This is a genomic window from Brevibacterium sp. CCUG 69071, assembly GCF_021023135.1.
Lineage (GTDB): Bacteria > Actinomycetota > Actinomycetes > Actinomycetales > Brevibacteriaceae > Brevibacterium.
Map to the genome: position 1 here is coordinate 459,421 of NZ_PGFV01000002.1, position 115,343 is coordinate 574,763.

General features: G+C 64.9%; 96 protein-coding genes, 1 other RNA gene and 1 pseudogene (2 of these 98 only partly in view). 49 read left to right on the top strand and 49 right to left on the bottom strand.

Annotated elements, in window-relative coordinates; genetic code table 11:
- The 7 genes from CV023_RS07320 to CV023_RS07350 form a co-directional block, all read left to right on the top strand.
- Nucleotides 1-217, top strand: the 3' portion of a protein-coding gene (locus CV023_RS07320) for a heme ABC transporter ATP-binding protein (RefSeq protein WP_230744816.1). It extends 629 nt beyond the left edge of the window; the window shows 217 of its 846 coding nt (coding positions 630-846); its start codon lies beyond the left edge, outside the window; the stop codon is at nucleotides 215-217.
- A gap of 3 nt (nucleotides 218-220) precedes the next feature.
- Nucleotides 221-1,732 (top strand): hypothetical protein, encoded by a 1,512-nt coding sequence (locus tag CV023_RS07325; protein WP_230744817.1) that lies wholly within the window; start codon nucleotides 221-223, stop codon nucleotides 1,730-1,732.
- 47 nt (nucleotides 1,733-1,779) lie between these two features.
- Nucleotides 1,780-4,089: an HtaA domain-containing protein gene (locus CV023_RS07330; protein ID WP_230744818.1), complete on the top strand. Its 2,310-nt coding sequence runs from the start codon at nucleotides 1,780-1,782 to the stop codon at nucleotides 4,087-4,089.
- 97 nt (nucleotides 4,090-4,186) lie between these two features.
- A complete protein-coding gene (locus CV023_RS07335) occupies nucleotides 4,187-5,137 on the top strand; it encodes an aldo/keto reductase (RefSeq protein WP_230744819.1) in 951 nt (316 codons plus the stop codon).
- Nucleotides 5,134-5,715, top strand: coding sequence for a hypothetical protein (locus tag CV023_RS07340; RefSeq protein ID WP_230744820.1), 582 nt, complete (start codon nucleotides 5,134-5,136; stop codon nucleotides 5,713-5,715). The genes CV023_RS07335 and CV023_RS07340 overlap by 4 nt, the downstream gene beginning before the upstream one ends.
- Nucleotides 5,712-6,791: a tRNA (adenosine(37)-N6)-threonylcarbamoyltransferase complex transferase subunit TsaD gene (gene tsaD, locus CV023_RS07345; protein ID WP_230744821.1), complete on the top strand. Its 1,080-nt coding sequence runs from the start codon at nucleotides 5,712-5,714 to the stop codon at nucleotides 6,789-6,791. The genes CV023_RS07340 and tsaD overlap by 4 nt, the downstream gene beginning before the upstream one ends.
- Nucleotides 6,778-7,332: an NUDIX domain-containing protein gene (locus tag CV023_RS07350; protein ID WP_230744822.1), complete on the top strand. Its 555-nt coding sequence runs from the start codon at nucleotides 6,778-6,780 to the stop codon at nucleotides 7,330-7,332. Before tsaD ends, CV023_RS07350 begins: the two co-directional genes overlap by 14 nt.
- 94 nt (nucleotides 7,333-7,426) lie before the next feature.
- On the opposite strand, the gene CV023_RS07355 is transcribed toward CV023_RS07350, so the two are convergent.
- From CV023_RS07355 to CV023_RS07370, 4 genes are read right to left on the bottom strand one after another with little or no spacing between them, the layout of a single operon-like run.
- Nucleotides 7,427-8,554, bottom strand: coding sequence for a glutamate--cysteine ligase (locus tag CV023_RS07355; protein WP_230744823.1), 1,128 nt, complete (start codon nucleotides 8,552-8,554; stop codon nucleotides 7,427-7,429).
- Nucleotides 8,555-8,598: 44 nt separating this feature from the next.
- Nucleotides 8,599-9,696 carry an ABC transporter ATP-binding protein gene (locus CV023_RS07360; protein WP_230744824.1) on the bottom strand — a complete coding sequence of 366 codons (1,098 nt, stop codon included), beginning with the start codon at nucleotides 9,694-9,696 and terminating at the stop codon, nucleotides 8,599-8,601.
- An 8-nt stretch (nucleotides 9,697-9,704) separates the two neighbouring features.
- Nucleotides 9,705-11,330: a xylulokinase gene (locus tag CV023_RS07365; protein WP_230744825.1), complete on the bottom strand. Its 1,626-nt coding sequence runs from the start codon at nucleotides 11,328-11,330 to the stop codon at nucleotides 9,705-9,707.
- Nucleotides 11,327-12,385, bottom strand: a complete 1,059-nt coding sequence (locus tag CV023_RS07370; RefSeq protein WP_230744826.1) for a sugar-binding transcriptional regulator — start codon at nucleotides 12,383-12,385, stop codon at nucleotides 11,327-11,329. Before CV023_RS07370 ends, CV023_RS07365 begins: the two co-directional genes overlap by 4 nt.
- 120 nt (nucleotides 12,386-12,505) lie before the next feature.
- Here CV023_RS07370 and CV023_RS07375 point away from each other — a divergent pair, with 120 nt between their 5' ends.
- The 5 genes from CV023_RS07375 (at nucleotide 12,506) to CV023_RS07395 (ending at nucleotide 19,110) form a co-directional block, all read left to right on the top strand.
- Nucleotides 12,506-13,864 carry an ABC transporter substrate-binding protein gene (locus CV023_RS07375; protein WP_230744827.1) on the top strand — a complete coding sequence of 453 codons (1,359 nt, stop codon included), beginning with the start codon at nucleotides 12,506-12,508 and terminating at the stop codon, nucleotides 13,862-13,864.
- Between the two features lie 104 nt (nucleotides 13,865-13,968).
- The gene (locus CV023_RS07380) at nucleotides 13,969-14,919 is read left to right on the top strand and encodes a carbohydrate ABC transporter permease (RefSeq protein ID WP_230744828.1); all 951 of its coding nucleotides are present in this window, start codon (nucleotides 13,969-13,971) and stop codon (nucleotides 14,917-14,919) included.
- Nucleotides 14,916-15,851 (top strand): carbohydrate ABC transporter permease, encoded by a 936-nt coding sequence (locus tag CV023_RS07385; protein ID WP_230744829.1) that lies wholly within the window; start codon nucleotides 14,916-14,918, stop codon nucleotides 15,849-15,851. The genes CV023_RS07380 and CV023_RS07385 overlap by 4 nt, the downstream gene beginning before the upstream one ends.
- Nucleotides 15,848-17,380 (top strand): mannitol dehydrogenase family protein, encoded by a 1,533-nt coding sequence (locus CV023_RS07390; RefSeq protein WP_230744830.1) that lies wholly within the window; start codon nucleotides 15,848-15,850, stop codon nucleotides 17,378-17,380. Before CV023_RS07385 ends, CV023_RS07390 begins: the two co-directional genes overlap by 4 nt.
- Before the next feature lie 68 nt (nucleotides 17,381-17,448).
- Entirely contained in the window at nucleotides 17,449-19,110 is a 1,662-nt protein-coding gene (locus CV023_RS07395; RefSeq protein ID WP_230744831.1) for a glycoside hydrolase family 3 N-terminal domain-containing protein, read from the top strand.
- Between the two features lie 166 nt (nucleotides 19,111-19,276).
- Here the strand turns inward: CV023_RS07395 and CV023_RS07400 are convergent, their stop codons facing one another.
- The 3 genes and pseudogenes from CV023_RS07400 to CV023_RS19115 all read right to left on the bottom strand — a co-directional run.
- Nucleotides 19,277-20,110 (bottom strand): sulfurtransferase, encoded by an 834-nt coding sequence (locus CV023_RS07400; protein ID WP_230744832.1) that lies wholly within the window; start codon nucleotides 20,108-20,110, stop codon nucleotides 19,277-19,279.
- 89 nt (nucleotides 20,111-20,199) lie between these two features.
- Complete coding sequence (locus CV023_RS19110; RefSeq protein ID WP_413336772.1) at nucleotides 20,200-20,424, bottom strand: THUMP-like domain-containing protein; 225 nt, start codon at nucleotides 20,422-20,424, stop codon at nucleotides 20,200-20,202.
- Nucleotides 20,425-20,928: 504 nt separating this feature from the next.
- A pseudogene (locus tag CV023_RS19115) lies at nucleotides 20,929-21,582 on the bottom strand (class I SAM-dependent methyltransferase); the annotation flags it as partial.
- Between CV023_RS19115 and rsmA the strand changes: the two are divergent.
- Genes rsmA through CV023_RS07420 form a run of 3 tightly spaced genes read left to right on the top strand, consistent with a single transcriptional unit; the run spans nucleotide 21,494 to nucleotide 24,116 of the window.
- Nucleotides 21,494-22,450, top strand: coding sequence for a 16S rRNA (adenine(1518)-N(6)/adenine(1519)-N(6))-dimethyltransferase RsmA (gene rsmA / locus CV023_RS07410; protein WP_230744834.1), 957 nt, complete (start codon nucleotides 21,494-21,496; stop codon nucleotides 22,448-22,450). The pseudogene CV023_RS19115 and the gene rsmA sit on opposite strands and share 89 nt — an antisense overlap.
- On the top strand, nucleotides 22,447-23,397 hold the full coding sequence (locus CV023_RS07415; RefSeq protein WP_230744835.1) for a 4-(cytidine 5'-diphospho)-2-C-methyl-D-erythritol kinase: 951 nt from the start codon (nucleotides 22,447-22,449) through the stop codon (nucleotides 23,395-23,397). Before rsmA ends, CV023_RS07415 begins: the two co-directional genes overlap by 4 nt.
- The gene (locus tag CV023_RS07420) at nucleotides 23,394-24,116 is read left to right on the top strand and encodes a FadR/GntR family transcriptional regulator (protein WP_230744836.1); all 723 of its coding nucleotides are present in this window, start codon (nucleotides 23,394-23,396) and stop codon (nucleotides 24,114-24,116) included. Before CV023_RS07415 ends, CV023_RS07420 begins: the two co-directional genes overlap by 4 nt.
- Before the next feature lie 25 nt (nucleotides 24,117-24,141).
- Here CV023_RS07420 and CV023_RS07425 read toward each other — a convergent pair whose 3' ends face one another.
- Both CV023_RS07425 and CV023_RS07430 read right to left on the bottom strand, forming a co-directional pair.
- Entirely contained in the window at nucleotides 24,142-25,545 is a 1,404-nt protein-coding gene (locus CV023_RS07425; RefSeq protein WP_230744837.1) for a GntP family permease, read from the bottom strand.
- An 18-nt stretch (nucleotides 25,546-25,563) separates the two neighbouring features.
- Nucleotides 25,564-26,079: a gluconokinase gene (locus CV023_RS07430; protein WP_230744838.1), complete on the bottom strand. Its 516-nt coding sequence runs from the start codon at nucleotides 26,077-26,079 to the stop codon at nucleotides 25,564-25,566.
- A gap of 125 nt (nucleotides 26,080-26,204) precedes the next feature.
- On the opposite strand from CV023_RS07430, the gene gndA reads away from it, so the two are divergent.
- Nucleotides 26,205-27,761, top strand: coding sequence for an NADP-dependent phosphogluconate dehydrogenase (gene gndA, locus CV023_RS07435; protein ID WP_230744839.1), 1,557 nt, complete (start codon nucleotides 26,205-26,207; stop codon nucleotides 27,759-27,761).
- Between the two features lie 89 nt (nucleotides 27,762-27,850).
- On the top strand, nucleotides 27,851-28,993 hold the full coding sequence (locus tag CV023_RS07440; protein ID WP_230744840.1) for an alanine--glyoxylate aminotransferase family protein: 1,143 nt from the start codon (nucleotides 27,851-27,853) through the stop codon (nucleotides 28,991-28,993).
- Nucleotides 28,994-29,107: 114 nt separating this feature from the next.
- On the opposite strand, the gene CV023_RS07445 is transcribed toward CV023_RS07440, so the two are convergent.
- From CV023_RS07445 to CV023_RS07460, 4 genes are all read right to left on the bottom strand, one after another.
- Nucleotides 29,108-30,157: a homocysteine S-methyltransferase family protein gene (locus CV023_RS07445; RefSeq protein ID WP_230744841.1), complete on the bottom strand. Its 1,050-nt coding sequence runs from the start codon at nucleotides 30,155-30,157 to the stop codon at nucleotides 29,108-29,110.
- Between the two features lie 111 nt (nucleotides 30,158-30,268).
- Entirely contained in the window at nucleotides 30,269-31,324 is a 1,056-nt protein-coding gene (locus CV023_RS07450) for an acyltransferase family protein (protein ID WP_230744842.1), read from the bottom strand.
- 166 nt (nucleotides 31,325-31,490) lie between these two features.
- Nucleotides 31,491-31,835 carry a TraR/DksA family transcriptional regulator gene (locus CV023_RS07455; RefSeq protein WP_230744843.1) on the bottom strand — a complete coding sequence of 115 codons (345 nt, stop codon included), beginning with the start codon at nucleotides 31,833-31,835 and terminating at the stop codon, nucleotides 31,491-31,493.
- On the bottom strand, nucleotides 31,835-33,724 hold the full coding sequence (locus CV023_RS07460; RefSeq protein ID WP_230744844.1) for an ABC-F family ATP-binding cassette domain-containing protein: 1,890 nt from the start codon (nucleotides 33,722-33,724) through the stop codon (nucleotides 31,835-31,837). Before CV023_RS07460 ends, CV023_RS07455 begins: the two co-directional genes overlap by 1 nt.
- A 331-nt stretch (nucleotides 33,725-34,055) precedes the next feature.
- Between CV023_RS07460 and CV023_RS07465 the strand changes: the two genes are divergently transcribed.
- The 7 genes from CV023_RS07465 (at nucleotide 34,056) to deoC (ending at nucleotide 42,090) form a co-directional block, all read left to right on the top strand.
- Nucleotides 34,056-35,123 (top strand): BMP family lipoprotein, encoded by a 1,068-nt coding sequence (locus tag CV023_RS07465; protein WP_230744845.1) that lies wholly within the window; start codon nucleotides 34,056-34,058, stop codon nucleotides 35,121-35,123.
- Nucleotides 35,124-35,197: 74 nt separating this feature from the next.
- On the top strand, nucleotides 35,198-36,832 hold the full coding sequence (locus CV023_RS07470) for an ABC transporter ATP-binding protein (protein WP_230744846.1): 1,635 nt from the start codon (nucleotides 35,198-35,200) through the stop codon (nucleotides 36,830-36,832).
- Nucleotides 36,829-38,061, top strand: a complete 1,233-nt coding sequence (locus CV023_RS07475) for an ABC transporter permease (RefSeq protein WP_230744847.1) — start codon at nucleotides 36,829-36,831, stop codon at nucleotides 38,059-38,061. Before CV023_RS07470 ends, CV023_RS07475 begins: the two co-directional genes overlap by 4 nt.
- Before the next feature lies 1 nt (nucleotide 38,062).
- Nucleotides 38,063-39,346, top strand: a complete 1,284-nt coding sequence (locus tag CV023_RS07480; RefSeq protein WP_230744848.1) for an ABC transporter permease — start codon at nucleotides 38,063-38,065, stop codon at nucleotides 39,344-39,346.
- A 25-nt stretch (nucleotides 39,347-39,371) separates the two neighbouring features.
- Nucleotides 39,372-39,866, top strand: coding sequence for a cytidine deaminase (locus CV023_RS07485; RefSeq protein ID WP_284934610.1), 495 nt, complete (start codon nucleotides 39,372-39,374; stop codon nucleotides 39,864-39,866).
- A 170-nt stretch (nucleotides 39,867-40,036) separates the two neighbouring features.
- Nucleotides 40,037-41,326, top strand: a complete 1,290-nt coding sequence (locus tag CV023_RS07490; protein WP_230744849.1) for a thymidine phosphorylase — start codon at nucleotides 40,037-40,039, stop codon at nucleotides 41,324-41,326.
- 110 nt (nucleotides 41,327-41,436) lie between these two features.
- A complete protein-coding gene (gene deoC, locus CV023_RS07495) occupies nucleotides 41,437-42,090 on the top strand; it encodes a deoxyribose-phosphate aldolase (RefSeq protein ID WP_230744850.1) in 654 nt (217 codons plus the stop codon).
- A gap of 87 nt (nucleotides 42,091-42,177) precedes the next feature.
- Here the strand turns inward: deoC and CV023_RS07500 are convergent, their stop codons facing one another.
- Entirely contained in the window at nucleotides 42,178-43,989 is a 1,812-nt protein-coding gene (locus CV023_RS07500; protein WP_230744851.1) for a phospho-sugar mutase, read from the bottom strand.
- Nucleotides 43,990-44,000: 11 nt separating this feature from the next.
- Nucleotides 44,001-44,810, bottom strand: a complete 810-nt coding sequence (locus CV023_RS07505; RefSeq protein WP_230744852.1) for a purine-nucleoside phosphorylase — start codon at nucleotides 44,808-44,810, stop codon at nucleotides 44,001-44,003.
- 45 nt (nucleotides 44,811-44,855) lie between these two features.
- Between CV023_RS07505 and CV023_RS07510 the strand changes: the two genes are divergently transcribed.
- Nucleotides 44,856-45,905, top strand: coding sequence for a GNAT family N-acetyltransferase (locus tag CV023_RS07510; RefSeq protein WP_230744853.1), 1,050 nt, complete (start codon nucleotides 44,856-44,858; stop codon nucleotides 45,903-45,905).
- Between the two features lie 26 nt (nucleotides 45,906-45,931).
- Here the strand turns inward: CV023_RS07510 and CV023_RS07515 are convergent, their stop codons facing one another.
- From CV023_RS07515 to CV023_RS07550, 8 genes are all read right to left on the bottom strand, one after another.
- On the bottom strand, nucleotides 45,932-49,579 hold the full coding sequence (locus CV023_RS07515) for an FtsK/SpoIIIE domain-containing protein (RefSeq protein WP_230744854.1): 3,648 nt from the start codon (nucleotides 49,577-49,579) through the stop codon (nucleotides 45,932-45,934).
- 244 nt (nucleotides 49,580-49,823) lie between these two features.
- Entirely contained in the window at nucleotides 49,824-50,297 is a 474-nt protein-coding gene (locus CV023_RS07520; protein WP_230744855.1) for a pilus assembly protein TadG-related protein, read from the bottom strand.
- A gap of 25 nt (nucleotides 50,298-50,322) precedes the next feature.
- Nucleotides 50,323-50,835, bottom strand: a complete 513-nt coding sequence (locus tag CV023_RS07525) for a hypothetical protein (protein WP_230744856.1) — start codon at nucleotides 50,833-50,835, stop codon at nucleotides 50,323-50,325.
- Nucleotides 50,828-51,250, bottom strand: a complete 423-nt coding sequence (locus CV023_RS07530; RefSeq protein WP_230744857.1) for a TadE/TadG family type IV pilus assembly protein — start codon at nucleotides 51,248-51,250, stop codon at nucleotides 50,828-50,830. The genes CV023_RS07525 and CV023_RS07530 overlap by 8 nt, the downstream gene beginning before the upstream one ends.
- The gene (locus CV023_RS07535) at nucleotides 51,247-51,486 is read right to left on the bottom strand and encodes a hypothetical protein (protein WP_230744858.1); all 240 of its coding nucleotides are present in this window, start codon (nucleotides 51,484-51,486) and stop codon (nucleotides 51,247-51,249) included. Before CV023_RS07535 ends, CV023_RS07530 begins: the two co-directional genes overlap by 4 nt.
- A 91-nt stretch (nucleotides 51,487-51,577) precedes the next feature.
- Entirely contained in the window at nucleotides 51,578-52,516 is a 939-nt protein-coding gene (locus CV023_RS07540; RefSeq protein WP_230744859.1) for a type II secretion system F family protein, read from the bottom strand.
- Nucleotides 52,513-53,487 carry a type II secretion system F family protein gene (locus CV023_RS07545; protein ID WP_230744860.1) on the bottom strand — a complete coding sequence of 325 codons (975 nt, stop codon included), beginning with the start codon at nucleotides 53,485-53,487 and terminating at the stop codon, nucleotides 52,513-52,515. The genes CV023_RS07540 and CV023_RS07545 overlap by 4 nt, the downstream gene beginning before the upstream one ends.
- Before the next feature lie 13 nt (nucleotides 53,488-53,500).
- Nucleotides 53,501-54,724, bottom strand: a complete 1,224-nt coding sequence (locus CV023_RS07550; protein WP_230745176.1) for a CpaF family protein — start codon at nucleotides 54,722-54,724, stop codon at nucleotides 53,501-53,503.
- 244 nt (nucleotides 54,725-54,968) lie between these two features.
- Between CV023_RS07550 and prfB the strand changes: the two genes are divergently transcribed.
- The 7 genes from prfB (at nucleotide 54,969) to CV023_RS07585 (ending at nucleotide 62,249) form a co-directional block, all read left to right on the top strand.
- Nucleotides 54,969-56,093, top strand: a complete 1,125-nt coding sequence (prfB, locus tag CV023_RS07555; RefSeq protein WP_230744861.1) for a peptide chain release factor 2 — start codon at nucleotides 54,969-54,971, stop codon at nucleotides 56,091-56,093.
- Nucleotides 56,094-56,236: 143 nt separating this feature from the next.
- Nucleotides 56,237-56,926 (top strand): cell division ATP-binding protein FtsE, encoded by a 690-nt coding sequence (ftsE, locus tag CV023_RS07560; RefSeq protein WP_230744862.1) that lies wholly within the window; start codon nucleotides 56,237-56,239, stop codon nucleotides 56,924-56,926.
- Complete coding sequence (ftsX, locus tag CV023_RS07565; RefSeq protein ID WP_230744863.1) at nucleotides 56,923-57,837, top strand: permease-like cell division protein FtsX; 915 nt, start codon at nucleotides 56,923-56,925, stop codon at nucleotides 57,835-57,837. Before ftsE ends, ftsX begins: the two co-directional genes overlap by 4 nt.
- 1 nt (nucleotide 57,838) lies before the next feature.
- A complete protein-coding gene (locus CV023_RS07570) occupies nucleotides 57,839-59,068 on the top strand; it encodes a M23 family metallopeptidase (protein WP_230744864.1) in 1,230 nt (409 codons plus the stop codon).
- 248 nt (nucleotides 59,069-59,316) lie between these two features.
- Nucleotides 59,317-59,787, top strand: coding sequence for an SsrA-binding protein SmpB (smpB, locus tag CV023_RS07575; protein ID WP_230744865.1), 471 nt, complete (start codon nucleotides 59,317-59,319; stop codon nucleotides 59,785-59,787).
- 160 nt (nucleotides 59,788-59,947) lie between these two features.
- Nucleotides 59,948-60,325: a transfer-messenger RNA gene (ssrA, locus tag CV023_RS07580) on the top strand.
- Between the two features lie 592 nt (nucleotides 60,326-60,917).
- Complete coding sequence (locus tag CV023_RS07585) at nucleotides 60,918-62,249, top strand: IS110 family transposase (RefSeq protein ID WP_230744866.1); 1,332 nt, start codon at nucleotides 60,918-60,920, stop codon at nucleotides 62,247-62,249.
- A 325-nt stretch (nucleotides 62,250-62,574) separates the two neighbouring features.
- Here the strand turns inward: CV023_RS07585 and CV023_RS07590 are convergent, their stop codons facing one another.
- Nucleotides 62,575-62,751 (bottom strand): DUF3263 domain-containing protein, encoded by a 177-nt coding sequence (locus CV023_RS07590; protein WP_269067196.1) that lies wholly within the window; start codon nucleotides 62,749-62,751, stop codon nucleotides 62,575-62,577.
- A gap of 171 nt (nucleotides 62,752-62,922) precedes the next feature.
- On the opposite strand from CV023_RS07590, the gene CV023_RS07595 reads away from it, so the two are divergent.
- The gene (locus CV023_RS07595; RefSeq protein WP_230744867.1) at nucleotides 62,923-63,603 is read left to right on the top strand and encodes a hypothetical protein; all 681 of its coding nucleotides are present in this window, start codon (nucleotides 62,923-62,925) and stop codon (nucleotides 63,601-63,603) included.
- Nucleotides 63,604-63,655: 52 nt separating this feature from the next.
- Complete coding sequence (locus tag CV023_RS07600; protein WP_230744868.1) at nucleotides 63,656-63,913, top strand: hypothetical protein; 258 nt, start codon at nucleotides 63,656-63,658, stop codon at nucleotides 63,911-63,913.
- 638 nt (nucleotides 63,914-64,551) lie between these two features.
- On the opposite strand, the gene CV023_RS07605 is transcribed toward CV023_RS07600, so the two are convergent.
- The 4 genes from CV023_RS07605 to speB all read right to left on the bottom strand — a co-directional run bounded on the left by CV023_RS07605 (nucleotide 64,552) and on the right by speB (nucleotide 70,676).
- The gene (locus CV023_RS07605) at nucleotides 64,552-66,228 is read right to left on the bottom strand and encodes a thiamine pyrophosphate-binding protein (protein WP_230744869.1); all 1,677 of its coding nucleotides are present in this window, start codon (nucleotides 66,226-66,228) and stop codon (nucleotides 64,552-64,554) included.
- Nucleotides 66,229-66,406: 178 nt separating this feature from the next.
- The gene (locus tag CV023_RS07610; protein WP_230744870.1) at nucleotides 66,407-67,927 is read right to left on the bottom strand and encodes a sodium:solute symporter; all 1,521 of its coding nucleotides are present in this window, start codon (nucleotides 67,925-67,927) and stop codon (nucleotides 66,407-66,409) included.
- A gap of 27 nt (nucleotides 67,928-67,954) precedes the next feature.
- Nucleotides 67,955-69,664 (bottom strand): thiamine pyrophosphate-binding protein, encoded by a 1,710-nt coding sequence (locus CV023_RS07615; RefSeq protein ID WP_230744871.1) that lies wholly within the window; start codon nucleotides 69,662-69,664, stop codon nucleotides 67,955-67,957.
- A 1-nt stretch (nucleotide 69,665) separates the two neighbouring features.
- Nucleotides 69,666-70,676 (bottom strand): agmatinase, encoded by a 1,011-nt coding sequence (gene speB, locus CV023_RS07620; protein WP_230744872.1) that lies wholly within the window; start codon nucleotides 70,674-70,676, stop codon nucleotides 69,666-69,668.
- 175 nt (nucleotides 70,677-70,851) lie between these two features.
- Between speB and CV023_RS07625 the strand changes: the two genes are divergently transcribed.
- Entirely contained in the window at nucleotides 70,852-72,324 is a 1,473-nt protein-coding gene (locus tag CV023_RS07625) for a PucR family transcriptional regulator (RefSeq protein WP_230744873.1), read from the top strand.
- A 48-nt stretch (nucleotides 72,325-72,372) separates the two neighbouring features.
- On the opposite strand, the gene CV023_RS07630 is transcribed toward CV023_RS07625, so the two are convergent.
- The 7 genes from CV023_RS07630 to CV023_RS07660 all read right to left on the bottom strand — a co-directional run bounded on the left by CV023_RS07630 (nucleotide 72,373) and on the right by CV023_RS07660 (nucleotide 78,813).
- On the bottom strand, nucleotides 72,373-73,482 hold the full coding sequence (locus tag CV023_RS07630; protein ID WP_230744874.1) for a histidinol-phosphate transaminase: 1,110 nt from the start codon (nucleotides 73,480-73,482) through the stop codon (nucleotides 72,373-72,375).
- Between the two features lie 86 nt (nucleotides 73,483-73,568).
- Nucleotides 73,569-74,375, bottom strand: a complete 807-nt coding sequence (locus CV023_RS07635; RefSeq protein WP_230744875.1) for a hypothetical protein — start codon at nucleotides 74,373-74,375, stop codon at nucleotides 73,569-73,571.
- Nucleotides 74,372-75,520 (bottom strand): vWA domain-containing protein, encoded by a 1,149-nt coding sequence (locus CV023_RS07640; RefSeq protein WP_230744876.1) that lies wholly within the window; start codon nucleotides 75,518-75,520, stop codon nucleotides 74,372-74,374. Before CV023_RS07640 ends, CV023_RS07635 begins: the two co-directional genes overlap by 4 nt.
- Nucleotides 75,517-76,491, bottom strand: a complete 975-nt coding sequence (locus CV023_RS07645) for a vWA domain-containing protein (RefSeq protein WP_230744877.1) — start codon at nucleotides 76,489-76,491, stop codon at nucleotides 75,517-75,519. The genes CV023_RS07640 and CV023_RS07645 overlap by 4 nt, the downstream gene beginning before the upstream one ends.
- Nucleotides 76,482-76,934, bottom strand: a complete 453-nt coding sequence (locus tag CV023_RS07650) for a hypothetical protein (protein WP_230744878.1) — start codon at nucleotides 76,932-76,934, stop codon at nucleotides 76,482-76,484. Before CV023_RS07650 ends, CV023_RS07645 begins: the two co-directional genes overlap by 10 nt.
- Nucleotides 76,921-77,805: a DUF58 domain-containing protein gene (locus tag CV023_RS07655; RefSeq protein ID WP_230744879.1), complete on the bottom strand. Its 885-nt coding sequence runs from the start codon at nucleotides 77,803-77,805 to the stop codon at nucleotides 76,921-76,923. Before CV023_RS07655 ends, CV023_RS07650 begins: the two co-directional genes overlap by 14 nt.
- A gap of 12 nt (nucleotides 77,806-77,817) precedes the next feature.
- A complete protein-coding gene (locus tag CV023_RS07660; RefSeq protein ID WP_230744880.1) occupies nucleotides 77,818-78,813 on the bottom strand; it encodes an AAA family ATPase in 996 nt (331 codons plus the stop codon).
- 520 nt (nucleotides 78,814-79,333) lie between these two features.
- Here CV023_RS07660 and nrdH point away from each other — a divergent pair.
- The 6 genes from nrdH to CV023_RS07690 all read left to right on the top strand — a co-directional run bounded on the left by nrdH (nucleotide 79,334) and on the right by CV023_RS07690 (nucleotide 85,162).
- Nucleotides 79,334-79,582 carry a glutaredoxin-like protein NrdH gene (nrdH, locus tag CV023_RS07665; RefSeq protein ID WP_230744881.1) on the top strand — a complete coding sequence of 83 codons (249 nt, stop codon included), beginning with the start codon at nucleotides 79,334-79,336 and terminating at the stop codon, nucleotides 79,580-79,582.
- A gap of 1 nt (nucleotide 79,583) precedes the next feature.
- On the top strand, nucleotides 79,584-79,997 hold the full coding sequence (gene nrdI, locus CV023_RS07670) for a class Ib ribonucleoside-diphosphate reductase assembly flavoprotein NrdI (protein ID WP_230744882.1): 414 nt from the start codon (nucleotides 79,584-79,586) through the stop codon (nucleotides 79,995-79,997).
- 5 nt (nucleotides 79,998-80,002) lie between these two features.
- A complete protein-coding gene (gene nrdE, locus CV023_RS07675; protein WP_230745178.1) occupies nucleotides 80,003-82,129 on the top strand; it encodes a class 1b ribonucleoside-diphosphate reductase subunit alpha in 2,127 nt (708 codons plus the stop codon).
- A gap of 136 nt (nucleotides 82,130-82,265) precedes the next feature.
- On the top strand, nucleotides 82,266-83,237 hold the full coding sequence (nrdF, locus tag CV023_RS07680; RefSeq protein WP_230744883.1) for a class 1b ribonucleoside-diphosphate reductase subunit beta: 972 nt from the start codon (nucleotides 82,266-82,268) through the stop codon (nucleotides 83,235-83,237).
- A 364-nt stretch (nucleotides 83,238-83,601) separates the two neighbouring features.
- Nucleotides 83,602-84,876: a tyrosine-type recombinase/integrase gene (locus CV023_RS07685; protein ID WP_230744884.1), complete on the top strand. Its 1,275-nt coding sequence runs from the start codon at nucleotides 83,602-83,604 to the stop codon at nucleotides 84,874-84,876.
- A 76-nt stretch (nucleotides 84,877-84,952) separates the two neighbouring features.
- A complete protein-coding gene (locus CV023_RS07690) occupies nucleotides 84,953-85,162 on the top strand; it encodes a helix-turn-helix domain-containing protein (protein ID WP_230744885.1) in 210 nt (69 codons plus the stop codon).
- A 55-nt stretch (nucleotides 85,163-85,217) separates the two neighbouring features.
- On the opposite strand, the gene CV023_RS07695 is transcribed toward CV023_RS07690, so the two are convergent.
- Both CV023_RS07695 and CV023_RS07700 read right to left on the bottom strand, forming a co-directional pair.
- Nucleotides 85,218-86,747 (bottom strand): recombinase family protein, encoded by a 1,530-nt coding sequence (locus CV023_RS07695; protein WP_230744886.1) that lies wholly within the window; start codon nucleotides 86,745-86,747, stop codon nucleotides 85,218-85,220.
- 219 nt (nucleotides 86,748-86,966) lie between these two features.
- A complete protein-coding gene (locus CV023_RS07700; RefSeq protein WP_230744887.1) occupies nucleotides 86,967-88,076 on the bottom strand; it encodes a hypothetical protein in 1,110 nt (369 codons plus the stop codon).
- Nucleotides 88,077-88,098: 22 nt separating this feature from the next.
- Here CV023_RS07700 and CV023_RS07705 point away from each other — a divergent pair, with 22 nt between their 5' ends.
- Nucleotides 88,099-88,893: a hypothetical protein gene (locus tag CV023_RS07705; protein ID WP_230744888.1), complete on the top strand. Its 795-nt coding sequence runs from the start codon at nucleotides 88,099-88,101 to the stop codon at nucleotides 88,891-88,893.
- 14 nt (nucleotides 88,894-88,907) lie between these two features.
- Here CV023_RS07705 and CV023_RS07710 read toward each other — a convergent pair whose 3' ends face one another.
- Together CV023_RS07710 and CV023_RS07715 are read right to left on the bottom strand one after the other, a co-directional pair.
- Nucleotides 88,908-91,718, bottom strand: a complete 2,811-nt coding sequence (locus CV023_RS07710) for a DUF4365 domain-containing protein (protein WP_284934612.1) — start codon at nucleotides 91,716-91,718, stop codon at nucleotides 88,908-88,910.
- Entirely contained in the window at nucleotides 91,719-92,888 is a 1,170-nt protein-coding gene (locus tag CV023_RS07715) for a hypothetical protein (protein WP_230744890.1), read from the bottom strand.
- A gap of 222 nt (nucleotides 92,889-93,110) precedes the next feature.
- Here CV023_RS07715 and CV023_RS18985 point away from each other — a divergent pair, with 222 nt between their 5' ends.
- Entirely contained in the window at nucleotides 93,111-93,284 is a 174-nt protein-coding gene (locus CV023_RS18985) for a hypothetical protein (protein WP_330166653.1), read from the top strand.
- Nucleotides 93,285-93,295: 11 nt separating this feature from the next.
- Nucleotides 93,296-93,679 (top strand): hypothetical protein, encoded by a 384-nt coding sequence (locus tag CV023_RS18990; RefSeq protein ID WP_330166654.1) that lies wholly within the window; start codon nucleotides 93,296-93,298, stop codon nucleotides 93,677-93,679.
- A 353-nt stretch (nucleotides 93,680-94,032) separates the two neighbouring features.
- On the opposite strand, the gene CV023_RS07725 is transcribed toward CV023_RS18990, so the two are convergent.
- Nucleotides 94,033-95,739: an ATP-dependent nuclease gene (locus CV023_RS07725; RefSeq protein WP_230744891.1), complete on the bottom strand. Its 1,707-nt coding sequence runs from the start codon at nucleotides 95,737-95,739 to the stop codon at nucleotides 94,033-94,035.
- A gap of 239 nt (nucleotides 95,740-95,978) precedes the next feature.
- On the bottom strand, nucleotides 95,979-96,287 hold the full coding sequence (locus CV023_RS07730; RefSeq protein ID WP_230744892.1) for a helix-turn-helix domain-containing protein: 309 nt from the start codon (nucleotides 96,285-96,287) through the stop codon (nucleotides 95,979-95,981).
- A 719-nt stretch (nucleotides 96,288-97,006) separates the two neighbouring features.
- Between CV023_RS07730 and CV023_RS07735 the strand changes: the two genes are divergently transcribed.
- A complete protein-coding gene (locus CV023_RS07735) occupies nucleotides 97,007-97,420 on the top strand; it encodes a hypothetical protein (RefSeq protein ID WP_230744893.1) in 414 nt (137 codons plus the stop codon).
- Nucleotides 97,421-97,507: 87 nt separating this feature from the next.
- On the opposite strand, the gene CV023_RS07740 is transcribed toward CV023_RS07735, so the two are convergent.
- Nucleotides 97,508-98,173: a transposase gene (locus CV023_RS07740; protein ID WP_269067265.1), complete on the bottom strand. Its 666-nt coding sequence runs from the start codon at nucleotides 98,171-98,173 to the stop codon at nucleotides 97,508-97,510.
- A 574-nt stretch (nucleotides 98,174-98,747) separates the two neighbouring features.
- On the opposite strand from CV023_RS07740, the gene CV023_RS07745 reads away from it, so the two are divergent.
- The 3 genes from CV023_RS07745 to CV023_RS07755 all read left to right on the top strand — a co-directional run bounded on the left by CV023_RS07745 (nucleotide 98,748) and on the right by CV023_RS07755 (nucleotide 104,944).
- On the top strand, nucleotides 98,748-100,457 hold the full coding sequence (locus tag CV023_RS07745; protein WP_230744894.1) for an LA2681 family HEPN domain-containing protein: 1,710 nt from the start codon (nucleotides 98,748-98,750) through the stop codon (nucleotides 100,455-100,457).
- Entirely contained in the window at nucleotides 100,454-101,389 is a 936-nt protein-coding gene (locus CV023_RS07750; RefSeq protein ID WP_230744895.1) for a hypothetical protein, read from the top strand. Before CV023_RS07745 ends, CV023_RS07750 begins: the two co-directional genes overlap by 4 nt.
- A 471-nt stretch (nucleotides 101,390-101,860) precedes the next feature.
- A complete protein-coding gene (locus CV023_RS07755) occupies nucleotides 101,861-104,944 on the top strand; it encodes a DEAD/DEAH box helicase (RefSeq protein WP_230744896.1) in 3,084 nt (1,027 codons plus the stop codon).
- Nucleotides 104,945-105,569: 625 nt separating this feature from the next.
- Here CV023_RS07755 and CV023_RS07760 read toward each other — a convergent pair.
- Nucleotides 105,570-106,379: a hypothetical protein gene (locus CV023_RS07760; RefSeq protein WP_230744897.1), complete on the bottom strand. Its 810-nt coding sequence runs from the start codon at nucleotides 106,377-106,379 to the stop codon at nucleotides 105,570-105,572.
- 642 nt (nucleotides 106,380-107,021) lie between these two features.
- Between CV023_RS07760 and CV023_RS07765 the strand changes: the two genes are divergently transcribed.
- Complete coding sequence (locus tag CV023_RS07765) at nucleotides 107,022-109,376, top strand: FdhF/YdeP family oxidoreductase (RefSeq protein WP_230744898.1); 2,355 nt, start codon at nucleotides 107,022-107,024, stop codon at nucleotides 109,374-109,376.
- 166 nt (nucleotides 109,377-109,542) lie between these two features.
- Here CV023_RS07765 and CV023_RS07770 read toward each other — a convergent pair whose 3' ends face one another.
- The 6 genes from CV023_RS07770 to CV023_RS07795 all read right to left on the bottom strand — a co-directional run.
- Nucleotides 109,543-109,830 (bottom strand): hypothetical protein, encoded by a 288-nt coding sequence (locus tag CV023_RS07770; protein ID WP_230744899.1) that lies wholly within the window; start codon nucleotides 109,828-109,830, stop codon nucleotides 109,543-109,545.
- 536 nt (nucleotides 109,831-110,366) lie between these two features.
- Nucleotides 110,367-110,534 (bottom strand): hypothetical protein, encoded by a 168-nt coding sequence (locus CV023_RS07775; protein ID WP_230744900.1) that lies wholly within the window; start codon nucleotides 110,532-110,534, stop codon nucleotides 110,367-110,369.
- Between the two features lie 361 nt (nucleotides 110,535-110,895).
- Nucleotides 110,896-112,194: a D-alanyl-D-alanine carboxypeptidase family protein gene (locus CV023_RS07780; protein WP_230744901.1), complete on the bottom strand. Its 1,299-nt coding sequence runs from the start codon at nucleotides 112,192-112,194 to the stop codon at nucleotides 110,896-110,898.
- Between the two features lie 169 nt (nucleotides 112,195-112,363).
- Complete coding sequence (locus CV023_RS07785) at nucleotides 112,364-113,155, bottom strand: succinate dehydrogenase iron-sulfur subunit (RefSeq protein ID WP_230744902.1); 792 nt, start codon at nucleotides 113,153-113,155, stop codon at nucleotides 112,364-112,366.
- Nucleotides 113,155-114,915, bottom strand: coding sequence for a succinate dehydrogenase flavoprotein subunit (sdhA, locus tag CV023_RS07790; RefSeq protein WP_230744903.1), 1,761 nt, complete (start codon nucleotides 114,913-114,915; stop codon nucleotides 113,155-113,157). Before sdhA ends, CV023_RS07785 begins: the two co-directional genes overlap by 1 nt.
- A gap of 10 nt (nucleotides 114,916-114,925) precedes the next feature.
- Nucleotides 114,926-115,343, bottom strand: the 3' portion of a protein-coding gene (locus CV023_RS07795) for a succinate dehydrogenase hydrophobic membrane anchor subunit (protein WP_230744904.1). It continues 32 nt past the right edge of the window; 418 of the gene's 450 nt are visible here — the last part of the coding sequence; the start codon falls outside the window, past its right edge; its stop codon occupies nucleotides 114,926-114,928.

Here is a 115,343-nt window from a genome sequence, read left to right on the forward strand (position 1 = left end):
GGTCATCATCGTCCACAACCTCGACCTCGCCGGAGCCTACGCCGACCGGATCGCCATGGTCTCCCAAGGATCGATCATCGCCCAGGGCCCACCCACCGAGGTGCTCACCGCCGACCTCATCAGCGAGGTCTACGACTACCCCGTGACAATCGTTGCCGACCCGAACACCGGAGCACCGCTGGTCGTGCCCGTGCGAGCCGGTCGAAAGGACAGCTGACCCATGCTCAACACAGTGCTCAGACGCAGCACCGCAATCACACGCAGCAGCGCACCCAAACGCAGTACCGCACCCAGCCCGACGACCACCTCGGCGCCGGTGAAGCGGATCCTCGCGCTCATCACGATCACCGGACTGCTCGCCGCGGTCCTCGGGCTGACCACGACGATGCTCAACCCGGCCCCCGCCGAGGCGGCCCCCAAGGTGTCCGTGTCCGGCACCGCCAAGGCCGACGGGGAGTCATCCCTCGACCTCTCGGGCTCGGGATTCCAGTCCGTCGAGGGCGGATTCGGCGGGATCTACGTCCTCTTCGGCTGGGTCGACGACACCTCCGGCGGTTGGCGTCCGAGCAAGGGCGGGGCGACCGGCACGAACTACCGCTACGTCTACGACGACGAGACCAAGCCGGCGGGATATCAGCTCTTCGTCACCTTCCCTGGATCGTCGACGGCATATGCGGCCAACGGCGGCGAGATCGCGTCGAACGGCACCTGGAGCGGAACGATCAAAGTCCCCGGTGAGAAGTTCACGACCTACGACCGTGCCCAGAACGAGACCGAGGTCGACTGCGCCGAGGTGCAGTGCGGGATCATCACGATCGGCGCCCACGGCGTGGTCAACGCCAACAACGAATCCTTCACCCCCGTCGACTTCTCGAACTCAGGTGCCGCCTCGGGCGGAGACGCCGAGAAGGAGGAGAAGTCCGCGGGGGATGACGAGAAGAAGGACGAGGCTGCGACCGAGAACGACACCGACACCGAGGCGGCGCCTGCGGCCTCGAGCGGCGGATCGGGCGGTGCGCAGACCGAGAACACCGGTGCCGCTCCGGCCGTTGCGCCGGTGGCCAGCGAACCGCCGATCAGGGATTCGTGGCTGATCTTCTTCGCCGTCCTCGCCGGAGTCCTCGTGCTCGGGTCGATCATCGCAATCGGGCTGGGCTTCGGCATCGGCGGTTATCTCGCGGCGAAGAGTCTGCTGCTCGGCGTCAGTCCGGCCGCGATGGAGAAGGAACGTGACCGGCGGGAGAAGAAGCGGATCAGAACCAAGCACAAGCTGCAGAAGCGCCGGATCAAGATGCAGCGCCGGAAGCAGTTGCAGCTGGCCAAGCTCGAACGCAGCTCCGAGAAGGCCGTGGCACAGACCAGCCACCAGGGCGCGGATGCCGGCAACGGCAAACTGTCGCCCCAGGTCATCGCCTTCTTCGAGGACGAGAACAGGGCGCCGGGGCAGGGTTCGAGCTCCGCCCAGCGCAATGCGGATGCCGACCAGCGCAACGCGGATGCCGGTCGACGCGACGAGGACTATCCGCCGGCACCGAGCTTCTTCACCGGCGGGTCGGCCGCGGACAACGGCGGATCGGCCCAAGGCGGCGGGTCAGGCGGCGACCCGGATCCCGAGGAGCGGAAGGACACTCGCGTGCTCACCCACGTACCCGCGGACAGTGCCGAGCGCTCTGATGCCGCTGCGCCCTCGGATGAACCACTGACGACGAGCTTCCCGACGACGAAACCATGACACGGCCACGGACCGTCCCGCGGGACGAGAACGGATCACGATCGACGATGAACACTGCACTCTCCTCCCTTGCGCGGAGGTCGCTCGTGCGCTCGGCCGCCGGGGTGGCGGCGCTCGGGCTGCTCGGCTTCGGCCTCACTGCCCCCGTGCAGGCGATGACCGCGCCGTATTCGACGCCGCAGAACACCACGACGACCGACCCCGCCGACGATCCGGGTGAAGATGCCGACGGTCCCCGCGACATCGACGATGCCGTCTTCGAATGGTCGGTCAACGACGAGTCGACCGGCGGATCCTACTTCGGCGGGTGCAACTTCCTTGCCGCCGGCGAGGCCGGTGACTCGGGAATGGCCCGGATCTGGACGAAGGACGACGCGGGAAAGCAGTTCAAGACAGACGAGTCGGGAAACTTCACCGAGGGAAATGTCTCGATCGTTAAGGAGAATGACCAGTACTCGACTTTCGCCACTCGCTGCGCCACAGCGGACGGCAATTCGGTGAACAACAAGACCAACGCCGAGGCGGCGAACAACCACACCGGTGACCACGTTCGGATCGACAACGGTGCAGGAAAGGTCGATCCAGAGACGAATTCCGTAACGATCCAGTGGGAGGGTTCGTGGACCTTCGCCTACTACGGCGGAATGACCTACTGGACCATCACCAATCCGAAGCTAGAGGTCAAGGACGGCAAGGGCGTCATCACCGGCACCTATTCCGGCTACGGCACGGACATGGACGATATGAGCAAATGGGAGGCGCTCAAACCCGTCGCCGGCAACATTGTCGAGATCCAGAAGGGATCGGTCGACGTCACCGAGAAGGGCTTCACATTCCTCCCCGACTATCTCGGTGTCGCAACCGACACAGCTGGCCGCAATCCTCAGGACAAGAAGACCGCAGAGAACGAATCCTGGTGGGGCGCCATGCCTCAGGACTGGATCGACTTCAACGTCAGGACCGGTCAGGACTCCTATTGGTACACCACGGCCGGTGCGAAGACCTCGATCCAGCCCCGGAAGACGGCCAATGAGCTCACTGTCACGTACGACGAACCAGTCGACAAGCCCGACGACGGCGACCACCCGGAGCCGCCCGGACCCGCCCCGAAGGAACCCGATGATCCGGGAGATGACGACGGCAAGGACGACGACAAGAAGAATGCCGGCGGCGATGGAACTGCGACTCTGTACTGGTCGCTCAACCAGGAAGCCAACGGCGGTGCCTTCTACGGGGGCTGCAACTTCCTATCGGCCGGCAAGTCGAAGGACTCGGGCAGCGCACGCGTCTGGCCTTCCGGGGGCGGCGGATTCTACAAGTCGAATTCCGGCAACGTGACGATCCAGAAGCCGACAGGATCCACATTCAGGGAAGCCTCCTGGGACTCCAGGTGCCTCGACGCGACGGGCGAAACAGTCTCGACCTCCCGCAAGGGTTCGTGGACGCAGTCCCGGGTGGCCATCAAGGACGGCGAAGTCAGTGAGACCGACTCCGGGGTCACCGTGCAGTGGAAGGGCAGCTTCACCGTCGCCTTCTACGGCGGCATGACCTACTGGTCGGCCACCGACCCCAAGCTCGAGGTCGACTCGAATGGCAAGAGCACTCTCGTCGCCGATCTCAGCGGCTACGGAGCCGACATGTTCGACTCCTCGAAGTGGATCACGCTCGAACCCGAATCGATCACGATGGCGAACTTCAAGAACATCGACATCGACGCCCTCCTCGATGACGGGCACATCACGGCCACGCCCGACTACCTCGGCTTGAAGTACGACAACAAGGGCAAGGAAGGATCGTCGGGCAGTTCGGTCGGCGGTGCCGATGAGAACGCCTCGGCGCAGGCGGAGAAGAACGGTGAGAACGCCGACATCTGGGGTGCGTTCCCGCAGAGCTTCGTCGACTTCCAGCACAAGACCGGCCAGTACTCGTACTGGTTCACCTCGGGTGGGGTGCGTGACCCCTACAAGCCGGCCGAACCGATGACCATCTCGCTCGGAGACTACGAACCGGGAGCCGGAGACTACGAGGCGGCGGCCGGCAGCGGAACGCCTGGGCAAGGTGCCGGCGGTTCCGGTGGAGGCCAGTCCGGAGCCGGCCAGGGAAGTGGAACCGGAGCCGGCGGCTCCAGCGGCGGGTCCGGGAGATCTGCTGACAAGGCCGATGCGAAGAAGGATTCGGAAGTCGATGACGAGACTGTCTTCGCCCAGGAAGCCGAAGAAGCACGCGCGGCATCCGAGGTTCCCGTGCGCGCCTGGATCGCCATGGGCACCGGTCTCGCAGTGGCCGTCGTCGCCGGGTTCGGAATCCGTTCGGGAATCCGCCGCAGCATCGGACTCGACCCCACCGACTTGAGCTGAGCGGACTCTCAGCAACGGCGGAGATGGGCTCGGATCACGGTTGTTCGCACCGTGATCCGAGCCCATCGACGTGCAGACCAAAGGGTAGGCTGGAGACATGACACGAGTGCAATTGGCAGACACCGATCTTATGGTCCATCCTCTTCAGCTGGGTGGCAATCCCTTCGGCTGGGGAGCGGATCGGGAACAGAGCTTCGCAGTCCTCGACGCCTATGCCGAAGCGGGCGGAAACTTCATCGACACCGCCGATGCCTATTCCGTCTGGGTCGAAGGCAACTCGGGCGGAGAATCGGAGACCATCATCGGCGAATGGATGAAGGCCCGCGGCAACCGCGACGAGATGGTCATCGCCACCAAGGTCGGCATGCATCCGAAGCACAAGGGACTCGACCCGGCCAATATCCGCGACTGCATCGACTCCTCGCTGCGCCGTCTGGGCACCGACCGCATCGACCTCTACTACGCGCACCTCGATGATGAGGACGTCGACCAGGTCGCCGTCGCGGAGACCTTCGACGCCCTCGTGCGATCCGGCAAGGTCAGCTACCTCGGAGCATCGAACTTCAGCCTCGAACGCCTGCAGTCGGCTAGGCGGGTCAGCGCGAAGTATTCGCTCGCCTGCTATCGGGTCGTCCAGGACCGCTACAACCTCGTCTCCCGTGGAGCCGTCGATGAGCAGAAGCAGGCGTATCTGCGCAGCGAAGGCATCGCCGAACTGCCCTTCCACTCCCTGGCCTCCGGCTTCCTCACCGGCAAGCACACCGGAGGCGACGCCACGGGCAGCGTGCGCGGCGAACGGGTGGCCGATTTCCTCGAGAACCAGGAGGCGCTGCGCACCCTGGAGATCCTCGACGATGTGGCCGCTGCCCACAATGCGAGCCTGACTGCAACCGCCATCGCCTGGCAGCTCAGCCACGATTTCATCCCCTCGACGATCGCCTCTGCGAGGGTGCCCGAACAGCTCACCGAACTGCTGGTCGGAACCGAACTGGAACTCAGCCACGACGAGATCTCGGCGCTCGGCAGCGCCTGGGCGGAGGAATCATGACCACCACAAGCCCGCGCCTGGTCACCTGGGAGAACGGCACCGACCTCGTCATCGAGCTGCCGCTCGACGTCGAACCCGCAGCGGTCTGGGCGAAGCTGACCGACAGGGAAGAGGCCGGCACCTGGTTCGCCCCCTTCCGTGTCGAGAGCCCCGACGGCGAACCGGACGAGGACTCCGAAACGGAGAGCGACACGGATCCCACCGAAGACACGGATTCCGCGGGTGACGCGAACCCACGCATCACCTTCGACCTGGGGGAGGCGCAGCTGGAAGGCGTCATCCTCAGCAGCGAGGTCGAGGACCACGTGCTCGTCGAACTCGACGATTTCGGCGTGCTCGGCTTCCAGCTTCTGCCCCTCGAACTCACCGACGGTGCCGCGACCCTCCTCGTCTTCACCCAGTCGGCTCCCGATGTCGAGAGCGCCCGGCTCAAGGCCGCCGACTTCGGTCCGATGTGGGACACCCATCTGCGCCTCTTCGCCCGCAGCTTCGGCCTCGAGGTGACCGAGGCGAGCGAACCCGAGCTGCTCGAACGATACGCCGACCTCGAACTCGAGGACGGCAGGGACGCCGAATGAGCGAACCGCTCGTTCTCGGCATCGAATCTTCATGTGACGAGACCGGAGTCGGGATCGTCCGTGGGCGGACGCTGCTGACGAACACGGTCTCCTCCTCGATGGACGAACACGTCCGCTTCGGCGGGGTCGTCCCCGAGGTCGCCTCCAGGGCCCATGTGCAGGCGATCGGCCCCGCAATCGCCTCGGCGTGTGATGAAGCCGGCATCGAACTCGGCGACCTTGACGCGATCGCGGTCACCGCGGGCCCCGGACTCAGCGGCGCCCTGATGGTCGGAGTCGGTGCGGCCAAGGGACTCGGCGCGGCGCTGAACCTGCCGCTCTACGGAGTCAACCACCTCGCCGCGCACGTGGCCGTCGACCTCGTCGCCGAGGACATCGACGGACTGACCACGCCGACGATCGCACTCCTGGTCTCCGGCGGGCACACGGAGATCCTGCGCATCGGCGATGTCGTCGACGACATCGAACTCCTCGGCGCCACCATCGATGACGCCGCCGGCGAGGCCTTCGACAAGACCGCCCGACTGCTCGGGCTGAACTATCCGGGCGGACCGAACATCTCGAAGGCCGCCCTCGGACTGCTCGACGGCACCGGGACCCCCGGGGATCGCTCCCTGGTGCGGTTCCCCCGCGGGCTCGCGAAGAAGCAGGACCTCAGGGACCCCGACCGCCGGTACAACTTCTCCTTCTCCGGGCTCAAGACCGCGGCTCTGCGGGAAGTCACGAAGGCCGAGACGCTGGGTGCGGACCTGCGGGTGGCCGACATCGCCGCCGGATTCGAAGACGCCGTCGTCGACGTGCTCGTGACCAAGACGCTGCTGGCCGCGGCAGACACCGGCATCGACCACATCGTGCTCGGCGGGGGAGTCGCGGCGAACACACACCTGCGTGAGGTGCTCGCGGACAGATGCGCCGAGGCGGGCGTGCGTCTGCGCGTGCCGCCGCTCAAGCTATGCACCGACAATGGCGCGATGGTCGCCGCGCTCGGCGCCGAACTCGTCTCCCGCGGCATCGGACCCAGCGACCTCTCCTTCGCTGCCGTCTCCTCTCTGGATGTGGACCATGTCCTCGTCTGAGAGCCCGGACCGCGAGGCCGCGGAGCAGAACGCACAGGCGGCGAACTCGACGCGACTGCCTGCGGGGCGACCGCCTCGGCGATCGGGTGACGGATGGACGTGGGGCTCCGACGGGCGGAAGCACTGGGGACTCAACGGCGCCGCCGGCCTCATGCTCCTCGACCCCGAGCAGGGAATCCTCATGCAGCACCGCGCCCTGTGGTCGGTCGAAGGCGGCACCTGGGGCTTCCCCGGCGGCGCCCGCGACCTCGGCGAATCCGCGATCGATGCGGCGATCCGCGAGTCCTGGGAGGAAGCCGGGGTCCCGGATCCGGACGGGGAGGGGATCGAGATCCTCGAGACCCATGTCCTCGACCTCGGCGACTGGTCCTACACCACGGTCATCGCCCGCACCCTGCGGCACTTCGACCCGGTCATCAACGATCCGGAGAGCATCCAGCTCTCCTGGGTGCCGATCGAGAGCCTCGACGACTACGAGCTGCACTCGGGGGTCGCCTCGGCGCTGCCGCGGCTGCTGGAGATGCTGCGCCCGCACCTGTGAGGTGAGTCGGTCCGCCGACGAACGGGCTGCGTGTCCAAACACGCGTGTGCACCGCCGTGACTGGACGTGCAGCCTGTGTCTCGACGAACGGGCTCTAGGTGTACGAGGTCCGCAGCTCCCTGATCAGGGAACGGGTCACCTCGGTGAGGGAACCGGTCGAGGCGAACACCTTCTGCAGGCGCTGATAGGCCACCCCGCGCTCGACGATCGTCGTGATCGAGCCCAACTCCTCGAGGCAGCCGAGGCGTTCGGCCACTGGGGTCAGCCGTTCGACCTCGTCGGCGAGGCATTCGGTGACGAGGCGCTCATCGGCCGCGGCGTTCTCGATGATGATCGCGTCCATGCCGTAGCGGGCGGCGCGCCATTTGTTCTCGTCGTGGAACCAGTCGGGCATCCGCGGCAGGGTCTCCCCGGCGTCGAGGCGCTCCGAGAGATCGTCGACGAGGCACTGGATGAGCGCCGTGATCGCCACGATCTCCTCGAGGGTCGGCAGTCCGTCGCAGACCCTGACCTCGACGGTGCCCCAGTGCGGTGCGGGGCGGATGTCCCAGCGGATCTCGTTGATGTGGTCGATGATGCCGGTGGTGAGCATGTCGTCGACGTACTTCTCGTAGTCGGCCCACTCCTCGAACTGGAACGGCAGTCCGGCGGTCGGCAGCTGCTGGAACATCATCGCCCGGTTCGAGGCGTAGCCGGTGTCCGTGCCGCCCCAGAACGGGGAGGACGCGGAGAGCGCCTGCAGGTGGGGGACGTAGGCGAGGAGGGCGCCGATGATCGGCAGCACTTTGTCGCGTGAGTCGATGCCGACATGGACGTGGACACCGAAGATGAGCATGTTCCGACCCCACCACTGGGTGCGATCGACGAGCTCGAGGTAACGGTCTTTGGCCCTGACCTCCTGCGACTGCCACTGCGCGAAGGGGTGGGTGCCGGCGGACATGAGCTCGACCCCGCGGGCCTCGGTGAGGGTGCGCAGGGCGCCCATGGAAACGGCCAAGTCCTCGGCGATTCCGGCGACCTGGGTGTGGACTCCGGTGACGAGTTCGATGGTGTTCGTCAGCATCTCGCCGACGATCTGCTTCTCGAACGCCGGCGCGTGTTCGGCGACATCGGCCAGCAGCGTCTCAGCGGCAGGGGTCAGATCAAGGCTCTCACCATCCAGGAGAGCCAGTTCCCACTCGACGCCGAGGGTGGAGCGGGGTGAACGTGCGAAATCGACCATGGGTCGATCTTAATGGTGCGCAGTCCATTTGCCCGACTGCGACGTCACGCTGCCGCGTCGACCGCGTCGCTGAGCCGAGCCCCGGACTGCGAGTCGAAGAGGTGGATGCGGGAGATCTCCGGCACCACCCGCACCGTGTCGTTCCGTGAGACCTGCGTGCGGCCGCCGACCCGGGAGACGATGGCCGAATCGATGCCCGGTTCGCTCGCCGTCCCGTGCACATAGGCATCGGCGCCGAGCTCCTCGACGAGATCCACCCGCACCTCGAGCCCGCCGGAGTCCTCGATGCGGAAGTCCTCGGGGCGCACCCCGAGGGTGACGCTCTCACCGGTCAGCTCGGATCGTTGAGTGTCCGTGAGGCGGATCGAAGTCTCGCCGAGGCGGATCGCCCCGTCAGTCACGGGCAGTTCGATGAGGTTCATCGCCGGGGAACCCATGAACCCGGCGACGAAGAGATTGGCCGGGTGATCGTAGAGCGCCCGCGGGGTGTCGACCTGCTGCAGTCGACCGTCGGCGAGCACGGCGACCCGGTCGCCCATGGTCATCGCCTCGACCTGATCGTGGGTGACGTAGACGGTGGTGACGCCGAGGCGGCGGGTCAGGGAGGCGATCTGCGCACGGGTCTGGACCCGCAGCTTGGCATCGAGGTTCGACAGCGGCTCGTCCATGAGGAACACCTGCGGGGACCGTACGATCGCCCGCCCCATGGCCACGCGCTGCCGCTGACCGCCGGAGAGGGCTTTCGGCTTCCGGTCGAGGTAGGGTTCGAGGTCGAGCAGACGCGCGGCCTCCCGCACCCGCTCCTCCCGGTCGGACTTGGACACGCCGGCGATCTTCAGCGCAAACGCCATGTTCTCCCCGACGGTCATGTGCGGGTAGAGAGCGTAGTTCTGGAACACCATCGCGATGTCCCTCTCCCGCGGAGACAGACCCGTGACGTCGTCCTCACCGATCCTGATGTGCCCGCCGTCGACGGGCTCGAGGCCCGCGAGCATCCGCAGGGTGGTGGACTTCCCACACCCGGAGGGGCCGACGAGGACGAGGAATTCGCCATCGGCGATATCCAGGCTGATCTCGTCGACGGAGGGAGTGAGCGCCTCTGGGTACTGGCGCATTGCCTTATCGAAGCTGACTGTTGCCATGGTGAATCTCAACCTTTCACGGGTGGCTGTGCACCCGAGGATCCGCGGTGATCATTCTCGGTGGGACTGCTCGGTGTGGTGGGACTGTTCGGTCTGGTCGGAGTACTCGGCATGTTCGGGTTGCTCGGTGAGGTTGGTGTGCCGACCCGGGAACCGGCGCGGGCGTATGAGTGGTACTGATCCCTGACCCCGGACGGGCGCGGGTGGAGGGTTGCGACGAGTTCGACCGGCCACCTCGGCGGGGTTCCCGTCAGCGTCCATGCGGCCTGCCGGGCGGCACCGATGGCCACGTATTCGGCTTGTTCGGGGACGTCGATGGGGACGGTGAAGACGTCCCTGGCGACCTCGCGGACGGCCGGGTTGCGGGCGGCTCCGCCGATGAGCAGCAGGCGTTCGGCGTCCACTCCCTGGGCCAGCACGGCGTCGAGTCCGTCGGCGAGTCCGCAGAGCATGCCTTCGACGAAGGCGCGGGCGACATTGCCTGCCCGGGAGTTCGCCAGGGTCATCCCCTCCAGCCGGGCCGTGGCGTCGGGGAGATTCGGGGTGCGCTCGCCCTCGAAGTAGGGCACGAGGGTCAGCCCGCCCGCCCCCGAGGTCGAGGACAGGGCCAGGGCCGCGACCTCTTCGTGGCTGGCGCGCAGCATCTCGGTGGCCGAGTCGAGGACCCGGGCGGCGTTGAGGGTGGCGACCAGCGGCAGGCGTCCGCCGTCGGCGGAGGCGAATCCGGCGACCGTCCCGGTGGGATCGCTGATCTCGAGTCCGGTGGGGCTGAACACGGTGCCCGAGGTGCCGATCGAGACGACGACATCGCCGGCGGTCGCGCCGAGTCCGAGTGCCGCGGCCGCATTGTCCCCGGCCCCGGGTCCGAGCAGGATGCCCTCAGGGGTGGTGCCGGCGCTCTCGTGCGGTCCGAGCACGCGGGGAAGAATGATCGGGGCCTCGCCCGCCGAGGTGGGGGTGGGGTCGGTGCCAGGTGTCGCCGAGGTGGGGACGGCCTCGCGGGCGGGTCGTCCGAGGATCGCGTGGAAGAGCGGGAGGTCGTAGCGGCCGGTCACCGCGGAGAAATAGGCGGTGCCGCTGGCATCGGAGGCGTCGGTGACGAGTGCGTCGAGGTCAGGATCCAGCCGGCCACGGTCGCCGGGGCCATAGCCGAGCAGTCGCCAGGTCAGCCAGTCATGGGGCAGCGCGACCGCGGCCACCCGGGCGGCGTTCTCGGGTTCGTGATCACGCAGCCAGCGCAGCTTCGCCCCGGTGAAGGAGGCGACGGGCACGATCCCGACGCGGTCGACGAAGGCGTCGACGCCGAGCTCGGCGATGAGCTCGCGGGCGGCGGCTCCGCTGCGCAGATCGTTCCACAGCAGCGCATCCCGGATCACCCGGCCTTGGGCATCGAGGGCGATGAGGCCGTGCTGCTGGCCGCTGATACTCAGCGCCGCGACATCGTCGAGCCCGCCGGCTGCCTCGATCGCCGCCTGCAGCGCCGCCCACCACTCCTCGGGATCGACCTCTGTACCCGGCGGATGCGCGGCGGTGCCGCTGCGCAGGATCTTCCCCGTCTCGGGGTCGGCGATGACGAGCTTGCAGCTCTGCGTCGAGGAGTCGACTCCGGCGACCAGGGTGCGAGGGGCACTCATCGCTGTTCCTCGGCGTGGTCGCGGGATCCGTCGACGCGTCGTTCCGCCAGTCGGGCCGTGTCTTCTTCGGACTCTGCCCCCACCTCGGCGAGCACGGCCCTTGCCAGCTCCTCGTCGACGATGGCGACGTCGAGGATACCGGCGGCGCAGGCGGCCCGGACGGCGTCGGCGCGCTCGATGCCCCGGGCGACCCCGACGGTCTTCGCGGCCGCGCGCAGCTGGTCGAGGGTGATGGCGATGACCCGATCGTCGATCGTGTCGACATCGGTGCCGGCGGAGTCGAAGAGACGTCCGGACACCTCGGCGGCGGCACCATCGGCCACACCCGCACGACGCTGCGCAGGACTGCACTTCTCCCACACCGAGGACTGCTCCGCGGCCCACGGCGCCACCGAGACCACGGCGAGGTCGAGGTCGTCGGCGGCGGCGAGGGCACTCGAGATCTCGGGCAGGGCACGCAGATCCGCGGCGGTGTCCGCCTCGGTGACGAGCAGGGGAGCGGGCAGGCGGACCATGGTCACGGCCGGGTCCTGGCCGAGCCTGGCGAAGATTCCACCTCCCGGGCGGGCCGTGCCGAGCTGCAGCGCCCCGGCGACCTGGACGATCGTGCACCGGGGGAGAGCGGGAGCGAATTCCGCGGCGGCATCGAGGGTCCGCGACCACGCGAGGCCGATGCGCATGCCGGTCCGCGCCTGCCGATCGACATAGGCCAGGGCCGCCCGCCCCATCCGCTGGGACGGGTCCTCACCTTCGGCGATGTCGACGATCACCGCGGAGTCGAGCCCGAGGGCGGCGGCGAACTGCTCGGCCAGACCGTCATCGGCGGCGGACTCGGTCTCGATCGAGATGGTCACGACCCCGCTGTCCACGGCCTCTTGGAGAAGTCGGGCGACCTGGAACCGGCTGAGCCCATGGGTTTTGCCGATGTCGACCTTCGACCTGCCCAGGACGTAGTGGTCTCGGGCCAGCTGAGCCAGGAACCGGCGGTGTCTGGCGGTGGGGACTGTGTCCATGGCCCTCCCTTCGGGATCGACGGCGACCTCGTTATCGCTCATCTGTGATCTGTTGCACATCTGATTAAACCATGACACAGTATTGCACATGTGAGCGCATATGCTCATATGTTACTCGGAAGCGAATTCGCGATCCCGCAATGAAGAGGGAAGGCAAACACGATGAAGCACTCAATCACCGGGCGAGGCGCCGCGGCGGTGGCCATCGGCGTGGTCGGAGCACTCACACTCGCCGGCTGCGGCGGCGCGGGAGGCAGCTCGAGCGGCGGGAGCAATGAGGAGGTCAACGTCCTCATGGTCAACAACCCGCAGATGCAGGACCTGCAGAAGCTCACCGCCGACCACTTCACCGAAGACACCGGCATCAAGGTCAACTACACGGTCTTGCCGGAGAACGAAGTCCGCGCGAAGATCGGACAGGAGTTCTCCGCCCAGGCCGGCAACTACGATGTCGCCTCGATGTCGAACTACGAGATCCCCACCTATGCGAAGAACGGCTGGCTGACCCCGCTCGACGAGGGCGTTGCCGATGCCGAGGGCTTCGAGCAGGACGACATCCTCGCCCCGATGGCCGAATCGCTGACCTTCGAGGACCAGATCTACGGCGAACCCTTCTACGGGGAGGGCTCGTTCCTCATGTACCGCAAGGACATCTTCGAGAAGGCCGGCGTGACCATGCCGGACAAGCCGACCTGGGACGAGGTCGCCGATCTCGCGGCGAAGGTCGACGGCGTCGAGAAGGGCACGAAGGGCATCTGCCTGCGCGGACTGCCGGGCTGGGGCGAGATGTTCGCCCCGCTGACGACCGTGGTCAACACCTTCGGCGGCACCTGGTTCGACGAGGACTGGAATGCGCAGGTCGATTCGCCCGAGTTCAAGGAGGCGACGAACTTCTACGTCGACCTCATCAAGGAGCACGGCGAGTCCGGCGCCCCGCAGGCCGGCTACACCGAATGCCTGACCAACCTGCAGCAGGGCAAGGTCTCGATGTGGTACGACTCGACGGCCGCCACCGGCACGCTCGAAGCCGATGACTCCCCGGTCAAGGACAAGATCGGCTATGTCGCCGCCCCCGTCAAGGACACCGACTCGAGCTCCTGGCTCTACACCTGGGCCTGGGGCATCCAGGATGCCGGGAAGAACCAGGACGCGGCCAAGCAGTTCGTGGCCTGGGCGTCCTCGAAGGACTATGAGGAGACCGTCGCCGAGGAGCTCGGCTGGCAGCATGTGCCCGCCGGCAAGCGCACCTCGACCTACGAGAACCCCGAGTACCAGAAGGCCGCCGAGCCGTTCTATCAGCAGACCGAGGACGCCATCAATTCGGCCGATCCGAAGAGTCCGGGCGTGCAGCCGCGGCCGACGCTCGGCGTGCAGTTCGTGACGATTCCCGAATTCGCGGATCTGGCGACGGGGATCTCCGAGGATGTCAGCTCGGCCATCGCCGGTCGCACCACGTCCGATGCGGCCCTGGAGAAGGGCCAGAAGGAAGCGGAGAAGGTCGCGGACAAGTACCAGAAGTGATCCCGCCGGTCCGGGCGGAGGCGCGAGTCGCCTCCGCCCGGGTCCCGGACCCCTCGCGTCCGGACGTCCGTCCCCGCTCTCACCCCAGCCTCGGAGGTTGTGAAATGTCAGCTCCAGCCGCGCAGTCAGCGCCGGCCGCAGATCGCCCGCCTCGGGTGACGCCCGCCGCCAAACCCAGTGCCCGGGAGCGGTGGTCGAAACGCGCCCCGATGCTGCCGGCTCTGCTCTTCGTCATCGTCGTCACCCAGATCCCGTTCGCGATCACCATCATCATCTCGTTCATGAGCTGGAACGCCGCCTATCCGGACGACATCGCCTTCGGCACCCTGAGCAACTACATCGCTGTCTTCACCGATGCGAACCTGCTCCGGGCCGTGTTCGTCACCGTGGGTCTGACCGTCGGGGTCGTCCTCGTCTCGGCCCTGCTCGGGCTGCTCATCGCGCTCCTCCTCGACCGGAAGTTCATCGGCCGCGGCATCGTCCGGACTCTGATGATCACCCCCTTCCTCGTCGTGCCGGTGGCTGCGGCGCTGCTGTTCAAGCACGCGATCTTCAACCCCTCGTACGGTTTCCTCAACGGCCTGCTCACCACCGTCTTCGGTGAGGGCGCACCGCAGCCGGATCTGATGAGCTCCTCTCCGCTGCTCGGCATCGGCATCGTCCTCGTCTGGCAGTGGACTCCGTTCATGATGCTCATCATGCTCGCCGGACTGCAGTCGCGGCCGATGGACGTCTACGAAGCGGCCCTGGTCGACGGTGCCGGACCCTGGCAGACCTTCCGCTTCATCACCCTGCCCCACCTGCGCCGCTACATCGAACTCGCGGCACTGCTGGGCACCATCTACATCGTCCAGAACTTCGACATGGTCTTCACCATGACTTCCGGCGGGCTGGGCACAGCGACCCTGCCCTACGTCATCTACCAGGAGTTCTTCGTCGCCCAGGACTACGGAGTCGCCTCGGCGGTCGGCGTCATCGTCGTCATCGCCTCGCTCATCATCGCCACCTTCGCCCTCCGGACGGCCTCGACCCTGCTCAAGGAGGGGAACTCATGAGCACCCAGCACAGCACCGCCTCGGCGGACATCGCTTCAGCCGGCACCGCCACCTCGGCGAAGGCCCACGAGCCCACCCCGAAGGCGAAGGCCCAGCGGCGTCCCGGGCAGGGCCGGACGGGTAAGATCCTGCTCGGACTGCTCGCTTGGGCCATCGCCCTCATCTTCGTCTCCCCGCTGCTGTGGATGCTGCTGACCAGCCTCCACGCGGAGACCGACGCCTCGACGAACCCGCCGAGCTACTTCGCCCCGCTGACCCTTGACTCCTACGTCAACTTCTTCGGCGGCGGCAACGGCGCGAACCCCTGGCCCTTCCTCATCAACTCGGCATTCGCGGCGATCGTGTCGACGCTCATCGTCCTCGTGCTCTCGACCATGGCCGCCTATTCGCTGGCGATCCGGCGGATCCAACGCTGGTCCGACGTCCTCTTCTTCCTGCTCTCGACGAAGATGCTGCCGATGGTCGCGGGCCTGCTGCCCGTCTACCTCGTCGCGAAGTCCTTCGGAATCCTCGACACGTGGCTGCTGCTCATCATCATCTACACGGCGATGAACATGCCGATCGCGGTGTGGATGATGCGCTCCTTCCTCGCTGAGGTGCCCCTCGAGGTGCTCGAAGCCGCCGAACTCGACGGGGCCCGCCTGCCGCGCGTGTTCGTCCAGATCCTGCTGCCGCTGACCGCACCCGGACTGGCGGCGACGGCCCTGATCTGCTTCATCTTCTCCTGGAACGAACTCCTCTTCGCCACCGTGCTGACCTCGACGGCGGCATCCACAGCACCGGTCTTCCTGACCAGCTTCGTCACCTCCCAGGGCCTGTTCCTGTCCCAGGTGTGCGCGGCCTCGCTGATCATCTCCGTGCCCGTGCTCGTCGCCGGCATCGCGGCGCAGGACAAACTCGTCCAGGGTCTGTCGATGGGAGCCGTGAAATGAGCACCGAAGCACACCCGCGCCGAGGCGGTGCGACCCTGCCGCTGCGCACCTCGAACCTCGAGGCCATCGCCGCGAACGATGTGGCCGTTCCCGCCTACGACCGGGCGGCGGTGAGGCCGGGAGTCGTCCACTTCGGGGTCGGCGGCTTCCACCGCGCCCATATGGCGATGGTCCTCGACGACCTGATGAACGCAGGGGAGGCGATGGACTGGGGCATCATCGGCGCCGGGGTCCTCCCACACGATGTGGGAATGCGTGATGCACTGGCCTCCCAGGACCACCTCTACACGCTCACCCTCAAACACGCCGACGGCACCAGGGAGCGCCGCGTGATCGGGTCGATCATCGACTACCGCTTCGCTCCCGATGACCCGCAGGGGCTGCTCGCCCTGCTCGCCGATCCGGCCATCCGCATCGTCTCTCTCACCGTCACCGAGGGCGGCTACAACGTCAACCCGGTCACCGGTGAGTTCATCGCCGACGATCCGGACGTCGTCGCCGATGTCGAGGCTCTGAGCGCCGGTCGGACACCGGCGACCGTGTTCGGCTTTGTCATCGCAGCGCTGCGGCTCAGGCGCGAAGCCGGAACCACCCCGTTCACGGTCCAGTCCTGTGACAACATCTCTGAGAACGGACACGTGGCCAAGAGGATGTTCGGGGCCTTCGCCCGACTCCTCGATGCGGAGCTCGCCGAGTGGATCGAGACCTATGTCGACTTCCCCAACTCGATGGTCGACCGCATCACCCCGGCCACGGCCGATGCCGACCGGACGGAGCTGGAGGATGAGACCGGCATCATCGACGCCTGGCCCGTCGTCGCCGAACCCTTCTTCCAATGGGTGCTCGAGGACTCCTTCACCGACGGTCGACCCGACTACGAACGGGTCGACGTCCAGGTCGTCGACGATGTCCGACCCTACGAGCACATGAAGCTGCGCCTGCTCAACTCCGGACACCAAGGCCTGGCCTACTTCGGAATCCTCGCCGGACACACCTATGCTCACGAGGCCATGAACGATCCGAACATGACCGCCTACCTGCGGCGCTACATGGACGAAGAGGGCACACCGAGCCTCGAACCTCTGCCGGGAATCGACCTCGAGGCCTACAAAACCACGCTCATCGAACGCTTCTCCAACCCCGAGGTCCGCGACACCCTGGCCCGCCTCGGCGCGGAATCCTCCGACCGCATCCCGAAATGGCTCGTCCCTGTCATCAACGACAACCTCGCCTCCGGGGACCCGGTCGAGGTGGCGGCCGCGATCTGTGCCTCCTGGGCCCGCTACGCTGAAGGCACCGGCGAACACGGCGAGGCGTTCACGATCGTCGACCGCTATGCCGACCGGCTTCGGGAGATCGCCGGAACGCAGGATGAGGATCCGCTCGCCTTCCTCCGCCAGAAGCAGTTCTTCGGCACGCTGGCCGAGGCGCCGCGCTTCACCGAGCCCTACCTGACGGCACTGCGCTCGCTGCACGAACGCGGAGCGGCCGAGACCCTCCGCCTGCTCGCCGCCCACGAGGAGCTCTGAGGCACTTGCGAGGAGCTGTGAGTCACCCGCGACGCCGTGGGTTCAGCTTCGGCGTTTAGCATGGTGGCATGCGACCCAGACTCGGCATCATCGCTCTGACCACCGCGCTCGCCCTGGCCGGCTGCTCCGGCGGATCTGCGGAGAGGGATCCCGGTGCAGAATCCGGCGGCGACGCGCAGTCGGGTCAGGCTCAGGCTGAGAGCACCCCGAGCCCGGAGCCCAGCGAGGTCGAACCCGCGGACTTCGCGGATGAAGCGAAGGACATCGTCGCGGACTTCTCGGACGAGGAGCTCGCCGGATCGCTCATCATCGGCACCTGGTCGGGCACCGACACCCAGACCGCGGTGAACATGGTCGAGGGCAGCCACCTCGGCGGGGTCATCGTGATGGCCGACAACCTGCCCGAGAATCCCACCTCCGACCAGGTCACAGGCGTGACCGAAGCGATCAGCGGAGCGCGGACGAAAGACCAGCCGGTGTCGATCGGCGTCGATCAGGAGGGCGGTCCCGTCTCCCGGCTGAGCACCGCGGCACTGCCGTTCCCGCCGCTCATGGCCTTCGGCGCTGCGAAGGACTCTGAACTCACGCAGACCGCGACGAAGGTCCAGGGTCAGAACCTCACCGACCTCGGCTTCACCATCGACTTCGCCCCCGATGCCGACGTCACCACGGGGGAGAAGGACGTGGCGGTCAACGTCCGCTCCGCCGGCGATGACCACAAGCAGGCCGCCGAGGTGGTCGGCGATGCGACGACCGGGTATCGCCTCGGAGGGGTTGCGACCTCGGCGAAGCACTTCCCGGGCCACGGTCGCCTGGACGTGGACTCGCACAAGAGCCTGCCGGTGTCGAAGAAGAGCATCGACGAGCTCGCGGACACGGACCTGCTGCCTTTCGAATCCGCCGTCGACGCGGGCATCCCAATGGTCATGATGGGCCACATCGGGCTGCCCGATGCGAAGACGACCCCGGCGACCCTGAACAAGAAGGCCTACGCGGCGCTGCGGGACAAGCTCGACTTCGACGGCGTCATCGTCACCGATGCCCTGAACATGGAGGCCGTGGACCAGAACCTGTCCGGGGGAGAGACCGTCAAGGCGCTCGCCGCCGGGGCTGACCTCGCACTCATGCCTCCGGACTCCGCGGCCGCGCAGAAGGCCGTGGTCAGCGCCCTGGGCGACGGGACTTTGAAGAAGGACGATCTGGTGGCCAAGGCCGAACGCGTCGTTGCGATGCAGTTGGCCACCGCCGAGGTGCAGAAGTCAGCCGGGGAGACCGGAGACTCGGGGTCCGACGCGGTGGACGCGGCGGCGGACGGATCGGAGGCGGACGGATCGGAGGATCCGGAGAAGGTGCTCACCGAGGTGGCCGAGAAGTCCCTGACCGTGCTCAAGGGCAAGTGCTCGTTCGTCGGCACGGATGCGATCTCCATCGTCGGCGGCAGCGAGAAGGAGAAGGCCGCGCTGACCGAGGCCGCGAAGAAGGCAGGGCTGGAGGTCGGTTCCGGTGGCACGAGCGTGAGTCTGAGCCCGGGCACCTCCGCCGAGGTGGCCGTGGGCACCGCTGCCCCGTGGACGATGCGCAGCACCTCGGCGAAGTCCGCGGTCACCGCTTATGACTCCAACCCCTATGCGCTGGGCGCCGTGGTCAAGTGGCTCAAGGGCGATCTCGAGGCTTCGGGTCAGCTGCCCGTGGACTACGAGGGCAGCGACAAGGCTCCCGACTGCGGGTGAGGACGATTCATCTGTCGAGTTGAGGACGATCTGTGTCGGGAATGTCGGGATCTTTCGACACGGATCGTCCTGAACTCTTCGTCCTGAACTCCTCGGGAGTGGCTGGGGAGCTCGGCGCGCAGGCCGTTGAGCTCAGGCAGTGGGCGGGGAGCAGGTCGAGGAGGGCTCAGGCCCCGGTCTCGACGGGGCGTGCGGGGTCCGAAGACCAGCCGGACCAGCTGGCAGGGTAGAGGCTCGCCTCGACGCCGAGCGTTGCCAGGGCCAGCGCATTGTGGCAGGCCGTGACGCCGGAACCGCAGTAGACGCCGACCGGCTGCTCGAAGGCACCGAGTTCGGCGAACCTCTCACGCAGCTCCGCCTCGGCGAGGAATTGACCGTCCGGGGCGTTGCCCGTGGCCGGGACATTCTTCGCCCCGGGGATGTGCCCGGCCTGCGCATCGAGGGGCTCGGTCTCACCGCGGAAGCGCTCGCCGGCCCGCGCATCGAGGAAGACCCCGGTCCAAGCGGACGCGGCATCGGCGTCGATGACGGGCAGGACGCCGGGCGTGATGGTCACCTCGCTGGGCTCCACGCTCGCGCCCGGACCGGTCTCGACCTCGCCTCCGGCGGCCCGGTAGGCCGCGAGACCACCGTCGAGAACTCGGGCGGACAGGCCGGCCCAGCGCAGCAGCCACCAGGCGCGGGCGGCACCGAGTCCCGAATTGTCGTCGTAGACCACGACCTCGGTATCGGAGCCGATGCCCCAGGACCGCACGCTGGCCTCGAAGTCCGCGGACCTCGGCAGCGGGTGGCGTCCGGCCGTGGGATCGGTGTTCGAGTGATCGGCGAGCTCGGTGTCGAGGTCGACGTAGATCGCGCCGGGGATGTGCCCGGCAGCGAAGTCGTCCCGGCCATCGGGCTTGGGCAGGGTCCACCGCACGTCGAGCAGCCTCGGCGCGGAACCGGAGGTCAGGAGGGGGAGCAGTTCATCGGCGGTGATGAGCACCTCGGAGCGGGTCATCTCGGTTCTCCTTGATTGAAGTGGTGGCGTGATCGGGGTGGTGACGTGGTTGGCGGTGGTGACGGTTGGGGCCGGTCAGAGTGGACCGGTCAGACCGGGTTGGTCAGGAGCACGACGTGCTTTCCGCCCAGTCGGGTGAAGATGAGGGTGGCCTTCTCGCCCTTGGGCAGCTTGAGTTGGCGTCTGACCTGGTCGGGGACGATGTCGGCCCCGCGCTTCTTGATCACGACCGAGCCGATTCCGCGCTCGATCAGCTCCTTGCGCAGACTCGGGATCTTCGCCGGCAGCGTGTCGATGATCTCGAAGGCGCGCACCCCTGCGGCGGCGGGACCGGACGGTTCGACATCTGTGGTCAGGTACGCGATCGTCGGGTGGAGTCGGCGCGCCTGCAGCGGCCGGCACAGAGCGGTGACGAGGCCGGCGCGGACGATCGCCCCATCGGGTTCGAGCAGATAGCTTCCGAGTTCGCCGATCCCGTCCTCATCATCGTCCGGCAGATCATCCTCGTGCACGAGCAGGGTGCGCTCAGCCATGACCAGCGCGCTGCGGCCGGTGCGCTGCCGGGCCTCGCCGAAGTAGAGGCAGACCTCGACGACCTCGCCGGCGTGGGAGACCCACTGCGCTTCGGCCTCGTCGGGGATGAGTTCGTGTTCGAGAGCGGGCCCGAGCTTGACGCCCGCGGCCTTCGCAGCGATGGCCTTGTCGACGACCCAGGACAGAGACGGGGAGAAGTCTTCGGGATCGGTGATCCGAGAGGTCGATCCGCGCTTGTCGGCCTTGCCTATCGTGCGCCGGGCCGGGTCGAACCACAGGGCGTCGAAGCCTGCGGTGTCGATGTCCTCGGCGCGGGCGTGTTCGACGGAGACGTCGGGGAGATGCCGGAGGTTGAAGGCGGCGATGGCGGCGGTGACCTCGTCGGAGTCCACGGCGGTGACCTTGGCTCCCATCCCGGCGAAGGCGATGGAGTCGGCGCCGATCCCGCAGCCGAGGTCGGCGATGCGTGAGCCCTCTGCCGACTCGCCGAGGAGGCGGCGGGCATGGTGCGCGGCCACCGGCAGGCGGGTGGCCTGGGCCAGGCCGTCACGGGTGAAGAGCATGTCCTCGGCGAAGGGGCCGAGCTTCGTTGCCGCCTCCGTGCGCAGCTGCGCCTGCGTGAGCAGGCCCGCGGTCACCTCGGCGGAATAGCCTTCCTTCCGCAGCGCCTTCGAGCGGGCGAGCTCCTCGGCGGGCAGCTCGTCGATGCGGTCGAGCCGATCGAGGACGGAGACGTCGAGGAGTTCGGTTAGTGTCTGCGGATCCATATCGCTCACCCTATCGCCTGGCGGGGACTGTGCCGTGTGTTCGGTGATTGTGCCTGAGAACCAGTGATGTAAGTTGTTTGCTGTGACGTTATTGACCGCTCGCGACATCCGCGAAATCGCTGCCGACATCGGTCTGCGCCCGACCAAGCAGAAGGGCCAGAACTTCGTCATCGACCCCAATACCGTGCGCTCGATCGTCACCGCCGCCCGCCTCGAACCGGCCAGCAGCGTCGTCGAGATCGGTCCAGGGCTCGGTTCGCTGACCCTCGGACTGCTCGAGGCCGGGCACCGCGTCACCGCCGTCGAGATCGACGAGGTCCTCGCCGCGCGGCTGCCGGACACGATCGAGAAGTACGGGGATTCGGAGGCCACCGCGAACTTTGACCTCGTCAACGCCGATGCCCTCAAGGTCACCGTGCTGCCCGAGGCCCCCGACACCCTGGTCGCGAACCTGCCCTACAACGTCGCCGTGCCCGTCCTCCTGCACTTCCTCGAGATCTTCCCGAGCCTGTCCTCGGTGCTCGTCATGGTCCAGCTCGAAGTCGCCGAACGCCTCGCGGCAGACCCGGGCTCGCGCACCTACGGGGTGCCGAGCGTCAAGGCCCAGTGGTACGGCAAGGTCGGCCTCGCCGGTCGGATCGGCAAGAACGTGTTCTGGCCGGCTCCGAACATCGACTCCGGGCTCGTCCACATCGACGTCAGCCGCACCGACCGTGACCCCGAGCAGCGCAGACGCCTGTTCGGCGTCGTCGACGCGGCCTTCGCCCAACGCCGCAAGACCCTGCGCGCCGCGCTGGCCGGTTGGGCCGGCAGTGCGGCGCGAGCAGAAGAACTCCTCATCGCCGCGGGCATCGATCCGAAGACCCGCGGTGAGGCCCTCGGCGTCGCCGACTTCGAGCGGCTCGCCCAGGTGGCTGCGGACCGGCCCGCTGGAGACACCGGCTCGGACCAGCCTGCCGGGGACTCGGCCGCTGCGGACCAGCCGGGCGCGGACCGGCCCGGCGCGGACCGGCCAGCCCCGGAGAACGGCCGGACATGAGCACCCAGCTGCGCCCGCGCTCGGGAACCCTGGCACCGGTGAAAGTGCGAGCTCCGGGGAAGATCAACGTCCACCTCGGCGTGGGTCCGGTCGATGACGACGGAGACCACGAACTGGCCACGGTGGTCCAGGCGCTCAACCTCGGCGAGACCCTCACGCTCATCCCCGGCGGAACCTCCTCGATCGTCGTCACCGGACGCTACGGCGACGACGAGGTGCCCGGGGGCGAAGCGAACCTGGCGCGCCGGGCCGTCGGCACGCTCATCACCGCGCTCGAGGACGAACGCGACGTCGACGTCCTCCGCGACCTCGACATCGTCATCGACAAACAGGTGCCCGTCGGCGGCGGCATGGGCAGCGGTTCCGCCGATGCGGCCGCCGCACTCTGCGGTGCCGCGCACCTCGTCGGGGGAGTCCCGGACGGACTGCTCCGCGACTGCGCCGTCGAGCTCGGGGCCGATGTCGCCTTCCTGCTGCGCGGGGGCACGGCCATCGGACACGGTCGCGGGGAGAGCCTCAGCCCCGTCCTCACCCGCGGATCGTTCCACTGGGTGATGGCCACCTCGGCGCGGCAGCTGCCGAGACCGCAGATCTACGCGCGCTTCGACGAGCTCAACCCCGAACCCGAAGCCGTCGAGGTGCCCGCAGAGGTGCTCACCGGGCTCGCCGCCGGCGACCCGGACGCACTGGCCACGGCCGCCGCGAACGACCTCACCGAGGCCGCCGTCGCCGTCATGCCGGAACTCGCCGAAGTGATCGACGCCGGCCACGACGCCGGTGCCCTGCTCCCGCTGCTCAGCGGATCCGGGCCGACGATCGGCTTCCTCGCCCGCGATGCCCGCCACGCCCTCGACCTCGCGGTTCTGCTGCAGGCCACCCGCGGAGTCAAGGAGGCGCTGCGGACGATCGGTCCCGCCCCAGGCGCGCACGTGGTGGAGAATCCGTGACGTCGAATCGTCTCAATCTCCATGAACATCTGCGGGATCAGATCGGCCAGGACATCGTCGCCGGTCGGCTGGTCGCCGGGACGATCATCAGGGCCGAGGATCTGCGGGCACGCTACGACGTGTCGCTGTCGGTCGTGCGCGAAGTCGTGCGCGTCCTCGAATCACTCGGCATGCTGCGGCCCGTGAAGCGGCTCGGGCTCGTCATTCTTGCGATGTCCGAATGGACACTGCTCGATCCGCTTGTCATCCGGTGGAGAATGACCGAGGCTCCGGCGGGACAGCTGCGCTCGCTGACCGAGCTGCGCGTGGCCATCGAACCCGAGGCGGCGGCGCTGGCGGCTCAGTACGCCCCGGCCGAGGCCGCCGAGGAGATCATGACCCTGGCCGCCCGGATGCGCTCGAGCGGTCGGCAGGGGGACGTCGCAGCGTTCCTCGACGTCGATGTGGCCTTCCACCGGGCGGTCCTCGGGGCAGGGGGCAATGAGCTCTTCGCCGCTTTCGACACAGTCATCGGTGAGATTCTCGCCGGACGCACCGGAGCCGGACTCATGCCGCAGTTCCCACACCCCGACGCCCTGCAGTGGCACTTCGATGTGGCCGACTCCATCGGACGGCAGGACCCGGAGAAGGCCAGAGAGGCGATGGCGAAGATCGTGGCGAAGGCCGATGACGAGATGGGCAGCGTCTGGGCCGACGAACCTCGGCGCCCGCGCCGCTGAGGGCGTCGGGTCCGGCGCCCGCGCTTCAGAACAGGCTGACGATACCGTAGAGGGCGAGGCTGAACGCGAAGCCGACGGTGCCCAGCAGCGTTTCCGCGACCGTCCATGTCTTCAGCGTCGTTTTCGTGTCCATGCCGAAGAATCGGGAGACCAGCCAGAAGCCGGAGTCATTGACATGGCTGGCGAACACCGATCCGGCAGCCAGCGAGAGCACGATGGCCACGACCTGCAGGCTCGAGAAGTCCGGATTGCCCACGACGATCGGCTGCACGAGCGCGGCCGCCGTGGTCAGCGCCACTGTGGCCGAACCCTGCGCGATTCGTACGATCGCTGCGATGACGAAGCCGGCGACGATGACGGGGAGTCCGAGAGCTGCGAGCGAATCGGCGAGGGAGTCGCCGATGCCGCTGGCACGCAGAACACCGCCGAACATGCCGCCGGCGCCGGTGATGAGGATGATCGAGCAGACCGGGCCGAGCGCTGAGTCGGCGACTGTCTCGACGAGACTGCGGCCCTTGTTCTGCCGCCACCCGAGCAGCCACATGGCGAAGACAACGGTGATGAGCAGCGCGATCGGGGTCTCGCCGAGCAGCCGCAGGGACGCAATGAGCGTGGATTCGGTGTCGACCCAGCCGGCCTCTCCAGCGAAGTTGAGCCCGGTGTTGAGGAAGATGAGCACAAGGGGAAGGACGAGGAGGAAGACGACCTGGCCGAGCCTCGGTTTGGAGGAGAACTCGGCGAAGGCGTCGTTCTTCCCGCCTGAGAGGACGTCGGGAACAGTGACGTCGATGCGTCTGCCGATGATGAGTCCGAAGAGATAGCCGGTGAGGTACCAGGAGGGGATCGCGATGATGAGCCCGCAGATGAGTACGAGTCCGATATTCGCTCCCAGCAGACCGGAGGCGGCCACGGGACCGGGGTGCGGGGGCACGAAGATGTGCATCGCGGAGAACGCCATGGCCGCGGGCATTGCGTAGAGGAGAAGGGATCCGCCGAGCCGGCGCGCGATGGTGAAGATGATCGGCAGCATGACGACGAGGCCGGCGTCGAAGAAGATCGGGAACCCGAAGAGCAGGGAAGTCACGCCGAGCGCCAGCGGTGCCCGCTTCTCTCCGAATACTCGGATGAGGGCGTCGGTGAGCACCTCGGCGCCGCCGGAGAGCTCGAGCATGCGCCCGAGCATCGCGCCGAGTCCGACGAGCAGGGCGACGCTGGCCAGAGTGGAGCCGAAGCCGTCGTAGAGAACGTCGATGAGATCTCCGGGACGGATGCCCGAGGCCAGGGCGGTGAGCACGCTGACGATGACGAGGGCGATGAAGGCATGCAGCCGAGCCTTGATGATGAGCAGGAGCAGGAGGGCGATGGCCAAGGCGGCGAGTCCGAGGAGTGCCGGCGAGGACAGGGTCCAGGCTAAGTCGAGATCGGTCATTGTTCCTCTTCCTTGAGGTCAGGTGGACGGGTGGGCGGATAGGCAGTCGAGGATGGCGTCGAGGACTTCCGGGATCGGCTGGTCGACGTCGACGACGGCGTGGGCTTCCTCGGGTGCGAGAGGTTCGAGCGTGGCCAGCTGGGAGTCGAGCAGATCAGGGGACATGAACTCGTGGTCGCGGCGGGCCAGGTGTCGGGCGATGACCTCGCGGGGACCGTCGAGGTGGATGAAGAGGAGGTCGGGCGCGGCCGTGCGCAGCAGATCGCGGTAGGAGCGCTTGAGGGCCGAGCAGGCGATGACCGGCGCCGGAGCACGTGCGGCTTCGGCGGCCACGGACTCCAGCCACGGGGCGCGGTCATCGTCGTCGAGCGGTGTGCCCGAGGCCATCTTCGCCTTGTTCGCCGTGGAGTGGAGATCGTCGGCATCGACGAAGCGACGGTCGAGGGCCTGCGCCACCTGCGCGCCGAGGACGGTCTTGCCGGTTCCCGAGACACCCATGATGACGAGTGGTGAAAGGGAAGGGCTGTGGCCCATGTCGGAAACCTCTCGATAAAATATGAGGAAAAACCTATAATCAGCTAATAAAACAGATTTATTGCACCGTAGTGCTGGTGGCGAGAGACTGTCAATACCAGCGCTCCCAGGAAAGGGGAATGCTGATGAAGGCCGATGTCGCGGTGATCGGAACCGGCGTGATGGGGTCGAATCTGGCCCGCAACCTCGCTCGTCAGACCGGGCACAGGGTGGCGATCTACGACCGAGACCTCTCCCGTGCGCAGACGGTTGCAGCGGACTTCCCCGAGGCAGAGTTCATTGTCGCCTCGAGTCCGGCCGACCTTGCCGAGAAGCTCACCGGCCCGCGCGTGGCCATCCTCATGGTCAATGCCGGACGAGCGACAGATTCGGCGATCGCCGACCTCACGGAGGTGTTCGCCCCTGGTGACATCATCGTCGACGGCGGCAATTCGCATTTCCGGGACACCATCGCACGCGGTCGGCAGCTGGAGGACACCGGCATCGAGTTCGCTGGTGTCGGCATCTCCGGGGGAGAGGTCGGTGCACTGCTCGGCCCCTCGCTCATGGTCGGCGGATCGAGCGCAGCGTGGGACCGTCTGCGTCCGCTTCTCGAACCCATCGCGGCCAGAGCAGGAGACGGCTCGGACGCCGGCTCCGGGTCGGTGGCGGATTCCGGCTCGCCCGCCGATACCGGATCGTCCGCCGACTCCGGTTCGGCCTGCGTCGCTCATATCGGCGCCGACGGGGCCGGCCACTTCGTCAAGATGGTTCACAACGGCATCGAATATGCCGATATGCAGCTCATCGCCGAAGCGTTCACCCTCCTGCGTGACGGTCTCGGCATGGTCCCGGCCGAGATCGCCGAGGTCTTCGAACGGTGGAACGACAGCGAGCTCGGGTCCTACCTCATCGAGATCACTGCCGATGTGCTGGCCCATGTCGACGCCGCCACGGGCAGTCCGTTCGTCGACATCGTCGCCGATGCGGCGCAGGCCAAGGGCACCGGTGCCTGGACGGCGCAGACGGGACTCGACCTCGGGGTGCCCGTGCCCACCATCGCCGAGGCGGTCTTCTCCCGATCTCTGTCATCCGCGGCGGAGCTGCGGGTCGAGGGCAGACGGCTCGATGGGCCGCTCTCCCACGCGGGCGCCGTCCCCGGCTTCGATGTCGGCGACACCGCTGACGTGACGGCTGTTCCCGACGGTGACGAGCGCGCGGCGCTCGTCGACGAGATCGGACGGGGTCTGCTGTTGGGCAAGGTGATGGCCTATGTGCAGGGATTCCACGAGATCTCCGCCGGTGCAGGCGAGTACGGGTGGGAGATCGACCTCGGCGAGCTCGCCTCCATCTGGCAGGCCGGATGCATCATCCGGGCGCGCCTGCTCGACCGGATCGTCGACGCCTACAGCGCCGAGACCGCGACTGGGACCCTGCTCGCGGACGGCTATGTCCGCGACGTCGCCGGGCGATGTCAGGATGCTCTGCGCTCCACCGTGATCCGTGCGATCAGCCGCGGCATCGCGGTGCCCGGCCTTGCCTCGACCCTGGCCTACTACGACGGGCTGCGCACCGAAGCCGGCAGTGCGGCGCTCATCCAGGCGCAGCGGGACCGCTTCGGCTCCCACACGTATGCACGCATCGATCGTGCAGGCACATTCCACACCCGGTGGTCCGGTGACCGGGGCGAGACCGAGATCTGATTCGCCACTCACGCTGAAGGCACCGCGCTGCCGGTCTCACAGCACGACGCCGGTGGCCGGAGTGCCGGATGAGTGGCTATGTTAGGACCATGACTTTGCCACACGAAGATGTTGACCCAGACGGCCTGCTCGAATACTCAGTGGTCTTCACCGACCGCTCGCTCAACCACATGTCGAAGCGGTTCGTGTCCGTGATGCAGGACATCAACCGGATCCTGCGCTCGGCCTACGACGCCGAGTCGGCGGCCATCGTCCCAGGCGGCGGCAGCTACGCGATGGAATCGGTGGCCCGCCAGCTCGCCACCGGCAAGAAGGCGCTCATCGTGCGCAACGGTCTGTTCTCCTTCCGCTGGTCGCAGATCCTCGACGCCGGAGCCATCGCCTCCGAGACGACCGTGCTCAAGGCCTCGGCCGACAGTCCCGAGCACCAGTCGGCATGGTCACCGGCTCCCGTCGCCGAGGTGGTCGCCGCCATCGAGCGCGCGAAGCCCGATGTCGTGTTCGCTCCCCACGTCGAGACTGCCTCGGGGATGCTGCTGCCCGACGACTACGTCCGGGCCGTCTCCGAGGCCGTGCATTCGGTCGGTGGCCTGTTCGTCCTCGACTGCATCGCCTCGGGTGCGATGTGGGCCTCGATGACCGACCTCGGCGTCGATGTGCTCCTCTCCGCCCCGCAGAAGGGCTGGAGCGGATCGCCGTGCGCCGGCTACGTCATGCTCAGTTCGGCCGGTCGGGTCGCGGTCGAAGCATCGACGTCGACGAGCTTCGCGATGGATCTGAAGAAGTGGCTGTCGATCGCCGATGACTACGAGGAGGGTCGGACCCCGTATCACGCGACGATGCCGACCGATGCGCTCACGCACAATGTCGAGCTCATGCGCGAGACCGAGGAGCGCGGCTTCGACAAGCTCGAATCGGCTCAGCGTGAGCTCGGTGAGCGGGTGCGTCGGGTCTTCGCCGATCGCGGTCTGCCTTCGGTGGCTTCGGACGAGTTCGCCTCGCCGAGCGTGGTCGTCGTCCACACCGACAACCCGAAGCTGGCCACCGGCGCCGACTTCAAGGAGGTCGGCGTGCAGATCGCCGCCGGCGTGCCCCTGCAGTGCGATGAACCCGAGGACTTCTCGTCCTTCCGCATCGGCCTGTTCGGGCTCGACAAGCTCGGCGACATCGACAGCACGGTCGCCCGCCTCGAGGCAGCACTCGACTCGATCGGTGTGACGGCCGAAGCCTGACGCAGCGCGACGGCCTTTCGTGCGTACGTCCTACACAAAATGACACAACCACCCGTAGCAACGGGTGGTTGTGTCATTCTCGGTGCATATTGCGAAGTGGCGCAGGACCGAACCTCAGGCAGTAGGCCCAAGAGCGACCACGTTCTCTGCAAGGCGCTCGTTGTCGCCGTACATGAAGTGGTTGCGCATGTTCTCCGAGAAGCGGCTCGCCTCGGTGGTCAGCCCGACCGCCTCGGCGACCTCGCGGATGTGCATCGGGGTCGCCCCGCAGCACACGCCGATGTAGTTGACGCCCAGCTCGTAGGCCTCCTTCGCGAAGGCGCCGATCTCATACCGATTGGTCTGCAGCGGATCCAACGCGGTGGGGAAGGTGCGTCCGTGCGGTGAAGCCACCTCGGCGGTCGGATCCGAGAGGTTGAAGAACGTCGGTTCCTTCTCCGTGGTCCGGTAGGGAATCGGCAGGGCACCGACGTGGCAGGACACGGCCTCGCGGATCTGGCGCAGCCACGGCAGCATCGTCGCCGGCCCGCGGAAGCAGTTGAGGCCGACGACGTCGACACCGAGCTGTTCGAGACGCTGCGCGGTTTCGACGATGCCGACCCCGTCGGCCATCTCCTGGAAGGCCATGGGCGCGAGCGTGAGCACGACGGGCAGGCCGCTGGCCTTGGCGATCTCGGCGGCGGCGATGGCCTCCTCGGCGAAGTAGAAGGTCTCACCGACGATGAGATCGGCGCCTTCGTCGACGGCCCAGCCGACCATCTCGGTGAACATGGCGCGGACCTCGTTCTGCTTCTCGACGTTGTCGGGATCCCAGATGTTCGAGTTCGAGATGTTGCCGGCCATGAAGTTCCCGGGCTTGGCGTCCGCAACGCTGCGGGCGATCTGCAGGGCCGAGCGGTTGAGCGGCTCGAGCAGGTCCTCCTTGCCGATGACCCGCATCTTCTCGCGGTGGCCGTTGTAGGTGAAGGCCTCGACGATGTCGGAGCCCGCGCGCTGGAAGTCCACGTGCAGGGACCGCAGGGCGTCCGGGAACTCGAGCGCCACCTCGGGCACGAATTCACCGGCGGACAGGTAGCCGCGCTTCTCGAGCTCGAACAGGAAGCCTTCGGCGCAGATCACGGGGCCGGCATCGAGCCGGGCGGTGAGTGGATTGGTCTCGGTCATGGGTGCTCTCCGTAGTGATGTGTGAGGAGGGGCAGGTGTCGCTCGGGTGGAGACCCGAACCTCGATATGAAAGCACGACGAGCTGTGTTGCGTGCGTCACAATGACATATTTCAATTCGCCGAGGTGGCCGGAGCCTTCCGTTCCGCAGCGGCGGAGTGTCGGCCCGGTGTGGAGCGCAGTCGGGCGAAGGGGCGGAGGAGGAGGCCGGACACCGTCGTGGCGTACCAGCGCAGGGCTCGATCGAAGGGCTCCCACGACAGTATCCAGGTGACCAGCACGGCGATGCCCAGGCAGATGCCGAAGACGGCGATGGGCCCGATGACCTCGAGGCTGTCGTCGAGTGCCGGCTGGAGGCCGCGGACGACGAATCCGTGGAGGACGTAGACAGAGAGGCTGTGGCGGCCGATCGTGGCGAGCACATTCTGCTTCTCGCCCACCCACGCGAGCAGCGTCAGCGTCATCAGCAGGGCTCCGATGTCGAGGATCAGTCGGATGCCCACCCCTTCGGGGATGCCGACGTGGAAGTGGGCGAAGTTGAGGCTGCCGAAAAGCCAGTCGTTGTCGACATCGTCGAGGTAGAAGGCGGTGATGGCGGCGAGCGCGGCCGCGCTGAGCCCGAGCTTCTGCCAGATCGCGAGGTTGCCGGCCCAGTCGAGGATCTGCTTTCCGTAGAGCTTGCCGATGACGAAGAAGGGCCAGAACACCATCGTCCGAGCAGCCGAGAGCTCCGTGTCGAGGATCGGCAGGACGCCGCCGAAGAGGCCGACGGCCACCGAGGTGACCAGGACGGCCCGAGGGAACCGTTCGATGAACGGCACGGTGACCATCCACCACGCCATCGACAGCAGGAACCAGGAGTACCAGAACGGAGTGAGCAGGCTGTAGTCGGGATCGAGGCCGAACATCGACATCCACGCCCACATCAGAGGCAGCACCGCGGCGAGGAGAACGAGGAAGTTCAGGATCCTCTCGGGCAGTCGGTTCGACTTCGCCGTGATGCCGGCGAGGAAGACGAAGGCCGGCATGTGGAAGGAGTAGATGAGGTACATCGGTGCGCTGAGCGCATCGTCGCCCCACGGCGAGGTCCTCGCCAGCAGGTGGCCGAGGACGACGGTGAAGATGAGGATGCCTTTGGCGCGGTCAAGGCGATAGTCACGAGTGGGCACCCGGACACGATAGCTGAATCACCGCGCGAATAATAAAGATTTGATAACGCTTTGAGGTGCGGTTCAGGTGGCTGTCAGGTTCTCGGACCCCAGCAGGTTCTCGAACCCCAGAGATCGCCGATGAGGACGGCCGCAGCCGCCGTCGTCGCTCAGCTTGCGCCGTCGCTCAGCTTGCGCAGGCCACGCAGGTCGCGGCATAGGGGCGGGCTTCGAGGCGGACCTCGGGAATGGGTTCTCCGCAGACGACACAGAGGCCGAAGGTGCCCTCGTCGAGACGCTCGAGCGCCGCGGCGATCTCGGTCAGTCGCTGCCGGGACTCGCGCAGCAGGGTCTCGGACTGGGAGCGTTCGAAGGCCAGCGTCGAGCCTTCCGGGTCATGTTCGTCGTCGCTGTTGTCACCCTCGCGGGCGGCGGCGAGGTCCTCGATGCTCGAGGACAGCGAGGCTATGAGGCTCTGGGTGTCGCGGTCCTCCGCATCCAGGAGTTCGCGCATCCGCTTCTCGTCGACCATCAGGCTTCCAGCGCTTCGTTAGCTTCGAGCCACCGCTCCTCGAGTTCGTCCATCTCATCCCGGAGCGTCCGCAGGGAGGCCGTGAGTTCGGCGAGTCCTTCGAAGTCGGTCTGATCGTGCTCGGCCATCTCCTCATGGGCGCGGGAGATGCGCTGGTTGAGCTTGTCCATGCGGCGCTCGATCGAGGAGACCTCCTTCTTCGCCGCGCGCGCTTCGGCGCCGGAGAGTCTGGTCCCGCCAGCCTGCCCGGAGCCGTCCTGCCCGGAGCCGTCCTGCCCGCAGCCGTCCTGCCCGGAGGCAGTCCCAGCGTCCGTACCGGAGGCCCCGGATGCGGCACCACTCGCCGAGGCGGCCCCACCGGAGCCGCCCGGGCCCGAGGCCCGAGCCGCCTCTGCTCGCAGCTTGAGGTACTCATCGACTCCGCCGGGCACGTGGCGCAGGCCGTGGTCGAGGATCGCGTACTGCTGATCCGTGACGCGTTCGAGCAGATAGCGGTCGTGGGAGACGACGATGAGGGTGCCCGGCCAGGAATCGAGCAGATCCTCCATGGCCGCGAGCATGTCCGAGTCGACGTCGTTCGTCGGCTCGTCGAGGATGATGACATTGGGTTCGGACATGAGCAGAAGCAGCAGCTGCAGCCGGCGCTTCTGGCCGCCCGAGAGATCGCCCACTCGAGCCGAGAGGTGCTCTTTGGCGAAGCCGAGCCTCTCGAGCAGCTGGGCGGGAGTGTAGTCCTTGCCCTCGATCGTGAAGCTCGTCTTCGAATCGGCGAGGACTTCGCGGACCTTGCGTCCACGCAGCCCCGCCAGGTCCTTGAACTGCTGATCGAGAACGCCGATCTGCACGGTCTTGCCGCGCTTGACGCGTCCCTCATCGGCCTCGACCTCGCCGGCGATGAGCCCGAGCAGGGTCGACTTGCCCGCTCCGTTCGGCCCGAGGATCCCTGTGCGCTCGCCGGGGCCGATCCGCCAGGTGACATCGTGGAGGATCGCGCGACCGTCGTAGCTCTTGGACACATCGAGCAGATCGACGACGTCCTTGCCGAGTCGGGCGGTCGCCATCTTCTTCAGCTCGATGGGGTTGCGCACCTCGGGGACGTCGGCGATGAGCTGGTTTGCGGCCTCGATGCGGAACTTCGGCTTCGAGGTCCGGGCCGGAGCACCTCGGCGCAGCCAGGCCAGCTCCTTGCGCATGAGATTCTGACGCTTCTGCTCGGTCGCTGCCGCGATCCGATCACGTTCGACGCGCTGAAGGACGTAGGCCGCGTATCCGCCCTCGAAGGGTTCGACGATCCGATCGTGGACCTCCCAGGTCTTCGTGCACACCTCGTCGAGGAACCACCGATCGTGGGTGACGAGCAGCAGAGCCCCGGAGTTCTTCGGCCACCGGTTCTTCACATGCGCCGCCAGCCAGGCGATGCCGTCGACGTCGAGGTGGTTTGTCGGCTCATCGAGGATGAGCAGGTCCCAGTCGCCGATCAGCAGGGCGGCCAGGGCCACCCGGCGTCGCTGTCCGCCGGAGAGGCTGGAGACCGGGGCATCCCAGTCGAGATCGGCGATGAGCCCGGAGATGATGTCGCGTGCCTTGGGATCGGCCGCCCATTCGTAGTCGGCCATGTCACCGACGACGGAGAAGCCGACGCTCGCCTCGGGGTCGAGGTCGTCGCTCTGGCCGAGCATGCCCAGCCGTAGGCCACCCCGGTAGGTCACCCTCCCGGCATCGGGATCGATGGTGCCGGCGAGCATGCCCAGCAGGCTCGACTTGCCGTCGCCGTTGCGCCCGACGATGCCGATCATGTCCCCGGTGTCGACGCCGATGGTCACGGAGTCGAAGACGACGCGGGTGGGGTATTCGAGGTGCAGGGCTTCGGCCCCGAGAAGATGTGCCATAACGCCCTCTAGCCTAGAGCACGAGCGCGTCGCGGCCGTCATCGTTCGCACCCGCAGCCGTCATCGCGCCCACCCGCGCCGAGGTGGTCGCCACCGTCGATCATCGCGCGGGATTGCGCGGTCGCCTCGGCAGGTCCGCATGACAGATTATTGCGGTTTCATATCGGTGTTCCGGATTCGGGTGCTAGACGCGCGTGACGCGTGCTCGGAGTGCATTAGACTGTCGGGAAACTCACCAAAATATGACAGTTCACCCAGTGGTTTCACAAACTCGGCAGAGGCAGACGTGGCCTCCACCGGTGCCATTGTCAGTAATGAGAGAAGAGTCAACGTGAAGAAGCTCGCATCCGCGGTGTCGATGATCGCTGCATCCGCCCTTGTTCTTTCGGCCTGCGGTTCAGGCGGCGGCGGAGACTCCGCTGAGGACTACCTGGCCTGCATGGTCTCGGACTCCGGCGGCTGGGACGACCAGTCGTTCAACCAGTCCGGCAAGGAAGGCCTGGAGAACGCGAAGAAGAACCTCGGCATCGAGGAGAAGGACGCGGAATCGCAGGGCGATGCGGACTTCAAGCCGAATGTCGACAACATGGTTCAGGCCGGCTGCAACCTCACCTTCGGTGTCGGCTTCCTCCTCGAAGACACGATCCAGGAGGCCGCCGAGGCGAACACCGACCTCAACTTCGCGCTCATCGACTCGACCTTCTCCGACGCCGACGGCAATCCGGTGACCGTCGACAACGCCAAGCCCGTCGTGTTCAACACCGCCGAGGCCGCGTACCTCGCCGGCTATGTCGCAGCGGCCTCCTCCGAATCGGGCAAGGTCGGCACCTTCGGCGGCATCCAGATTCCCTCGGTGACGATCTTCATGGACGGCTTCGCCGACGGCGTGAAGAAGTTCAATGAAGACAACAAGAAGGACGTCAAACTCCTCGGCTGGGACAAGGACAAGCAGGACGGATCCTTCTCCGGCGACTTCGAGAACCAGGGCCAGGGCCAGGAGCTGACCAAGCAGCTCATCTCCCAGGGTGCCGACGTCATCATGCCCGTCGCCGGCCCGGTCGGCCTCGGTGCCGCCGCGGCTGCGAAGGAAGCCGATGACGTCAAGCTCGTGTGGGTCGACTCCGACGGCTATGAGTCAACGGAATACGGAGACATCATCCTCACCTCGGTGGTCAAGGAGATCGCGAACGCGGTCGAGGACACCATCAAGGAGGGCATGGACGACAACTTCACCGCCGAGCCCTACGTCGGCACCCTCGAGAACGAAGGCGTCGGACTGGCTCCGTACCACGACTTCGAGGACGAGGTTCCCGAAGACGTGAAGAAGAAGGTCGAGGATCTCAAGCAGCAGATCATCGACGGCAGCCTGACCGTGGAATCCGAGAGCACGCCGAAATAAGCGGATAGGTTAAACTGCAGGGCCGAGACGATTCGGCCCTGCAGTTTTCGAATTTGTGAGGAGTACCGGGAGCAGTGAAACTCGAGCTTCGCGGGATGACCAAGGTGTTCGGATCGTTCGTGGCCAATGACCACATCGACCTCACCGTCGAACCGGGCGAGATCCACGCCCTGTTGGGTGAGAACGGCGCCGGCAAGTCCACCATGATGAACGTCCTCTACGGACTCTACGACGCCGACGGGGGAGAGATCCTCATCGACGACGAGCCGGTGAAGTTCTCCGGTCCCGGTGATGCGGTGGCGGCGGGCATCGGCATGGTCCACCAGCACTTCATGCTCGTGCCCGTCTTCACCGTCGCCGAATCCGTGGCGCTGGGCTACGAGCCGACGAAGAACCTCGGACTCATCGACCTCGCCGAGGCGCGGAAGAAGGTCACCGAGATCTCCTCCCGATTCAACTTCAACATCGACCCCGATGCCCTCATCGAGGACCTGCCCGTCGGTGCCCAGCAGCGCGTGGAGATCATCAAGGCGCTCTCCCGCGACGCCAAGATCCTCATTCTCGACGAGCCCACCGCCGTGCTCACCCCGCAGGAGACCGATGAGCTGATCTCGATCATGCGCCAGCTCAAGGAGCAGGGCACCTCGATCGTCTTCATCACCCACAAACTCCGCGAGGTCCGTGCGATCGCGGATTCGATCACGGTCATCCGCCGCGGCAGGATCGTCGGGGAGGCCTCCCCGGATTCCACCGAGGCGGAGCTGGCCAGCCAGATGGTCGGCCGTGCCGTGTCGCTGACGACCGAGAAGGACGATGCCGATCCCGGTGACGCGACCTTCCAGGTCAGGAACCTCACCGTGGTCGACAAAGCCGAGAACATCGTCGTCGACGACGTGTCCTTCGATGTGCGCCGAGGTGAGATCCTCGCGATCGCCGGTGTGCAGGGCAACGGGCAGACCGAATTGGCCGAGACCATCATCGGACTGACCGAACCGCGCCTGGGCACGATCAGCCTGGACGGGAAGAACCTCGTCGGAGAATCCGTCAAGGACCGCCTCGGCGCGGGAATCGGCTTCGTCCCCGAGGACCGGTCGACCGACGGCATCATCGCCGAGTTCGCGATCCGCGAGAACATGATCCTCGACGTCTACGACCGCGCACCCTACGCCAAGGGACTCAACCTCAAGTCCTCGGTCATCACCGAGGAGGCGAAGAAGAAGGTCGAGGAATTCGACATCCGACTCGGCAGCGTCGTCGATCCGATCGCCACGCTCTCCGGCGGCAACCAGCAGAAGGTCGTGCTCTCCCGCGAGCTCGGCCGGCAGCTGCGCCTGTTCATCGCCAGCCAACCGACCCGCGGACTCGACGTGGGTTCGATCGAATTCGTGCACAAGCGCGTCATCGCCGAGCGTGACTCCGGCACCCCGTGCATCATCGTCTCGACCGAACTCGATGAGGTCTACGGCCTCGCCGACCGGATCGCGGTGATGTATTCGGGACGCATCGTCGGCATCGTCGGCGCCGACACCTCGCGTGAGGCGCTGGGCCTGATGATGGCCGGTGTCCCGGCCGAAGAGGCACTCGCCGCCACCGCGAGCGAGGCCCCGGCCGCAGCGACCGACGCTGCCGAGCCGACCACCACCTCGGCGAACCACGCCGCCGGTGCGAATGAGAACTCAGCCACCACCTCGGCGGAGGAGACCAAATGACGACCGATATCTCCCCGGCGGCCCCATCGCCGGCTCCACCACCGACCGCCGAGGCGGAGCCGGGCAAGGAACAGAATCTGCTCCAGGAGATCCTGTCCGGATCCTGGCTGGTCTCCGTGCTCGCGATCATCGTCGCCCTCCTGCTCGGCGGCATCCTCATCGCCGTGTCGAACGCCGAGGTCGTCGAGGCGGCGAAGAACCTCTTCGCGGCCCCCGGCTCCTTCTTCTCCACCCTCTTCACCACCATCGGTGAGGCCTACTCCGCGCTCTTCCGCGGCGCGGTCTTCGACTGGGACGCCAGGACCGCCGAGCGCTCGATCCGGCCGCTGACCGAATCGATGGTCAACGGCACACCGCTCATCCTCGCCGGCCTCGGCATCGCCCTGGCCTTCCGCTCGGGACTGTTCAACATCGGCGGTCAGGGCCAGGTCATCCTCGGCGCGACGATCGCCGGATTCCTCGGCTATGCGCTGCCCCTGCCTCCCGTCGTCCACATGCTCGTGGCCGCACTCGGCGGCATCATCGGCGGCGCCGTCTGGGCCGGGATCGCCGGCGTGCTCAAGGCACGGACCGGCGCCAACGAGGTGATCGTGACGATCATGCTCAACTCGATCGCCGGCTACCTGCTGGGCTACCTGCTCAAGCAGAGCTGGTTCACGCACACCGCCTCGGCGAACCCGCAGTCGCGCACCGTCGACGACTCCGCGCAGATGTTCCTGCTCCTGCCCGCACCCTTCCGGCTCCACTTCGGATTCATCATCGCGATCCTCGCCACGATCTTCGTGTGGTGGCTGCTCGAGCGTTCGACGGTCGGCTTCGAGTTCAAGGCCGTCGGTGCGAACCCGCACGCGGCCCGCACCGCAGGCATCTCGGTGTCCAAGGTGACCATCCTGGTGATGGTCGTCGCCGGCGCGCTGGCCGGACTCGGCGGAGCCGCCCAGGTGCTCGGCACCGAATACAAACTCACCGGCGGGATCAGCGGGTCCATCGGCTTCGATGCGATCACCGTGGCCCTGCTGGGGCGGTCGAAGCCTCTGGGCACCTTCCTCGCCGGTCTGCTCTTCGGCGCCTTCAAGGCCGGCGGCTACCTCATGCAGTCGCAGACCGGCACGCCGATCGACATCGTCCTCGTCGTCCAGTCCGTCATCGTGCTGCTCATCGCGGCCCCGCCCCTGGTGAGGTCGATCTTCCGGTTGCCCACGCCGGTGCTCAAGCGGAAGGAGGCCTGAGATGACCGCTCAGACCGTTGAAGCAACACCTGCTGCGCAGTCGAAGTCGCTGACCCCGATCGCGTGGAAGTTCCCTATCGTCTATACGATCCTCGGCCTCGTCTCCCTCATCTTCTTCGGCATCATCGGCCGCGAGGGTGAGACGACCTTCCGGATTGCGACCAGCGGCGACTTCTTCGCCATCCCCGAGATCGTCGTGCCCGCCCAGGCCGCCGGCCTCGTGCTCTCGATCATCCTCGTCGCCATGGCGGCGGTCTCGATCTACCTGGCGGTCAATCGCCGGAGCATCGGCTCGTGGTTCCCGATGCTCTTTGGCATCGTCTTCGTCGTCTCCTTCCTCGCCTGGGCCGGCGGTGGAAGCGGCGGCGTGATCCCGCTGACGACGCTGCTCGCCGGCGCCCTGGCGCTGTCCGTGCCGCTGATCTTCGGCGCCATGTGCGGCCTCGTCGGCGAACGCTCGGGCATCATCAACATCGCCATCGAAGGCCAGCTGCTCGCCGGGGCCTTCCTCGCCGCGGTGGTCGCCTCGGTGGTCAAGAATCCCTATGCGGGACTTCTCGCCGCCCCGATCGCCGGTGCCCTCGTGGCCGTGGTGCTCACCTTCTTCGCGGTGAAGTACTGGGTCAACCAGATCATCATCGGCGTCGTCCTCAACGTCCTCGTCGTCGGCCTCACGAGCTTCCTCTACTCGACGGTGCTGACCGAGAATCCCGAGTTGTGGAACGCCCGTCAGAAGCTGCCGAATCTGCCGATTCCGCTGCTCTCGGACATCCCCATCCTCGGCCGGGTGCTCTTCGACCAGAACATCCTCGTCTACATCATGTACGTCGTCGTCATCGCCCTGCAGATCTTCGTCTTCCGGTCGAAGTGGGGACTGCGGATGCGGGCCGTCGGCGAACACCCGAAGGCCGCGGACACCGTGGGCATCAAGGTCAACTTCACCCGCGTGCGCAACACGCTCATGGCCGGAGCCATCGCCGGACTCGGCGGTGCGTTCTTCACCGTCGGATCGGGGCTGGCCTTCGGCAAGGAGATGTCGGCCGGGCAGGGCTATATCGCCCTGGCCGCGATGATCCTCGGCAAATGGAACCCGAAGGGCGCGCTGCTTGCGGCACTGCTGTTCGGCTTCTCCAAGAGCCTCGGCAACACGCTCCAGTCCATCGGCACCCCGGTGGCCAACGAGCTGCTGCTGATGCTGCCCTACATCGTCACGGTCTTCGCCGTCGCCGGGTTCGTCGGACGTGTCCGTCCGCCCGCGGCCGAAGGCGTCCCCTACGTCAAATAGTTCACGAACACAGAGAGGTACCCTCGTGACTTCTGCAGATGTCGAAGCCTCCGAACAAGTGTGGAGCGAAGAGCCCACCCCCGTCTCGGTCGAGGACCTGAGCGAGGACACGTGGGCGTTGCTGCGAGATGAAGCAGCGCTAGTCATGACGAGGGCCTACGTGCCCTATTCCTCGTATCCGGTTGGCGCAGCGGCCCTCGTCGATGACGGACGTATCGTCAGCGGCTGCAATATCGAGAATGCCTCCTTCGGGGTCACCCTCTGCGCCGAGTGCTCTCTGGTCACGGACCTGTTCATGTCCGGCGGCGGTCGTCTCGTCGCCTTCGACTGTGTCGACGGCAACGGCACTACCCTCGTCCCTTGCGGACGCTGCCGGCAGCTGCTGTTCGAACACGGCGGAAACGACCTGGTCATCAACATGCCCAGCGGCCGCTCTCCGCTCTCCGTGGTGCTGCCCGAGGCCTTCGGGCCTGACCACCTGCGCGGCCGTGCGCAGGACCAGCACGCCGCGAAGCACTGAGCGCGCTGATTGCACTGATTGCACTGAACCGAGGATCGCATTGAACCGAGGATCGCATTGAACCGAGGATCGCATTGAACCGAGGATCGCATTGAACCGAGGATCGCCGAGGTAGACCTGCAGTCCCGTTGCCGGTTCCGGGCCGAGATCGAGAACGAAGGACTGACACCGTGACCGTAGAGGCATTCGACGCCGTGGACGTCATCGCGACCAAACGCGACGGACGTGCACTGAGTAAGGATCAGATCGATTGGGTGATCGACGCCTACACCCGCGGTGTCGTCGCCGATGAGCAGATGGCCGCCCTGGCCATGGCGATCTTCATCAATGACATGGAACCGGCCGAGATCGCTGACTGGACGCAGGCGATGATCGCCTCGGGTGAGCGCATGGACTTCTCCTCTCTGTCCCGGCCGACCTCGGACAAGCATTCGACCGGGGGAGTCGGGGACAAGATCACCCTGCCGCTGGCGCCTCTCGTCGCGGTCTTCGATGTCGCCGTGCCCCAGCTCTCCGGTCGGGGGCTCGGTCATACGGGAGGCACGCTCGACAAGCTCGAATCCATCTCGGGCTGGCAGGCGGGACTGAGCAACGAGGCGATCCTCGGTCAGCTCGACGACCTCGGTGCGGTCATCTGCGCCGCCGGATCCGGACTGGCCCCGGCGGACAAGAAGCTCTACGCGCTGCGCGACACCACCTCGACGGTTGACTGCATTCCGCTCATCGCCTCCTCGATCATGTCGAAGAAGATCGCCGAGGGCACCGAAGGGCTCGTCCTCGACGTCAAGGTCGGATCCGGGGCGTTCATGAAGGACCTGCCCAAGGCCCAGCAGCTGGCCCGGACCATGGTCGACCTTGGCAAGGCCGCCGGGGTCAAGACCTCGGCCCTGCTCACCGATATGTCCACGCCGCTGGGTCTGACCGTCGGCAACGCCCTCGAGGTCCGGGAATCCGTCGAGGTCCTCGCCGGCGGCGGGCCCTCCGACGTCGTCGATCTTACGGTGGCACTCGCCGAGGAGATGCTGCGTTTGGCGGGCAGGACCGACGTCGACGTCCGTGCGGCGCTGAGCGACGGACGTGCCATGGACGTGTGGAAGCGTATGATCCGCGCCCAGCACGGCGATCCCGATGCCGCCCTGCCGGTGGCCGAGCACACCGAGGTCGTCACGGCCGCCGAATCCGGGGTCGTCACGAAGCTCGACGCCCTGTCCGTCGGGGTCGCCTCGTGGCGGCTCGGTGCCGGTCGAGCGCGTAAGGAGGACCCGGTGCAGGACGTGGCCGGGATCGAACTCCATGCCAAGCCGGGAGACACCGTCACCGCGGGGCAGCCGCTGATGACCCTGCACACCGCGACACCCGAACGCTTCCCCAGGGCACTCGAATCCCTCGAGGGAGCGGTCGTGATCGGCGGAGACGCCAGCGGAGTGCCCGAGTCGATCGTGTTCGAGAAGATCACCTGAGACACTGAATTCGCAGACAACTCTCGCAGACAACCACAGCACCACTCGTCACGACACAACCACCAGTCACGACAGCACCAATCGCAGCACCACCCACACCGGAGGACACCATGACCAGCCGATCCGACGTCGCCGCCATCATCGACCACACCCTGCTCAAGCCCGAGGCGACGCTGGCCGACGTCGACGCCCTCGTGGCGGAGGCTAAGGAACTCGGGGTGCTGGCGATCTGTGTGTCGCCGTCGATGCTGCCGATCACCGATCCGGGCGAGCTCGTCGTGGCCACCGTCGTCGGGTTCCCGAGCGGTCAGGTCAAGCCCGAGATCAAGGCCGCTGAGGCGCAGCGCGCCGTTGCCGACGGCGCCGCCGAGGTCGACATGGTCATCAACATCGGGCAGGCCATCGCCGGTGACTTCGACGCAGTCGAGGCCGACATCCGCGGCGTCGTCGAGGCCAGCGGGGACGCCCTGGTCAAGGTCATCATCGAGTCGGCCGCGCTCAGCGATGAGCAGATCGGCGAGGTCTGCCGTCGCGCCGAGACCGCCGGCGCCGGATTCGTCAAGACCTCCACCGGGTTCCACCCCGCCGGCGGTGCCAGTGCCCACGCGGTCTCCCTCATGCGGGAGACCGTCGGGGACCGCCTCGGCGTCAAGGCCTCCGGCGGAATCCGCACCGTCGAGGCCGCCGAAGAGATGATCGCCGCCGGCGCCTCCCGACTGGGCCTCTCCGGCTCGGCAGCAATCCTCGGCGCTCTCGACGCCTGACCCCGCCCTGACCCTCCACTGCTACCTGACGGGGGCCCAGCAACCTTGCGCAAGGTAGCTGGGCCCCCGTCAGGTAGTTGTGAGGTCTCAGAGGCCGAAGTAGGTTTTGAGCTCCGTGCTGATTGAGTTGAGGCGTTCGCTCAGGGCGGGTTTGAGTGAGGCACTCGCCGAGGCGGTCGTGACCCGGAGTCCCGCTGCGCGGACCGCGCGGCTGTCCGCTTCGGCAGCGGCCGCGAGTCCCTCGGGGTCGGTGACGACCTCCAGGTAGCACTTGAGCTTCGGCTCGGTTCCCGAGGGGCGCACGATCACCCGCGAATTCGCCTCGGAAAGCAGCAGGATCCCGTCGGTGGCGGGCAGCCCGTCATAACCGGCCGAGAGGTCGTGGACCTCGGTGACGGGGGAGCCGGCCAAGGTGCGCGGAGGATTCTCCCGCAATTTCGTCATCGCTGCCGCAATGAGGGAGACGTCCTCGAGGCGGAAGCTCAGGGGCGCGGTCGCGTAGTATCCGTCACGGGTGCGGATCCGGTCGAGCTCGGCATCGATGCTCGATCCCGATTCCTTGAGCCGCGAGGCCAAGGCGGCGAAGGTCACTGCCGCGGAGATCCCGTCCTTGTCGCGCACGGCACCCGGATCGACGCAGTACCCGAGTGCCTCTTCGTAGCCGAAGACGAGTCCGGGCACACGGGAGATCCACTTGAAGCCCGTGAGCGTATTGCGGAAGTCGAAGCCATGGGCGGCGGCCGCAGCGCCCAGCCCGCGAGAGGACACGATCGAGTTCGCGAAGACCGCTCCGCTGGATCCGCTTTCGGCCAATCGCGCGGCGATGTCCTCGCCGAGGAGGAGCCCCACCTCGTCGCCGGAGAGCTGCCGGAATCCGGTGGCTGCGGTCTCATCGGGGATCGCTGCGGAGAACCGGTCGGCATCCGGGTCATTGGCGATGATGAGTTCGGCGTCGACCTCCCGGGCGAGGGCATAGGACTCGTCGAGTGCGCCGGCCTCTTCGGGGTTCGGGAAGGTCACGGTCGGGAAATCCGGGTCCGGTGCCTGCTGGGAGGCAACCGGGTGGATGTTCGTGAAACCGGTCCGCTTCAGGGCCGCCTCGGCGACGCCCGCACCCACACCGTGCAGGGAGGTGAGCACGATGGACAGGTCCGCACTCGCCCGTACCCCCAGGGAATCGATGCGGGAGAGATACTCCTCGACGATGGCATCATCGAGACGCTCCCACCCGTCTTCGGCACGCGGCACCGAGGCCACGGACTCGACCGCGGCGATCTGCTCGGCGATGAGGGCATCGGCGGGGGCGACGATCTGGGCCCCGGCACCGGCGAGGGCGGCGTCGGGATCGGATTCGATGGCCTGCAGCGGGCGCTGACCGAGGTAGACCTTGTAGCCGTTGTCGGCCGGCGGGTTGTGGCTGGCGGTGACCATCACCCCGGCGTCGGCCTGCAGGTGGGACAGGGCGAAGGCGAGCAGCGGGGTGGGCAGCTGGTCGGGCAGCTGGATCGCCGTGCCGCCGGCGGCAGTGATGACCGCGGCCGTATCGCGCGCGAACTCGGAGGACTTGTACCGGGCATCGCAGCCGATGACGACGGTGAAGCCGGGCCCGACGGTCTCGGCGAGGAACGCCGAAAGGCCGGCCGCGGCGCGGATGACCACGGCGCGGTTCATCCGGTTCGGCCCGGCCGCGATCTCACCGCGCAGGCCGGCGGTACCGAAGACGAGGGGGCCTGCGAACCGGTCCTCGAGGTCGGCGCTGGCCGCCTCGTCCCCGGCCTCGGCGGTGGCGAGGATGTTCTCCAAGGTCGTGGCGGTCTGTTCGTCGGGGTCATCGGCGATCCAGGCGCGCACCACCTCGGCGTCGAATCCTGCGGTGAAGCGGTCGGCTACGCGGGTCATGGCTGCCTCCTTCAGAGCTTCGCAATGATGTCGGCGAGCAGCTGCGAGACTCGTGGGGCCGCGGCGACGCCGGCCTCGATGACCTCGGCGTGGGAGAGCGGGGTCTCCTGGATGCCGGCGGCGAGGTTGGTCACCAGGGAGATGCCCATGAGTTCCATGCCTGCCTGACGGGCCGCGATCGCTTCGAGCGTCGTCGACATGCCGACGAGGTCGGCGCCTAAGATCCCGGCCATGCGCACCTCGGCGGGGGTTTCGTAGTGAGGTCCGCGGAACTGCGCGTAGACGCCTTCGTCGAGGGTCGGGTCGATCTCCTTGGCTATCGCCCGCATCCGGGGTGAGTAGAGGTCGGTGAGGTCGACGAAGTTCGCGCCCTCGATGGGGGAGGTGCCGGTGAGGTTGATGTGGTCGGAGATGAGCACGGGGGTGCCTGCGGCCCAGTTGCGGTTGAGGCCGCCGCAGCCGTTGGTGAGCACGAGGCTCGAGCAGCCGGCGGCAGCGGCGGTGCGCACACCGTGGGCGACGGCGCGCACGCCCTTGCCTTCGTAGTAGTGGGTGCGCGAGCCGAGCACCAGGGCGTGCTTGCCGTTGGCTTCGATCCGGATCGTGCGCAGCGTCGCCCCGTGGCCTTCGACGGCTGGGGCGTGGAAGCCGGGGACTTCGGAGGCCGGGACTTCGCTGATCGTCTCGCCGAGGAGGTCGGCCGCTCCGCCCCATCCCGAACCGAGGACGAGAGCAATGTCATGGGCATCGATTCCGGCCGCCTGGTTGATGGTCGTGGCCGCGGCGCTCGCGGCGGCGGTAGGATCGCTTAAGTCAGTCATGACGCCAAGATTATCAAGTTCCGACACCTCCAAGGAGCGAAACCCATGCCGATTCGAGAGCTGAGCGATGGCGACGATCTGCGCTTGAACGAGGTGTTCGCCGACGCCGACACTCCCGCCGCGCACATGGCCCGTTCCCTCTTCCGTCCGTCCTCGGACGCCCCGCTGCTGCGCTCCGTGATCGCCGAGGTGGTTCCCGGAGTTCCCGTCGGAGCCGCCGCGATAGCCGAATCCCCGCTCCACCCCTACCGGGCCTGGGTCCACGTCGAGGTCGCCGCCGAAGAGCAGGGCCACGGTCAGGGCCGGGAGCTCTTCGACGCCGTGTGTGCCGAAACGCAGGGCACCGCCCTCGAAGGCCTCGACCTGCGCGCCCGCGTCCAGGCCGGCAGCTCCGGTGCCGGATTCGCCGAGGCGCTTGGCTTCTCCCCGCTGACGACGACCCGGGTGATCAAGGTCGCTGCCGGTGCGCTGCCGCCCTCCGGTGGGGGCCGTGCCGAAGATCTCGAGATCGTCGCCACCGGATCGGTCAAGCTGACGAAGGCGTTCCTCGCCTGGTACCAGGCCGTGAACCGGGACGATGCTGCCGGTCCGCTGACGGTCGGGCAGGTCAACAACGCGTTCCTCTCCGAGGCTGCGGGTGCCCACGGCGCCGCCCTGCTGAACGGAGAAGCCGGGACCGCCGAGGCGGGAGGGCTGAGCGCCTTCGCCGTGTCCTATGCGCGTGAGGCCGATGAGACCGCGGGAATGGCGGCGATTGCCGGGCAGGCCGGCGGCGAACAGGGTGCCGCTCAGTCCGGTTCCGGGACCGCGGTGGTCGACCAGGTCGATGAGGAACCGCCCACCGAACTCATCCTCGGGTCGATGTTCGAGACCCGCGAGGACCGCGACGATGCCACGGACGAAGAGTTCGCGGCCGCCGTCGCCGATGCCGAACTGCTCCTGGCCAGACTCTCCGTCGATGCCGATGTCGTCCTCGAGGTCACGAGCGGCATGCCCGTCGTCTCGGCTCTGGCGGACCGACTTCTCGAGAACGGCCAGGCCAGCGAGATGTATCGCTACGAGACACTGGCGGGACCTCCTGCGGATGTGAGCTGAGCGGCGAGGGTGCTGGAGCGCCCGGTTCAGGACCGTGAGCTGAGCGGCGGGGCGGCCTCCCCGCGGCGTCCGCCGGGCAGAACAGCCTCGGTGTCGGTGGGAAACAGCCGCACCACGCGAGCCCGCTGCTCCATGACGAGCCACCCGAGGCCGGGTTGCCCCTCGAGGGGAGCCAGGCGGAGGATCCCCAAGGCGGTGAGGTCCTGCCGACTGTGGGAACCGAGGAGGAGCAGCGGGCCCATGTTCTGGGCTTTCGCCAAGGATGATGCGTAGCCGGGTGTGAAGCGCACGGGCATCGTCACGACGTGGGCCCCGCCGTCGAGCAGGTCGAACTCCTCCGGGCTCGACTCCAGATGCGCATCATCATGGACGAGGACGGGCAGGCCTGCGTCTTCGAGCCTGCGGGTGAGCGTGCTCTTTCCGCTCTGCGGCGAACCGCGGACGGTGAGCACGGGTCCTTCCCGGACCGGATCCCAGCAGACGATCTCCCCGAAGGCATCGAGGCCGAGCGGGATCCCCGTCCCACGCGGCACCGACTGGTCCACCCTCTCCGGCGGACGATCGAATCCGCGCCACCGCGGTTCGAACCCCCGCCGCTGATTCAGCACATGTGCCGGTCCTCCCGTCTCGCCGAACTCGGCGGGAAGCAGCTGGACATCGGCACCGTCGCGGCCGGCGAGGCTGCTGCTCGGCCCGACGATCACGGCCCGCCAGTCCGGCCAGTCTCCGACGAAGCGCTGCCTGGAGAGTCCGACGCTGAGTCCGTCGCCGCCGGCACTCGGCGGGAAGATCAGCTGCGTGGAGAAGCCTGCGGACGTGGCTGCGGAGGTTCGACACCCGGCTACGAGAAAGGTCAGCCCCAGGCTCGAGGAGTGCTTGAGCAGGCGTTCGGCCTGATCAGCCCAGTGGTGGTCGAGAGAATCGACGAACTCACCCCAGTTGCCGCACACCACGACCGTGGGAACACGGGTGCGTCCCAGATGGTCGAGCACGGTCTGCAGCCGCCACCCGGTCTCCATCCCGGATCGGACCTCCGCCCACTCGAGCGCCGAGGCGATGCGTCCCAGTGCGACAATCCGATGCGTCCTCGCAGCAGCCTCGGCAAGTCTGACCAAGACGGACGACACATGCTCGGTTGCGGGGCCGATGACAATGGTCGATCCGTCGATCTCAGGGGTATAGGTCCACACGCTCTGACGCTGGTGGGAAGGGATGTCGATGATCCCGGTCGCGGTAGTGCGGATGTCGGGATCGTCCTCGGTTCTGAGCCCGCGTTCGAGATCGGCCAGCCGCGGCAGGCTCGGCAGCACCACCGTCCGTGCAGGGGACGTCATCGACTCTGCCCGGGCGGCGGTGATGATGTCCTCGGAGCGGATCCCGTTGACCCCGCTGCCCGCGAGAAGACCCTGCCCGGGAACCCAGGGTCGCAGCCGGGGACGGTGGACCACCTCGGCGGCGGAGGCATCGGCGATCGGCACGGCGACCCGGAACCGGCAGACCTCCGACCCCGAGTCGAGGCAGGCCGCCCCGGGAGTGTCCGACGGCAGATGAGCCGCGGCGGCGACGCCGATGACGTCATAGGAATCGGTGTCATCCCGCACCCGCAGGCACACGCGAATGTTGATGTTCGCCTTCATATGTCCGGTCACGACCCCCAGGGGGCGCTGCGTGGCGAGGATGAGGTGGACCCCGAGGGAGCGTCCGAGTGCGGTGAGATGCTCCAGCAGCTCAGCGGCCTTGGGATGAGTGGCCATGAGCGCATGGAACTCGTCGATGACGACGACCAGCCGCGGCGGCGGATCAAGCAGTTCGAGCACATCGGAGCAGCCGTGATCGGCGAGGAGACGCTCCCGCCGGGTGATCTCGGCGCGCACCGAGACCAGGGCGCGGAAGGCCGCCGCAGAGTCGAAATCGTCGAGGACGCTGTCGGTGTGCGGCAGATCCTCCAAAGGGGAGAAGGTCGCCCCGCCCTTGAAATCGATGAGCACGAACCGCAATCGCCGAGGCGGGTGTGCCAGAGCCATCGCCAACAGCCAGGTCTGGAGCAGCAGGGATTTGCCGCTGCCCGTCGTGCCCGCGACGAGGGCGTGGGGTCCGTCGCCGAACAGATCGATGCCGACGGTCCCCGTCTCCCCACGGCCGATCATCACCGGCCCCGTGTGCGTCTGGCGCCACCGTGCCGCAATGGCCTCCGGTGAGTGTTCGCAGAGATCGCCGAGGCCGTGGCTGGGCCACCGTTCCTCGGTCCGGCTCGCGTGCCCGTGTTCGAGGGTGATGAATCTGCCCGGCGGCATGAGCGTGGCCACGAGTGCCTCGCCGGGGACCGGTCCGTTCGGTGCCGAGGATGCGGTGGTGCGGGCCTGGGCGAGGCCACCCAGACGCACGGAGATCGCCGAGGCGGCCGCGGGTGCCTCGAGCTGCAGGCTCACCCGGTCGTCGGGTCGGGCGGAGAGATCGGCCTCCCGTCCTTCGCCGTCGCACAGGCGCAGGCGCACCCGTTGTTCGGCTGCCGAACCAAGGAGAGCAGGTGCTGAGTCCTCCGCTGCCGAGCTCACAAAACGTGTCCCCTGCAGTTCGGGGAGCGCGAGCAGGGCGGCCGACGGGTCCCAATCGACGCCGGGATCGCTCAGCCAGGCCAATGCCATGTGCCGCAGCTGTTCGGACTCACCGGTCACCGCCACCGAGGTGGTCAGCGGGTCGATGCGAATCGGCACCTGATCGAGGATGACGGTCCCGTCCCGGTGATCGGCGTACGGGCGAAGCTCCTCGGCGATGGTGATGTCGGAGAGGACCGATCCGAATCCTAAACAGAGACCGGGCCCGGAGCGAACCGTGCGCGTGTGATCGGCAATGGCCGCTGTCAGTCTCTCTCGCCCGCGTTCGAGGGCAGCAGCTCGGTCGAGCTCGCACTGGTGCGATTCGCGGGCGAAGCGCTTCTTCTCCATCGCGTAGGCGACGTAGCCCGACAGCGGGGCGGAGGCGCTGAAGAGGAGGAACCACCACATTCCCGTGAGCACGGCGAGGGCGATGCCGATGCCGATGGGGATGAGGAAAGTCCACCACTGCGGAGGCCGGGCCGGATGCGGATCGTCCACCGCATCGGGTGCCACGTGGTCCGCATCCGTGGGGCGGTGGGGAGGGGCACGGATCACCGAGGCGGCTGTCCGTGGAGTGCGAAGGGGTGCCGTGGCGTCGGAGGCCGGCGCGAGGATCGTCGCTCCCATTCTCGCGAAGGCGCTGCCGTGGGAGGGGTCGAGCTCGAGCCGGCTCGGCCTCCGCGGGATGCACGGGTCGAGGATGGTCAGACTCGACGGATGGGCGACACGGCTCAGTGAAGTCGACCGCGGGTCGACGTTGAGTGCGAATCCGGCATCGGGCCCGGCCAGCACGGACACCGAGGCCGTGGAGCGGCCGCGGTGGAGGAATCGGGCGCCCACCGTCGTGACGGGGTTGAGCGAGTGCCAGCGTCCCCAGCTGATGGTGAGCGCGATCGTCTCCGGGGACGGGCCATCGGCCGGGAACCGGTTGCCGTCGAGGAGGTCGGAGGCCGTGAGGACGGGGCCGAAGACGGCACGGAGCACATCGAGCACGCGCTGTTCGGAGTCGGCCTCGAGCACGGCGCTGCGGATGTTCGCGTTCGCATCGATGCGATGGACGAGCCCGAGAGTCTTCATGATCCCCAGGGTGCTGGCGACTCGGCGGTGTCGCAAGGCCCGGGTTCGGGCATGTGGAAACCGCATCTGCATCCACAGGCCTGCAGTGGGCGAGTGGCAGAGTCTTCCACAGGAAACGACGTCGAAGCCGGAGCCCTCGGTCAAGGTGGCTGGAACTGCCCGGCAGGAGGCTCGGTCGGGAGGCGGTTCGGCCGGCAGGAGGCCTGTCCTGTCAGGAGGCCCGCCCTGCAGATGTCCCGTCCGGTCAGGAGATGCGGAGGGACCCTCTGGCGTAGGCGGTGGCGTTGAGGCCGATGAGGTCGGGTACGAAGGCCGAGAGCAGTGGTGGCGAGTAGCCGGCGCGGAGTCGGATGACGACAGAATGCTCACCGTCGGCATCGGCACTCAGTCGCAGATCCTGCATGCCGCGCGGAGTGGGCACCGCGGCCACATAGCGGCCGGCGGCACGTTTGGCAGCAGGCGGTGAGAACACGAGTCCCGGTTCGTCCCTGGGCGCCGGTTCGAAGGAATCGGAGGCGGCCAGGGCCGCGGAATCGGCGACGCTCTGGAGTTCCCGCCTGGCCATGTGCAGGTCCGTGAGCGCGGCGATGAGGAACGCGAGCAGCAGGGCGATGACGACGAATCCGATCGCCAGCGGAGTGATCGAGCCGTCGTCTGCGCCCCCGCCCGGTCGCGCCGGAGCTGTTGTCTCGCGCGCTGCCTCAGCCACTCCTGTCATGTCAGCCTCAGTCTCGCCTGCCATGTCAGCCTTCTCCGGTGGTGGCGACGACATCGGAGTGGCTGGCACGGAGAGTGATGTGCGGGGAGCGGTTGGCTCCGAAGAGCAGCGGGAAGCCGGGCAGAGACACCTTCGTCTCCACCCGTGCGGTGACCAGGGATCCGGCGCGTCCACAGGGTCCGGCACATGAGTAGGCGATGCTGATGGGCACATCCTTGAGCCCGAAGTCGCTGAAATGCATCGTCGCGACTTCATGGGCACGACGTTCTGAGGGATCGGCATCTCGGGCGGCGATGCGGGATGCCGAGATGGCCGTCGAAGTCGTGGCGTAGCTGGCCGCCTGCAGCTGGGAGATGGCGAGCATGAGGTAGACGACGGGGATGAGCAGCACGATGGAGGCGAAGATGAACTCGATGACGGCGGTCCCCGAATCGGGCGCGTCTTCCTCGGCCGCTGCCGCAGGCTCAGCGGCGCTCGCGTCCACCTCCGAACGCGCGCCCTCCTCCGAGCGCCCAGCTTCCTCGGAACGCTCAGTCACGGTCGATGTCCTCGACGATCGACCGACCGCGCAGCTCCCACACCTCGGCGGGGCCCCACAGTCCGATCACGGGCAGCGGGGTGGTCACCCGCACCTCGACGATCTCGACCTGCCCTCGCCGTGACGTCGTCACGGTCACCTTCTCGGCATAGCGCTCGCCCACGGAGACCCCGATGAGATCGGAGGCCAGCCGCTGTCCGTCGCGGGGACTCTGATCGGCCAGACTGGCCTGCCGGGCACCGGCGATGGCGGAGTCGATGACGGTGTTGCGCACGTGGATGACCAGGCCGATCTGCAGCGCTCCGGCGAGGACGAGCGCGAGCAGGGAGGCGATGAGTGCGAATTCGGCGATCGCGGATCCCGAATCCGCGTCCTCCGTCTCGGGACAGTGGAACTGCCACCGGCGTCGACTCACCCGGCGCCCCTGACCTTGTTCATAGCGTCCTGGAACATCGAGGTGAAGGCCTCGCCGGCCAGTGCCCACAGGGCGACAACCAACCCGGCCGTCATCAACGTGATGAGCACCCACCCGGGGACGTCCCCGCGATCGGGTACGTCCGTGTCATCGGGACCGTCGCCTCGGCGCTTCGGGTCGGCGGTGCCGACACCGGCGATGAACGCCATGAGGCGGGCGTAGAGATCGGTCAACATGGTGTCTCCTTCTGGGATGGCGGCGGTCGCCGCATCCGATGGGCGGTTCTCAGTGAGTCCCGGGCTGGTTCGGCTCGAACGAACATGATCATCACGGTCCGAGGTCGAGCACGGTCAGGGACGGGAAGACGGCGAAGATCACGGTCACGGGCAGGACGAAGACGACGACCGGAACCAGCATGCCGATCTCCTTCTTCCCGGAGAGTTCGAGCAGGCGCCGTCGTGACTGTTCACGCACATCGGCGGCCTGGGCACGGAGGACTTCGGCCAGGGGAGTGCCCCGGGTCATCGACACGGCCAGACCGTCGACGAATTGGACGATCTCGGGGATGGCGATGCGGGTCGCCATGCCGTCGAGAGCCTCGACGAGCGGTGTTCCGGTGCGGGTCGCCGCCAGCGCCGCGCGGAGTTCGTCGACGAGGTCGCCCGAGCAGGTTCGGCACACACGTTCGAGGGCTTCGACGATGCCCTCACCAGCGGTGATCGAGAGTGCAAGGAGTTCCGCGACGGTCGGGAATTCGGCCAGCACGCGCGATTCGTGGCGGTTGATGGCCTGGCTCAGCCGCCAGTCGTTGATGATGTGGCCGGCGATGCCGCCGGAGACGATGAGGATGACGGTGACGATGGGGGAGAAGCCGCGCTGTGCCGAGAGCAGTCCGGCCACGAGTCCGGCGGCGATCATCCCGACGAGGATGCTCAGCACCTGGTTGATCCGGAAGCGTTCGATCGAAGCATTCCCGCCGAGGCGGTTGATCCGCAGGCTCAATGTGGCATCCGTGGTGATGCGGGAAGTCACCCACAGTGCCGCCGATACCGCCATCGACCTGAGCAGACTCCACGCCCCTTCCGAGCGCGGGGTCGGAGGCGCATAGATGTCGATGAGGGATTCCTGATCCCGCAGGTAGGGGGCGATCCGCGAGGACAGACTCGGTCTGCGCAGCGGAGGCAGGGAGAGGACGAGCACGCAGAGGGCGAAGCCGTTGAAGAGTCCCAGCAGGATCACGGTGAGCGGATCGGTCAGCACACTCATGCGGCCTCGGCCTCGGCCTCGGCCCCGTACCCCGCACTCCCGTCGAGGCCGAAGCCCCGGTTCTCGTCGGCCCGATGGTCGGTGGAGACCAGCGAGGATCCCTCGATGACACGCGGTTCGCTCGGCAGTCTTCCGATCCTCTTCATCGCCTGATACGCGACGAGCGAGACGACGAAGCCCGCGGCCAAGAGGATCAGTCCGGTCTGTGAGTTGTAGGCGACGGCCGTCTCCGGGCGGGTGGAGAGGAAGGCGAGCACCACCCAGGGGGCCGCGACCGCCAGCCGGGCGCCGTTGACGGTCCACTGCTGGCGAGCCGAGAGCTCATTGCGGGTCCGGGCGTCGTCGCGGACGAACTGGGCCAGCGCCCGCAGCATCGTGCCCAGATCGCTGCCGCCGACCTGCCGGGTCACGCTCAGCGCCACGACGATGCGGTCGGCCACGGGGTCGGCGCTGACCTGCCGGAACCGTTCGAGGGCGAGGGCGAAGGAACCGCTGGCCCGGTACTCCTCGGCGAAGACCTCGAAGAGCGGACGCAGCGGTTCGGGACCGCGGTGAGCCAAGGACCCCAGGGCCTCGGGCAGAGAGAGCCCCGCCCGCACCCCGGAGTTGAGATGATCGAGGGTCTCGGGCCAGAGTTCGCGTCTCATCACCTGCTTGCTGCGGGCCCGATGCTGAAGGTAGCGGTGAGGCAGCCAGGAGCCGAAGAGGCCGAAGCACAGACCGATCGCCCAGGAGCCGGTGAGGACGGTTCCGACGACGGCGACGAGGGCGAAGACCACGATCGAGAGGACAATGAGATGGCCGGGGTGCATCCGCGGGAACCCGGCACCGGTGAGCATATCGTCGAGTTCGCGAACCCACCGCCCCTGCACGCGGGTCCCAGGTCGGCGCTGCCACAGCGACATCCAGATGAGGAACAGCCCCGCACCGAAGCAGGCGGCGATGAGCAGGCTCGACTGCGAATAGCTCATGCCGGGTCCCTGCTCATGCCGCTTCCAGAATCGTGTGCAGATCTCGACCGATGGCAGAGAAGCGCTCGCCGAGGTGGCCGAAGCCCTGACCGCGCACCAGCTGTCCGTGCGGCGAATGGAAGATCGTGTCGAGTTCGACGACATCGCCTTCGACTCCGCCGGGGACCGCGCAGATCTCGGAGACGCGTCGGACACCGGAGGATTCGCGCCGCAGGTGGACGACGAGGTCGAGGCTGACGGCGACGGTCGGCACGACGAATGAGGAGGAGATGTTCGCCCCGGCGAGCAGCGGCAGGGTGCAGATCTTCGTGATCGCCGCCCGCGCCGAGTTCGCATGCAGGGTGCCCATCCCCGGCAGTCCCGAATTCAAGGCCACGAGCAGGTCGAGGCTCTCGGCCTCTCGGACCTCGCCGACGATGATGCGCGTCGGTCGCATCCGCAGCGCCTCCTTGACCAGGGCGCGCAAGCTGACCTCGCCGGTGCCCTCGAGGGAGGGTTGACGGCATTGCATGGGCACCCAGTCCCGGCTGGGGAGGTTAAGTTCGAAGACCTCTTCGCAGGAGATGATGCGTTCCCGGGCGGGAATGGATCCGGCGAGGGCGTTGAGCATCGTGGTCTTGCCTGCCTGTGTGGCTCCGGAGATGAGGATGTTCGCACCGCTGGCCACGGCCGCGTCGAGGAATTCTGCGGCTGCTGGGGTCAGCGAGCCTTGGTCGACGAGGTTCGCCAGTTTGCGCGGACGGTGGATGAACTTGCGGATATTCACCGCAGGGTGGGCTCGGGTGATGTCGGGAAGGACCACGTGCAGACGGGAACCGTCGGGCAGGATCGCGTCGACGAAGGGCTGGGAGAGATCGACCCGGCGGCCGGAGGTGCGCAGCATCCGTTCGATGAGGTCATCGAGTTCGCCTGCGGTCAGCTTCGTCGTCGTCAGTTGGTGGACGCCGTCGAGGGCGATGAAGACCTCACTGGGACTGTTGACCCAGATCTCTTCGACTCGGGGGTCGTCGAAATAGTCCTGCAGGGCACCGAACCCGGAGAGTTGATTGTCGATCGTACGGAACGTCGCCTCTTTGTCCTCCAGAGGGGGAAGATCGGCGACGAGGCTGCGGTCGTCGTATTCGGCGATGACCGTGCGGATGAGCTCACGGGAGCGTTGCACATCGGTGCGCGGGTCCACGTCGAGGTCTCTGATCCTCTTGTGAACCTCGGTCTTGATCACCTCGACGGCTTCCACATTGAACCCCTGGAGTACAGACAGCGACATTCGGTTCTGACAGCGTGATTTGCGTTTAATCTAGCTGTAGTCGGTTCATTTATCTACAGTTTTCGGTGATCTGTGGATAACTTTCAAATGATAAAAACAACTGACATGGGTGTAGTTTGCGCATTTTGCGGATTGCATTTTCGGCGTGCGGACTGCTCCGCCTCTGCGCCCATCGTCGTTGCCGTTGCCGAGGATGCACTAGGCTGGGACCATTATGGCCACTGATTATTCTGCTGAAATCGCCAACCTCCGCCAGACGTACAAAGCGATCCTCGACGTGTCCGATCTGGACAATCTGCGTGACGAGGTCGCCGAGCTCACGGAGGAAGCGTCCTCACCGACATTCTGGGACGACCCGGATTCGGCGCAGAAGACCTCGGCCACGCTCTCGCACAAACAGGGAACGCTGGAGAAGCTCGAGAAGTTCGGCCAGCGCATCGACGATTCCGAACTCCTCATCGAGATGTCCGAGGATGAAGGCGACTCCGACGCCCTGGCCGAGGCCGAGCGGGATATCGCGAAGCTGCGCGAACAGCTCGCCGAACTCGAGATCTCGACCCTGCTCAACCACGAATACGATGAGCGCTCCGCCGTCGTGACCGTGCGCTCCGGAGCCGGCGGCGACGACGCCACGGACTGGGCGCAGATGCTCACGCGCATGTACGTCCGCTGGGCGGAGAACCGCGGCTACAAGGTCCAGGAACTGGACACCTCCTACGCCGAGGGCGCGGGCATCAAGTCCGCGACGATCCAGGTCAACGCCCCCTACGCCTACGGCACCCTGTCCGTCGAAGCCGGCACCCACCGCCTCGTGCGGATCAGCCCGTTCGACAACCAGGGGCGCCGACAGACCTCCTTCGCCGCCGTCGAGGTGGTCCCGCTCATCGAGTCGACCGACCATGTCGAGGTCGACGAGAACGATCTGCGCATCGACGTCTACCGCTCATCGGGCCCGGGCGGTCAGTCGGTGAACACCACCGACTCGGCCGTGCGCATCACCCACATTCCGACCGGAGTGGTCGTGAGCATGCAGAACGAGAAGTCGCAGATCCAGAACCGTGAGGCCGCCATGCGCGTCCTCCAGTCACGCCTGCTCGACCTCAAGCGCAAAGAGGAAGCCGCGCAGAAGAAGGAGCTGGCCGGCGACATCAAGGCCAGCTGGGGCGATCAGATGCGCTCCTACGTCACGCACCCCTACCAGATGGTCAAGGACCTGCGCACCGGCTACGAGGTCAACAACCCCTCGGCGGTCTTCGACGGCGACCTCGACGGACTCATCGAAGCCGGCATCCGCTGGCGCAAGCAGCAGGAGAACGCCGAAGAAGAGGCCGCCGGCTGACCCAGCCGCGAACCTCAGCCCCACCTCGGCGACTGTGAACTTCATCAGATCGCAACACACGCCCCGCCGCCTCCCCGAACATCACGGAACTGTTACGTACAGTGGAAGCGGCCGAGCCATCCGCGACATGATTGAAGACCCTCTTGATCAAATTCGACTCCGTTTCGAAGTCCTACGACACACGCTCCCGCAAGGCACTCGACGACATCACGTTCGAGGCCGATCGCGGGGAGTTCGTGTTCCTCGTCGGCGCCTCGGGCTCGGGTAAGTCCACGGTCATCCGCCTCATCCTGCGTGAAGAGGTGCCCACGACCGGACGGATCCACATCGCCGGGAAATCGGTTGTGAAGATGCCCAGCTGGAAGGTGCCCTACCTGCGGCGCGGGATCGGGACGGTGTTCCAGGACTTCCGGCTGCTGCCGAACAAGACCGTCTTCGCCAACGTCGCCTTCGCCCTCCAGGTCATCGGCAAGTCACGGGCGGCCATGTCGACCCTGGTCCCTGACGTCCTCGAGACCGTCGGCTTGGCCGGCAAGGAGAAGCGGTACCCCAACGAACTCTCCGGCGGTGAGCAGCAGCGTGTGGCGATCGCCCGCGCCGTGGTCAACAAGCCGGGAATCCTGCTCGCCGATGAGCCCACCGGCAACCTCGACCCGACCACCAGCGCGGACATCATGAACGTGCTCGAGAAGATCAACCGCAACGGAACCACGGTGCTCATGGCCACCCACGACGGGGAGATCGTCAACCGGATGCGCAGACGCGTCATCGAACTGCGCGAGGGAACAATCGTCCGCGACGTCGAAGAGGGCACCTACGGAGTCGCCTCATGAGGGCCGGATTCGTCCTCTCGGAGGTCCTCTCGGGACTGCGGAAGAACTTCTCCATGGTTCTCTCCGTCATCCTCGTGACCTTCGTGTCCCTGCTCTTCGTCGGTGCCGCGATCCTGCTCCAGATGCAGGTCGGACAGATGAAGGACTACTGGTACGACCGCGTACAGGTCTCCGTGTTCCTCTGTCCGCCGGACTCCGAGGCGACGAACTGCGTCGAGGGCGAGGCCAGCGAGGATCAGAAGGCGAACATCAAGGCCGAACTCGAAAGCTCCGACCTCGCTCCCTATGTCGACGAGGTCTACTTCGAGGACAAGGCCGAAGCCTACGATCACTTCCAGGACCAGTTCAAGGGCACGAGCCTCGAAGGCACCGTCCCCGAGGACGAGATGAACGAGTCCTTCCGGGTCAAACTCAAGGACGCCGAGAAGTACGACATCATCAAAGAGTCCTTCTCCTCCACCCAGGGTGTCGAGGAGGTCGTCGACCAGAATCAGCTGCTCGACCGGCTCTTCGGGGTGCTCAATATCGCCACCGTCGTGGCCGTCGCCATCGCCGGAATCATGCTCATCTGCGCGATGCTGCTCATCGCCACGACGATCCGCCTCTCCGCGTTCTCCAGACGCCGGGAGACAGGCATCATGCGTCTCGTGGGCGCGTCGAACACCTTCATCCAACTCCCGTTCCTGCTCGAAGGCGTGATCGCCGCGGCCGTCGGTGCGACCCTGTCGGCCGGGGCGCTGGGACTCCTCGTCCACTTCGGCGTCAGTGGGTGGCTGCAGAGCCAGGCGACAGGGTTCAGTCTCATCTCCGGTGCCGATGTGCTCATCGTCGCCCCGATCCTCATCGTCATCGGCGTGATCATGGCCGGTGCCTCCTCCCTGATCACCCTGAACAAGTACACGAAGGTCTGAGATGAAGCGCAGACTGGGACTGATCATCACCGCGGCCGCGCTGGCGCTGGTTCTGCCGGTCACCTCGGCGGTGCCCGATCCTCGCGATGACAAGGGCAAGGTCGACGAGCGCGTCAAGGAACTCCAGCAGGAGTTCGAGGGACTCGACGAGGAGCTTGCTCGGGTCATCGCCGAACGCGACGAGGCGCAGGACAAGCTGCCCGACGCCGAGGCGGAGTCGAAGGCCGCCGACGACGCCCTGGCCGAGGCGATCCAGAAGGACGATGACATGGCCGCACGTCTGACCTCGGCGGAGAACGCCCAGTCGAGCCTCAAGGACTCGATCAAGGAAGGCGCCGAGGAGATTGAGAAGCACAAGACCTCCGCGGCCCGGATCGGTCGGCAGGCCTACCAGAACTCCGGAATCACCTCGGACCTGGCGATGCTGCTGCAGATGGCCGAGGGCACGAGCGCCGACGGCGGAATCGGCCGGGTCGACTCGGCCGTGCGGTCCCAGCAGCGCACGATTGACACGCTCTCGGATCAGCGCGCGGTCAACGAGAACAACGAGGAGCGGCTCTCGGGCGTGACCGAGGAGATCTCCGATCTCAAGGACGAAGCCGCCGAGGCGGTGCTGGCCAAGGAGGCCGCGCAGGTCGATGCGAAGAAGAAGGCCGATGACCTCAACAATCTGATCTCGGCGAAGGACGAGGCCGAGAAGACGATCTCGGACAACAAGGCCTCGACCGAGGAGCAGCTGGCCAAGGAGAAGGACGAGCAGGACGCCCTGGCCAAGAAGGTCCGCGAATGGGAGAAGGAGCAGGAGAAGAAGGGCAACTTCACCTACGGCGACGGCGTTCTGGCCAATCCGGCCAAGGGCTACCCCATCACCTCGCCCTTCGGCTACCGCGTCCACCCGATCACGGGGGCCAGGAAGCTGCACTCCGGCACCGACTTCGGTGTGCCCTGCGGAACCCCGATCCATGCGGCCGGTGACGGTGTCGTCGTGGGGGCCGGTTGGACCGGAGGCTACGGCAACCGCGTGGTCATCTCCCACGGCAAGATCAAGGGCGACTCGATCGCCTCGACATACAACCACAACACGAAGGTCAAGGTCCACGCCGGTCAGAAGGTGAAGAAGGGCGATGTCATCTCGGTCTCCGGCACCACGGGTGCCTCGACCGGCTGCCACCTCCACTTCGAGATCATGAAGAACGGCGGCTACGTCAACCCCATGCCCTACATCTCCTGACGACTACCTGGCGGGGTCCCAGCAACGTGGCGCCACGTTGCTGGGACCCCGCCAGGTAGCAGTGAGGGGCGGAGGTGTGAGGGATGGGCTCGCCGAGGCGGGGGAGCGGGTGCACGACTGTCGTCTTCCGTGGATGGCCGGGGTGCGTTAGACTTGTGGGTCTGTGCGTTCGCGCGGTCTCTGGTTCTCTGAGGGCCGGATCGCGGACGCGGAGGATGGCCGAATGACGAGCAGAGAGGAGGCCGGATATGCCGAAGGACACTGGCAAGAAGACCATTGCACGCAACCGCAAGGCGCGCCACGACTATCACATCGAAGACACGTGGGAGGCCGGCCTCGTGCTCACCGGCACCGAGGTGAAGTCGCTGCGTGAGGGCAGGGCTTCGCTGACCGACGGGTTCGCTCTCATCTTCCAGAACGAGGCCTGGTTGGAGAACGTCTACATTCCCGAATACATGCAGGGAACCTGGACGAACCACACTGCCCGCCGGCGTCGGAAGCTGCTGCTCCACCGCGAGGAGATCCTCAAGATCTCGCAGAAGGTCAAGGAATCCGGGCGCACACTCGTACCGCTCGAACTCTACTTCGACGGATCCCGGGTCAAGGTCGAGATCGCCCTGGCCCGCGGTAAGCGTGAGTGGGACAAGCGTCAGGCCCTGCGCGAAGCGCAGGACAAGCGCGAAGCTGAGCGCGCAATGAAGTCCAAGCAGTTCCTGTAGGACTTCAGGAGGGCTCTGCGGTCGCCGCACCACCGCGCAAACGGGGCCGGGAATACGATTGGCCCAGCCCGCGTTCTACGAGTATGCTGGTGTTCCTGTCCAGCCAAGAAACCCGCGGAAACGCGGGGGCCAGAGCAGGACAGGATTGGTAACAGAATATGGGGATGATCGGTTTCGACGTTGGACACTGCGTCGGGAGAAGCGGGCCGAGAATGCAGAGTCATCTCGTTAATGTCCTCTGCAAACCAATAGGTGCTAAGTCTAACAACCGCACCGATTTCGCCCTCGCTGCCTGATAGAGCGCGAGCTGCGAATCCGTCAGCCTAGAGTTGCTTCCGCTCTAGATACTGGCGTCGCTTAGGAAGCCACTGCTTCAGATACATGTTGGGGGTATCTGAGGGACTCTTACTCAACTCCGTTCGTTGGTCTACGTGTTCGTGCGATGACCAGAACCTAAGAAACTAGTTCACGAACTGCGCCCGGAGAAGTCCTGACAATCTGCCGACGGACGCGGGTTCGATTCCCGCCATCTCCACTTTCAGTCAAGCCCCGCTTGCCCTTGTAAACACTGGGCAGGCGGGGCTTTTCTCATGCCCGGAATCCGCGTCTGCCCAAGAATTGCCCAACCTCGATTTCAACGAGCCGCCGACCGGCACTATCCTGCGCTTCGGCAACGACGCACAGATCTGTGTCGAGAGACATGGTGGCAGGGCGGGCCCGCCAAACGCTAGAACCGACCGTGAGGCGATGGGACCGGCGGTGACTGTTTCTCGTCTGGCTGACGAGCATCGAACTGCGTGCGCCGAGATACTTGGTGAACTACTCGATGCCTTCGTAGAAGTTGAAGTTGAGCACAGATGGAGGCTTTGCCCTCTGCCGCGATGTATCCCCACAAATACTCAACTGAGTGGAGGACCGAAACTATGCTGCTCCGTCTAGCTTGCGCTCTCAATAGCGGGCTGAACAAGCGCGTTACCCGGGGCTTGACGCTGATAATGGAAAGTGCCCGCGGAAGCAGTGACTCAGGGCTTGACTGACGACTCTCGGCAGAGAGCCTGTCCTCCGCTTGATTTGTCCTGCTTCCGCGAGCACCAAGTCAAGGATCGGCCGGTTCATGACCTCATAGGAGCATGATCGGAAACCATGACGAGTTCGCATTCTCATGGTACCTATCTCGTCAGCGTCTTGTCTGTGCCAGCCGATCCTCGATCCGCACCGATCGAGGAGGAAGACCGTTGGGCCTAGCTTTTGACGACACTGCCGGCTTCATCGCCGGAGTCGACACCCACGACCAAACACACACGCTGGCGATCTTGACCAACACCGGCGGCATCGAATCCACGTCGACATTCGACGCCGACAAACACGGTTACCAAGCGCTCATCGACACTCTCAGCACCACAGGCAACATCCTGGCGGTCGGCGTTGAGGGCACCAACTCCTATGGGGCCGGGCTCACCCGCGCCCTCGTTAATGCCGGCTACACTGTCACCGAAGTCCTACGCCCCACCCGCCAGGTGCGACGCCTGCACGGCAAATCCGATCCCATCGACGCAGTCGCCGCCGCACGTACGGTGCTGGCCGGTGATGGCACCTCGCACGCCAAGGACACCCAGACACCAGCCGAGGCGCTGAGGTTCCTGCTCACGGCCCGCACTCAACTCGTGCATGCGATGACAGCGATGATCTCGTGCATCCGATCCTTGCTGGTCACCGCGCCAGAAGACCTGCGCGCTACCTACCGAGGGATGCCGACGGCGAAACTGATCTCCCGGCTGGCCACCAGCAGGCCCGGCAAAGCCACCACACCGGCTGCGGCAGCCGCCTACAGCCTCAAACAGATGGCTCAAACCTACAGAGACCACCAAAAACGCGCCGATGAACTCGACAAACAAATGAACGCCCTGCTCATCGATGCCTACCCGAACCTGCTGGCCATCTATGGTGCCAGCACCGTGACCGCCGCCGAACTGGCCGTCACTGCCGGCGGCAACCCGGAACGCATCCATTCGGAAGCAGCCTTCGCATCGTTGTGTGGGGCTGCACCCATTCCGGCTTCGTCAGGCAAGACGAATCGGCATAGAGTCAATCACGGTGGTGACCGTCGCGGCAACAAGGCCCTGCACCGGATCGCGCTGGTGCGCATGCGTCATGACCCTCGCACCCAGGGCTACGTCCAGCGCCGGCTGGGCGAAGGCAAGACGAAGAAGGACGTGCTCAGGTGTCTCAAGCGGACCATCGCCCGCGAGGTATATAAAGCGTTGACACGACCCCAGGTCATGGATACAAGTGCGGCCGAGGGCCAACAGCTCGCCCACGAACGCATACGCCGCCATATTTCCCTGTCTCAGGTCGCCCGGGCGTTGGATACTTATCCCGCGAGGATCTCTGACATCGAGAAGCATCGACGCCCGCTTCCCACTCTCACCGACGAGTACAGAAAATGGCTCGAAGCTGCTTGACACACAATAGGAGCATCATTCTCAAGTATGCGGAGCTGATATTTTTGGGACCGACTGCCCGAGATGCCGTTAACGTTGCCTGAACGGCACTGCGTACCTGCGGTGTGTTGATGGCAATTTGCCTGATGTTTTTCAGTCGATCACAAAACTGCTGTGAATAGATGAAATTGAAGTCGTCACTCATATCAGCATCCTGTCTCCGGGAAACTACATACTGTGTGTCAACGACTGCCTACCGCAGAAACGTCTCTCATCGTCTTTGCCGTCTTTCGAACGCGAACCCTTCCGCCCGTAACCGCGTCGCCCGTTCCGCAACATCCGGGATTCAACTGCATGCGGCGTCAGTGTCCGCGAGCCCCTTGAGCATGATGTGGTACCTCTCGGTCGGGAGCTCGATGCGCTGGCACAACGAGTCGCGGGCAGCCGCGCTATGGTCGGTCTTCTCCAAGTCGAGGATCATCCGATCGTGCCTGGAGAGCTCGTTCACGGTGCCAGGAAGCATAAGAGTCAGTGTGGCATAGACGGATCAGTAGTAATCGATCACCAACGCCGTCGACATCAGTTGCAATCGCCAGCTCGATCGTAAAGTTTTCCTGCAATTCCATACTTTCGTGGGAGGTGGCGAAGCCATGCCGCCGCATACGGTTGCCTTACATCGAGAAAGGATGTGCAAATGGCCGCAACTAGAAGAAGCGTTACGGTAGTCGCTTCAATCGCCAGTTCAACCGCACTGCTGCTAGGGACCATAGCCCCCGCGCAAGCAGACACCCCCGCAACGCTCCATGAAGTGTCGACAACCAAATTCGTAGACGACACCTGTGTCCAGCAAGTCGCAGAAGCATACGAGAAGGTTGGACAAACGGCTGAAGCGAAAGACCTTGAACTCTGCGAGGGCAAGGTCACCGTCGAGGAAGGCTCTACTGAAACGGTCGATGTCGCAGAAGCCAAGGCGTTCGCTGCCACCGAGGACATGAGTAAGCAGGAAACAGCTGTGGTAGTCAAGGCAGCGAAGGCAGGAAAGATCAAGAGCAAGAAGTGGAAGCACGCCTACTGGGGCGGATCCAATTACGAGAAGCATGCAGGCAGAACCTACTGGAACGGTTCAAAAGCATGGGTCAAGAAGTACAAGGGTAAGACCGGCTACCACACCTGCCACTCCGAAGGATCATGGCAGGTTGGCTGGTCAGTGAAGCCAATCAAATGCACCAAACCCAAAGCTGGCACCTACGCTGATTCATACTACCGATTCGATGCTTCGCTCTTCGTGAAAGGCAGCCCAGTCACTCTCGGAGTGGGCCTGCACTACCGCACGTCTAAGTCAGGGGCAGTCAAAACCTGGCAGGTCGGCGGCTAGGATTACATCAAACATCAGAGCAGTCAGAACGAGACAGATGCAGGTGCAAAACATGGCGACCGAGCAACGCGAACGATTCATCTCAAAGACAGAATGGAAGTTCATCGGCTTCCTTGCGCTCGCATTTGTGCTGACACCGATCTTCTACGGCCTGCCCTTGCTTAGCCCTCTATTTGCCCTAGGCACTAGCGTCCGTCGGCATAAGGCAAAGATGGCGTGGCTCTGGGCAGTCTCATCGCTCCTGGTTCTGATGTCGATCGCACCATTCATCCTACGGATCGCCGGATTGAGTAACTTCGTAGTTGAATGATGGTGCGAGTGTCAACTTTGACCGCATCTCGGAGCAAGGCCGCATGATGTATGCAATTGAAGCAATCGGTCCCCTAGCCTGAACGGCTAGGGGGCTGTTTGCGTCTACCACGTTGAATCACACTCCCGCGTGTCGTACCTAGTAGCTCCTCCGTGTCCAGCCGCATGCTCACCCCGTAGGGCCGAACGAGAGGAAAGAACACGTCGTCCACCGGTGTTCTTTCTCGATTGCGTCGAGTTTTCGCGTCGCAACACCTGCAGTGGCAGCTTCCACGTAGGGAGACGGCGCCGTGAAGATATGACCTGCTCTTCAGTGTCTTCGTCTCCTTGAGAGGCTGCTGTTGAGGTGACTGCGAAGCTGAGAAGGAGAAACGTCAGGGTTGTGCAGCCCGGTGCAGGTTCATAGTGGTGCTTCCGGTGTGGTCAGAGTCCGTTTGTTGTTAGCAGCTCACGGACTGACACTATGCCGGGTGTGGCGTCAGACGCATCCGTCGCAATTGTGAAATCTGATCAGTTTCAATCTGAACCGATGGCGAAGAGTCTTAGCCTGGACTGGAGCCAGCTCCGACACTCATGGTCGGGCCGCTGCTCATTGACATAGCAAGAACAGATGGCGGGAATCTAACCCGACTTCCAAGCTCATGAGTTCACGCGGATGACTTCCTCCTGATAGGGCGCGATGACCGTGCCGGAGATCCGCAGGTCGAGCACGAGGAACTTCCGCTCGTCGACCGGGGCCGCCTTCCACTCCTCGATGACGTCGAGGTCCGCAAGCGTCCGCACCGCGACTCCGTGTCCACCGGCCGCGGTCCCCAAGGCCGCGAAGTCGATCTCATCGATGAGCATGGGTGACTTGTCCAGCCCCTTGAGACCGTAGAGGTTGACCTCGGCCCCGTAGGCGGCGTCGTTGAACACGACCGTGATGCCGCGCCCACCGGCCGAACGGATCGCCGTGTCCAGGTCGGACAGGGCCATGGCCCCGCCTCCGTCGCCGGTGGTGAGCACGACAGTCGAGTCCTGGTTCGCTCGGGCGGCACCGGCCACACTGTGCCAGCCCAAGCCGATCGATTGGAACGCCGTTCCGACCATGGCCAGACGGTCCGGTGCGGCGGGCTCCCAGAACATGTTCGCCCAGGCGATGAAGTGTCCACCGTCGGAGACGACCACACGATCCTCGGGCAGAAGCTCGCCGAGGCGGGCCGCAGCTGCACGCGGATCCAGTCGTCCATCCTCGGCGAACTCCGTGCCGACCTCATAGGCCCGGTCAGCGACGGTATCGACGCTCTCCCGCCACGCCGAGGCGGCCCGACCGGAATCCGCATCGCGCGCCTCCAGCCGCGCCTCCACCCGTGCCGCCAACTCACCTGCCGCCACCCGGGCATCGGCACGGACGAACCCGCTCACACGGGCGTTCGTCGCCCGGTCGTCGACATCGATCTGCCACACCGAGGTCGTCGGCGCGAAGAGCTCACCGAAGCGCATCGTGAACTGGTTGAGCGAGGCCCCGATGACCACGGCCACATCGGCCTCCCGGATCCGCTCCATCGCCCCCGGTGCCCCGAACCCGCCGGCCACGCCGAGGTCGTACTCGGCACCGGGGAACACATTGCGTCCCAGCGCGGTCGTCGCTGTCAACGCCCCGGTCGCCTCGGCGAGACGCCCGAGTTCCTCCGAGGCCCCAGCCAACCATGCCCCGCGACCGGCGAGGAGGAACGGGCGCTGCGCCTCGGCGAGTTCAGCGGCCAGACGGTCAAGGGCCGTCTGCGCGAACTCGCTCGACGGGGTCAGGGGAGTGGGCCTGCCCGGGCCCGGCACCTGCGGGATCTCCCCGATGTCGAGGGTCGCGACATCGTAGGGGATCGCGAGCACGACGGGCACCCGGTAGGTCAGGGCATGTTCGATGGCGGTCACGGTCGCCGCGGCCGCATCCACCCGCCCCACCGTGTAGGTGCGCACCCCCACGGCCGAGGCCATGGCGATCTGGTCGACATCCCACGGCCGGGGCCCCGATGTCGGCTCATCGCCGACGACGAGGACGAGGGGAACCTTCGCCTGGGCCGCCTCGGCGAGGGCAGTGAGCGTATTCGTGAACCCGGCACCATAGGTCGTGGTGGCGGCGGCGATCCGACCCGAGGTGCGGAAATGCGCATCGGCGGCCACGACGGCCCCGGCCTCGTGCCGGACCGCGGTGTAGTTCGCCGAGGTGGAGGTCAGCAGGGCGTCGAGGAAATAGGCGTTGCCGTTGCCCATGAGGCCGAAGACCTCATCGATGTGATGAGCGAGGGTGTGGGCGACGTGGGCGGACGTGTGCGGCATGGCAGACCTTTCAACGGTGAGATATGGAAGAAATGATCCATATATGTCTCACACGCGGTCTCCGCGGCTTCGCGCCCCTTTTTCGGGCGCCGGCTTGTCCTCAGCAACCGGCTGCGTCGCTGACACCGGCCTGACCCTTCGAATATAGGGGACGCGTGCCGCCTGCGCCAGTCGGCCCCTACCGGCTCAGGCGCTCCTTCCACTCGGCCATGACCTCCGGGGAGGTCGGCTTCGAGACGAGAGAGCCGATGACATAGCCGAGCAGCGAGGCGATGAGTCCGAGGTAGATCGCCTCATTCGCATAGATGCCCATCGTGATCATGATGACGATCGTCGTCAGGGCACCGAGGAGCATGCCGGCCATCACACCGACGATGGTGCCGCGCCTGAACACCAGCCCGCCGAGGATGGGGATGAACAGCCCCGCCACCAGCAGGTTGTAAGCCACGGTCAGCGCCTCGACGACGCTGGGCATGATCATCGCGAGGATGAGCGTGACGACGCCGAGCACGATGAGGTAGATGCGGGAATCCCGGATCTCGTCACCGGTCTCCCGGACCAGGGACCTCATCAGCGTCGACTTAGCGCCGCCGTTGCCGGCGCCGTCGCCGGCGGCGTCGCCAGCACTGCCACCTTCGACGGGGTCGGCTGCGCTCGTGACCGGAGTGACATCCTTGCGTGCCAGCACCGGTTCGACGATGTCCTGTCGGCACACAGTCGAGGCCGCCATGAGCGACCCCGATGCCGTCGACATCATCGCCGCCAGCGCCGCGGCGAGCACGAGTCCTGCCAACAGCGGCGACATGGCCGCATCGACCACGGCGACGAAGACGTCGTCCTGGATCTCGATGCCGGGCACGATCTTCGTGGCCGCCATGCCGATGAGCGCACCGGCCACCGCATAGAGCAGGCAGTACACGCCTGCGGAGAACCCGCCCCACCGGGCCACACCCGGTGAGCGGGCGGTGAACACGCGCTGCCAGATGTCCTGGCCGATGAGGAGGCCGAGGGTGTAGATGAGGATGTAGCCGAGGATCGCCTGCCAGCCGATGCCCACCGGCGAGGTGTGCGATTCCGGCAGGGAGGCGAACAGCTCGCCCACGCCTCCGGACTTCGTGAGCACGATCGGGAGCATGATGAGGAAGATGCCGACGGTCTGGATGATGAACTGCACGAAGTCGGTCAGCGTGATCGACCACATGCCGCCGAGCATCGAATAGAGGATGACGATGCCGCCGCCGATGAGCACCGACCAGAACTTGTTGAGGTCGAACAGGGCATGGAAGACCGTGGCGTAGGCGACTGTCGAGGTCGTCGAGATCATCAGCCCGTAGGCGGTCATGATTGTGCCCGACACCAGCCGCGAACCCTTCCCGTACCGGAGTTCGAGCATCTGCGAGACCGTGTAGATCTCGAGCTTCTGGATCTTCGGGGCGAACAGCAGTGAGAGCGCGATGATGCCCAATCCGATGCTGAAGACCAGCCACATGCCCGAGAGCCCCGAGGTGTAGCCGAGCCCGACCCCGCCGATCGTCGAGGCCCCGCCGAGGACGACCGCGGACATCGTGCCCGTGTACAGCCAGCCGCCGAGGCGGCGGCCGGCGACGAGGAAATCGTCCTGATTCTTCGCCTTGAATCGGCCCCAGATGCCGAATCCCACCATGGCGGCGAGATAGATGATGACGACTAGTGAGTCCACGTCGACCCTTTCCTGTGCGGCTGTGTCTCAGCCGTTGGTGATGTGAATGGTGGTGGGGACGCTGGCCTGCAGCGCCGCGGCGACTGCTTCGGGCAGCTGCTCGTCGATATCGGCGGCGTCGATGCGCACGCCGATGCCGCCCATGGATTCGCCGAGCTTCGCGAAGTCGGGACGGGCCAACCGGACCGCGAACGGTGCCATCGACCGGTCGACCATCTGCGCTTCGATCTCCGCGTAGCCGCCGTTGTCGACGATGACGAAGGGGATCCCGAGACCCAGTTCGGCCGCGGTCATCAGCTCTTGGATGGAGAACATGGCCCCCCCGTCGCCGAGGATGCACGCCACCGGACGCGCGTCATCGGCGAGTTTGGCTCCGATGGCCGCGGGAATCCCGTAGCCCAAGGTGGCGAAGCCGGGCATGTAGAGCAGCTGGTCGGGCGTGCTCGCGTGCAGCGCGTGCACGGTCCCGTCATAGGTGACCTGGGAGGAGTCTCCGGCGACGACGACGCTGCCGCCCGCACCCTGTTCGACGAGCCGGGTGACCCGAGCACCGATCGAATCGACGTCGAAATCCGGTCCCCAGCTCTCCCGGACGGCCCGGGCGCGCTCGCCCCCGGACTCCCGCGCCGAGGTGGTTTCCCGCGCCGAGTTGGCAGCTGGGTTCCGCTCGTCCAGCTCGTCCAGCTCGGTCATCAGGGCGGAGAGAAATTCGCTCGCATCCGCGCAGGCGAGGACGTCGCCCGGCAGGTTCTTGCCCAGCTGATCGGGGTCGATATCGCAGCGGATGACGAGCTGATCTGCCGCGGCGTCCCGGACTCCCACGGAGGTCTGAGCGCCGATGAGCCCGCCCCACAGATCGGAGTCGGCGAGTTCGGAGCCGAGCACGATGAGCACATCGGCGGCGGCCGATTCGGCCTGGACGCTGGGGAACCGGACGTTCGAACCCAGGGACAGCGGATGGTCCTCGGGCAGGATGCCCTTGCCGTTGGCGGTCGTGGCCACCGGAGCGTCGATGCGCTCGGCGAGCTCGCGCACCGCCTGACTCGCCTTCCTGGCCCCGCCGCCGGCGACGATGAACGGACGCGCGGCACCGGCCACCGCCTCGGCGGCGCGAGAGACGACCCGGGCATCGAGGCCCGGTGCACGTCCCAGGATCGGCTTCGGCACGCTCCCGTTCCAGTCACCCTCGAGTACATCGAGGGGCACCTCGATGTGGACGGGACCCGGGCGGGCGGAGGCGAACATCGCGAACGCCTCGGCGACGGCCTGCGCCGCACCTTCGGCGGTGCGGGTGCGCTGGGAGGACACGAGCAGATGGGTCAGCGCCCCGGAGGAGTCCTTGGTCTCGTGGAGCATTCCGACATCGGCGCGTTCGAGTCCGGTGGGCACACCGGGGGAGAGGATGAGCATCGGGCGTGACTCTGCATAGGCCGTGGCCGCGGCGGTGACGACATTCGTCAGGCCCGGTCCCGAGGTCGTGATGACGACGCCCGGCTTGCCGGAGACGATGTAGTAGCCGTCCGCACCGTAGCCGGCACCTTGTTCGTGGCGGGGCGTGATGGCCCGGATCCCGAAGTCGGGCAGGTGCCGATAGAACTCGAGATTGTGCGTGCCGGGGATCCCGAAGATCGTATCGACACCGTGGGCGGCCAGGGTCTCGACGACGGCGCGACCGCCGTTGCGGAAGGACTCCGCCGGCTGAGACGGTGTGGTCCCCGATTGGGAAGCTGTACTCATCTCAGACTCCGAGGGCATCGCCGGCGGGGCCCGTCGGGCCGGTGGCACCGCCCGCCTCGGCGGCCCATAGGGACAGGATCTCGTAACCGACGTGGGCGGCGGCCAGGCCGGTCACCTCGGCGTGGTCATAGGCGGGCGCGACCTCGACGATCTCACCGCCGACGACGTTGAGTCCCTGCAGCCCACGGATCGAGTTGAGCAGCTCCCGGCTGGTCATGCCGCCGGCCTCGGGGGTGCCGGTGCCAGGTGCGGCGGCCGGATCGAGGACGTCGATGTCGATGGACAGGTAGACCGGGGCGTCGCCGAGGCGTGCCCGCATCCGGGCGACGACGTCCTGGACGGAGCTGAACTGGTAGTCGTCGCTGCGGATGATCTGGAATCCGAGCACGGCATCGTCCTCGAGGTCCTTCTTGCCGTAGAGAGGGCCGCGGATGCCCACGTGCATGCACGATTCGAGGTCGAGCAGTCCCTCTTCGCTGGCCCGGCGGAACGGTGTGCCGTGGGTGTAGGGAGCGCCGAAGTAGGTGTCCCAGGTGTCGAGGTGGGCGTCGAAGTGGAGGACCGCGATCTTGCCGTGCGTCTTGTGCAGGGACCGCAGGTTCGGCAGGGCCAGGGTGTGGTCGCCGCCGAGAGTGAGCAGCTTCGCTCCGTCGGCGCGCAGCTCGTCGGCGTTGGCTTCGACGGTGGAGATGGCCTCTTCGATGTCGAAGGGGTTGACCCCGAGGTCACCGCAGTCGGCCACCTGCTGCCGGGTGAAGGGGTGGACGTTCGTCGCCTGGTTGTAGGGGCGCAGCAGCTTCGAGGACTGGCGGATGTGGGCCGGGCCGAAGCGGGCGCCGGGGCGGTAGCTGACACCTGCGTCGAAGGGGATGCCGATGACCTTGACGTCGATCTTCTCGCCCGGACGCTGCGCCTGCACCTCGTCGATGCGGGGCAGCAGGCCGAAGGTCGGCGGCCCGGCGTAGCGCGGAGTCTTGCTGTAGTCGGCGGGGCCGAGGGGTTCCTGAGTCATGACGCTCCTTCATTCGATGCGGCATCCGGTGAGGCCGTGCTCCCGTGCGGCGGCGGCCCCGGTGATGCGGATCCTTGCTGAGAATGACATCAGCCTAGAACGTGGCCCGGGCAACACCGATATCCACAGTGGATGAATTGAAATCATCGGGTGCCATCGTGGATAGGATTGGTCCATGGTCACCCTCAATCAGCTGCTCGCCCGGACCGAACTCGCCCTCGACCTCGTCGTCGACTCTCCGTCGGCCGGGGACCGGAACGTGACGATCGTCCACTCCTCCGAACTGCCCGAGGTCGACGAGTGGCTCGCCGGGGGAGAGGTGCTGCTGACGATCGGGGTCGGACGCGATCTCGGTGCGGACACCGCGGCGGACTACCTCGCCCGGCTCAAGCGGGTCGGAGTCCACGCCCTCGGCGTCGGCCTGGGTTCGGACCTGCCCTGGCAGGAGATCCCTGAGTCCCTGATCGCCCACGCCGAGGCTGTCGGGATCGGTCTCTTCGGCGTGCCCGAGCCGGTGCCCTTCGTCGCCGTCGTCGACGCCTTCACCCGGATGCGTGAGGAGGAGACGACCCGGGAGCTGCATCGGGCCAGCACCGCCGGCCGGCGATTCGCGACGACGCTGACACGGCAGGGGCCGTCCGCGCTCGTCGACGATCTGGCCGAGACCCTCGGAGCACCGGTGCTGTTCGTCTCACCGACCGGCAGGTCACTGACCGGCGGAGACGTAGCGGCCGGTGCTGCCGGCGATTGGCTGACCGGCGTCGCCCGGGCACAGGTGCGTCGAGAACTCATCGCCGAGTCGCTCAAGGCCTCGATGGCGCCGCGGCTGATCCGCACCGCGGCCGCCGAGCGCTCGGACATCGTCGAAGCGGTGCCCATCGGCGATGAGGAGGTCCGCGGGTGGATCCTCACCCCGGCCGAGGGCAGCGGCAGCTCCCGCACCCGGTCCCTTCTGCTCTCGACCGCGGCCTCGCTGCTGGGACTGAGCTTCTCCGACCAGGCGCCGCAGCGGGAGGAGTCCGCACTGTTCACCACTCCGATGAGCGTCGCCGAAGCCCGCGCCGAATGGGTGGGCCGGACGGGGCTGGCGCCTGTGAGTCGAGCGCATCTGCGCATCTTCTCCGAGGTCCGCGGCGAACTCGCGGAGACGCTCATGTCCGATCTCTCGCCCGGGGTGCTGCCTGCGCGGGCAGGGTCGATGCTCGCGGTGATCGGTTCCGGCGCGGACAGTGAGGAGGAGCTGATCGACCGTGCTGCCGAGATCGTCGGGGTCAAGGAGCTGGCGGAGAAGACTCTTCCGCTCACTCAGATCCATCACGCGTGGTCACTGTGGCGGACTCAGCATGAGGCCCCCGACTCGGATGTCCGGGCGCTGCTCTCGGCGATCGACGAGGCCGCGGCCAGGCGTTTCGTCGACCGGGTCCTCGGCGGTCTTCTGGGCGCCAAGGATGCGCCGATGCTGCTGGCGACCCTGCGGGCCTTCGTCTCCGCCGGGGGAGTCCGGGATGCGGTGGCCGCCGAGCTCGGCATCCACCGGCACACGGTGCGGGCGCGCATGACCAAGATCGAGGCCCTGCTCGGTCGGGATCTCTCCCGCGCCGAGGAAGCGCAGGCGGTGGCGATCGCGCTCGAACTCGCCGAGCACTGAGGAGACTCAGCCGATCACTGAGACAACTCAGCCGAACGCCAAGCCGACTCAGCCGAAGTGCTTCGCCCGGAACTCCGCGGCGATCTCGAGGACCCTATCGAGTCCCTCCGGTGCGCCGATGCTGATGCGCACTCCGGCGCCGAGGTTGCGCACCGCGACCGCGCGGTCGACGCAGGCGTCTTCGAAGGCCTGGGACAGCTCGCTCAGCGGTAGCCACACGAAGTTCGCCTGCGCCTCGGGCACGTCCCAGCCTTGGCCGCGCAGCGCCTCGGCGAACTCATCGCGGACCGCTGCGATCTGTGCGGCACGATCGAGGATCTCGTCCCAGTGGTGCAGGGACTCCAACGCGGCGGCCTGACTCATATCGGTCACACCGAAGGGGATGACCGCCTTGAGCAGTCCGTCGATCACGGGTCTCCGAGCGACGGCGTAGCCGACCCGCAGACCGGCCAGGCCGTGGGCCTTGGAGAATGTGCGCAGCAGAACGACGTTCGGGAAGTCGGCGACAAGCCCGAGACCGTCGACGACGCCTTCTGCGGTCGCGAACTCCCAGTAGGCCTCATCGACGGCGACGAGCACATGCTCGGGAACTCGGGCGAGGAAGCTGCGCACCTCGTCATCGCGCAGAGCCGGACCGGTGGGATTGTTCGGGGAGCAGAGGATGATCAGACTGGTGCGATCGGTGATGGCCGCGGCCATGGCAGCGAGATCGTGGCGACCGTCTGCGGTCAGCGGCACCTCGCTGCGCGCGGCGCCGGCGAGGCCGGTGATCTGCGGGTACATCTCGAACGACGGCCACGGGTAGATCGCCTCGGTGCCCGCGTCCGAGGTGATCTGTGTGAGTGCGACGAGCAGTTCGCTCGCCCCCGTGGTGACGATGAGTTCGTCTCTGTCCACGCCGAGGCGCTCGGAGAGTTCCGTGCGCAGCGCCAGGGCCGCATCGTCGGGGTAGAGCGCCGGATCCTTCGCATGCGCGGTCATGGTCTCGAGCACGGCGGGCAGCGGGGTCAGGTGGTTCTCATTGGACGAGAGTTTGAACGGTTTGAGTCCCTCGACTCGCCGAGGCGGCTTCCCCGGAATGTAGGACGGAAACGTCTCCAGCGCCGGCCTCAGGCGCGGGGTGGAGACGGGGTGATCGGCGGGGTCCGGAGAAATCATGGACTCATGCTCTCACAGAGCCGCCGGCACGGATCCGTCCGGGTGCCCGGGAGCGAGAGCACGGCATCGCCGGGCCGCTGTCCGGGTCACCAGGGCTTCTCGGGGGTCGACCGGCCGCCGTCGCCTCCCGGGCCCTGCTGCTGTTGGTTCTTCTCGGAGTTCTCGCCGCGCTCCTTGAGCTCATCGCGCTTCTTCTCGGATTCGGATTTGCCCTCATCCGAGTCGTCGGGCTTCTCGTCCTCGCCCGATTCCTCACCCTGTTCATCCTCACCGGAGTCGGAGTCGCTCTCCGACCCTTCTGAGGACTGGTCGCCGTCCTGGGAGTCATCGCTCTCGGAGTCGTCCTTCTCGGTGCCGTCCTCTTTGGCCTGCTGGCCCTGCTTCTTGTCCTCGACGCGTTCCTTCGCCTCCTCGGACTTCTGCTGTTCCTCGCTCTTCTCCGGCTGGCACTCCTCGGGAGCATCCTCGAGGGTCTTCAGCGAACGGTCGTAGAGTTCCTTCGACTGGTCCGGGTCCTGATCGGCGACCTGGTCGGCCTGCTTCTCATAGACATAGGAGAGATTGATGCGCACAGCGCACTCGTGCGCGGGAGGAGTGATCTCCAGGGCAGATTCGAGGTCGGCCTGGGCCGGGTCGAAGTCACCGACAGCGGCCTCCGCGGTGCCTCGGTTGTAGTAGCCGATGTGGCGTTGGATGGGACTGAGCGTGAGGAAGGCGCTCGCGGCCTTCTTCGCACCGGGGAAGTCGTTGGAGGCGTAGCGGACCTGTGAGGCGGCGCCGAAGTACACGGTCACCGCGACATAGGAGAAGGCGAGCAGGAGCACGGTGCCGACGACGAGGTTGACCTTCGTGAGCAGACGCATCGTCGTCCACACTCGGGCGATGCGATTCATCTCCGGCCTCCCTGTGACATGTGTTCACTGCGTCCCGGCCCCCCGGGTCCGTGGGGGCCGCCTCGGCCCATGGCTGTCCGGGGCCGACGTGGGGCGATGGCCCGCAGTCGCAGGTACTCGCGGACGCCGAAGACCATCTCCACGGCGATCCAGACGAAGACGAGGATGAGCGGGATCCAGAAGTATTCGTCGACGGTGACCCGGCCGTCCTTCTTCACCAGTGTCTGGTCGTACTCCGGGGCGGAGTAGACGCTGTCCATCGAGGTCTTCCCGTCCCGGTGGTGGTAGTCGACCTGCAGGTCAGAGGCGATCCTCTTGAGGTTTCCCTCGTCGATCGTCGAGATCCCGGGATTGCCGCCGCGGTCGCGGATAAAGTCACCCTGGTCGCCGCCGGTGTCTCCGGTGTCTCCGGTGTCCCCGGGATCGCCGAGACCCGGCTCGTCGCCGATCCCGCCACCGCCGCCGTAGCCGAAGGGCTGGGTCTCCCGCATCTTCCCACCCTGCTTCGTGCCGTAGCCGAACACGGCACCGCTGTTGATGCGGGAGGCGAAGGACGCCCAGGAGTCGGGATCTTCGGCAACGGTCTGCTCACCGTCGCCGAAGTAGAACACCAGGCTCTTGTTGTCGGGACGATCCTCCTGATTGGCCCGCATCCGCTCATCGATCTCCTGGCCCGCCTCGGTGATGGAGGAACCGTTGGAATTCGCCGACATCTCCGGGCTGAGGACGTCCACGGCCGAGGCGAAGGCAGCATGATCGGTGGTCAGAGGCATCGCCGTCGACGCGGTCGAGGCGAAGGTGATGATGCTCAGGCGAGTGCCGGGGAACTGCTTCGCGAGGTCGAGCATGTCCTTCTTCACGCCTTCGAGTCGGGTCGAATCGCCGTCGTAGTCCTCGGCCGCCATCGACGTCGTCGTGTCGACGACGAAGTAGACATCGGCATTGCCCTCGTACTCCTCGGTCGAGGACTTGATGGGCACACCGGGCCTGGCCAAGGCCAGAGCCAGCATGGCGACGACGCCCATGCGCACGAACCACTTCCACCGGGGTCCCTCGCCCCGAATGGCCGGGATGATGCAGATGGTCAGCAGGGCGAGGACGAGGAATCCCCAGCCGAACCAGGTGAAGACGGGGTCGAAGGTCATGATTTCGTCCTCCACGCCAGCACGAAGATCCCGGCCAGACCGAAGACCGCGAGACCGAGGGGAACCGCGGGCATGTCATGGACGATCGTGTACGAACGGCCGGGAGTGTTCTCCGCCTCCTGGCTCTGGATCTCGGCGACGATGCGATCGATCGTCGAGGCCGAACCCATGTCGAACTGTTTGCCTCCGGTCCGGTCGGACACCGACTTGAGCTCCTTGGTCTGAGTGTTCGTGAGCACCGAGGGCGGGGACAGACTGTAGACCCTGACCTTCGAATCCACGGCGATCTGCGCCGCCTCGTCGAGTTCGAACAGAGGCTCGCCGGCGAGCATGTTGTCGGTGGCGAAGACGATCGACCGGGACCGATCCTCGTCCTGGCGGTCGAAGTTGTCGATGCAGGACACGAGTCCGTCGCCGATGAGGGAGGAGCCGCCGATGTGCGGCGGTGAGGTCGACCAGGAATAGTCCGTGCCTTCCGAACCCCAGGAGCGGAAGCCCTCCTCGGCCTCTTCGAGGTAGTTCTCCACCATGTCGTAGTCATCGGTGAGCGGGAAGGCCGACACCGCGGTGGCATTGAACACGGTCATGCCGATGCGTTCGCCGTCGAAGCGGTCGACGAGCTCCTGATAGGCCTGCAGCAGGTCGGCGTCATAGCCGAGCATGGAACCGGAGACATCGAGGCAGAGCATGACATCGCGCAGCTTCTTCTCCGGGTTCACCGTCTCGATCCACGCGGGCCGCGCGACGCCGACCAGGGCGGAGACGCCGGTGAGCATGATGACGCCGAGGAACGCCACGGTCATGATCAGCCGTGTGCGCATGGCGCGACGGAAGCTGGGCAGACTCGTCATCCGACCGCTGTGCGCCACCGCCAGCGAGGACACCGTGGTCTTCGGGCGACGGAAGAAAAAGACGGCGAGCGCTGCGAGGACGAGGAGGATGAGCGCCACCCACCAGAACATCAGGACCATCGGGTCACCAGCTTCCTGGCTCCGGCGATCTGTTCGCTCAGATCTCCGGTATCCACCTCGGCGAATTCGGCTTCGTAGAGCCCGGAGAGGGAATCGGCGAGATCGTCGAGCCCGGCCACCGCGGCATCGCGGTAGGTCAGATGCTCGGCCTTGACGCCCCAGGCGTCACCGGCGAACTCGCGAACGATCTTCGCGAGATCCCGAGCCGAATCCCGCACATCGGCCTCACCCGTCGACAGCTGCGTCTCCACCTCGGCGATCCGGGACATATAGGTGCTGCGCACGGGGATGGGGATCCGGGGGCGCGATTTCACCGTGGAGCCGGCGGCGACGCGGATCAGCGGGGCGAAGAGGTTGAGGACCGCGGCAAGGAGGATCAGACCGGCGGCGAGGTACCACCAGGGTGAGAGCTCCAGGGGCCCGACGAGTTCAGCGGGGCCCACGGCGATGCCTCAGCAGGAGTGTATGGAGACGACCGAGCGCCTCATCGGGGTGGGAAATCTCCGTGTGGGAGATCCCGAGCTTCGCGAGCAGGTCGATGCGCTGCTGACGGCGGGCCGCCTCGGTGCGGGCGAACTCCTCGTGCACGGCCGACTTGGTCATCACCGAGGTCGGCAGGCCGACCTGCGGGCGGGCGACGTCGTAGGGCGCCGAGGCGGCCGGCAGTCCGGCGAGATCCGCATCGGTGATCGTGATCCACAGCATCTCGTGCTGCGCGCGCAGTCGTTTGATCGTCGCCTCTTCGACCGGACCCAAGGGAGCCTGATCGGAGATGACGACGACGAGCATCCGATAGCTGATATGACCGGCGATCCACTGCAGCTGCTCGTTGATGGAGCCGTCCGCGGCGGTCCCGGACTCGGCGAGGATCTGCTGGAGGAGATGTTCGAGGTGGGCCTCGCTGCCTTTGCGCGGTGAGGCCGTCGTGTGTTCGGCGTTGCCGTGGACGAGCATGACGTCATCGCCGTGGCGGACGGCGAGGTAGCCGGTCATTCCGGCCATGAGGATCGCCAGCTGGCGTTTGTCGACTCCGGACGAGGACACCGCGTCGAAGTTCCGCGAGGTGTCGACGACGAGGGCGAGGATGTGACGGCGATGGGCGACATAGCGTTTGACGAGGGGATCGGAATGGCGGGCCGTGGCCTTCCAGTCGATGTCGCGGATCTCGTCGCCGGGAATGTAGTCGCGCAGGTCGTCGAAGTCGAGGCTGTGGCCGTGGAAGACCGAGGAGTAGTCACCGTCGAGGAGCCTGCGAGTCCGACGGTGGGCGTGGATGGTCATCCGCGCCTTGATCCGATTGAGCAGAGCAGTCATCGCGGCAGCCGATCAGGGGGTGGGCACGGCCATGAGGAGGGCATCGACGACCTGGGCACTCGTGATGTTCTCTGCGGCGGCTTCGAAATTGAGCTGGATGCGGTGGGCAAGAACTCGGTGGGCGAGGTCCTTGATGTCCTCGGGGATGACGTAGTTGCGTCCGCGGATCATCGCCAGGGCGCGTCCGGCATTCGTGAAGGCGATCGAGGCGCGAGGGCTGGCGCCGTACTCGATATAGGGAGCGAGCCTGCCGAGGTACTTGCCGGTCTCGCGCGTGCCGTGGACGAGTTCGACGAGGTAGCGGGTGATGGAGGGATCGATGTAGATGGTGCGGGCATAGCGCTGCATCGTCACGACGTCCTCGAGGGTGCACGAGGGTTCGGGCACCGAGTCCTTGTCGAAGACTCCCGAATCGAGACGGGAGAGGATCTCGACCTCCTCGCCCGGGTTCGGGTGGGTGAGCAGGTCCTTGATCATGAAGCGGTCGAGTTGGGCCTCGGGCAGCTGGTAGGTGCCCTCCTGCTCGATCGGGTTCTGGGTGGCCATGACGAGGAAGGGGCGGGGGAGTTCGAAGCGCTGACCGCCGATCGTCGTCTGCTTCTCCTGCATCGCCTCGAGCATCGCCGACTGCGTCTTCGCCGAGGAGCGGTTGATCTCGTCGAGGAGGACGATGTTGGCATGCACCGGGCCGAGCACCGTATTGAAGGAGCCTTCGTGCGCGTTGTAGATCTGCGAGCCGATGATGTCGGCCGGCAGCAGGTCGGGGGTGCACTGGATGCGGGAGAACTTCCCGTCCACGGCATTGGCCAGGGCCGCCGCCGCGGTGGTCTTCGCCAGACCGGGAACGCTCTCGAGGAGGAGGTGGCCGCTGGAGAGGAGACCGATGAGCAGGGACTCGCGCAGACGCTGCTGACCGACGACGAAGCGGTCGAGATAGGATTCGAGGCCCTTGAGGATGGTCTGCGCGTGGGCGATCTCCTGAGTGTTGGCGGGTGCCGTTGCCGTCATAGTGGGAGCCTCTCGAGTCCGTGCGTGCTGTTCTTCCAAGCATATGGGCAGACCCTGACACGCGTCTGGGCGATCTCGTGTCAGTGCTGCCACATAGTGTGAACAGTGGAGAGGGGAGTCAGAGGTGATGGTGTGCCGCTCACTCGGACACGCCGAGGACCCACCCGGACGACACACCCACAGGTGAAAATTTTTCCTGTGGACAAGGGTGGAAAACCGATCGCGAAAACGCTTCCGAATCGACCTCGAGGTCCAGGGTGCCCAGTGTCCTCGCAGGTGATCGAACTACATCACTGTCGTTCACAGCCTGTGGACGAATGTGGACGGAAAAGGCACAGGGTGTGGATGGGGGAAATGACACTGGTGTAACACTGGATATAGGGGTAAGGTCGTACCCGAACACAACATCTAGTGGTCACCCTCGGGCCGAAAAGCCGTGATTTCAGTCATGGCCGACACGGATCCAGGCGTGATCGAACAACCGCAGCGGAGAGCCGAAAGGCAGAATCGAGGAGTCGTCATGATCACCGTGTACACCAAGCCAGCTTGTGTCCAGTGCAACGCCACCTACCGTGCGCTCGACGCCAAGGGCCTGAAGTACAAGTCGGTTGATCTCAGCGTCGACGAGAACGCTCTCGACGTCGTCAAGGCCATGGGCTACATGCAGGCCCCCGTCGTCGTCACCGACAACGATCACTGGTCGGGATTCCGGCCGGACAAGATCGCCACCCTGTCCGGAGAGCAGACGGCGGCGTCCGTCGTGGCGTGAGATGCTTCTGGTCTACTACTCCAGCAGCTCCGAATACACCCACCGCTTCGTCGGCAAACTGCACCACCCGGCTCGCCGGATACCGCTGCTGACGAAGCAGGAGACGCTGAGGATCGACGAACCGTTCGTCCTCGTGACTCCCACCTACGGGGCCGGCCCCAATCGGGGGGCCGTCCCCAAACAAGTGGTCAAGTTCCTCAACCAAGAAGAGAACCGGCGCCACCTCATCGGCGTCATCGGTGCCGGAAACACGAATTTCGGCCAAGAATACTGTCGGGCGGCTCGTAAGATCGCCGCCAAATGCAATGTACCCCTCATGTACCGCGTCGAACTCCTGGGCACTCCGGAGGACGTCGAAGCAGTGAATTTAGGATTGGACAAACTGTGCGCGAGCTCGCTGAAGACCGCAATGTAGAGGACATCATCCGCGAAGAGACGGACCTCGACTACCATGCGCTCAACGCCATGCTGAACCTCTATGACAATGATGGTCGGATTCAGTTCGAACGAGACAAGCAGGCTGCCAGGCAGTACTTCCTGCAGCACGTGAACAACAACACGGTCTTCTTCCACGACCTCAAGGAGAAGCTCGATTACCTCGTCGACAAGGACTACTACGAGCCCGAGGTCCTCGAGCAGTACTCCTTCGACTTCATCGAGGAGCTCTCGAAGCGCGCCTACGCTCAGAAGTTCCGCTTCCAGACCTTCCTCGGCGCCTTCAAGTTCTACACCTCCTACACTCTGAAGACCTTCGACGGGAAGCGCTACCTCGAACGCTTCGAGGACCGTGTCGTCATGGTCGCCCTGTTCCTCGCCCGCGGCGATGAGACGCTGGCGACCCAGCTCGTCGACGAGATCATCACCGGCCGCTTCCAGCCGGCCACCCCGACCTTCCTCAACGCCGGAAAGAAGCAGCGCGGAGAGCTCGTCTCCTGCTTCCTCCTGCGCATCGAAGACAACATGGAGTCGATCGGCCGCTCCATCAACTCCGCTCTGCAGCTGTCCAAGCGCGGCGGCGGTGTGGCCTTCGCGCTGACGAACATCCGCGAGTCCGGTGCCCCGATCAAGAAGATCGAGAACCAGTCCTCCGGTGTTATCCCGGTGATGAAGCTGCTCGAAGACTCCTTCTCCTACGCCAACCAGCTGGGTGCGCGGCAGGGTGCCGGAGCCGTCTACCTCCACGCTCACCACCCCGACATCTACAGCTTCCTCGACACCAAGCGCGAGAACGCCGATGAGAAGATCCGGATCAAGACCCTGTCCTTGGGCGTCGTCATTCCGGACATCACCTTCGAACTGGCCAAGCGCAACGAGGACATGTACCTCTTCAGCCCCTATGACGTCGAGCGCGTCTACGGCATGCCCTTCTCCGACGTCAACGTCACGGAGAAGTACGAGGAGATGGTCGACAACGCCTCGATCAAGAAGAAGAAGATCAACGCTCGCGAGTTCTTCCAGACCCTCGCGGAGATCCAGTTCGAGTCCGGCTACCCGTATGTGATGTTCGAGGACACGGTCAACAAGGCCAATCCGATCGACGGCAAGATCATCATGTCGAACCTGTGCTCCGAGATCCTCCAGGTCTCCGAGCCGAGCAAGTACGACTCCGATCTCGGCTACGACGAGATCGGCAAGGACATCTCCTGCAACCTCGGTTCGCTCAACATCGCGCTGACGATGGACTCGGACAACTTCGGTCAGACCATCGAGACTGCGATCCGCGGACTGACCGCCGTCGCCGAGACCTCTGACATCCAGTCGGTTCCGTCGATCGCCCGCGGCAACGACATGTCCCATGCGATCGGCCTCGGCCAGATGAACCTGCACGGCTACCTCGCTCGCGAGCACGTCTACTACGGTTCGGACGAAGGCCTCGACTTCACGAACATGTACTTCTACACCGTCGCCTACCACTGTGTGCGGGCGTCGATGGAGATTGCGAAGGAGCGCGGCACCGCTTTCGCCGGGTTCGAACGTTCGAAGTACGCCACCGGCGAGTACTTCGACAAGTACACCGATGCGGAATGGCTTCCGCGCACCCAGCGGGTGACCGATCTGTTCGCCGAGGCGGGTGTGCACATCCCGACCCAGGACGATTGGCGCGAACTCAAGGCCGCCGTCGCCGAGCACGGGATCTACAACCAGAACCTGCAGGCGGTTCCGCCGACCGGGTCGATCTCCTACATCAACAACTCGACCTCCTCGATCCACCCCGTGGCCTCGAAGATCGAGATCCGCAAGGAGGGCAAGATCGGGCGCGTGTACTACCCGGCTCCCTTCATGGACAACGACAACCTCGAGTACTACCAGGACGCGTACGAGATCGGCTACGAGAAGATCATCGACACCTACGCCGAGGCCACGAAGCACGTGGACCAGGGTCTGTCGCTGACGCTGTTCTTCATGGACACCGCGACCACGCGTGACATCAACAAGGCGCAGATCTACGCCTGGCGCAAGGGCATCAAGACCATCTACTACATTCGGCTGCGGCAGCTCGCGCTGCAGGGCACCGAGGTCGATGGCTGCGTCTCCTGCATGCTCTGATCGATGAGTTCAGCGGACCGGTGAGAACCGGTCCGCTGAATGTTTGAGCCGGGCCCCGTCGTATGCGGACCCGGCCCACCAGAACCTTCGTCTGCTCCGCAGACCACAGCACGTGAAATTGGGAAGAGAGAAAGCCTTGGAGAATCTGACCCTGGCCTCGCACGTCGATGCCATCAACTGGAACCGTGTCGTTGATCCGGTCGACGATGATGTGTGGGACCGTCTGACCGGAAACTTCTGGCTGCCGGAGAAGGTGCCGCTGAGCAACGACGTTCCCTCGTGGGCGACGCTGACCGACGAGGAGAAGACGCTGACGATGCGCGTCTTCACCGGGCTCACCCTCCTCGACACGATCCAGGGCACCGTCGGTGCGATCTCGCTGATCCCCGATGCGGTCACCCCGCATGAGGAAGCCGTGATGACGAACATCGCGTTCATGGAGAGCGTGCACGCGAAGTCCTACTCCTCGATCTTCTCGACCCTGTGCTCGACGAAGGAGATCGACGAGGCGTTCCGCTGGTCGCGGGAGAACACCTTCCTGCAGTCGAAGGCCGACATCATCCTCAGCTACTACCGTGGGGATGACCCGCTCAAGCGCAAGGTCGCCTCGACGCTGCTCGAATCGTTCCTGTTCTACTCCGGCTTCTACCTGCCGATGTACTGGTCCTCGCATGCGAAGCTGACGAACACCGCCGACCTCATCCGCCTCATCATCCGCGACGAGGCCGTGCACGGCTACTACATCGGCTACAAGTACCAGAAGGGTCTCGAGTCGCAGTCCGAGGAGCACAAGCAGGAGCTCAAGGACTACACGATGAACCTCATGTTCGAGCTCTACGAGAACGAAGTGTCCTACACCCACGAGCTCTACGACTCGGTCGGGCTGGCCGAGGACTGCAAGAAGTTCCTCCACTACAACGCCAACAAGGCGCTGATGAACCTCGGTTACGAAGCGATGTTCCCCAAGGAGGTCACGGACGTCAATCCGGCGATCCTCGCGGCGCTCTCGCCCAACAGCGATGAGAATCATGACTTCTTCTCCGGCTCCGGTTCGTCCTACGTCATCGGCAAGGCTGAGAACACCGAAGACGAGGACTGGGACTTCTAGAGTTGCCAGTCCGCTCCTGACCAGTCAGGGGTAGTCAAGGGCCCCGGATCTGCGAGTTTTCGCAGGCCCGGGGCTTTTTCGTGCCCTCTCCAACACGACAGGAGAGGACGACGATGAACATCAACACCCATTCGACGGGGCACGCCGGGGGCACGCACACACCTACATGGTGGGAGCGAGGTGGATCGCCAGGAGGAATTTGGGTCTGGCACGCCCCTGAGATCGTGCCCCTTCGTGCCCTTCGGCACGCTCTTAACGTCGAGAAAACGCCTGTTGACCAGGGTTTTTGTGACGCGCCGCCGATGAGGGGCACGAAGGGGCACGAGCGCTCCCTGACGTCCGTTCGAGGTCAGGGGAGGACACGATGAGCGCCACGAAAAAGACAGCCGCGGCCGCATCGAGGCGTGAGGGCTGGGGTCGGATCCGTAAACTGCCCTCGGGTCGATGGCAGGCCCGCTATCCGGCCCCGGATGGCCGGATGTATACGGCGCGGACCGAGGACGACAAGTCGTTGACGTTTCTCACGAAGACGGATGCTCGCACGTGGCTGGCCGGCATACACACCCGAATTGCGAGAGGGGAATGGGAGCCACCCGCGGCCGTCGCTAAGCGGCGGCGTGCTGATGCCGCTGCCGACGAGGTACGCTCGATCGGCTTCACGACCTACGCGAAGCGCTGGATCGAGATGATCCGCACAGAACCCAACCGTGCCGGTAAACGGCGTGCGGCCGGAACGGTCCGCTCATACGCGAGCAAAGTCGACGGCTACCTGGTTCCGGAGTTCAGCGATACCCCGGTGCGCGAGATCGACATCGACCGGATCAAGGTCATGACCACGCGACTGGATCAGATCCCGTCTCCGTTGAACCCGAAGTCGAAGTTCAACGGCATCACACGACCGGTTCTGACCGTGCTCATGATGATTCTCAGGCAGGCCGCCCGCGACGGGATCATCCCGGCCGCGCCGAGCATCTCGATCCCCAAGCAGGAATCGGTGCGTCACGATGCCGAGCATGACGAAAGTGAAGACGTCGCCACTCCCTCCCAGGTCGATGCCCTGTATAAAGCGACGCCGAACCGGTATGCGATCACGATCCTGCTCGCCGCCTGGTGCCAGTTGCGCCGCGGTGAGTGCCTGGGACTGCAGCGCCGGGATATCGAATGGCATCCGGATGGGGGAGCGACCCTGCACGTGCGCAGGCAACTCAACGTGAACACAGGCGATTTCTCCGCACCGAAGAGCGAAGCGGGGAAGAGAGCGCTGAGCGTTCCACGGATCATGCTGGAGCCCTTGAGGAAACATCTGGAGGACTACGTGGCGCCAGAAGCCAAGGCGCCGGTAGTGCCGGCCAGTACCGGGGGGAGCGTGCCGTTGTCGCACACGCGGTGGGGATACACCTGGGGTGAGGCTCGACAGGCAGTGGAGAGCGTGGCGCGCGGTTTCCGATTCCACGACTTGCGGCACACCGGCTTGACGATCTTCGCCCAGGAAGGCGCAACGTTGGCCGAGTTGATGCGACGCGGCGGGCACTCCGACATGCGCGTCGTGCTGCGCTACCAGCACTCCACGATGACCCGCGATCGCGAACTCGCCGATCGTCTCAGCGCTCGCGTGGAAACCGCACTCGGGGTCGCCTAGAGCCATGCCATCAAGTCAGCAGGGGACTGCAGCACACACCTGAGACTCAATAACCGTTGGCTGACGGAGAGGGAGCATGATGACAAACCAGAGTCGCGCCGATATCACGGCACGAAACCTTGTGTCACTGGCGGAGGCTGCGTCGAGATTCGGAGTGTCAACCAAGACTCTTCGCCGCAGGATCTCGGACGGAACGATCCCCGGCTACAAAATTGGGCGTCTTGTCCGGGTTGACCTCGACGAGCTCGATCAGAGGCTCATCGTCGAGATGCCGACCACGAGGTGAGAGGCGTGTGGTGGGCGGGTTCTGGAGGACCCGCCCACCGTGGCTGATCTCGGTGTCAGCTCGAAGACAGCCGCGTCATCCCTGCACCGTCCCAGCGCCTGCGGCTCGTGCTGTGATCACGACGCGCTCGGGTTGGAACGCCCCTCCCCCCTGATCTTCGGGGAGCCGGAGTGATGCGCACCTCGAAGAGAGCCTTGATGATCCGTCGCTGTTCCGAGAATGGGAGTCCATTCCAGGTGATGGAGATGTCTTCGGCGTTGACGAGATCCCTGATCGCGCGGTCGACGATGGGCAGCGCCAACTGGTATCGCGCGTGCTCAATCATCGGGACGAGTTTTTTCTCGATGCCGCTGAGCAACCCGAGACTGACATCACCATTCGCGCAACCGTCTATTGCCGCCTGGAGTCTCGCCTCCTGTTTTGCGAGATGCTCGCGTGCTTCGACAGATTGCGAGATCCACTCGTCGTCATCGCCGACCAGCAATGCGGCGTTCGCATGGTGCGAAAGCCAAGCGAGGGCGTAGTCGACGACGTACTCCTCGACGGGTGCTGCTCCGATGGATATCTTGTAGCAGCTGCGGAAACGGCATTGGTATCGCACTTTTCGCGGGGCATCGCCGTGGGAACGGTCGAGGACGCGACGAAGCGGGTGCCCGCAACAATCGCATATCGCGATGTGCGACAGCAATGATTTGGGAGTTACCGTTCCGGACTCGTGCACTCGCCGTGATGGGTCCGACAGGAGCCGCTGGATCCGTGTGAAATCCTCGATGGAAATCAAGGGCTCCCACTCGGCGTCGCCGATGATCTCTCCACGGTAGACACGTTTTCCCGCGATGGTGGGGTTCTGCATGATCTGCTTCACCGTCATCGATGTCCACCCTGAGGTGGTTTTACCGTCGTGGGACTTCTGAGGTGTTGGCTCTTCCCAGTCTTGAAGATCGTTCGCGATTGTTCCGACTGGTGTGCCGGAGATAATCCGTCGTGCCATCAGTCTTACGAGTTCGCCGGTGTGCGGATCCGGCTCTTGGCCGATGAGCCGGCCTGTGCTCGTGTCGTAGACGCGTCGATAGCCATAAGGTATTCGCCCATGCGGGCGTCCCTTCTCTGCCAGGAGGCGTACGGTGCGGATCTGCCGTTCGCGCATCGTGTGTGCGTCGGCTTCGGCTCGCAGGAACTCGAATCCGAGCATGAAGCTATCGTCGGAGCGAGCGAAGTCAAAAACTCGGCCCTGAGTCAGGTAGAGAACCCCTGCTGCTTGGCAGGCGGCGCGTAGCTGGAGGTAGATCTCGAGATCTCGGCCGGCTCTGGATGGCTCCCAGGTGACGAAACCGTCGACCTTCCCTGACTCGATGAGTTGCAGGGCCTCCTGAAAGCCTTCTCGGTCCTTCGTCCGCCACTGGGAGGCGGAGCGGTCCGCATCTCTCAGGACCCGGACGACTGTCCATCCCAGTGGTTGGCACCATGAGCGGCAGTCACTGATCTGGTCGCCGATCGACCGCATCAGCCTGAGTCGGTCCTGCGACGCTCGTGCATATATCAACGCTCTGACGGGTGTTATTGCTGAGGGCTTGCTCTTGTCCATGACGGACAGGTGCGCTAATGATCCCATGACAGGGTCCTCTCGACATGATGAGGCTCCCTGCCTCATCAACCTGTCATAGCGTGACAAGAAGGGACTGGTCGGGAACCCCGGAACCACGCGAATGTTCGCGGTGCCGTACGTCCCGTTGTTCGACTCAGCGAGGAATAGGATGTATGGAATCCGGTAGTGCGGCAATGTATCCGCATGGTCGGTGTCGCTCTAGTGAAACGTCACCACTTCTCCAGAATGACTTGCGGGGAAGTACTTGACCCCCACCTGATAGCGGCGGACCTTGCCGGTGCTATCGGGAAACTCCACCGGCACGGTGAACATTAAGGCGTCGTTCTCGGGAGTGGGCTCGCCGGCACGGGTCCCATGGACGAAACGCAGACGGAACATGAGACCACTCCGGATCTTGGCCTCAATAGCCTGAACGAGTTCCTCGCGGCTAAGCCCATCGAGTCCGGCTCTGCGAACCGAGGCTCCGTGGCCGTCAGCCTCGCTCGTCAAGTGGGTAAATCGTCGTTCGTCGAGATCGAGCTTCAACTCACTGAGTGGGCTCTGGCCGCCACCAAGCACGGTCAGCGTAAGCGCGCTGTCTTCGTGGGCCCACTCCGGCACGCCGTTGTCCATGCGATGGTCAAGTACCACGCCGTAGAGCGTCTCCTCCACTCCAACGAGACGGAAACCGTGGTTTCCGCTTGGCGGGATGACGTGCGGTGAGCCGTCCTCGTCGACTGCAACGACGAGCGCATCGCCATCGCGGATCGCGTACTGCGGAAGCAGCATGAACGACTTGAGTGGAGTCCACGTTGAACAGTCGATGTAACCCAAGTAAGCACCCGTCGAATCTCGCAGCGCAGCGTCTATCGCGAGAACTTGTGTTCGTGACATGTTCGTGAGATAGAGAGCGTAGTACTGTTCGGTGGCCAATTGAGGAAAGTCGTTCGTGCAGACAAGGTGTCCGTCCAGTTCCTTCCAAACCCAACCGGGAGGCGCGTTGAGAATGTCGCCTTGGCTGATCGCGGTCCGCTGTGGTCCGTGACGCCAAAGTGCCGGTAACCATGTCTTCGAGAGTTCGAAGCCGTAGTGGTCACTTCCGACTGCAGTGGAGTCGAAGAGGAACGCGATCTCCGAATGAGTCGCGCGAGGGGTCGGCACCCACCGCAGGTTGGCGTAATCCACGCCGCCTCTAGCAAGTTCTTGCGTTGTCTCGTGATGCAAGGCGTAGATCAACTGGGCGACACGTTCGCTGTATACTGCGGTCCAACACGTCGCCGAACCGGTGCCAAGTTCCTGAGAGTGCGTGGCGGTAATTATCTGTGCCAAACCACCGTGGAAAGGTCAATGCATGGTAGCCGTATCAATCGTTGCCCTGGTCATCTCGGCCTTCGCCTTGCCATTCACCATCTGGGCAGCGCGCGCGGCCGCGAGGCAGGCGAAGGCAGCACACGACCAGACACAGATCCAACGCGAGCAGGCGGCCGCCGCGCGCGAGCAGACCCAATTGCAGCGCGACCTCGCTCGAGAGGCGATGCAACCCTACGTGTGGGCGGACATCCAGCCAGATATGCAGCAAGGCACCGTGATGCACGTGGTGGTGGGTAACAACGGCCCCACCATGGCCCGCAACGTGAGGGTGACGTTCGATCCGCCGCTTCCAGCCGGCCAGCAACAGTCAGACAAGGTCGAGAGTGTTCAGCGGGTCCTCGCCAGCAGGCTCCGCTCGCTCGCTCCGAAACGGGAAATCCGGTGGACGCTCGGTGCCGGCTACGACCTACTGTCCAGCGAGGAACCACAGGTCCGCACTGTGCGTGTCGAAGGCGAGGGTCCACACGGTCCGCTGCCTGTCCTCGAGATTCAGATCGACATCTCAGAGTGGCGCCAGGCCAGGGACGCTCCGGACGGCTCACTGCACCATGTACGTGGCGCGATCAAGGACCTCACCAAGGCCGTAGGTGGCGTAGACAAGACGATGAAGCGTGTTGTCGATCGCTTGGATTACCTAAAGCCAGAGACGGTCGAACTCAATGAAATGAGCGACGCCTCCACTAGGCAGCAACTCGCACCGCCAGCACCCGAGGATGAGGCGGATTCCAGCACGGATCGAGCATCACTGCCACCGTCGACGTCGGAGGAACGATAGCGCCTGCGGAACTCTCAGTCGGTGGTGCTCTCGCGTGCAGCCTCGCGAATTTGTGCTGAAGGGTGCTGCGCGGCGATGGTCAGCAGTTGAGAAACGCCGGGTACCTCCGAAGGTGTGTGGAGCCCGGAAACGACCGCCGCGGCACTCCGCCTTCCGCCAGACTTCAGGACCTTCGACAGGATTTTCACGCCTCCCTCAGATGCGCGCTCGGCAACGACCAGCCTACTCAACCCTCTGAGCGCCGCGTCACGCACGATTTCGGTTGCGTCTCCCGCTAGAGCGAGAAGGAGTTCGGACTCTGCCTTGTCTCCGAAACGTTCGATGATCCGTGCACTTGCGGCACGGCAAACGGTGTCGCCGCCAAGAAGGTCCCGTATCAACTGTTCGCGCGAGGCCTCATCTGCGAGAGCGGCGAGCGCTTCGGCGGCGAGGCCTCGGATGTCCTCGTCGTCATCGAAGAAGGTTCGCACTGGCTTTCGGTTCCGAAGAGCTGACACGGCTTCGACAAGTTGTGTCTTGATTGGGTCGGCAAGCGTCGCTCCATGGATGGCGAGTACTTGCAATGCGCCAGACTGTTGCTGAGGTCTAACCCTGGGAGCCGTCAACAGAGCTTCGATACGATCCCACCGCCCACTCGACGGGTGCCAGATACCGAGCAGGGTCAGTGCATGGCCGGGGTCGAGACCGCCGACACTGTACGCCCCCTTGGCGGCATCCTCGATGAGATTGTCGATGACGCTGCACAGTCGGTCGGTGAGAGCGTTGACTGCATCGGAGGGCAGAGTTCGCACGTCGTCGATGGCTTCGAAGATGATCAACTCCCCGGCCCGGGCTCGTTGAAGGACTTGCTCGCGACTCTGGACTACTGCAGGAGCAGCAACCCTCAAGAAGGCCTCGCGTAGGTAGGAGGCGTCGCCGTCAGATCGGTTCGCCGCGCGCTGGCGGTCACTCTCACGCCACGCGGATGCGGGGATCGTATGGATCAGCCGGGCGAATGTCTGCGCGGTTCCGTCGTCGGTGACCGGTGGTTGGTCGAGGAAGTAATCGATCACGTTGTGAAGGGCGTCCTCGCTCAACGTCCAGACCATGGCCTTCAGCAGATCGATGATCTTGTAGAGCACGATGAATGTAGGCCGGGCACGTTCCAGGTAGGCCTGTGGCTCTTGGAGCATCGCTAGCGCCCACGCACAGATTTCGTCGGCGCGTGCTGGTTCGAGAACGTCGCCGGCGGCCGTCAGCAGTTCGATATCTGCCAAAGCGGTCGTTCGAGTCGATCGAGACAAGTCCACGCTGCTCGCCGCGATCCTGGCGGCCATCGTTGGACCCGTGCGTACGATGTGTCGAGTCGCGCGCCCAGTGCTCTTGCTGTCACCGGAGAGACGGAGAAGAGTCAGTCGGCCGGCGACCCTGTCGGGATCATCCGTGAGGCCGGTGGTGACAAGGAAGTGCTCCGCGAGAGCGCCAATTGCGCCACGCCACCCGTCATGATCACCAGCGCACGAGGCTAGCAACGCCGCGGAAAGCAGGCGCTTGTGGGCAGTGTCCGAGCCCCCGATCCGAATCGACGCATCCTCGCTCCATCTCCGGAACTCTTCAGAGAGGTGAGCGGATAGCCCATAGGACATCACCTGGGCTCTCCACCACGACGCTGGGTTGTCGCTGCGCTGGATGATGTTGGCGATGTCGCCCTGCATCCAGCCGCTGGCTCTGAACGACGTCAGCGCACACGCGCCCGCGATGGCCGCAGCCGTGACATCTGACGGCGCCTCTCGATGGATTCGCTGTGTCTTCATCGCGAGGTCGAAAGCCTCCTCGTGTCGTCCGACCTCCAGCAGCGCCCGTGCTCGTTGAGCTTCTAGCCATGCGTGATCCACTGAGGAGTAGTCGTCATGTGCCAGGGCGCCCTGAAGCACTTCGAGCGCCGTATCGGGATCGTTCTCGTCGAAGTGATAGACGCAGCAGAGCACGGATGCCGCGGAGCGTTCACTCGGCGTCGAAGCTAGGTCGACAAGCTGAAACAGGTCAGCGGGTTCTCCTTGGTAGTGCCAGAGATGAAGGGCAGCAGTGGCGCGCCAACACCAGTCGTCAGCCTCACGTGCATCGTCGAGTGACAGCCCCTTGCGCTCGGCGTCATTCTCCCCTGCGAGCGCAGGAAGGCTCATCGGTGCCAGAATCCGTTCAAGGTCGTCCCGGAAGAGCACTTGCATGGCGAGGGCTTCGAGCCCGGAAATCGAATCTGGGGCCAAGTTCGGGTGGGGTGCGATGAGCCGAGGAGTGATGAGGGCATGCCGAACTTCGTCGACCGGTGCAAGATGTACCGCGCCGGTCCACGCAGTGCCGTCCCAGGTCGGAGTCGGAAGCTGCGTCAGCGCGACGTCGGAGAGTGCTTCGTTGTGGTCCGCGTCAACGGTTTGGGAGGCCGGTACAAGAATCTTGGCTCCCTTACCGGTCGAGACGACTCGCTCGGGGGTGACGTGAACCCAGAACGAGAGGTTTCTGTCTTGATCGCGCAGGATCACCACGTGCGGCAGGGCGTGGCGCAGCCAGTAGTCGAAGTGTTCACGGTCGTCCTCGGCAAACCACCACCCAGTGATCGTGCCCTCGGCGTCCTTCTGCGGGGATTTGAAGTAAGACGACCCCGTCTTGACCTGGGCACCCACCACGGCGCCGAGTTCGTACCGGCGGGCATCTCGCGGCCGCAGATATAGATCGGTGCCTGTGTCGTGCCGACTATCGATTACCCCTCCCCAGCCCAAGCGCTCGAAGTGCGCCAAGACCTCAGACTCACCCGAGGTTCCCGTAGCTTCATTCTTCGCCGCCCGCACCTACGCCTCCTCCGTTGCCTCGTCCGCAACAACGCGAACGTTGCGCATCGCAGAGCCAGTGAATATGAGCGGTATGAACGAGTCTCGAAACGCGATTCCCGCCGGTCGCCTCGCAGGGCCTTCACCGGGAGGAGTGGTGAGAGGGAACCTCATCCCGACTGGCGCCTTGCCTGAAACATGGTCAGGATGTGGGCCGCCCACCGGATAACCGGGATGAGCGGGAGCAGACAGATAGTCGGGGAGGTCTGCCCGTCCTTCGAAGTGTTTCGTGGCCGCGACATGGAACATCGCCGCGTGGGCCCAGGCGATCATGTATGCTTCGGCGAGAACGGCAGGGACATCCACCCTCAGCTGCGTCAGCTCCAGCCCTTGTCGATGCCCGTCCACCTTGGGTGCCTGTGCGAGAACTTCGATAACGGGGTGGTCGAAGATATCTACGGCGTCCGGGCCTGTCAGCGTGCCAACCGGGATGGTCCCGTCTGCGCTGGGCGGAGTGGTGACGAATGAGACTTTGAGGTCATCGCGAGCGCGGACTGAGAGACCGTGCTTGACCTTGTTGTGAGCGGCGTTGAGTTGGAGTTCGTGTCCCACGAGTAGGTCGATTGCGAACTGGAGCCAGTCGGCGAACACGTTGGACGCCGAAGCAAGTTGCTCTGTCATCCCGCTCTGCAAGTCCTGCTCGCGGAGAACCAGACGGGCGAACTGCATCGGGGCCTCAGTCGAGGAGAAGGACTCGCGGATCTGGTTCACGACCTGGTCGAGTTGGTTTGGCCCGGCCGACAGGGCCTCCCAAACGCAGGATTCGGCGACGTTCGTCCGTTGCGAGAGTGCCGCCGTCAATCGCACAAGCGACTCAGCCGCGTGGTGCCGCAGGGCGTACGCATCCGTAGCGACCTGTGTGGCAATGGACCTCGGCGAGGTCTCGGGTATGAAGCCCACCGGCCGGCCAAGGAGGCGAGCGAACCGCCCGCGGGTCTCGGTGGCGTGCTGCTGTTCATCATCGGGCGCGGCCAGGGGATGCTCATCGCGGTCGACGTCTGACTCTGCCCACCGCAGCATCATGCCGATCCGAGCGCTGAAGTACCCGAACGGATCAGACGACAGGAATGTGTCGTCAAGCTCCTGACACTGCTCGGCCGTCAGCTCCGGCCCGGCTGGTGGCGGGTACATTCAACAAGCTTATGGTCGCGAGATCGGTCTGCCCAGTCGCCTCGCCGAACCACGGGTAGAGGCATGATCCACGCCTCACATGGGCAGGGCAGATGACCCGGCCGTGCGTTCTGGGAGCGCGCGACCCTGGCTGTCCTCTTCCTTCCGGATGACAGAGATCACCCGTCGACTCGTGTCGAGGCGGATTTCTCCTCTGTAACGCGCCGTTCGTGGCAGACCCTTGTGTCACTCTCCAACGCACTGCCTCACCAGATGCACTGTGCGACGGAGAGGAACAAGAGCCTGATCCGCCTGATTTGGACGGTCAGCGTCCGCACCCGCTACTTCCTGCGGCGCTACATGCCCACCAACATCCTGCTGGATGCGATCCGCACGCACCGAAGCGGCTTGAAGTGAAGTATCCCGCGATGCTGCTCGCGATCCCGTACCTGCTGATCGCGAACGTCTGTATCGAACTTGTCGAGGACGGCGCCCCCGGATGGCTCCACCTCATAGTGCTGTGGGCGATCTGGAGCATGCTCAAGATGCTCTGGATTAGGCCGGTCAGTGCCGTGCTCCTGATGCGCGACTGTGTCCGCGAGTCCGTCACCGCCCGTCGCGAGCGCGCCAACTTGTCTTCCGAAGCAGCCGATGCCGAACGGCGTGCCGCGGTGGACACGATAGCTGTCCGGTGGGGTGTGAGAACTCAGGCACCGACTCGGCGGCAGCCGCCAGCACGGATCGTCCCACCGCACGCGATCACCGCCAACCGCACGGCCTCGTTGCTGACTGCCAGTCGTGCGGCGACCTGAGCGAGCGTCATCCCACCCGCGTAGAGCTGGGCGGCGTCCTGTCGGATCGCATCCGGCAACTCCGGTCGGCGCGCTGCCAAGCACGCCTGCCGAGCTATCTCCCGCATAGTGCCGCGGTGTACGTTGAATCGCGTCGCAAGCTCCCGCACAGGCACACCAACGGCGTACCCGACGAGCAACTCGGCACGATGCGAGACACTCAAACGGGTGTGAGGCTGCCGCGAATTCTCACGCGCGGGACCGCGCTCATCGGTCATCCGAGCCCCGAGCCTGCGGCCGACGAGCCCGAAAACCCCGTAGAACGCGGGAAATTAGCGCCCGGTTCCAGACGAGTGCCGACGCGGCTCGTGCCGCTAGAACGCGGCCGAGTCGCGAATGCCCTTCACGAACTCAAGGGCATCGCGTCCCGGTGCTTCGTGAAGTTTCTGCTCAAGGACAGTTGAGACCCACGAGGGGCCGTGTCCAGGCACGCCTGGCGCGAAACGCTCTAATTCCCCAACGGGGACCACACAGAGACCCGCGTTCCGCAACCCTGCCAACAACCGTTCACATGCTTCATAAGCATCGCCTTGCGGCACAGCCTGCAAACCGGATCGCTTCGCCTTGTCCCAGCCCGACTCGGCTTTCAAGATTGCCCGTAGAGTCTCGGCTTCCTTGCGATTAACGGTTTCGTTGGGGAGGGCGTCGATCTTCCGGCCTAGTTCGTCTTTCAAAGTCAGTTTACGCAGAGGCTTCTCGTCGGAGGTCAGCGCCTTGGCTACCAGTTGCAGGTCGGCCTCATACTTCTCATAATCGCCACCCAAGGACGTAATAATCTTCTCGACGTCGGTGGCGTCGCGTAGAACGTCGAAGTCAGCAACAACGGTTACTGGCACGCTGACCGCACGCAGAGCATCCACCACGGAAGACATACGAGCCTTTCCGCCGCAGTGAGTGAACAACAACTGAGGTTCTCGCTGGGCGGCTCGCTCGGTGTCAGCTTCCGGGAGATGGTCAAGGACTGCCGAATAATAGCGACAGTCAGCATCACTCTCACAAAGCACTACGGCATCATGAAATAGGCCATCGAGGACGTTGGAATAGCGGAGCAGGGGGTCGGACCACAGTTTCTTCACCGCAGCATCATCGAGGACTGCCGGGTGATTTACGTTGCCCTCCCTCGTTATTCTGACGATGGTGACGGAGGCTCCGTCTTCGAGAGTGCCTTGAACAACATCGGTGCTGTGTGTTGCGATGAATGCCTGCTGCGACTGTGCCTTACTAGCCAGAACCGACCCCAGTCTGCGAGCTTGGGGTGGGTGTAGAAACGCCTCTGGCTCGTCAATCAGAAGAACTTGATGACGGCCAGCAGCGAGATGCAGGACCAGACCCAGATAACTACGGACGCCATCTCCCTGTTCTTCAAGACGCGGGAGCCCCTTGAGTGCAGAAATGTATGCGTCCGTTGGGCGGCCGTCGTCGTGCTCGAAGAGCGGGCGGTTTCCAAGTCTCAGGCTGATTACTGAGCCGCCGTAGCGGTCGACCGTGACACCGAGCCCGAACGCCGCTCTGCTCTCCCGGTCAATTTCGCCCTCAATGTCAGAATCCAAGTATGCGCGCTGGACCGGATGTGCCGGAATCTGCGTAGAAAAGTCCAAGCTCTGTTGTGAGTCGCCGGCTGAGAGCCGCGACGTGCCATCCGCATGGAATATGAACAGTGGTGTTAACACGTTCAGGTCCTGCTGGTTCCACTGGCGCGCGATGTCCTGACTGGTAACTTCACCCCAGTTCTCGATCTGGAAACGATTCACACCTTCCCGGTTGATCTGTGGAACATTGCGGGACACCCATTCTTGTATATCGCCATCGATACTCTTCTCGTAGACGACTGACAAGATCGCGCGGCCAACATACTGGGACAATCGCGCCAGCCCTGCGAGGTCCTTGAGGACCTGACTCTTTCCGGCATTGTTTGGTCCGACAAGCAACACCATGCCCTCGACAGGGATCTCAACTTCCCGGTCATCACTAAATCGGATGTTCGTGGCTCGCACCCGCACCATTTGCATCTCCTTTAGCATGTCGCTTCTTTCAGAAATTCTCGCGGCGCATCAACCGCACAAGCCGTCTGCTCGTACTTGTGCGGCGTTCGTTGCTGCCGACGGCCCCGTCCACAGTTCAAGGGAAGTGCGCGATGGCCAGCATGCTCTAACTATAGCTAGAGCCCGTCGCGACGGTGCGTGTTTCCTCGGCAGGCGGGCGGCTCGCCGGGCCACGCACTTACGCCATGCACGCCGAAGTGAGGGTCGCGCGCCTTTCCTCAGGTGCGGACGCTACGGCGACCGCCAGGACGGATCGTGCCACCGCACGCCACCACCGCCGACCGAACAGCCTCGATGCTGATGCCAAGCTGCGTCGCGACGTGATCGAGGGGCAGGCCGTCGGCGTAGAGCCGGGCGGCGTCTTGGCGGATCGTGTCTGGCAGGTCCGGCCGGCGCGCGGCCAATCCCGCCTGCCGGGCTATCTGCCGCACCGTGCCGCGGTGCACCTTGAACTGTGCTGCTAGCTCCCGCACGGGTACACCCGACGCATACCCGTCGAGCGGTTCCGCCCGATTGGAGACGCTCAAACGGGTTTGAGGCTGACGCGAGTTTGCGAGCACTGGACCCCGCTGATCAGCGATCCGTCCGCCCCGCAGGCGTGGACGTCGAGCCCACGATCCCCGTAGAACGCGCGAGATTAGCGATCCGAGCGGTTCCCGGGGGTTTGAGAAGCTTCTACGGAGGTCCGCCCAAGGGGACGCTCAAACATCGATTCGGCCTGCCGAGGGGGCCAGCAAAGGTTACTGAAGTACCTAAACGCGGCGAGCAGGCCCACTACCATGATCGTATGCCGTTTCACGCCACCGTCGTCCAGGTCCTCGTCGCCTCGCCCGGGGACACCCAAACTGAACGCACAGCCATCCTGACTGACACTTCCAGGTGGAACGGGCCGTAACGCTCAGGGCCGCGGCTTCATCCTCTCGCCGTGGCTGTACGAGCTGCATGCGACCCCGATCTACGGCGATCGTCCGCAAGCGATCATCAACCGGCAGGGCGTCGACAAGTCCGATGTCGTGGTCGCCGTTTTCGGCACCAAGCTCGGCACTCCGACCGGGGTCGACGTCTCCGGGACCGTCGAGGAAATCAAGCGCGCACACGAGTTGGGCAAGCCTGTCCACGTCTACTTCTCCTCCGCTGACATACCCTATGACACAGATCCCAACGACCTTGCCGTGCTTAGGGACTTCAAGGAGGCCTTCAACGGCCTATACAGCACCTACTCCGACCCGCCGACGTCGCACGGCAAGTGCGCGATGCCCTCGAATACGGCCTTGACGCATTCGATGCAATCCCCGCCCCCTCCGCACCTGCTGGGGCCAAGCTGGTCGTCTCTCACGACCACCAGACCGAGCAGTCGGGCACTGACAAGAACGGGAAGGTGAAGTATCGTCACGTCGTTCGGGACCTGGTCATCAAGAACTCAGGTGACGGGGCTGCCGAGGATCTCCGTTTCAAGATCGAGCTGGTCGACGACGGCCATGTTCACCTAGACGCTGAGACCGATAAAGAGGGCTGGGTGACTGTCGGCGACCTCACCGACGGATCTAAGCGCAGCTGGACGTGCGTCCCCATGACGGGGCACGTGGACGTACGAGTCTTCACGACGTGGGTCGAGAATGGACAAACCCACGAGAAGACGTTCACAACCACCGGCACCTGATATCGAGGTATGCCCGCTGCGTCAGGGAAGTGACGATGGACTCGCAGCCGCTGTCGTGGGAAGCATCTTAATTGCAACGCCGTTCGGTTAACCGTCGGGGTCGGGCGTCAAGATTCTGGTGCGGAGTGTCGAGGGATAGGTGCGCCGGTCGATGGTGTCTCGGCCTTTGGCGCGGTATTTCGAGATCGCGCGTTTGATGACCCGTTGCCGGGTACGGGCTCGGCGTGCGGGCATGACCTCGTTCAGGCGGGCGGTGCCGATACGTCCGACCAGATCGATCGCGGTGTCGGCGATCGCGTCGGCGGCGCGGATGACCTCGTCGCGTGCGGTCCGCAGCGCGGTGGTGAACGAGATCCTGTCAGGATCGACGTCCGGGCGGGCCAGGGCGGTGTCGCTGATCGCGGTGCGCAGGATCTGGTAGGCGCATAGAAGCACCCAGACTTCCTGGGCGACGGCGGCGGGGCGGCGGCCTCGCAGCACCCGGCCGCCTAGGATCGTGGACTTCAGCTCGCAGTAAGCCGTCTCGATCTCCCAGCGCTCGTGGTCGAGCCGGACCAGCTCGATCGCGGGCGCTTCGCGGGGGTCCAGAAGCGTGGTGATCAGCCGGTATGTTCCGATGCGTGATCCGCCGCGGTGGTGACGTGGATCTGCGCGTCGATCACTCTCACGGTCAGGCCTCGCATGCGCAAACGCCCAACTATCACGATGAATGCCGCGTTCAAACGGATCAAGCCAGCGACCCTGGAGAGACAGGTCCTCGACCTCACCGGTCGACTCGAGGCACTATCGGTAGCGAAGAACCCGACCCGGGCCAAGCCCGCACCCCACCGGTTCTGGGAACACAGGTAAACCCGCGGAGGTCCTCACATGAGGCAACGACCCTGCCATGCCGGAGATTTTCCTATGAGGCAACGATGTTCCTTTCCCGGAGGTATCGCAATGAGGCTTCAGGGTCCGGGTGTACTGTCCGTTCTTTGCTGCGGCACGAGATGACAGCTACACACCGCTGGTGCCAACGTTCAGGCGTCCCGTTCGGCGGGCGACAGTTGTCGAACAGTTAACAATGAAATGGCGGCGGAGCACGAGGGGTGTCGCCGCGTACCGCGACCGCTATGGAATCATCACGTCGGCACCGCTCGACGCTGACTTGCACTGCGCAGCGCATCGATGCCGCTCAAGTCAAGACGGGCCATCCGGCTGCTAAGTCCTACGAGCGGCTTTTTCAAGCGCAACCCACGAGGCAGTCCTCACGCTGGATGCCTGGTCTCTAGCGCTCTGTGGCAAACACTTCCCAGAGGAGGCTCGGTAGCGCCCGTAGTATTGGATTATGGAGTCACATCTGGAGTTCGCTATTTGGATGGGTGAACTGATGGCACTTGGGGACTCAACCGGGGACGCACGCCGATCCAGTGCTGGGCGGGCGATGGAGATCGCCGGAGCAGTCATCGTGTCCTCGCATCCTGACGGAGCGAAAGCCGCCCTGTTGTTCACGGCATCTTCGATCGTGATCAATTCTGGAGCGCATCTGAACGATGCTGAGAGTCTCAAGAGCGGCAAGCTGCTCGCGGAGAAAGCTCTCGCCATGACATCGGAGGATCAGCCTCTCCACTACCAATGCCGATACAATATTGCCAACGCCACCAGTTCGCTATGCGACCAAGACCTGCCCAAGATCAAATTTGGAACGAGCCGAATCGACTGGGAGCCGGATCTAATAGTCTCTCGTCTCAAGAATCAGGCGGATCTCAAGGAAGTGAGACGAGAGTTCTTCCAGATCGGTCTATCTTCGGTGGCAGACGGTCACACGCGTTCATCCGCGTATTGCAACCTTGGTAACGTTCTTGATCACGCGGGACGCTGGGCGGAGGCGTACGACTTCTACCTCCGGGCGTTGGAGGCTGATCCGCGCAACGGCAACGCAGCCGGGAACCTCGCTCAACTGCTCCACACGCGGATCGGCACAGGCATCGGGCAGACAGGTCATATCGCGGCCGTCTACGACAAGTACGTCGCCCTCGCGCATCACCTGCGAGACGGCACGCTGGAGTTCGCTGACACCAAGGTCGCTGAGCGGTGGGATCTACTCGCGCCCACGGAGAGCCAAGGCCACTTGGCCCACGGCCTTGACCCCGAAGCTGAAGACTACGAGTACCGGCAATGGGTTGCTGACCTCCGCCTTGCGCTCTCGCCGGCCGTCGAAGGGCTGGGCACAGATGAACTGCGCTGGGATAGCGCGACCATCGAGGTTCTCTATGGTGAAACCCTCGACGAGATGAGTCCCCCGATTCTCGGGGCTATGAACGTACTCAAGTCGGATTTTCTGGTCTCACGGCGTCTCGCCTTCGAAGCCATCTCCCAGCTCACCGACGACCTGACACAGACCGACGACGACTCGGGCTCCTACGTCGAAACCTTGGACTACTCCCTCTACGGAATCCAATATTCCAAGCTCCTACTTGCTCAGCGCTCAGCACTCGACGTTCTGGATAAGACCGCAGTCGTCGCTAACGAACACTTCAAGGCCGGAGACGTTCCCAGCAAGGTTTCCTTCCGAAACTTCTGGACTGAGAAGACCGGAGAGCTTCGAGAACCGCTGGTGAAAGGAGCAGGACGCTCCCTCCCGAACCTCGCCCTGGCCGAACTAGCCAACGACATGGCGAAGGACGGTTTGTACGCGACGTCGCAAGCACTACGCAACGCAGGCACCCACAGGATCGTCCATGCAGCCCTGCTGGCAACCACCGGCGTAACGCAGGATTCCCGCAGCAAGATCGACCTGATGGAGTTGGTCGAATCAACCATTCTCGCGCTGCAAGTCACCCGATCCGCATACCTCTACCTCATCGACCTAGTCGCGATGTGGAACCACCCCGACGACCACCAAGGCAACTACCTGCCGTTCCCCGACGTTCACTACCTCCACGACCCCGCCGCCGACCAAATCATCAATCAAGAAAGCCAGGAACCGCAGGATGGTCCTGCGCTAGCTACACCTTATGATCAGATCCAGTCAGTCGATTCGGGGGAGGACGCGTGACCGGCGTCGGGACGGCTCAGTCAAACGCGACGTCAGCGTCCGGTGGAACGCACCTACTCGCCGCCAGCCCTAAGGACGCCGAACGCGCGGCGTCAGCCCAGGGCATGAAGCTCACGAACTTCTTCGCCCTCGCATTGCAAGTTCCGCCGACCGCAAAGAAGTGCACGTGGCAGGTCGGGACCACTGCGGGGCTAACAATCGCTGACAGAGCAGCCATCGCGTGGATTATCGCAGATGCCGCAATGAAACAACGCGGTGGAGGCTCCAATGTCTACACGACCTGGCGTACAGCTGCCCTGAGCGGAGTCAAGCTAACCGGCAACGAGCACAGGCGAGTTGCAGCGTTCGTCGACGCTGTATTTGGCTTACCTCCGCACGGAAAGAGCGAGGATCACCTTATCGGTCATGTCGCCGAGTGGATGTGGTTCCTTCATGCCTCCCAAACCGTTGATCCTACAAGAACCCCTGTCGTGCTCGAAGCGCCTAAGTTCAACGTCACAGAACCAGGCGCGGACGGATTCATTGTGTTCCACGAAACCGCGACCGATGAGCACCACTACAGGCTCTGGGAGTTGAAGAAGCACACCGCTAATGGACCGGTCTCTGCGACGGTCACCAGCGCGTACAACCAATTGGACCAAAAGGCCATGCGCTACCTCGCCCAGCAGGTGTCTATCCATTCAACAACTGCGGGCCCCGTCGGTGAGCTATGTAGCCAGCTAGTTGATTTCTGGTTGGAGAGCCACGACCGAGCTGGAGTTGGAGTCGGCGTTACGACCGCGTCGGCGCCACCGGCAACGTGCTTCACCACGATGGGGAAACGATTTCCTGGATTCGATAGACCTGGCCAACTCGAAGGGCTGCTCCTCTCCGTCGAAGACTTGGCTGAGATTGCCAAGGATGTCCGGGGGTATCTGTGGATCGTGCTCTGAACCGCGAATTTCTGTCGGAAGCGCTCGGACAGCACGCTCCGGGGGTCCTGCCAACCGTTGAAGAACTCACCGCACTCATCGCCGAGGTCGAGGTGCGTACCTTCATCGAGTCGACTGATGTTGACGAAACGCTTCTCCAAACTGCGTGGTACCTGCACGGCATTGCGTCTGCGGAGCAGGCGGAGGGCATCTATACGGCGTCTAGACAACAGCGAGCGTTCGCAGTATCGGCACATATCTTTGACCTCGCGTTGGGGGGGACCCGACCGGTCAGTGCGCGACCGTCTCGCCCTGGCGTTCGGTGCCCAGGTCGGGTATCGCCGCGGAGAGCGCGAGCCGAACGCCACCGCCATATGGCGACGCGTTGACGAACTCCTCGATGCTTCCGCAACTCAGGACGCCCAAGTTGACACCGAGAACCCCAGCAATGCTCTGAGCTCTCCCGCCCAGCAAGCGGGGAACCTAGCAACTATGGCGCTGCGCGCAGGCATAGCGTTCCTCGGCCTTGATGTTCGGCGTATCCAGGCGCTGCTCACTCGTTGGCAAGAGGACATCGAGTCTATGAGTGCACTTTTAGGGGAAGGCACCCTCATATCCACGATGTTTGGGCCCGCTGAGGCAGTGGTCCAAGCCGTAAGTGACCTCGTAATTTATCTTCGGTACGGAGATCGTGGGCGACTGCAGGCAGCTCAGAGCGCACTACTGTCCGTCCTCAACCTTGATGCTGGGCAGGGGGACCACGACGCCGGGTGGGTTGCCACCCACCTCATGCATATCGCCGATGGCATGGACAAGTCGAGCGTCTGGAGCGTGCTGCCAGACGGCACGCCGCCCATCGTTGCTCAGGCGTTTACCGTCGGCACGCCACCCGTTTTGACCCTGTGGCCGCCGCAGAGAGACCTACTAGCTCGCGAGGCGTCGAACCCTCTAGATCCAGGAACTCGGCGCCTGCTCCTATCAGTACCAACCAGCGCTGGTAAGACTCTCATCGCTCAGCTGCTGATCTGCCACCACCTTGTAACTCAGCCAGGAAATGTCTGCTATGTCACACCCTTGCGTAGTCTTGGGCGAGAAATGCGCCAAGCGCTGACGGGGCGAATGCGCATAATCCAGAAGGGCTTGGGTGCAGACTTTCCCGACTTCGGTGACGTCACAATAGAGGAATTGCTTGACCTCATCGGCGACTCGAGTGAGAACTCGGTGGAGATCATGACTCCCGAACGTCTAAGTCATCTTCTCCGACATGATCCTGCGTCAGTTCTCGACCGCTACACGATGTTTGTGATCGATGAGGCGCATCTTCTAGCGCAGCCAGGACGCGGCTTTCTCCTTGAAACAGTCCTCTCCGCAGTTACAGCAACCGATGCGCGGGTCATCCTGCTCTCGGGTGTGATGGGAAACGCGCATCAGATCGCATCTTGGCTCGACCCATCAGACGAAGCAACACTCTTTGAATCAGGATGGCGAGGCCCAAGGCGTCTCCACGCGCTTCTGTACTCCAAAGTTGAGAGCAGTGCCGGAGTTCAGCTTCGCGCTAAGTCTTCTACGTTCACGCACATCGAACGCTTCCCAATCACTGCTGACATTCGTGTGAGACCAGCCGAAGGCATCACACGGCGCCTCGTCACTAGTGTCGACAACCCCATCGGATACCTCGAACGCAAGGTACGACCAGCAGGGGTTGGAAAACCCGATGTCGAGGACAGCGACGCCTTCTACAAGATGTGCGCACGAACAGCACGCGAGTTCCTCGATGCTGGCAGCCTACTCATGATCCTGTCGCAACGTCTCTACGCCAGAAACGCGGCCCAAGAACTTGCAGAACGGCTCCCAGTAACCGAGAGTACGAGCGACCTCTGTGAGTTCCTAGAAGAACGTCTCGGAGTCGAGCATCCCCTGATCGGTTGCGTTCGGCATGGAGTCGCTTACCACCACGCAGGACTGCCCGTTGATGTCCTCGACGAACTCGAACAAGCCATGCGAGCAGAATCCTTACGCGCAATGTTCGCCACCTCAACCCTCACCGACGGCGTGAACCTCCCCGTCCGCACGGTCGTAATCTGCGAAACCAGATACGAGGGGCAAGACCCAGGTCAGCAGCTTGACGGACCACGCCTTCTGAACGCGGTTGGTCGCGCTGGTCGCGCTGGCAAGGAGACCGAAGGATGGATCATTCTCGGCCTCAAACACCGACCGCGGGCCGACGATTTCGAAGATCTCCAGCCCGCTGACAGTGACCTCGAAATTGTCTCCACACTCAACTCGGATCCCGCCCTACTCCATCTGGTTGAGTTCGAGGCATTGATCGCCGAAACGGCTGATGCGCTCTTCGTGGTCGATTCCGGTGAGGCCGCAGACTTCGCCGCATACGTCTGGTTTGTGTTATCCGCACAAGAACGCCTGAACGAACTCGGCTCGGTCACCGACCTTTCCACTTCTATAAATGGGCTTCTCGCTTTTACTCAACTTCCACCTGAGATCGCGTCTCGCTGGAAGGCTGTTGCGGAGTACGTTCGCACGCAGTACGAGGTAACAGCGCCCGAACGTCGACTCCGGTGGGCGCTGACCGGGACGGCGCTCTCCAGCGCTCGCCGAATTGAAGAAATTGCAATCAAAGTCGCGACCACTTCCAGAGCCCTGTATGGCGACCTCGACAACGATGGGAGACCCGGACCTGTCGCACGCGAGCTAACTCCTTCAGAGGCGCTCCACGCACTAGATCGATCCGGAGCTCTGGCAGAATTGCTTGACCTGCCCGAAGGACAGGGGGTTTGGAAGTTCAAGCCCACAGTGGGTGCGAGAACTACCATCGATGTCTCGGTAGCAGGGGCTCTCGAAGGATGGCTATCTGGCCTCAACATGCCCGAATTGGCTGCATATATGCTGCCATCGGTGACCGACGCATCATGGCGCCTAGAACAGACCGTTGACGCTATCAGCGGCGCGTTTGAACACTTCCTTAGCTGGACCGTCGGCGTCGTTGTAGCCCAAGCCAACGAGCACCTCCTCAACGAAGGTGGCGTAGACGCGCTCCCCGACGACCTCGCCTACTTCATTCGCTACGGTGTGGATACAACGATTGCTCTCAATCTTCTCACTAGCGGGATCCGCTCACGGCGCATTGCAAATACGATCGGCCAACGCGCCTCTGAACTGGATTTGACCTGGTCGCAGACGCGCGATTGGCTCCGCGGTCTCCACATCAACGGTTGGAAGGCGGAACTCGCCGCGTCACGTCGCGAGATTGAAGATCTTGTCGATTTCTGCCGCTCCAACGTCACTAGCCCGCTTCGGCAACTCCTCGAAGCCGAGACCGCCACTATCAAGCTATACGAACCGATTACGCCACCGGCTGCTACTGGCCTGGTGCCGGTGGAATTGCGTATTCGACTGTCTGCCGAGCCAATCGAGGTGTGGAGTTTAGGGCCGGATTCCTTCCGGGTTGGGACGATCGCAGCAGAGTCACACGCCGACGTCGTGCTCCTGGGGCTTAGCGGTTTGAACTACCGTGCCGAATCAGACGGCGCCGTGGCCACGCTTCGCGAGATTAGATGAGCTGCTGGATCAGGTCCCGTGCTTAGTCCGCCGCTGGCGCTCGAAATTTTACCTGGCATCCCCCTTTACTAGACAGCGAGCGAGCAACCGGGTCGTCTTCCAGACCTGAGTCCGGCATGTACTCTACGCTGTCGCCCAATCTGATAGTTGAACACCGGCGCTTCCGAAACGTCTGGGCGCTGTCGTCGACCTTGTGGGGATGCAGCCCGAGCGAGAACTCTCGGAAAATCAAAGGCTCCGGAAGCTGCTAACAGGTGAGTTCCTATCCGGTCATCGCAGCGCACGTGCTGCGGTGGAGGCTCAGAGGTAGCGAGACGACGTCTGGCCAGGACCTCGTTTTGGTCGGTGCCCCCGACCCGGTCACTCAGAGGCATTGCCAAGGTATTCGTTGATGAGGCGATTCCCACGAAACCATGAGCAAGCGAGGTTGGACCAGACGACGGCAGGGAAGTTCCCGTCGATCCGGAAGAGCTTCCTGTAGCGATCGCCCTTACCGCGGTTCCTGAAGTCGTGCTGGGCCCGGGGATATCTGTCACCGGCGTATGCCTTGACGGCCCCGTCGCAGTGAATGAATTCGCCCTTAGTAGTGTCACGGATGGCATGGAGATATCGAGCGAACACCCACTCAGTTCCGAACTTTGGCAGTGGCATGAACTCTTCGATCTCTACGGTCTTGAGCACCATCGGTGGTCCACCGAACCGAAAGCCCAGCGTGCGGACTGAGCAGGGATGTGCCGCTGTCAGGATCGCTGTGGAATGTCTCGCCGACAACCGCCAAGTGGTCGAGGTCGGCCTCGGCAAGTGGAGGCCCACACCAGTGGTCGGCTTCGTGGACCTCGCGGTACCCTTCTTCGAACTGGAGGCGACGTTCATCGAGTGCGAACCGTGCTGTCAGCTGATACTTCTCTGCCATTCGCAGGATGGCCCCGATAAGACCGTAATGAATACCCGATCCGTAGCCTCGCCGAAGGGGCTGGTGATAGTGGAACGCGTGGTCGCCTGTGTGAAGGCCCCATGGACGCGCATCGAGCCCTGTCACGGTGATGAGACCGCTCTTGCCCAGGAGGGCGATCAGATCGGGAGCCGCTGCGAATACGCGGAAGTCGACGGCCGGATAGTTGAAGAGATCGATTAGTGGATCGGCGTAGTCCGACCGTGTGACTGCTCCTAGCAGCGACTCAGATAGTGAGCGGCGCTGCACGAGGTCGGGAAGTCGCGCGTGAATCCCGCTGGTCGCCTTCGGCTCTGCTGTTACCCATTGATCGAGCAGCTGGAAGGCTGCTTCCCGTGATTGTATGAGACGAGGACGGTCGTCGGAGAACAAGAAGGCGGGGAACGAGCCGAGGTCAAGCATCGTGTTGCGAAGCTGGTCAAACCGGGCCCCAAGATGCGTGCGAACGGCGGCGATGTCATTCGGGTCCAGACTGAAAGGCATGATGTGAGGGTATTGGCGGAAGGACCGTTGGTCCGTCGGGTAGCTCATCTAAATTACCGGCCACGGACTCGCACCAACCGGTCACATTCGAACCAGGCGAACCGCCTGGTTCCCTGCAAACACAAGGGAATCCGCGAGTTCCCGAGACGATCAGCGGAGACCGGAAAATGCCAAGATCCTCCAAAGCGTCGTAGGCTCAAGTGCTTCCGCTGTGACCGCTTGCCTCATAAACTGGTGTCATCGGTTCCGCTTGGAATCCGATGCGTGCGGCCTCGCTGCTGTCGTCCGACTGTGTTCGAAGCAGGGGAGTGGCACGTAGAGGGCACGAGTCCGACCTAGCCACCGAAAAACCGCAAGATTCCGGGGAACCTGACGAGTACTGGGACTTCTGAAGCATCCTCCCAAGTGACAACATAGTGAGCCCGCGTGAACATCAGTGTTTACGCGGGCTCTTTGTCTCACACGGCCGGTCCCGAGCGTGCGGAACGTTCGACACAGCCTATTTGCCCGTCATAGCCGTCGCATTCATAGCCATCCCCGCAGATGAGATGGTGTCCGCACCCTGGATCCACCATTTCCGCCATCGCCGACTTCGGATAGGATTGTTCAACAGCTCAGTTCTCCGGTCAGAGGTGATTGGCAATGGCACAGGTGCGCGGCCGCAAGGTCGAATTCGACGACATCGACGAGGATGATCTCGTCGTCAGCAAACCGAAGACAGCGGCAGCGGGGCTCAAAGCCGTTGAAGTCGCCTTCGAACGCGGCCTCAAACAGGGCGGAGCCAGCCGCACCGTGCGCTCGATGTTCCGCGTCAACCAGCCGGACGGAGTCGACTGCCCCGGCTGCGCCTGGCCGGAATCGATCACCGGGGACCGGAAGAAGATCGAATTCTGCGAGAACGGTGCCAAGGCTCTCGCCGAGGAGAACACCACCCGCGTGGCCACCCCCGGCTGGTGGGAACAGCATCCCATCGCCGAACTCGAGCAGAAGACCGAGTACTGGCTCGGCCAATCCGGCCGGATCACCCATCCGATGATCATCCGCGACGGTGACACCCATTATTCGCCTATCGCGTGGTCCGAGGCCTTCGACATCATCGGAGAGCACATTCGGGCCACCGACCCGAACCGATCGGTCTTCTACACCTCGGGCAGGACTCCGAACGAGACGGCGTTTCTGTACCAGCTTCTCGCGCGCAGCATCGGCACGAACAACCTTCCCGACTGCTCGAACATGTGCCACGAATCCTCCGGTACCGCACTGTCGCCGACGATCGGCATCGGCAAAGGCACCGTCTCACTCGAAGACCTCGAGAAGGCCGAGCTCATCTTCGTGGTCGGTCAGAATCCGGGGACGAACCATCCGCGCATGCTCGGCACCCTCGCCGAATGTCGTCGCAACGGCGGCAAAGTGGTCGCGGTCAATCCGCTTCCCGAAGCCGGCCTGCTCCGGTTCAAGGATCCGCAGACTCCCAAGGGCCTGCTCGCCGACGGAGAGCGCACCAGCGACGAGTTCCTGCAGATCCGCGTGGGCGGAGACCAGGCACTGTTCCAAGCCCTCGGCCACCTGCTTCTGAAGAAGGAAGCAGAAGCTCCCGGGACCATCGTCGACCGCGAGTTCATCGAATCCTCCACCGATGGCTTCGCCGACTACGCGGACGCTCGCAAGGACCTCAACTGGGCCGAGATCGAACTCGCCACCGGCCTCGAACGCACAGAGATCGAACACATCGCCGACCTGCTTGCGGCGTCGAAGGCGACCATCTTCTGCTGGGCCCTCGGCATCACCCAGCAGCCCCACTCCGTCGACACGATCAAGGAGATCGTCAACCTGCTCCTCCTGCAGGGCAACTTCGGCAAACCCGGGGCCGGAGCCTGCCCCGTGCGCGGACATTCCAATGTCCAGGGCGACCGGACCTTCGGGATCTGGGAGAAGCCGAAGGAAGACTTCCTGCAGCGACTCGAAACCGAATTCGGCATCAGCGCACCGCGCGAACACGGCTACGACTCAACCGAGGCGATGCATGCCATGGCCCGCGGTGAGGTCGACGTGTTCGTCTCCCTCGGCGGAAACCTCGCGATGGCGAACTCCGACACCGCCACCATGGAGGAGGGGCTGAAGAAGACCGGCCTCACGGTGCACATCTCAACGAAGCCCAACCGCTCCCACGTCGTCCACGGGAAGACCTCGATCATCCTGCCGACGCTCGGCCGGACCGACCGCGACGACAAACACCCGGGCGGAACCCAGTTCCTCAGCGTCGAGAACTCCATGTCGGTGGTCAGCCGCACACAGGGACGACTCGAACCGGTCTCGGATCACCTGCTCGCCGAACCCGTGCTGCTGGCCCGCATCGCCGAGGCGGTGCTCGGCCCCGAACACCCCGTCGACTGGAAGGCCATGGCCGAGGACTATGACGTCATCCGCGACCACGCCTCCCGAGTCATTCCCGGTACAGAGGACTTCAACACGCGGGTGCGGGACAAGTACGGCTTCGTCCTGCCGAATCCGCCTCGCGATCAGCGGTCATTCGCCACCGCCGAGGGGCGGGCCCAGTTCTCCACCAGGCCGCTGGAATACTTGCACCCGCCCGAGGGGCATCTGGTGCTGCAGACGATGCGCTCGCACGATCAGTACAACACGACGTTCTACGGACTCGACGACCGTTACCGCGGCATCTCCGGCGGCCGCCGGGTGATCCTCATCAACCCTGAGGATCTCGGGCCGGCCGGTGTCGAGGACGGTGAACTCGTCGACGTCGTCTCCGTGTTCAATGGCGAAGAGCGGCGGGCCGAGAAGTTCCGTATGGTGGCCTACCCGACGGCCAGGGGCTGTGTGGCTGCCTACTATCCGGAAGCGAACGCTCTGGTCCACCGTGACCTCGTCGCCCGCGAGTCGAACACTCCGGGGTTCAAGGCCGTCATGGTCCGTTTCGAACCTCGGATGGACGACGATGAACCCGCCGAGGTGGTCAGCGAAGTCGACGCGTTCGTCTAGTCGCGTATTTCCGCTGTAGATGCGGCAGCGCCGACAGGTTCTCGACAGCCCTCGCAAGTATCACTGGAAATCAGATGATCGTCGACGGCCATGTGCAGCATCATCTGTATCGTGCAGTGCGGAAGAAACGAACGGCAGATCGTGCTGTCAGCGAGATGAGGCGGTGCTAGTCATCCAACGGCTCGGTAATAAACGTGAAGGAAGTATCGCCTTCGGTTGGGTCGGATCCGTACAAGCGAAGCAGATCAGTCTTCCTCGGTGCGCTGAACGACGTGAACGGTTCGACCTCGATCTCGACGAACAGTTCTATGCGGCGCCCATTCGCGTGTTCCAATGCCCACTCGAGGACCTCGCGGACATCCTCAGCATCTGAAAGTACGAACGCTTCAAGGCTCCATGATTCGTTCCCGTACCGCTCCCAGAAGTTGACTCTGTACGTTGGCGAGTCGTCCACGTACGATGCCTCGGAATGAACAGTTTCGTCCGTTCTCAAATCAATCCGTTTCGTTCGACAGGTCCAAGGGTCACTGCGCGCGGGCTATAGTCCCTTCGATGACATCATTTTCAGCCTACTGGTCCACGTCGCTGAGCACATCGCACGTCAGTATGAATCGCGGAGTCCGCCAAACCTTCCGCGGCCCCATTTCGGGTGTCGCCGATTTGGTCAGCGAAGTCGTCGCGTTCGTCTAGTCGTATCTCCTCGGCAGGGCTCCGGCTGAGCCGCGGCAGGGCTCCGGCTGGGCTCCAACGGGCCTCCGGCCGGTCAGAGCCGACAGGCAATGACTTCGACCGACTATGACACCGTCTGGACATGACAAAGCCCGACATCCCAGCAGGAGCGACCTGCGGAATGTCGGGCAGAAGTTCATCTGTCGCGGTTCATCCGCTGCTTGAAACCCAGCAGCAGGATAGGAGACCGGACAGGCGGCGGCACTCGGGCCGCCGACGTCAGACGGTGCTCACGCCGAAGGCGACGGCACCGTCACACGTTCAGGCTGCCAGCGGCGTGATCTCACGCAGCGCGGAGCCGGTGAACAGCACGGTGCGGCCGGTGGAGTCGCTGATCGCGATCTCTCCATCCGCGCGGGTGCTGATCTTCGGTTCGATTAGTCCGGCATGCTCGACGGCACGCTGAACCCACAGTGGGAACTGAGTCATCGTTCCCTCCTTTCATTTCGTCGGTGGACGGCATGCAGCAACGCACGTCATCCGTTTCGTGTTGAGTCGGCGATGGGGTGATCGCCGGTCATCGCACGTCGCCTGCCGATCGTTTCGGCGGCTGACCTGCTCAGAATGTCACCGGGGCACGAGTTGATCCGTACCGGTGGGGGATCTGCATTCGGAGGAGACACTGTCCGTGGCATCTCATCTGCACGACGAACCTGGTAGTCGATCGTCGACACGGTCATCATGTCGTCGAATTCGATCGTTGAGTGGTTCGATGAAGCCGGACCTCTCCGAATGCAAGACACCAGCTTAACGTCCCGGAGAACGAGAAGTCAAAGCGAGGTGGTGAGCCTCACTGCCTGCGCGTGCGACGGTGCATTCGCAGCCACACCAGGACCGATCCGATGAGGAGCACGACTCCGCCGGCAAGCAGGCCGAGCGGAAGAAGGCCACCGTCCGGGAGCCCGAAGACTCCCGAGGAGGACCGGGCCGCAGAGTCATCGTGGGCGCCGCTCGCAGATCCGTCAGCGTCGGCACCCGGCGAACTGTCGGCATCCGCGGCGCTCCCGGCGTCGCTCGTCGTCTCCGAGGCGCTGGGGTCGGCACTCGGGGTGACCTTCTCACCGACGGGCACGGTCTGCAGGGACACGGGATCCTTCTGAGCGAAGTCCCACTCGAGGAGGTCGACCGCGGCCTGCCGGGAATTGTTGTCGATGCCGAGCATCGTCGCCACCACACGGTGACCGTCGCGTTCGGCCACCGCAATGTAGGAGCCCTTCGCGGTGGAGGTGTAGCCGTTCTTCAGACCCAGCCCGCCGTCGACCTGACCGACGATCTTCGTGTGGTTCTGAATCTCGTAGCCTTTGAACTTCTCCTTGGTGTCCGGGTTCTTCCCGCCCGGGAATTTGAACGTCTCGGTGCCGATGACCTTCATCAGATAGTCGTCATCGCACACCGCCGAGGCGAGCTTCATCATGTCTGCGGCCGTCGTGTACTGGTCCTTCTCGTCGAGTCCCGAGGTGTTCGCGGCGTGGGTGTTCGTCATTCCCAGCTCGGCGGCCTTCTCGTTCATCAGCGCCACGGCCTTGTCCTGCCCGCCGGCCGCCCGGCCCAGCGCATTGGCCGCATCGTTGGCACTCGACATCAGCATCGCGTGGAAGAGCAGATCGACGGTGTACTTGTTCTTCTGCATGAGGCCGACCTTCGTGCCGTCGATCTGCATGTCCTCGAACTTCGCCTCGACCTTTTGCTTCCGATCGTCGAGGACATCGACGAGAGCCAGAGCGGTGAGCAGCTTGATCGTCGAGGCCGGCGCGTGCTTCTTCTCCACGTTCTTCGCCGCGTGCAGCTCACCCGTATCGAGGTCCCCGACCAGCCACGACGTTCCCACCGGGACCGGTGACTTCGTCCCATCGCCGAGGTCGTCCGGCGTCACGTACGCCTTCGCCGTCTTCTCCGCCTGCTGGGTATCGGCCCAGGACGCGGTGGGGGATAGGACGAGCTGGGCCCCGACGAACAAGAGCGTGACCAACGCGGCGAGGGCCAGCATGAGCCTCGACCGTCCGGCACCCGGCACAGGGATGTCAGCGGTCGCTGTCGCAGTCGTCGCCGCAGCTGCGGGGTAGGAAGCAGTGATGCCGGAAGAACGCATGCGCCCCAGTCTACTTTCGTGTCCGGCTCGGAATCCTCAGGAAATGCTCCGTAGGCCGGCTCGCAGGGAATGCGAAAGGCGGCCGTGCACTCGAAAGTGCACGACCGCCTCGGCGCTGGTGCCGGCTGAAAGCCGCGCGGATCACACCGCGCGACTCACACCGTTCGGATCAGAACGCGCGCTGCAGGACCGCCTGCTTGACCTCGGAGATCGCCTTGGTGATCTCGATGCCGCGAGGGCAGGCCTCGGTGCAGTTGAAGGTGGTGCGGCAGCGCCACACGCCTTCCTTGTCGTTGAGGATCTCGAGGCGCATGTCCCCGCCCTCGTCACGCGAATCGAAGATGAAACGGTGCGCGTTGACGATCGCGGCCGGACCGAAGTACTGGCCGTCGGTCCAGAACACGGGGCACGACGAGGTGCACGAAGCGCAGAGGATGCACTTGGTGGTGTCGTCGAAGGCCGCGCGCTGCTCGGCGGACTGGAGGCGCTCACGCGTGGGCTCGTGGCCCGAGGTGATGAGGAAGGGCATGATCTCGCGGTACGACTGGAAGAAGGGCTCCATGTCGACGATCATGTCCTTCTCGAGCGGAAGGCCCTTGATCGCCTCGACGGTGATCGGCTTCTTCGTGTCGAGATCCTTGAGCAGGGTCTTGCACGCCAGACGGTTGCGACCGTTGATGCGCATGGCATCCGAGCCGCACACGCCGTGGGCACAGGAACGGCGGAAGGACAGCGAGCCGTCGATCTCCCACTTGATCTTGTGCAGGGCATCGAGCACACGGTCGGTGCCGTACATCGTGACGTTGTACTCCTCCCAGTGCGGCTCCGAGTCCTGTTCGGGGTCGAAGCGTGCGATCCGGAAGGTGCAGTCGAAGGAGGGGATCGAGCCGCTGTCGCCGGCCACGTGGTCGGGCAGGTCGATCTTCGATGCGGGTTCGGCTGTTTCTGCAGTGGTGCTCATCAGTACTTACGCTCCATCGGCTGGTAACGGGTGACGATGACGGGCTTCGTCTCCAGGCGCATGCCCTTGATGCCGTCGGTCTCCGATTCGGGATCGAGGTAGGTCATCGTGTGGTGCATGAATCCCTCGTCGTCGCGGTTCGGGTAGTCCTCCCGGAAGTGTCCGCCGCGGGATTCCTTGCGGTGGATGGCTGCGACGGAGATGACCTCGGCTAGTTCGAGCAGGAAGCCGAGCTCGACAGCCTCGAGCAGGTCGAGGTTGTAGCGCTTGCCGCGGTCCTGGATGCCGACGTTGTTGTAGCGTTCGCGCAGCTTGGCGATCTCGTCCAGGGCTTCCCGGAGGGTCTCGTCGGTGCGGAACACCTGCACGTTGGCGTCCATGATGTCCTGCAGGTCCTTGCGGATGGCGCCGATGCGCTCGGTGCCGTCGGAGGTCCGCATCTTCTCGAGCAGGGCGACGACGTCGGACTCGGAGTCCTCCGGCAGCTCCACCTCATCGGCGGTCTTCGCGTATTCCGCGGCGGCGATGCCGGCGCGCTTGCCGAAGACGTTGATGTCGAGCAGCGAGTTCGTGCCCAGACGGTTGGAGCCGTGCACGGACACGCAGGCGCACTCACCGGCGGCGTAGAGGCCGGGGATGACGGTGTCGTTGTCCGCGAGTACCTCGGCGCCGATGTTCGTCGGGATTCCGCCCATCGCATAGTGCGCGGTCGGGAAGACGGGCACCGGCTCGGTGTAGGGCTCCACGCCGAGGTAGGTGCGGGCGAACTCGGTGATGTCCGGCAGCTTCTCATCGATGTGCGCAGGCTCGAGGTGGGTGAGGTCGAGGAGGACGTAGTCCTTGTTCGGACCGCAGCCGCGGCCTTCGCGCACCTCGTTGGCCATCGAACGCGCGACGATGTCACGCGGAGCGAGGTCCTTGATCGTCGGGGCGTAGCGCTCCATGAAGCGCTCACCGTCGGAGTTGCGGAGGATGCCGCCCTCACCGCGGGCCGCCTCGGACAGGAGGATGCCCAGTCCGGCCAGACCCGTCGGGTGGAACTGGAAGAACTCCATGTCCTCGAGCGGGATGCCCCGGTTGTAGGTCACGGCCATGCCGTCACCGGTCAGGGTATGTGCGTTCGAGGTGGTCTTGAACACCTTGCCGACGCCGCCGGTGGCGAAGACGATCGACTTGGCCTTGAAGACGTGGATCTCACCGGTGGCGAGTTCGTAGGAGACGACGCCCGCGGGACGCTTGACCCCGTCGACCTCGGTCATGACGAGGTCGAGGACGTAGAACTCGTTGTAGAACTCGACGCCGTGCTTGACGCAGTTCTGGTAGAGCGTCTGGAGGATCATGTGTCCGGTGCGGTCGGCCGCGTAGCAGGAGCGGCGGACCGGGGACTTGCCGTGGTCGCGGGTGTGACCACCGAAGCGACGCTGGTCGATCTTGCCCTCGGGGGTGCGGTTGAAGGGCAGCCCCATCTTCTCGAGATCGAGGACGGCGTCGATGGCTTCCTTCGCCATCACCTCGGCGGCGTCCTGGTCGACCAGGTAGTCACCGCCCTTGACGGTGTCGAAGGTGTGCCATTCCCAGTTGTCCTCTTCCACGTTCGCCAGTGCGGCGCACATGCCGCCCTGAGCGGCGCCCGTGTGGGAGCGGGTGGGGTAGAGCTTGGTCAGCACCGCGGTGCGGGCGCGCTGGCCCGATTCGATCGCTGCGCGCATCCCGGCGCCGCCGGCACCGACGATGACCACGTCGTAATGATGTACCTGCATGTTTCTCCTTTTAGGCCTGGCAGAACGACGCCAGCAGTGCGGGGTCGGCTCCGGCCGGGCAGGGATCGAAAGTGAAGATGACGAGCGTGCCGAGCACGATGACGACGATCGAGGCGATGTAGAGGATCACCTGAAGGCTCATGCGGGTGCCGGGCTTCTCGGCGTAGTCCATGATGATGGTGCGCAGGCCGTTGGTGCCGTGCAGCATCGCCAGCCACAGCATCAGCAGATCCCAGATCTGCCAGAACGGGCTGGCCCACTTGCCGGCGACGAATCCGAAGTCGATGGCCTGAACGCCTTCGCCGGCCCACAGGTTGACGAAGAGGTGGCCGAAGATGAGGATGACGAGGACGATGCCGGAGATGCGCATGAACAGCCAGGCGAACATCTCGAACTTCGACCGGGTCGACTTGTGCCGCGAATAACCG

Coding starts and splice junctions, on each gene's coding strand:
- CV023_RS07690 (WP_230744885.1), top strand. CDS start 84,953: ATGATGACAAACCAGAGTCGCGCCGATATCACGGCACGAAACCTTGTG.
- CV023_RS07360 (WP_230744824.1), bottom strand. CDS start 9,696: ATGGCAACAGTCAGCTTCGATAAGGCAATGCGCCAGTACCCAGAGGCG.
- CV023_RS07455 (WP_230744843.1), bottom strand. CDS start 31,835: ATGGTCGACGAGAAGCGGATGCGCGAACTCCTGGATGCGGAGGACCGC.
- CV023_RS07615 (WP_230744871.1), bottom strand. CDS start 69,664: ATGAGTACAGCTTCCCAATCGGGGACCACACCGTCTCAGCCGGCGGAG.
- CV023_RS07350 (WP_230744822.1), top strand. CDS start 6,778: ATGTCCTCGTCTGAGAGCCCGGACCGCGAGGCCGCGGAGCAGAACGCA.
- CV023_RS07430 (WP_230744838.1), bottom strand. CDS start 26,079: ATGGGCCACAGCCCTTCCCTTTCACCACTCGTCATCATGGGTGTCTCG.
- CV023_RS07385 (WP_230744829.1), top strand. CDS start 14,916: ATGAGCACCCAGCACAGCACCGCCTCGGCGGACATCGCTTCAGCCGGC.
- speB (WP_230744872.1), bottom strand. CDS start 70,676: ATGACTCAGGAACCCCTCGGCCCCGCCGACTACAGCAAGACTCCGCGC.
- CV023_RS07780 (WP_230744901.1), bottom strand. CDS start 112,194: ATGCGTTCTTCCGGCATCACTGCTTCCTACCCCGCAGCTGCGGCGACG.
- CV023_RS07600 (WP_230744868.1), top strand. CDS start 63,656: ATGGCGACCGAGCAACGCGAACGATTCATCTCAAAGACAGAATGGAAG.
- CV023_RS07480 (WP_230744848.1), top strand. CDS start 38,063: ATGACCGCTCAGACCGTTGAAGCAACACCTGCTGCGCAGTCGAAGTCG.
- CV023_RS18990 (WP_330166654.1), top strand. CDS start 93,296: ATGCTGCTCGCGATCCCGTACCTGCTGATCGCGAACGTCTGTATCGAA.
- CV023_RS07755 (WP_230744896.1), top strand. CDS start 101,861: ATGGCGCTGCGCGCAGGCATAGCGTTCCTCGGCCTTGATGTTCGGCGT.
- tsaD (WP_230744821.1), top strand. CDS start 5,712: ATGAGCGAACCGCTCGTTCTCGGCATCGAATCTTCATGTGACGAGACC.
- CV023_RS07635 (WP_230744875.1), bottom strand. CDS start 74,375: ATGAATCGCATCGCCCGAGTGTGGACGACGATGCGTCTGCTCACGAAG.
- CV023_RS07370 (WP_230744826.1), bottom strand. CDS start 12,385: ATGAGCGATAACGAGGTCGCCGTCGATCCCGAAGGGAGGGCCATGGAC.
- CV023_RS07630 (WP_230744874.1), bottom strand. CDS start 73,482: ATGATTTCTCCGGACCCCGCCGATCACCCCGTCTCCACCCCGCGCCTG.
- CV023_RS07375 (WP_230744827.1), top strand. CDS start 12,506: ATGAAGCACTCAATCACCGGGCGAGGCGCCGCGGCGGTGGCCATCGGC.
- CV023_RS07460 (WP_230744844.1), bottom strand. CDS start 33,724: ATGGCACATCTTCTCGGGGCCGAAGCCCTGCACCTCGAATACCCCACC.
- CV023_RS07695 (WP_230744886.1), bottom strand. CDS start 86,747: ATGGACAAGAGCAAGCCCTCAGCAATAACACCCGTCAGAGCGTTGATA.
- CV023_RS07380 (WP_230744828.1), top strand. CDS start 13,969: ATGTCAGCTCCAGCCGCGCAGTCAGCGCCGGCCGCAGATCGCCCGCCT.
- CV023_RS07585 (WP_230744866.1), top strand. CDS start 60,918: ATGATCGGAAACCATGACGAGTTCGCATTCTCATGGTACCTATCTCGT.
- CV023_RS07715 (WP_230744890.1), bottom strand. CDS start 92,888: ATGTACCCGCCACCAGCCGGGCCGGAGCTGACGGCCGAGCAGTGTCAG.
- sdhA (WP_230744903.1), bottom strand. CDS start 114,915: ATGCAGGTACATCATTACGACGTGGTCATCGTCGGTGCCGGCGGCGCC.
- CV023_RS07400 (WP_230744832.1), bottom strand. CDS start 20,110: ATGACCCGCTCCGAGGTGCTCATCACCGCCGATGAACTGCTCCCCCTC.
- nrdH (WP_230744881.1), top strand. CDS start 79,334: ATGATCACCGTGTACACCAAGCCAGCTTGTGTCCAGTGCAACGCCACC.
- CV023_RS07760 (WP_230744897.1), bottom strand. CDS start 106,379: ATGCCTTTCAGTCTGGACCCGAATGACATCGCCGCCGTTCGCACGCAT.
- CV023_RS07515 (WP_230744854.1), bottom strand. CDS start 49,579: ATGAAGACTCTCGGGCTCGTCCATCGCATCGATGCGAACGCGAACATC.
- CV023_RS07415 (WP_230744835.1), top strand. CDS start 22,447: ATGAGCACCCAGCTGCGCCCGCGCTCGGGAACCCTGGCACCGGTGAAA.
- CV023_RS07500 (WP_230744851.1), bottom strand. CDS start 43,989: ATGACCCGCGTAGCCGACCGCTTCACCGCAGGATTCGACGCCGAGGTG.
- CV023_RS07510 (WP_230744853.1), top strand. CDS start 44,856: ATGCCGATTCGAGAGCTGAGCGATGGCGACGATCTGCGCTTGAACGAG.
- CV023_RS07785 (WP_230744902.1), bottom strand. CDS start 113,155: ATGAGCACCACTGCAGAAACAGCCGAACCCGCATCGAAGATCGACCTG.
- ftsX (WP_230744863.1), top strand. CDS start 56,923: ATGAGGGCCGGATTCGTCCTCTCGGAGGTCCTCTCGGGACTGCGGAAG.
- CV023_RS07725 (WP_230744891.1), bottom strand. CDS start 95,739: ATGCTAAAGGAGATGCAAATGGTGCGGGTGCGAGCCACGAACATCCGA.
- CV023_RS07605 (WP_230744869.1), bottom strand. CDS start 66,228: ATGCCGCACACGTCCGCCCACGTCGCCCACACCCTCGCTCATCACATC.
- CV023_RS07505 (WP_230744852.1), bottom strand. CDS start 44,810: ATGACTGACTTAAGCGATCCTACCGCCGCCGCGAGCGCCGCGGCCACG.
- CV023_RS07685 (WP_230744884.1), top strand. CDS start 83,602: ATGAGCGCCACGAAAAAGACAGCCGCGGCCGCATCGAGGCGTGAGGGC.
- CV023_RS07545 (WP_230744860.1), bottom strand. CDS start 53,487: ATGAGCTATTCGCAGTCGAGCCTGCTCATCGCCGCCTGCTTCGGTGCG.
- CV023_RS07645 (WP_230744877.1), bottom strand. CDS start 76,491: ATGGTCCTGATGTTCTGGTGGGTGGCGCTCATCCTCCTCGTCCTCGCA.
- CV023_RS07570 (WP_230744864.1), top strand. CDS start 57,839: ATGAAGCGCAGACTGGGACTGATCATCACCGCGGCCGCGCTGGCGCTG.
- CV023_RS07335 (WP_230744819.1), top strand. CDS start 4,187: ATGACACGAGTGCAATTGGCAGACACCGATCTTATGGTCCATCCTCTT.
- CV023_RS07445 (WP_230744841.1), bottom strand. CDS start 30,157: ATGACCGAGACCAATCCACTCACCGCCCGGCTCGATGCCGGCCCCGTG.
- CV023_RS07540 (WP_230744859.1), bottom strand. CDS start 52,516: ATGAGTGTGCTGACCGATCCGCTCACCGTGATCCTGCTGGGACTCTTC.
- gndA (WP_230744839.1), top strand. CDS start 26,205: ATGAAGGCCGATGTCGCGGTGATCGGAACCGGCGTGATGGGGTCGAAT.
- deoC (WP_230744850.1), top strand. CDS start 41,437: ATGACCAGCCGATCCGACGTCGCCGCCATCATCGACCACACCCTGCTC.
- CV023_RS07660 (WP_230744880.1), bottom strand. CDS start 78,813: ATGACGGCAACGGCACCCGCCAACACTCAGGAGATCGCCCACGCGCAG.
- CV023_RS07535 (WP_230744858.1), bottom strand. CDS start 51,486: ATGTTGACCGATCTCTACGCCCGCCTCATGGCGTTCATCGCCGGTGTC.
- smpB (WP_230744865.1), top strand. CDS start 59,317: ATGCCGAAGGACACTGGCAAGAAGACCATTGCACGCAACCGCAAGGCG.
- CV023_RS07590 (WP_269067196.1), bottom strand. CDS start 62,751: ATGCTTCCTGGCACCGTGAACGAGCTCTCCAGGCACGATCGGATGATC.
- CV023_RS07595 (WP_230744867.1), top strand. CDS start 62,923: ATGGCCGCAACTAGAAGAAGCGTTACGGTAGTCGCTTCAATCGCCAGT.
- CV023_RS07340 (WP_230744820.1), top strand. CDS start 5,134: ATGACCACCACAAGCCCGCGCCTGGTCACCTGGGAGAACGGCACCGAC.
- prfB (WP_230744861.1), top strand. CDS start 54,969: ATGGCCACTGATTATTCTGCTGAAATCGCCAACCTCCGCCAGACGTAC.
- CV023_RS07395 (WP_230744831.1), top strand. CDS start 17,449: ATGCGACCCAGACTCGGCATCATCGCTCTGACCACCGCGCTCGCCCTG.
- CV023_RS07520 (WP_230744855.1), bottom strand. CDS start 50,297: ATGACAGGAGTGGCTGAGGCAGCGCGCGAGACAACAGCTCCGGCGCGA.
- CV023_RS07330 (WP_230744818.1), top strand. CDS start 1,780: ATGAACACTGCACTCTCCTCCCTTGCGCGGAGGTCGCTCGTGCGCTCG.
- CV023_RS07775 (WP_230744900.1), bottom strand. CDS start 110,534: ATGACTCAGTTCCCACTGTGGGTTCAGCGTGCCGTCGAGCATGCCGGA.
- CV023_RS07365 (WP_230744825.1), bottom strand. CDS start 11,330: ATGAGTGCCCCTCGCACCCTGGTCGCCGGAGTCGACTCCTCGACGCAG.
- CV023_RS07425 (WP_230744837.1), bottom strand. CDS start 25,545: ATGACCGATCTCGACTTAGCCTGGACCCTGTCCTCGCCGGCACTCCTC.
- CV023_RS07705 (WP_230744888.1), top strand. CDS start 88,099: ATGGTAGCCGTATCAATCGTTGCCCTGGTCATCTCGGCCTTCGCCTTG.
- CV023_RS07390 (WP_230744830.1), top strand. CDS start 15,848: ATGAGCACCGAAGCACACCCGCGCCGAGGCGGTGCGACCCTGCCGCTG.
- CV023_RS07745 (WP_230744894.1), top strand. CDS start 98,748: ATGGAGTCACATCTGGAGTTCGCTATTTGGATGGGTGAACTGATGGCA.
- CV023_RS07325 (WP_230744817.1), top strand. CDS start 221: ATGCTCAACACAGTGCTCAGACGCAGCACCGCAATCACACGCAGCAGC.
- CV023_RS07640 (WP_230744876.1), bottom strand. CDS start 75,520: ATGACCTTCGACCCCGTCTTCACCTGGTTCGGCTGGGGATTCCTCGTC.
- CV023_RS07440 (WP_230744840.1), top strand. CDS start 27,851: ATGACTTTGCCACACGAAGATGTTGACCCAGACGGCCTGCTCGAATAC.
- nrdI (WP_230744882.1), top strand. CDS start 79,584: ATGCTTCTGGTCTACTACTCCAGCAGCTCCGAATACACCCACCGCTTC.
- CV023_RS07625 (WP_230744873.1), top strand. CDS start 70,852: ATGGTCACCCTCAATCAGCTGCTCGCCCGGACCGAACTCGCCCTCGAC.
- CV023_RS07475 (WP_230744847.1), top strand. CDS start 36,829: ATGACGACCGATATCTCCCCGGCGGCCCCATCGCCGGCTCCACCACCG.
- CV023_RS07655 (WP_230744879.1), bottom strand. CDS start 77,805: ATGACTGCTCTGCTCAATCGGATCAAGGCGCGGATGACCATCCACGCC.
- CV023_RS07355 (WP_230744823.1), bottom strand. CDS start 8,554: ATGGTCGATTTCGCACGTTCACCCCGCTCCACCCTCGGCGTCGAGTGG.
- CV023_RS07765 (WP_230744898.1), top strand. CDS start 107,022: ATGGCACAGGTGCGCGGCCGCAAGGTCGAATTCGACGACATCGACGAG.